The organism is Jeotgalibaca sp. PTS2502 (assembly GCF_001975685.1).
Lineage (GTDB): Bacteria > Bacillota > Bacilli > Lactobacillales > Aerococcaceae > Jeotgalibaca > Jeotgalibaca arthritidis.
The window spans coordinates 1,667,672-1,783,014 of sequence record NZ_CP019433.1; the positions used below are offsets into that span (position 1 = coordinate 1,667,672).

The 115,343-nt window shown below is 38.2% G+C and carries 115 protein-coding genes, 28 tRNA genes, 3 rRNA genes, 1 pseudogene and 1 other annotated feature (2 of these 148 running past the window's edge); of the genes and pseudogenes, 83 read left to right on the plus strand and 64 right to left on the minus strand.

Annotated features, from left to right (window positions below):
• The 45 genes from BW721_RS08195 to BW721_RS08415 all read right to left on the minus strand — a co-directional run.
• On the minus strand, positions 1-53 hold the 5' end (the start) of the coding sequence (locus BW721_RS08195) for a flagellar basal body-associated FliL family protein (protein WP_076767766.1). The gene continues 415 nt to the left of window position 1, outside the view; 53 of the gene's 468 nt are visible here — the first part of the coding sequence; the start codon lies at positions 51-53; its stop codon lies off the left edge, out of view.
• A 3-nt stretch (positions 54-56) separates the two neighbouring features.
• Positions 57-782: an OmpA/MotB family protein gene (locus BW721_RS08200; protein WP_076767768.1), complete on the minus strand. Its 726-nt coding sequence runs from the start codon at positions 780-782 to the stop codon at positions 57-59.
• Positions 775-1,590: a motility protein A gene (locus tag BW721_RS08205; protein ID WP_076767769.1), complete on the minus strand. Its 816-nt coding sequence runs from the start codon at positions 1,588-1,590 to the stop codon at positions 775-777. Before BW721_RS08205 ends, BW721_RS08200 begins: the two co-directional genes overlap by 8 nt.
• On the minus strand, positions 1,587-1,799 hold the full coding sequence (locus BW721_RS08210) for a flagellar FlbD family protein (RefSeq protein ID WP_076767771.1): 213 nt from the start codon (positions 1,797-1,799) through the stop codon (positions 1,587-1,589). Before BW721_RS08210 ends, BW721_RS08205 begins: the two co-directional genes overlap by 4 nt.
• Positions 1,800-1,829: 30 nt before the next feature.
• The gene (locus tag BW721_RS08215) at positions 1,830-2,714 is read right to left on the minus strand and encodes a flagellar hook-basal body complex protein (RefSeq protein ID WP_076767773.1); all 885 of its coding nucleotides are present in this window, start codon (positions 2,712-2,714) and stop codon (positions 1,830-1,832) included.
• A 38-nt stretch (positions 2,715-2,752) separates the two neighbouring features.
• The gene (locus BW721_RS08220; protein ID WP_076767775.1) at positions 2,753-3,151 is read right to left on the minus strand and encodes a TIGR02530 family flagellar biosynthesis protein; all 399 of its coding nucleotides are present in this window, start codon (positions 3,149-3,151) and stop codon (positions 2,753-2,755) included.
• Positions 3,151-3,576 carry a flagellar basal body rod modification protein gene (locus BW721_RS08225; protein ID WP_076767777.1) on the minus strand — a complete coding sequence of 142 codons (426 nt, stop codon included), beginning with the start codon at positions 3,574-3,576 and terminating at the stop codon, positions 3,151-3,153. The genes BW721_RS08220 and BW721_RS08225 overlap by 1 nt, the downstream gene beginning before the upstream one ends.
• 19 nt (positions 3,577-3,595) lie before the next feature.
• Positions 3,596-4,906, minus strand: a complete 1,311-nt coding sequence (locus BW721_RS08230; protein WP_076767779.1) for a flagellar hook-length control protein FliK — start codon at positions 4,904-4,906, stop codon at positions 3,596-3,598.
• 21 nt (positions 4,907-4,927) lie between these two features.
• Positions 4,928-5,362, minus strand: coding sequence for a flagellar export protein FliJ (gene fliJ, locus BW721_RS08235; RefSeq protein ID WP_083686839.1), 435 nt, complete (start codon positions 5,360-5,362; stop codon positions 4,928-4,930).
• Positions 5,363-5,387: 25 nt separating this feature from the next.
• A complete protein-coding gene (fliI, locus tag BW721_RS08240; RefSeq protein ID WP_076767781.1) occupies positions 5,388-6,698 on the minus strand; it encodes a flagellar protein export ATPase FliI in 1,311 nt (436 codons plus the stop codon).
• Positions 6,699-6,704: 6 nt separating this feature from the next.
• The gene (locus tag BW721_RS08245) at positions 6,705-7,466 is read right to left on the minus strand and encodes a FliH/SctL family protein (RefSeq protein WP_076767784.1); all 762 of its coding nucleotides are present in this window, start codon (positions 7,464-7,466) and stop codon (positions 6,705-6,707) included.
• Positions 7,450-8,454 (minus strand): flagellar motor switch protein FliG, encoded by a 1,005-nt coding sequence (gene fliG / locus BW721_RS08250; protein WP_076767786.1) that lies wholly within the window; start codon positions 8,452-8,454, stop codon positions 7,450-7,452. Before fliG ends, BW721_RS08245 begins: the two co-directional genes overlap by 17 nt.
• A 3-nt stretch (positions 8,455-8,457) precedes the next feature.
• Positions 8,458-10,035: a flagellar basal-body MS-ring/collar protein FliF gene (gene fliF / locus BW721_RS08255; RefSeq protein WP_076767788.1), complete on the minus strand. Its 1,578-nt coding sequence runs from the start codon at positions 10,033-10,035 to the stop codon at positions 8,458-8,460.
• Between the two features lie 41 nt (positions 10,036-10,076).
• A complete protein-coding gene (fliE, locus tag BW721_RS08260; protein WP_227004667.1) occupies positions 10,077-10,388 on the minus strand; it encodes a flagellar hook-basal body complex protein FliE in 312 nt (103 codons plus the stop codon).
• A gap of 30 nt (positions 10,389-10,418) precedes the next feature.
• Entirely contained in the window at positions 10,419-10,850 is a 432-nt protein-coding gene (flgC, locus tag BW721_RS08265) for a flagellar basal body rod protein FlgC (RefSeq protein WP_076767792.1), read from the minus strand.
• A gap of 16 nt (positions 10,851-10,866) precedes the next feature.
• Entirely contained in the window at positions 10,867-11,250 is a 384-nt protein-coding gene (gene flgB, locus BW721_RS08270; RefSeq protein WP_076767794.1) for a flagellar basal body rod protein FlgB, read from the minus strand.
• 301 nt (positions 11,251-11,551) lie between these two features.
• Positions 11,552-11,914, minus strand: a complete 363-nt coding sequence (gene fliS, locus BW721_RS08275) for a flagellar export chaperone FliS (RefSeq protein WP_076767796.1) — start codon at positions 11,912-11,914, stop codon at positions 11,552-11,554.
• A 30-nt stretch (positions 11,915-11,944) separates the two neighbouring features.
• Positions 11,945-12,268, minus strand: coding sequence for a hypothetical protein (locus BW721_RS08280; protein WP_076767798.1), 324 nt, complete (start codon positions 12,266-12,268; stop codon positions 11,945-11,947).
• A 10-nt stretch (positions 12,269-12,278) separates the two neighbouring features.
• A complete protein-coding gene (gene fliD, locus BW721_RS08285; protein WP_076767800.1) occupies positions 12,279-13,679 on the minus strand; it encodes a flagellar filament capping protein FliD in 1,401 nt (466 codons plus the stop codon).
• 7 nt (positions 13,680-13,686) lie between these two features.
• Positions 13,687-14,037 (minus strand): flagellar protein FlaG, encoded by a 351-nt coding sequence (locus BW721_RS08290; RefSeq protein WP_083686840.1) that lies wholly within the window; start codon positions 14,035-14,037, stop codon positions 13,687-13,689.
• A gap of 84 nt (positions 14,038-14,121) precedes the next feature.
• Positions 14,122-14,952, minus strand: a complete 831-nt coding sequence (locus tag BW721_RS08295; RefSeq protein WP_076767804.1) for a flagellin N-terminal helical domain-containing protein — start codon at positions 14,950-14,952, stop codon at positions 14,122-14,124.
• A gap of 109 nt (positions 14,953-15,061) precedes the next feature.
• Complete coding sequence (locus BW721_RS08300; protein ID WP_198031457.1) at positions 15,062-16,099, minus strand: DUF2920 family protein; 1,038 nt, start codon at positions 16,097-16,099, stop codon at positions 15,062-15,064.
• A gap of 57 nt (positions 16,100-16,156) precedes the next feature.
• A complete protein-coding gene (locus BW721_RS08305) occupies positions 16,157-17,182 on the minus strand; it encodes a hypothetical protein (RefSeq protein WP_076767806.1) in 1,026 nt (341 codons plus the stop codon).
• The gene (gene pseI / locus BW721_RS08310) at positions 17,179-18,198 is read right to left on the minus strand and encodes a pseudaminic acid synthase (protein ID WP_076767808.1); all 1,020 of its coding nucleotides are present in this window, start codon (positions 18,196-18,198) and stop codon (positions 17,179-17,181) included. Before pseI ends, BW721_RS08305 begins: the two co-directional genes overlap by 4 nt.
• A gap of 25 nt (positions 18,199-18,223) precedes the next feature.
• Positions 18,224-19,063, minus strand: coding sequence for a methionyl-tRNA formyltransferase (locus tag BW721_RS08315; RefSeq protein ID WP_076767810.1), 840 nt, complete (start codon positions 19,061-19,063; stop codon positions 18,224-18,226).
• Between the two features lie 36 nt (positions 19,064-19,099).
• A complete protein-coding gene (locus BW721_RS08320; protein WP_076767812.1) occupies positions 19,100-19,843 on the minus strand; it encodes a cytidylyltransferase domain-containing protein in 744 nt (247 codons plus the stop codon).
• A gap of 8 nt (positions 19,844-19,851) precedes the next feature.
• Positions 19,852-21,042 (minus strand): UDP-4-amino-4,6-dideoxy-N-acetyl-beta-L-altrosamine transaminase, encoded by a 1,191-nt coding sequence (pseC, locus tag BW721_RS08325; RefSeq protein WP_076767814.1) that lies wholly within the window; start codon positions 21,040-21,042, stop codon positions 19,852-19,854.
• A 23-nt stretch (positions 21,043-21,065) separates the two neighbouring features.
• Positions 21,066-22,001, minus strand: a complete 936-nt coding sequence (gene pseB / locus BW721_RS08330) for a UDP-N-acetylglucosamine 4,6-dehydratase (inverting) (RefSeq protein WP_232222913.1) — start codon at positions 21,999-22,001, stop codon at positions 21,066-21,068.
• Positions 22,002-22,059: 58 nt separating this feature from the next.
• Positions 22,060-23,889, minus strand: a complete 1,830-nt coding sequence (locus BW721_RS08335; protein WP_076767816.1) for a motility associated factor glycosyltransferase family protein — start codon at positions 23,887-23,889, stop codon at positions 22,060-22,062.
• A 10-nt stretch (positions 23,890-23,899) separates the two neighbouring features.
• Positions 23,900-24,499 (minus strand): hypothetical protein, encoded by a 600-nt coding sequence (locus BW721_RS08340; protein WP_076767818.1) that lies wholly within the window; start codon positions 24,497-24,499, stop codon positions 23,900-23,902.
• Between the two features lie 123 nt (positions 24,500-24,622).
• A complete protein-coding gene (flgL, locus tag BW721_RS08345; RefSeq protein WP_076767820.1) occupies positions 24,623-25,531 on the minus strand; it encodes a flagellar hook-associated protein FlgL in 909 nt (302 codons plus the stop codon).
• Between the two features lie 2 nt (positions 25,532-25,533).
• A complete protein-coding gene (flgK, locus tag BW721_RS08350; protein WP_076767822.1) occupies positions 25,534-26,982 on the minus strand; it encodes a flagellar hook-associated protein FlgK in 1,449 nt (482 codons plus the stop codon).
• Positions 26,983-26,992: 10 nt separating this feature from the next.
• A complete protein-coding gene (locus tag BW721_RS08355) occupies positions 26,993-27,361 on the minus strand; it encodes a hypothetical protein (protein WP_076767824.1) in 369 nt (122 codons plus the stop codon).
• Positions 27,361-27,654, minus strand: a complete 294-nt coding sequence (gene flgM, locus BW721_RS08360; RefSeq protein WP_076767826.1) for a flagellar biosynthesis anti-sigma factor FlgM — start codon at positions 27,652-27,654, stop codon at positions 27,361-27,363. Before flgM ends, BW721_RS08355 begins: the two co-directional genes overlap by 1 nt.
• Before the next feature lie 261 nt (positions 27,655-27,915).
• On the minus strand, positions 27,916-28,995 hold the full coding sequence (gene fliY / locus BW721_RS08365) for a flagellar motor switch phosphatase FliY (RefSeq protein ID WP_076767829.1): 1,080 nt from the start codon (positions 28,993-28,995) through the stop codon (positions 27,916-27,918).
• The gene (gene fliM / locus BW721_RS08370) at positions 28,992-29,987 is read right to left on the minus strand and encodes a flagellar motor switch protein FliM (RefSeq protein WP_076767831.1); all 996 of its coding nucleotides are present in this window, start codon (positions 29,985-29,987) and stop codon (positions 28,992-28,994) included. Before fliM ends, fliY begins: the two co-directional genes overlap by 4 nt.
• 2 nt (positions 29,988-29,989) lie before the next feature.
• On the minus strand, positions 29,990-30,412 hold the full coding sequence (locus BW721_RS08375; protein WP_076767833.1) for a chemotaxis protein CheW: 423 nt from the start codon (positions 30,410-30,412) through the stop codon (positions 29,990-29,992).
• A gap of 13 nt (positions 30,413-30,425) precedes the next feature.
• Positions 30,426-30,788 (minus strand): response regulator, encoded by a 363-nt coding sequence (locus BW721_RS08380; protein WP_076767834.1) that lies wholly within the window; start codon positions 30,786-30,788, stop codon positions 30,426-30,428.
• A 15-nt stretch (positions 30,789-30,803) separates the two neighbouring features.
• A complete protein-coding gene (locus tag BW721_RS08385) occupies positions 30,804-31,397 on the minus strand; it encodes a chemotaxis protein CheC (protein ID WP_076767836.1) in 594 nt (197 codons plus the stop codon).
• The gene (locus BW721_RS08390; protein ID WP_076767839.1) at positions 31,390-33,366 is read right to left on the minus strand and encodes a chemotaxis protein CheA; all 1,977 of its coding nucleotides are present in this window, start codon (positions 33,364-33,366) and stop codon (positions 31,390-31,392) included. Before BW721_RS08390 ends, BW721_RS08385 begins: the two co-directional genes overlap by 8 nt.
• Before the next feature lie 13 nt (positions 33,367-33,379).
• Complete coding sequence (locus tag BW721_RS08395) at positions 33,380-34,156, minus strand: CheR family methyltransferase (RefSeq protein WP_076767841.1); 777 nt, start codon at positions 34,154-34,156, stop codon at positions 33,380-33,382.
• Complete coding sequence (locus BW721_RS08400; protein WP_083686919.1) at positions 34,153-35,172, minus strand: protein-glutamate methylesterase/protein-glutamine glutaminase; 1,020 nt, start codon at positions 35,170-35,172, stop codon at positions 34,153-34,155. Before BW721_RS08400 ends, BW721_RS08395 begins: the two co-directional genes overlap by 4 nt.
• Before the next feature lie 19 nt (positions 35,173-35,191).
• On the minus strand, positions 35,192-35,677 hold the full coding sequence (locus tag BW721_RS08405) for a chemotaxis protein CheD (protein WP_076767845.1): 486 nt from the start codon (positions 35,675-35,677) through the stop codon (positions 35,192-35,194).
• 14 nt (positions 35,678-35,691) lie between these two features.
• On the minus strand, positions 35,692-36,135 hold the full coding sequence (locus BW721_RS08410; RefSeq protein ID WP_076767847.1) for a chemotaxis protein CheW: 444 nt from the start codon (positions 36,133-36,135) through the stop codon (positions 35,692-35,694).
• A 29-nt stretch (positions 36,136-36,164) separates the two neighbouring features.
• A complete protein-coding gene (locus tag BW721_RS08415) occupies positions 36,165-37,952 on the minus strand; it encodes a methyl-accepting chemotaxis protein (protein WP_083686842.1) in 1,788 nt (595 codons plus the stop codon).
• Between the two features lie 190 nt (positions 37,953-38,142).
• Between BW721_RS08415 and BW721_RS08420 the strand changes: the two genes are divergently transcribed.
• Positions 38,143-39,141 (plus strand): YeiH family protein, encoded by a 999-nt coding sequence (locus tag BW721_RS08420; protein ID WP_076767849.1) that lies wholly within the window; start codon positions 38,143-38,145, stop codon positions 39,139-39,141.
• A gap of 537 nt (positions 39,142-39,678) precedes the next feature.
• Here BW721_RS08420 and aroQ read toward each other — a convergent pair.
• The 5 genes from aroQ to rpmH form a co-directional block, all read right to left on the minus strand.
• On the minus strand, positions 39,679-40,119 hold the full coding sequence (aroQ, locus tag BW721_RS08425; RefSeq protein WP_076767851.1) for a type II 3-dehydroquinate dehydratase: 441 nt from the start codon (positions 40,117-40,119) through the stop codon (positions 39,679-39,681).
• A gap of 95 nt (positions 40,120-40,214) precedes the next feature.
• Positions 40,215-41,024, minus strand: a complete 810-nt coding sequence (jag, locus tag BW721_RS08430; protein WP_076767853.1) for an RNA-binding cell elongation regulator Jag/EloR — start codon at positions 41,022-41,024, stop codon at positions 40,215-40,217.
• 30 nt (positions 41,025-41,054) lie between these two features.
• Entirely contained in the window at positions 41,055-41,888 is an 834-nt protein-coding gene (locus BW721_RS08435) for a YidC/Oxa1 family membrane protein insertase (protein WP_076767855.1), read from the minus strand.
• 33 nt (positions 41,889-41,921) lie between these two features.
• A complete protein-coding gene (gene rnpA / locus BW721_RS08440; RefSeq protein WP_076767857.1) occupies positions 41,922-42,260 on the minus strand; it encodes a ribonuclease P protein component in 339 nt (112 codons plus the stop codon).
• Positions 42,261-42,330: 70 nt separating this feature from the next.
• The gene (gene rpmH, locus BW721_RS08445) at positions 42,331-42,465 is read right to left on the minus strand and encodes a 50S ribosomal protein L34 (protein WP_076767859.1); all 135 of its coding nucleotides are present in this window, start codon (positions 42,463-42,465) and stop codon (positions 42,331-42,333) included.
• 587 nt (positions 42,466-43,052) lie between these two features.
• Between rpmH and dnaA the strand changes: the two genes are divergently transcribed.
• From dnaA to BW721_RS08520, 15 genes and pseudogenes are all read left to right on the plus strand, one after another.
• Positions 43,053-44,384 (plus strand): chromosomal replication initiator protein DnaA, encoded by a 1,332-nt coding sequence (dnaA, locus tag BW721_RS08450; RefSeq protein WP_076767861.1) that lies wholly within the window; start codon positions 43,053-43,055, stop codon positions 44,382-44,384.
• A gap of 181 nt (positions 44,385-44,565) precedes the next feature.
• Positions 44,566-45,717, plus strand: coding sequence for a DNA polymerase III subunit beta (gene dnaN, locus BW721_RS08455; protein WP_076767863.1), 1,152 nt, complete (start codon positions 44,566-44,568; stop codon positions 45,715-45,717).
• 256 nt (positions 45,718-45,973) lie between these two features.
• Positions 45,974-46,222, plus strand: a complete 249-nt coding sequence (yaaA, locus tag BW721_RS08460; RefSeq protein WP_076767865.1) for a S4 domain-containing protein YaaA — start codon at positions 45,974-45,976, stop codon at positions 46,220-46,222.
• Positions 46,219-47,340: a DNA replication/repair protein RecF gene (recF, locus tag BW721_RS08465; protein ID WP_076767867.1), complete on the plus strand. Its 1,122-nt coding sequence runs from the start codon at positions 46,219-46,221 to the stop codon at positions 47,338-47,340. Before yaaA ends, recF begins: the two co-directional genes overlap by 4 nt.
• 4 nt (positions 47,341-47,344) lie before the next feature.
• The gene (gyrB, locus tag BW721_RS08470; protein WP_076767869.1) at positions 47,345-49,282 is read left to right on the plus strand and encodes a DNA topoisomerase (ATP-hydrolyzing) subunit B; all 1,938 of its coding nucleotides are present in this window, start codon (positions 47,345-47,347) and stop codon (positions 49,280-49,282) included.
• Between the two features lie 19 nt (positions 49,283-49,301).
• Positions 49,302-51,872: a DNA gyrase subunit A gene (gyrA, locus tag BW721_RS08475; RefSeq protein WP_076767871.1), complete on the plus strand. Its 2,571-nt coding sequence runs from the start codon at positions 49,302-49,304 to the stop codon at positions 51,870-51,872.
• Between the two features lie 170 nt (positions 51,873-52,042).
• Positions 52,043-52,333, plus strand: a complete 291-nt coding sequence (gene rpsF, locus BW721_RS08480; RefSeq protein ID WP_076767872.1) for a 30S ribosomal protein S6 — start codon at positions 52,043-52,045, stop codon at positions 52,331-52,333.
• Between the two features lie 39 nt (positions 52,334-52,372).
• Entirely contained in the window at positions 52,373-52,903 is a 531-nt protein-coding gene (gene ssb, locus BW721_RS08485) for a single-stranded DNA-binding protein (RefSeq protein ID WP_076767874.1), read from the plus strand.
• A 39-nt stretch (positions 52,904-52,942) separates the two neighbouring features.
• A complete protein-coding gene (rpsR, locus tag BW721_RS08490) occupies positions 52,943-53,188 on the plus strand; it encodes a 30S ribosomal protein S18 (protein ID WP_076767876.1) in 246 nt (81 codons plus the stop codon).
• Between the two features lie 413 nt (positions 53,189-53,601).
• Positions 53,602-54,954: a DHH family phosphoesterase gene (locus BW721_RS08495; RefSeq protein ID WP_076767878.1), complete on the plus strand. Its 1,353-nt coding sequence runs from the start codon at positions 53,602-53,604 to the stop codon at positions 54,952-54,954.
• 66 nt (positions 54,955-55,020) lie between these two features.
• Entirely contained in the window at positions 55,021-56,088 is a 1,068-nt protein-coding gene (locus tag BW721_RS08500) for an IS30 family transposase (protein WP_076765119.1), read from the plus strand.
• 254 nt (positions 56,089-56,342) lie between these two features.
• Positions 56,343-57,053: pseudogene (locus BW721_RS08505) on the plus strand (DHHA1 domain-containing protein); the annotation flags it as partial.
• A complete protein-coding gene (rplI, locus tag BW721_RS08510) occupies positions 57,050-57,502 on the plus strand; it encodes a 50S ribosomal protein L9 (RefSeq protein ID WP_076767881.1) in 453 nt (150 codons plus the stop codon). The pseudogene BW721_RS08505 and the gene rplI, both read left to right, overlap by 4 nt.
• 166 nt (positions 57,503-57,668) lie before the next feature.
• Positions 57,669-59,039, plus strand: a complete 1,371-nt coding sequence (gene dnaB / locus BW721_RS08515) for a replicative DNA helicase (RefSeq protein WP_076767883.1) — start codon at positions 57,669-57,671, stop codon at positions 59,037-59,039.
• Positions 59,040-59,175: 136 nt separating this feature from the next.
• Positions 59,176-59,248 (plus strand) — tRNA-Lys (locus BW721_RS08520).
• Positions 59,249-59,354: 106 nt separating this feature from the next.
• Here BW721_RS08520 and BW721_RS08525 read toward each other — a convergent pair.
• Positions 59,355-60,518: a tyrosine-type recombinase/integrase gene (locus tag BW721_RS08525; RefSeq protein WP_076767885.1), complete on the minus strand. Its 1,164-nt coding sequence runs from the start codon at positions 60,516-60,518 to the stop codon at positions 59,355-59,357.
• Positions 60,519-60,615: 97 nt separating this feature from the next.
• Positions 60,616-61,224 carry a helix-turn-helix domain-containing protein gene (locus BW721_RS08530; protein WP_076767887.1) on the minus strand — a complete coding sequence of 203 codons (609 nt, stop codon included), beginning with the start codon at positions 61,222-61,224 and terminating at the stop codon, positions 60,616-60,618.
• 133 nt (positions 61,225-61,357) lie between these two features.
• On the opposite strand from BW721_RS08530, the gene BW721_RS08535 reads away from it, so the two are divergent.
• From BW721_RS08535 to BW721_RS08600, 14 genes are all read left to right on the plus strand, one after another.
• Positions 61,358-61,582, plus strand: a complete 225-nt coding sequence (locus BW721_RS08535; RefSeq protein WP_076767889.1) for a helix-turn-helix transcriptional regulator — start codon at positions 61,358-61,360, stop codon at positions 61,580-61,582.
• 25 nt (positions 61,583-61,607) lie between these two features.
• Positions 61,608-62,078 carry a helix-turn-helix domain-containing protein gene (locus BW721_RS08540; RefSeq protein ID WP_076767891.1) on the plus strand — a complete coding sequence of 157 codons (471 nt, stop codon included), beginning with the start codon at positions 61,608-61,610 and terminating at the stop codon, positions 62,076-62,078.
• Positions 62,079-62,090: 12 nt separating this feature from the next.
• Positions 62,091-62,393: a helix-turn-helix domain-containing protein gene (locus tag BW721_RS08545; RefSeq protein WP_076767892.1), complete on the plus strand. Its 303-nt coding sequence runs from the start codon at positions 62,091-62,093 to the stop codon at positions 62,391-62,393.
• 301 nt (positions 62,394-62,694) lie between these two features.
• The gene (locus tag BW721_RS08550) at positions 62,695-62,973 is read left to right on the plus strand and encodes a hypothetical protein (protein WP_076767894.1); all 279 of its coding nucleotides are present in this window, start codon (positions 62,695-62,697) and stop codon (positions 62,971-62,973) included.
• Between the two features lie 186 nt (positions 62,974-63,159).
• Positions 63,160-63,417, plus strand: coding sequence for a hypothetical protein (locus BW721_RS08555; protein ID WP_076767896.1), 258 nt, complete (start codon positions 63,160-63,162; stop codon positions 63,415-63,417).
• Positions 63,418-63,433: 16 nt separating this feature from the next.
• On the plus strand, positions 63,434-64,381 hold the full coding sequence (locus tag BW721_RS08560; RefSeq protein ID WP_076767898.1) for a phage replisome organizer N-terminal domain-containing protein: 948 nt from the start codon (positions 63,434-63,436) through the stop codon (positions 64,379-64,381).
• A gap of 14 nt (positions 64,382-64,395) precedes the next feature.
• The gene (locus tag BW721_RS08565; protein ID WP_076767899.1) at positions 64,396-65,256 is read left to right on the plus strand and encodes an ATP-binding protein; all 861 of its coding nucleotides are present in this window, start codon (positions 64,396-64,398) and stop codon (positions 65,254-65,256) included.
• Between the two features lie 607 nt (positions 65,257-65,863).
• Positions 65,864-66,397: a hypothetical protein gene (locus BW721_RS08570; protein ID WP_076767902.1), complete on the plus strand. Its 534-nt coding sequence runs from the start codon at positions 65,864-65,866 to the stop codon at positions 66,395-66,397.
• A gap of 32 nt (positions 66,398-66,429) precedes the next feature.
• Positions 66,430-66,948, plus strand: coding sequence for a hypothetical protein (locus BW721_RS08575; RefSeq protein WP_076767904.1), 519 nt, complete (start codon positions 66,430-66,432; stop codon positions 66,946-66,948).
• Positions 66,949-67,098: 150 nt separating this feature from the next.
• Positions 67,099-67,716: a hypothetical protein gene (locus BW721_RS08580; protein ID WP_076767905.1), complete on the plus strand. Its 618-nt coding sequence runs from the start codon at positions 67,099-67,101 to the stop codon at positions 67,714-67,716.
• A gap of 20 nt (positions 67,717-67,736) precedes the next feature.
• Positions 67,737-68,075, plus strand: a complete 339-nt coding sequence (locus tag BW721_RS08585; protein ID WP_076767907.1) for a hypothetical protein — start codon at positions 67,737-67,739, stop codon at positions 68,073-68,075.
• Between the two features lie 121 nt (positions 68,076-68,196).
• Entirely contained in the window at positions 68,197-68,670 is a 474-nt protein-coding gene (locus tag BW721_RS08590; RefSeq protein ID WP_076767909.1) for a hypothetical protein, read from the plus strand.
• Between the two features lie 106 nt (positions 68,671-68,776).
• Positions 68,777-70,834 carry a phage tail protein gene (locus tag BW721_RS08595; RefSeq protein ID WP_076767910.1) on the plus strand — a complete coding sequence of 686 codons (2,058 nt, stop codon included), beginning with the start codon at positions 68,777-68,779 and terminating at the stop codon, positions 70,832-70,834.
• Between the two features lie 792 nt (positions 70,835-71,626).
• On the plus strand, positions 71,627-72,484 hold the full coding sequence (locus BW721_RS08600; RefSeq protein WP_076767912.1) for an ROK family protein: 858 nt from the start codon (positions 71,627-71,629) through the stop codon (positions 72,482-72,484).
• A gap of 42 nt (positions 72,485-72,526) precedes the next feature.
• Here BW721_RS08600 and manA read toward each other — a convergent pair whose 3' ends face one another.
• Complete coding sequence (manA, locus tag BW721_RS08605) at positions 72,527-73,486, minus strand: mannose-6-phosphate isomerase, class I (RefSeq protein WP_076767914.1); 960 nt, start codon at positions 73,484-73,486, stop codon at positions 72,527-72,529.
• 475 nt (positions 73,487-73,961) lie between these two features.
• Between manA and BW721_RS08610 the strand changes: the two genes are divergently transcribed.
• The 35 genes from BW721_RS08610 (at position 73,962) to BW721_RS08780 (ending at position 87,428) form a co-directional block, all read left to right on the plus strand.
• A 16S ribosomal RNA gene (locus BW721_RS08610) occupies positions 73,962-75,517 on the plus strand.
• Between the two features lie 210 nt (positions 75,518-75,727).
• Positions 75,728-78,643: ribosomal RNA gene (locus BW721_RS08615) — 23S ribosomal RNA — on the plus strand.
• 155 nt (positions 78,644-78,798) lie between these two features.
• Positions 78,799-78,914 (plus strand): 5S ribosomal RNA (gene rrf / locus BW721_RS08620).
• Together the 16S, 23S and 5S rRNA genes with 27 tRNA genes alongside form the textbook arrangement of a ribosomal RNA operon.
• 107 nt (positions 78,915-79,021) lie before the next feature.
• Positions 79,022-79,094 (plus strand) — tRNA-Val (locus tag BW721_RS08625).
• Between the two features lie 53 nt (positions 79,095-79,147).
• A tRNA-Lys gene (locus tag BW721_RS08630) sits at positions 79,148-79,220 on the plus strand.
• Positions 79,221-79,250: 30 nt separating this feature from the next.
• A tRNA-Leu gene (locus BW721_RS08635) sits at positions 79,251-79,332 on the plus strand.
• A gap of 12 nt (positions 79,333-79,344) precedes the next feature.
• A tRNA-Thr gene (locus BW721_RS08640) sits at positions 79,345-79,417 on the plus strand.
• A gap of 7 nt (positions 79,418-79,424) precedes the next feature.
• A tRNA-Gly gene (locus BW721_RS08645) sits at positions 79,425-79,496 on the plus strand.
• Between the two features lie 38 nt (positions 79,497-79,534).
• Positions 79,535-79,620: transfer RNA gene (locus BW721_RS08650), tRNA-Leu, on the plus strand.
• Between the two features lie 10 nt (positions 79,621-79,630).
• Positions 79,631-79,704, plus strand: a tRNA-Arg gene (locus BW721_RS08655).
• Positions 79,705-79,713: 9 nt separating this feature from the next.
• Positions 79,714-79,787: transfer RNA gene (locus BW721_RS08660), tRNA-Pro, on the plus strand.
• A 12-nt stretch (positions 79,788-79,799) separates the two neighbouring features.
• Positions 79,800-79,873: transfer RNA gene (locus tag BW721_RS08665), tRNA-Met, on the plus strand.
• A 42-nt stretch (positions 79,874-79,915) separates the two neighbouring features.
• Positions 79,916-79,989, plus strand: a tRNA-Ile gene (locus tag BW721_RS08670).
• A gap of 39 nt (positions 79,990-80,028) precedes the next feature.
• Positions 80,029-80,118: transfer RNA gene (locus BW721_RS08675), tRNA-Ser, on the plus strand.
• Between the two features lie 15 nt (positions 80,119-80,133).
• Positions 80,134-80,205 (plus strand) — tRNA-Glu (locus BW721_RS08680).
• 41 nt (positions 80,206-80,246) lie between these two features.
• Positions 80,247-80,336 (plus strand) — tRNA-Ser (locus tag BW721_RS08685).
• A gap of 35 nt (positions 80,337-80,371) precedes the next feature.
• A tRNA-Met gene (locus tag BW721_RS08690) sits at positions 80,372-80,444 on the plus strand.
• A gap of 12 nt (positions 80,445-80,456) precedes the next feature.
• A tRNA-Asp gene (locus BW721_RS08695) sits at positions 80,457-80,532 on the plus strand.
• A gap of 1 nt (position 80,533) precedes the next feature.
• Positions 80,534-80,604, plus strand: a tRNA-Gly gene (locus BW721_RS08700).
• A 12-nt stretch (positions 80,605-80,616) separates the two neighbouring features.
• Positions 80,617-80,690 (plus strand) — tRNA-Ile (locus BW721_RS08705).
• A gap of 15 nt (positions 80,691-80,705) precedes the next feature.
• Positions 80,706-80,777: transfer RNA gene (locus BW721_RS08710), tRNA-Glu, on the plus strand.
• A gap of 46 nt (positions 80,778-80,823) precedes the next feature.
• A tRNA-Val gene (locus tag BW721_RS08715) sits at positions 80,824-80,896 on the plus strand.
• Positions 80,897-80,898: 2 nt separating this feature from the next.
• Positions 80,899-80,971 (plus strand) — tRNA-Asp (locus tag BW721_RS08720).
• 42 nt (positions 80,972-81,013) lie between these two features.
• A tRNA-Phe gene (locus tag BW721_RS08725) sits at positions 81,014-81,089 on the plus strand.
• A 1-nt stretch (position 81,090) separates the two neighbouring features.
• Positions 81,091-81,171 (plus strand) — tRNA-Tyr (locus tag BW721_RS08730).
• A gap of 16 nt (positions 81,172-81,187) precedes the next feature.
• Positions 81,188-81,258: transfer RNA gene (locus BW721_RS08735), tRNA-Trp, on the plus strand.
• 12 nt (positions 81,259-81,270) lie between these two features.
• Positions 81,271-81,343 (plus strand) — tRNA-His (locus BW721_RS08740).
• A gap of 10 nt (positions 81,344-81,353) precedes the next feature.
• Positions 81,354-81,425 (plus strand) — tRNA-Gln (locus BW721_RS08745).
• 6 nt (positions 81,426-81,431) lie between these two features.
• A tRNA-Cys gene (locus tag BW721_RS08750) sits at positions 81,432-81,502 on the plus strand.
• A gap of 34 nt (positions 81,503-81,536) precedes the next feature.
• Positions 81,537-81,620, plus strand: a tRNA-Leu gene (locus BW721_RS08755).
• A 311-nt stretch (positions 81,621-81,931) separates the two neighbouring features.
• Positions 81,932-82,164 (plus strand) — a binding site (T-box leader).
• Positions 82,165-82,226: 62 nt separating this feature from the next.
• Positions 82,227-83,423 carry a MalY/PatB family protein gene (locus BW721_RS08760; RefSeq protein ID WP_076767916.1) on the plus strand — a complete coding sequence of 399 codons (1,197 nt, stop codon included), beginning with the start codon at positions 82,227-82,229 and terminating at the stop codon, positions 83,421-83,423.
• Positions 83,420-84,502 (plus strand): PLP-dependent transferase, encoded by a 1,083-nt coding sequence (locus BW721_RS08765; protein WP_076767918.1) that lies wholly within the window; start codon positions 83,420-83,422, stop codon positions 84,500-84,502. Before BW721_RS08760 ends, BW721_RS08765 begins: the two co-directional genes overlap by 4 nt.
• Before the next feature lie 93 nt (positions 84,503-84,595).
• Positions 84,596-85,600, plus strand: a complete 1,005-nt coding sequence (locus BW721_RS08770) for a glycoside hydrolase family 3 N-terminal domain-containing protein (protein WP_076767920.1) — start codon at positions 84,596-84,598, stop codon at positions 85,598-85,600.
• 187 nt (positions 85,601-85,787) lie between these two features.
• A complete protein-coding gene (locus BW721_RS08775; RefSeq protein WP_076767922.1) occupies positions 85,788-86,057 on the plus strand; it encodes an ACT domain-containing protein in 270 nt (89 codons plus the stop codon).
• Between the two features lie 12 nt (positions 86,058-86,069).
• Positions 86,070-87,428, plus strand: coding sequence for a PFL family protein (locus tag BW721_RS08780; RefSeq protein WP_076767924.1), 1,359 nt, complete (start codon positions 86,070-86,072; stop codon positions 87,426-87,428).
• Between the two features lie 45 nt (positions 87,429-87,473).
• Here the strand turns inward: BW721_RS08780 and BW721_RS08785 are convergent, their stop codons facing one another.
• The gene (locus BW721_RS08785; protein WP_076767927.1) at positions 87,474-88,124 is read right to left on the minus strand and encodes a metal-dependent transcriptional regulator; all 651 of its coding nucleotides are present in this window, start codon (positions 88,122-88,124) and stop codon (positions 87,474-87,476) included.
• Positions 88,125-88,281: 157 nt separating this feature from the next.
• On the opposite strand from BW721_RS08785, the gene BW721_RS08790 reads away from it, so the two are divergent.
• Genes BW721_RS08790 through BW721_RS08805 form a run of 4 tightly spaced genes read left to right on the plus strand, consistent with a single transcriptional unit; the run spans position 88,282 to position 91,757 of the window.
• Positions 88,282-89,202: a metal ABC transporter solute-binding protein, Zn/Mn family gene (locus BW721_RS08790; RefSeq protein ID WP_076767929.1), complete on the plus strand. Its 921-nt coding sequence runs from the start codon at positions 88,282-88,284 to the stop codon at positions 89,200-89,202.
• 14 nt (positions 89,203-89,216) lie between these two features.
• Positions 89,217-89,984 (plus strand): metal ABC transporter ATP-binding protein, encoded by a 768-nt coding sequence (locus BW721_RS08795; protein ID WP_156892223.1) that lies wholly within the window; start codon positions 89,217-89,219, stop codon positions 89,982-89,984.
• Positions 89,965-90,900: a metal ABC transporter permease gene (locus tag BW721_RS08800; RefSeq protein WP_076767933.1), complete on the plus strand. Its 936-nt coding sequence runs from the start codon at positions 89,965-89,967 to the stop codon at positions 90,898-90,900. The genes BW721_RS08795 and BW721_RS08800 overlap by 20 nt, the downstream gene beginning before the upstream one ends.
• A complete protein-coding gene (locus BW721_RS08805) occupies positions 90,900-91,757 on the plus strand; it encodes a metal ABC transporter permease (protein ID WP_076767936.1) in 858 nt (285 codons plus the stop codon). The genes BW721_RS08800 and BW721_RS08805 overlap by 1 nt, the downstream gene beginning before the upstream one ends.
• A gap of 168 nt (positions 91,758-91,925) precedes the next feature.
• Here the strand turns inward: BW721_RS08805 and BW721_RS08810 are convergent, their stop codons facing one another.
• Both BW721_RS08810 and BW721_RS08815 read right to left on the minus strand, forming a co-directional pair.
• Positions 91,926-92,423 carry an NRDE family protein gene (locus BW721_RS08810; RefSeq protein WP_076767938.1) on the minus strand — a complete coding sequence of 166 codons (498 nt, stop codon included), beginning with the start codon at positions 92,421-92,423 and terminating at the stop codon, positions 91,926-91,928.
• A 30-nt stretch (positions 92,424-92,453) separates the two neighbouring features.
• Entirely contained in the window at positions 92,454-93,794 is a 1,341-nt protein-coding gene (locus BW721_RS08815; protein WP_198031337.1) for an APC family permease, read from the minus strand.
• Positions 93,795-93,940: 146 nt separating this feature from the next.
• Here BW721_RS08815 and BW721_RS08820 point away from each other — a divergent pair, with 146 nt between their 5' ends.
• The 3 genes from BW721_RS08820 (at position 93,941) to glnA (ending at position 96,506) form a co-directional block, all read left to right on the plus strand.
• Positions 93,941-94,543 carry a nitroreductase family protein gene (locus BW721_RS08820; protein ID WP_076767942.1) on the plus strand — a complete coding sequence of 201 codons (603 nt, stop codon included), beginning with the start codon at positions 93,941-93,943 and terminating at the stop codon, positions 94,541-94,543.
• Between the two features lie 222 nt (positions 94,544-94,765).
• A complete protein-coding gene (locus tag BW721_RS08825) occupies positions 94,766-95,143 on the plus strand; it encodes a MerR family transcriptional regulator (RefSeq protein ID WP_076767944.1) in 378 nt (125 codons plus the stop codon).
• A 28-nt stretch (positions 95,144-95,171) separates the two neighbouring features.
• A complete protein-coding gene (gene glnA / locus BW721_RS08830; RefSeq protein WP_076767946.1) occupies positions 95,172-96,506 on the plus strand; it encodes a type I glutamate--ammonia ligase in 1,335 nt (444 codons plus the stop codon).
• A 247-nt stretch (positions 96,507-96,753) separates the two neighbouring features.
• Here glnA and BW721_RS11825 read toward each other — a convergent pair whose 3' ends face one another.
• The 4 genes from BW721_RS11825 to BW721_RS08845 form a co-directional block, all read right to left on the minus strand.
• Positions 96,754-96,927, minus strand: coding sequence for a hypothetical protein (locus tag BW721_RS11825; RefSeq protein ID WP_156892224.1), 174 nt, complete (start codon positions 96,925-96,927; stop codon positions 96,754-96,756).
• 19 nt (positions 96,928-96,946) lie between these two features.
• Positions 96,947-97,375: a GNAT family N-acetyltransferase gene (locus BW721_RS08835; RefSeq protein ID WP_076767948.1), complete on the minus strand. Its 429-nt coding sequence runs from the start codon at positions 97,373-97,375 to the stop codon at positions 96,947-96,949.
• Positions 97,376-97,459: 84 nt separating this feature from the next.
• Positions 97,460-97,819: a hypothetical protein gene (locus tag BW721_RS08840; protein WP_076767950.1), complete on the minus strand. Its 360-nt coding sequence runs from the start codon at positions 97,817-97,819 to the stop codon at positions 97,460-97,462.
• Positions 97,820-97,974: 155 nt separating this feature from the next.
• Positions 97,975-98,616 (minus strand): helix-turn-helix domain-containing protein, encoded by a 642-nt coding sequence (locus BW721_RS08845; RefSeq protein WP_076767952.1) that lies wholly within the window; start codon positions 98,614-98,616, stop codon positions 97,975-97,977.
• A 268-nt stretch (positions 98,617-98,884) separates the two neighbouring features.
• On the opposite strand from BW721_RS08845, the gene BW721_RS08850 reads away from it, so the two are divergent.
• Positions 98,885-100,000 (plus strand): baeRF6 domain-containing protein, encoded by a 1,116-nt coding sequence (locus BW721_RS08850; RefSeq protein WP_076767954.1) that lies wholly within the window; start codon positions 98,885-98,887, stop codon positions 99,998-100,000.
• Positions 100,001-100,262: 262 nt separating this feature from the next.
• Positions 100,263-101,186: a ZinT family metal-binding protein gene (locus BW721_RS08855; protein ID WP_076767956.1), complete on the plus strand. Its 924-nt coding sequence runs from the start codon at positions 100,263-100,265 to the stop codon at positions 101,184-101,186.
• 71 nt (positions 101,187-101,257) lie between these two features.
• Here the strand turns inward: BW721_RS08855 and BW721_RS08860 are convergent, their stop codons facing one another.
• A complete protein-coding gene (locus BW721_RS08860) occupies positions 101,258-102,148 on the minus strand; it encodes a helix-turn-helix domain-containing protein (protein WP_076767958.1) in 891 nt (296 codons plus the stop codon).
• A gap of 403 nt (positions 102,149-102,551) precedes the next feature.
• Here BW721_RS08860 and BW721_RS08865 point away from each other — a divergent pair, with 403 nt between their 5' ends.
• The 3 genes from BW721_RS08865 (at position 102,552) to BW721_RS08875 (ending at position 104,875) form a co-directional block, all read left to right on the plus strand.
• Positions 102,552-103,031, plus strand: a complete 480-nt coding sequence (locus tag BW721_RS08865) for a hypothetical protein (protein ID WP_076767961.1) — start codon at positions 102,552-102,554, stop codon at positions 103,029-103,031.
• A gap of 109 nt (positions 103,032-103,140) precedes the next feature.
• On the plus strand, positions 103,141-104,478 hold the full coding sequence (locus BW721_RS08870) for a M20 family metallopeptidase (protein WP_076768692.1): 1,338 nt from the start codon (positions 103,141-103,143) through the stop codon (positions 104,476-104,478).
• Positions 104,479-104,506: 28 nt separating this feature from the next.
• Positions 104,507-104,875: a hypothetical protein gene (locus BW721_RS08875; protein ID WP_076767962.1), complete on the plus strand. Its 369-nt coding sequence runs from the start codon at positions 104,507-104,509 to the stop codon at positions 104,873-104,875.
• Positions 104,876-105,133: 258 nt separating this feature from the next.
• Here BW721_RS08875 and BW721_RS08880 read toward each other — a convergent pair whose 3' ends face one another.
• Both BW721_RS08880 and BW721_RS08885 read right to left on the minus strand, forming a co-directional pair.
• Entirely contained in the window at positions 105,134-105,853 is a 720-nt protein-coding gene (locus tag BW721_RS08880; protein WP_076767964.1) for a hypothetical protein, read from the minus strand.
• 148 nt (positions 105,854-106,001) lie between these two features.
• Complete coding sequence (locus BW721_RS08885) at positions 106,002-106,997, minus strand: VOC family protein (RefSeq protein ID WP_076767966.1); 996 nt, start codon at positions 106,995-106,997, stop codon at positions 106,002-106,004.
• Positions 106,998-107,182: 185 nt separating this feature from the next.
• Between BW721_RS08885 and BW721_RS08890 the strand changes: the two genes are divergently transcribed.
• Positions 107,183-108,679 carry an alpha-amylase gene (locus tag BW721_RS08890; protein ID WP_076767968.1) on the plus strand — a complete coding sequence of 499 codons (1,497 nt, stop codon included), beginning with the start codon at positions 107,183-107,185 and terminating at the stop codon, positions 108,677-108,679.
• Positions 108,680-108,761: 82 nt separating this feature from the next.
• On the opposite strand, the gene BW721_RS08895 is transcribed toward BW721_RS08890, so the two are convergent.
• The gene (locus tag BW721_RS08895) at positions 108,762-109,871 is read right to left on the minus strand and encodes an ABC transporter ATP-binding protein (RefSeq protein ID WP_076767970.1); all 1,110 of its coding nucleotides are present in this window, start codon (positions 109,869-109,871) and stop codon (positions 108,762-108,764) included.
• Positions 109,872-110,123: 252 nt separating this feature from the next.
• Between BW721_RS08895 and BW721_RS08900 the strand changes: the two genes are divergently transcribed.
• The 5 genes from BW721_RS08900 to cysS all read left to right on the plus strand — a co-directional run.
• On the plus strand, positions 110,124-110,624 hold the full coding sequence (locus tag BW721_RS08900; RefSeq protein WP_076767972.1) for a hypothetical protein: 501 nt from the start codon (positions 110,124-110,126) through the stop codon (positions 110,622-110,624).
• 52 nt (positions 110,625-110,676) lie between these two features.
• On the plus strand, positions 110,677-112,062 hold the full coding sequence (radA, locus tag BW721_RS08905) for a DNA repair protein RadA (RefSeq protein WP_076767974.1): 1,386 nt from the start codon (positions 110,677-110,679) through the stop codon (positions 112,060-112,062).
• 14 nt (positions 112,063-112,076) lie between these two features.
• A complete protein-coding gene (locus tag BW721_RS08910; RefSeq protein WP_076767976.1) occupies positions 112,077-113,168 on the plus strand; it encodes a PIN/TRAM domain-containing protein in 1,092 nt (363 codons plus the stop codon).
• A gap of 36 nt (positions 113,169-113,204) precedes the next feature.
• Entirely contained in the window at positions 113,205-114,680 is a 1,476-nt protein-coding gene (gene gltX / locus BW721_RS08915; protein ID WP_076767978.1) for a glutamate--tRNA ligase, read from the plus strand.
• Positions 114,681-114,767: 87 nt separating this feature from the next.
• A protein-coding gene (cysS, locus tag BW721_RS08920; RefSeq protein ID WP_076767980.1) for a cysteine--tRNA ligase crosses the window boundary here: on the plus strand, positions 114,768-115,343 show its 5' end (the start). It continues 837 nt past the right edge of the window; only the first 576 of its 1,413 coding nucleotides appear in the window; its start codon is at positions 114,768-114,770; its stop codon lies beyond the right edge, outside the window.

Consider the following 115,343-nt stretch of genomic DNA (forward strand, 5'->3'; position numbering starts at 1 on the left):
GCGAGGATAATTAGCTTAGGAAACGTTAGTCCGTTGTTATTCTTTACTTTCAAACGTTAGTCCTCCTTTTCATACACTACAACGATATTTACTCGTCGGTTTTTTGCGCGGTTAGCAGCTGAATCGTTTGGAACGAGTGGCTCATGTGCACCGTATCCCACTGCTGACAAGCGATTAGGATCAATTCCTTCTACTTCGCTCAAGTAACGGACAACTGATACCGCTCGACTGACCGATAACTCCCAGTTTGTTGGGTATTGACCATATTGAGTTGGGACATCATCCGTATATCCTTCAACAATCACCTTGTTGTCCAAGCGGCTAAACAAGTCTGCTAGTGAAGAGAGCACATTACGTCCGTCACTTGTAACAGTCGCGCTCTCAATACCAAACAAAATCGTGCTATTCATGTTGACATAGATACCATCTTGGTCAGCAGTTAATGAAACTTTTTCTTCTAATCCATGTTCTTTTATAAAATAGTAAACTTCGTGATACAGATCTAGTAATTCAGGATCAAAATTTGATGTGTCGACTTCGTTATCTACTTGTTCATCAACTAGCTCTTCTGGTGGCATAATAATACCATCCAGTATACCATTTCCTCCTGTGAACGTTCCTGATAAAGAGGTAGCCATTTGGTTAAATTTATCGTCACTAATTTGTGACATTGAAAAAAGTAAGATGAAGAAGGTTAATAGCAGCGTAACCAAGTCAGAGAAAGTTGTCATCCATAGCGGTGATCCCGCACTTTGGACTTCCTTTTTCTTCTTTCTACGCATAGCCTTGTCCCTCACCTTGTATGTTTACCTGTGCATCAGCTGATCGAATTTTTTTAGTTTTACCATCTAAGTAGCTCACTAATTTCTGTTCAATGATACGTGGATTTTGACCTGCTTGGATGCCTAAAATTCCCTCAAGCATCATTTCATTAATAAGAACTTCAACTTCTGTCTTTGTTTGTAGATTAGTCGCAATCGGTACAAACACAAGGTTCGCCAAGAAGCTTCCGTAGAAGGTTGTAATTAAGGCAACAGCCATCCCCGACCCAAGGGTACTCGGGTCTGTTAAGGAACCTAACATATTAATTAGACCAATCAATGTCCCAATCATACCGAATGCTGGTGCTAGTTCACTCCATTTCATGAAGATTCCCTGCCCAATTGCATGACGATCTTCCATATTACTAATCTTTAACTCTAAAATTTCCTGAATGGATTCTGTGTCCATACCATCGACAACCATCTTTAAACCTTCTGCTAAAAATTCATTGTTGATCGTACTAATCTCGTTGTCCAAAGTTAACAAACCTTGGCTTCTAGCTGTACGAGCCAATTCTACGATTTGGTCAATTAATTCTTGACGATCTACTTCCGGTGAATGAACCAATTTCTTCAAAACAGAGGGCACCTTTTTCAGTTGCTCTACTGGATAACTAATAACTAAAGCAGAGAATGACCCAACAACCGTAATAATAATGGAAGGGAGATGAAAGAATGCCGAAATGGCTCCCCCACCAACAACGATTGACCAAAAAATCAACACGAAGCCAATGACTAATGACAGGACTGAAACGTAACTTCTTTTCATTCACTATCTTTCCTTTCTAAAATAAAAGCGCTCATTATCTCACGCTTATAGGCGATTACTTTTTCAGTTATTTCCACTCCTGTATCTGCTACAGGGAGTGTTTTTCCGTTTGTTAATGTAATAATCGTGTCGAAATTTTCATCAATGCGGTAAATTAAATCACTATTTAGGAAAAATTCTTTTCCTGTAATTGATCTTAATGTAATCACGATTTATTCCTCAAATCTATCGGTTATTTATTAACGTTTCAATGATAGTAATTCTTCAATCATTTGATCTGATGTTGTAATACTACGAGAGTTAGCTTGGTAAGCACGACTGGCAACAATCATTTCAGTAAATTCGTTTGATAAGTCAACGTTTGACATTTCCAAGAAGCCACTACGAATTGTACCATAGCCATCTTGATGTGCCCCGCCCACTTGTGATTCACCAGAGTTGTTTGTTGCTTGGTACATATTTCCCCCAATTTTTTCAAGACCACCTGGGTTACTAAAGTTTGTTAGTGACACTTGTCCAACGATGTATGATGTTCCGTTGTAAACACCAAAAATAATCCCTGTTGAATCAATAGAATAGCTATCTAAAGGCTGCGCCACACCATCATCGCCTACCATTGTTTTTGGAATTTCAACTTTAGACATACCCGTAGCTGCATCATATTCAATTGTTCCGATGTCGAAAGTCGCATCATTTTTAGTTCCTTCTTCTGCCATAACACCCATGACATGATAGCCAGACGCTGTTACTAATTCGTTATTAGGGTTCAAGTAAAACCCACCATCACGCGTATAGAAGACTGCTTCATCTTCACCATCAGGACTAACTGTAAAGAATGAGTTATCTCCATTCTCAATCGCGAAGTCTAGATCTCTCCCTGTTGATTGTAAGTTTCCGCCACCCATGACATTATCAACGGATCCCACTTGAACACCTAGACCAACTTGTTTTGCGTTAACGTTTGTTTGCGCATTTGAAATAGTCTGGCTAATCATATCTTCGAAACGAACACGACCTGTTTTAAAACCTGTTGTATTTACGTTTGCGATATTATTCGAGATAACGTCCATTTTTGTTTGTAGGTTTTTCATTCCACTTACGCCAGAGTATAAAGATTTTAACATGTTATTATTTCCTCCATTTGTTGTATTATCGTTAATGTCTACATCAATCGGTCAGTAGACGGAGCTTCCTTTCGGTCCAGCTCTTTTACAAATTTAGTACTGTCAATATTCGTTACTGTGTCAACCTCTTCACGGTCTAGAGCAGTAATGATGGTTCGTTTATTGATGCTTGCGATCAGCGCCAAGTCCTTATAAATCAGTAAGGATTGTTTGGAGCCCTTCTCTTCTAACTCATCCACTGCATCATTCAATTGCGTAAAATCTTGTTCTCCCAAATGCATGCCACGTTGTTCTAACCGCTTTTGGGCATGGTTAGATAGTTTCAATTCGCTCTTCTCTTCTGATAAAACGGATTGAAATACCTTTGTTTCTTGTTGTTGGGGCTGATGTATTGGCCGCGATACAGGATAAGTCGCCTGATTAATCCGAATTGCCACTAAGAATCAGCTCCTACTTCCATCACGCTATTCATATAGTAATCTTTCCCATTAATGTGAAGCGTTGCATAGCCATTTAGGAATTTTGCCTTTTCAACGGTTCCTGTAATGCGTTCGCCATCTTGAACAACGGTTACTTCCTTCCCAATCATCGTTAAGGCTTGCTGTTGCTGTGTCATTAACATGGTTGTTGTCAGTGAGGTTGATAAGTCTTGTAACTGTTCAATCGTACTGAACTGAATCATTTGACTCATGTAATCCATTGATTGGTCGGATCCACCCTCACTACCACCCATTGATGGCATACTCAATGAGGCTGCTAATATTTTTAAGAAGTCTTCCATATTCATATCGGAATTTGCTGTTTTAGCGGCGGCTTGAACTTGCGCTGTTGATCCGATTGTAAAGTTTTGTGAAATTTCCATTTTAGTTTCGCTTCCTCTCTTAAATATATAAACTCAACCCATCTGTTGACGTTGTCACTTCTTCTTCGGCTTCCTCTTCAACCATAGTTGATTGGTTTGAATAGTTAGTCGGATGATGTTTCTCGGCTTGCTGGTGGCTGTTGAAATCCATCTGCTGACCTGAGAAATGGAGGTTTGATTGTGGCAATTCTTCAATCACAATCGTTTGAATCACTGTTTCATTTTTCGTTTCTGATAAGAGAAGCGGCATCTTCGTTTCCAAAAATGTTCTAACATCGTCCTTTTGAACCATCAACTTAGCCAAAACTTTGTCGTCCTTCCATTCTAGCTGGATTTCAATGTTCCCTAATGTCTCCGGTGTCAAGCTAACACGAATTTGCTTACTCTCTTTAGTTGTTATGTCTTGAATCGATAAGTCCATTAATGCTCCGATATCTCTTACAAACTGTTGTGGGCTATCAAAGCTTATTTCAGTTGTCGATGGAGTCGGAAGTGGCGTTGCTTCTCTCAGAGCAGGATTGATGGGTGCTTGCTCAAGTTGTTGAACTTGAACAGCTTCAGCAACTAGCGGTTGATCTGCTGTCACGAGTTGTTCTCTCATCCCAACTTGCTTACCATCAACTTTCAAAAAGTCTTCTGTAACAGGCTCTACTTCGCTATCAAGACTCAGCTGGTCGATTGGAGGGCTGAGTTTAACTTGTTCAACTTTATCTTCAATCTTTGCTTTTACTGGTTCAGGAACCTCAAATTCTCGTTCTTCTTGCGGAAGTAACTCCAACTCAGAAACGGGTGTCTCTTTTGTCGGTTTAAGATCACTTGGTTGACTCATATTTTCAGAAACTAACACCTCATGGATAACCTCTGGTGAACTAATCTTTTCGAAACGATCCGCTTCAAAGCTCGTCATCATTTCAGCCTCTAACGACTCACTAGCTATCATCGCTTGCTTGTCAGATATATCCTTCTTCATAAAGAGCATAGTCGGTTGATTGTGCGACGTGATTGTTTGAAGTTGACTATTATTAGAAACTTGAAGCCCTTCTCTTGGTTCATCGTTACGAACGTGTTGGAAGGTTAGCATGACTTTCTTAGCTTCCTCTAGCATTTCTTCAATATCTTCAGCGGGTTCTTCAAAAAGTATTTCAGCTGTATCAAGATCAATTGTCAATTCATCTTCAATAAAAGGCGCTTGGTCTTCAGTAGAAGGTTGCATAAACTGTCCGAGCAACTCTTGAAATAGCTCACTATCTGCTGCTGGTGTTTTTAGTTGGTGATTATTTTCTGCTGTTAAAACGGTTGTTAATAAGGATATGCTATCCAGTATATTCACCTCCTTTCACAACGCGTCTTCCTATAAGACGCGTTGTTTATAGCTCATTGTCGCAAATTCATCGAGCTGCATTTGTTCAATCCGTTTCAGCTCTTCTTCTGCAGCTGTTAATTCTTTTTCTTTCAGCTTTTCCATGGCTTTACGGTTTTTATGAGCTTCAAGCAACTGTTCATTAGCTTTACTAATTTGCGCTTGCGTCTCATCCATAAGGTTTTTTTGTTGGATAATCTTTTCATCAATCACCATTTTGTAATAATCGTTGTAGCGTAATGTTTGAATGTGAGTATTCTTCAGATTATCATTTTTTACTTTGATATTCTCTTGGATTAAACTTTGAAGATGTTGGTTTTCGCGATCCCATTTTTCCTTCAGATTAGCAACTTGTAGTCTCGCATCATCTTCTTGATCAAAACGCCACCCTAATATTTTCTCCATGGAAAATGTATGACTTGCCACTCTATTCACCTCAACTCATAATCTCTTAAGCTAATGTCTTCGTTAAAAATTGCATGGTTTCTGTAAATGTATAAGGTTCTTCAACTTGTTGTTTTAAAAACCCTTTAATCGGTTGGTGCAGTTGAATTGCTCGGTCAACACTTGGATTAGACCCCTTTTGGTAGGCACCAACATCAATCAAGTCTTTTGATTCGGCGTAAATCGCCATATTTTCTTTCAATCTGCCGGCTGCTTGATAATGGTCTTCGGAAACAATCTCCTTCATCAGACGGCTGATACTGTTTTGAATATCAATAGCAGGATACTGGTTCTCGGATGCAATCTTTCGAGATAGGAGAATATGACCATCCAAAATCCCCCTTACCGTATCGGCAATCGGTTCATTCATGTCATCCCCTTCAACCAAAACGGTATAGAAGGCTGTAATCGAGCCTTTATCCGACATCCCACTACGCTCTAGTAAACGTGGCAACGTTGTAAAGACAGACGGTGTGTATCCTTTGGTTGTCGGCGGCTCACCTGTCGCCAAACCAATCTCCCGTTGTGCCATCGCCACACGGGTAACGGAGTCCATCATCAAGACGACCTTCTTACCTTGGTCACGGAAATACTCGGCAATCGCTGTTGCTGTAAAGGAACCCTTCAAGCGAACGAGCGGCGGCGAGTCAGAAGTCGCACAAACAACAACCGACTTCTTATAACCTTCATCACCAAGATCATTTTGAATAAACTCCAAAACTTCACGTCCACGCTCACCAATTAGGCCGATTACAATGACATCGGCCTCGCAATAACGTGCGATCATACCGAGAAGGGTTGATTTACCAACCCCACTCCCGGCAAAAATTCCAACCCGTTGGCCTTCACCGATTGTTAATACACCATCGATAGCCTTAATACCGGTTGGAATAATAGTTTCAATTTTTCTTCGTTTAAAGGGATCAGGTGCCTCTCCATTTACCTCTTGCAACCTGCCATTAATAGGCTCGTCATGAGACATGGGCCTGCCTAATCCGTCAAGTGTAGTCCCAAGTAAATCGTCTGACACCTCTACTTGAAGGGTTTTACCAGTAGGACGGACTAAACAGCCAGGTCCAATCCCGTCTAAATTATCAAGCGGCATAAGTAAAACTGTTTTTTCTACAAAGCCAACGACTTCACTCAATACGATTTTCTCCGTCGCTTTGATTAAAATCTCGCAAACTTCTCCAATAAAAGCTTCCAATCCTTCAACCTTAATAATTAAACCCGTTACTTCCGATACCTTACCTTTTGTTTGGAAGTAATTTTTCTTCTTCAACTGTTTTTGATACTGGTCGAACGGTACTTCAAGCATTTACGCTTACAACTCCTTCAAATCTGCTACCATTGCTTCTAACTGCTGTTTGATTTGCAAATCGATAATGGCATGGGAACTTTCAATCACGCAGCCATTTTTCTCCAATGCAGGATCTGCAAAGACCACAAAACGAAATAGGGGATAGGTTGCCTCTAAGTCTTTTATATGGGTTTTCATCTGGTCTTGAATTTCTGGTCTAACTGAAATAGTGATAAAACTGCTCTCTTGATCCATTCTCGTTAGAATAGGTGTTACCAAATCAATAATCTTATTATCTGATGCATCAATGGTTTCATGTATAATTTTCTCAGCCATTTGAGCGGCTAACGCAATAATGTCATGTCGTTTCTCTTCATAAAACTGCTGTGCTTCAGCAGTCGCATCAGCCAATACTTGCTTGGCATGCGCCTTAATTGATTCTGCTTCTTCTGTCGCAGCCAACAAGGCTTGTTGAAAGCCAGCCTTAAACCCTTCTTGCAGGCCTTTTTGCTCGCCCTCTTGATAGCCTTCTTCTGTTGCTCTCGCTTTGATGACTTCTGCTTCTAACTTGGCTTCTGTCAAAATCGCTTGTTTCTCCGATTCTTTTTCTCGAATCAATTCTTCAATTCTATGACGTTCTTCTTGAAATTGCTCATCATTTAACTCTTCAATGTCATCTAATAGATATTCAGAAGACTTAGGCTGCCAGTTTGTCGTAACAGCTGCACGTTCACTTGGATGACTTGCTTGCGTACCGGCTTTGATAATTTTATGAGATGATAGCATCTTGATCGCCTCTTCTTATATAAATTTCGCCTGATTCGTCCAATGAGCGAATAATCGCCACAATCTTCGTTTGAGCTTCTTCTACAGCAGACAAACGTGCTGGTCCCATAAACTGCATATCTTCCTTAATTGTTTCAACAGCACGAGATGACATATTTTGGAAAATGAAGTTACGGATGTCGTCTGCCACACCTTTAAGAGCCAACATAAGATCATCATTATCCACATGACGCAAGACTTTCTGAACATCTGAAGGATTCAAGGAAATAATATCTTCAAAGGTGAATAGGTTTGCCTTCACTTCGTCTGCCAATTCAGGCTGTCTTTCTTCCAACACTTCGATAATATTCTTCTCAGTTGTTCGACCCACAGAGTTAAGAATCTCTACAAGAGCATGAACGCCGCCGACTGTTTCGGTATCGTTCTCGATATAAGAAGAGAATTTATTCTCGATTACTTTCTCAATCTTCTCAATAACTGCTGGCGATGTCCGTGTAATTGTTCCAATACGCTCTGCAATTTCGGTTTGTAATTCAAGCGGAAATTGGGCAAGAATTTGTGCCGCTTTGTCTGGCTGCATATAACACAATACCAAGGCTACCGTTTGTGGCTGCTCGCTTAGTAGCAAGTTTTTCAATTGCATCGGGTCAGCCTTCCTCGCAATGTTAAACGGACGCTCTCGCAACTGAATTTGATTGAGTAAATCAATCACTTCTTTTGCTCGTTGTGCTCCTAGGGCACGATTTAATACTTCGCGGGCGTAATCCACACCGCCATCTATCACATACTGACGAGCTTGGGACATTTCTAAATACTCATTTAGAATCTCTTCACGCTCGGTCGGATTAACATAATCAATATTGGCAATCTCATAACTCACTTTTTGAATATAACTTTCTGGTAAAAGTCTCATTATTTCAGCAGATGTTTCGGCACCGAGTGATATTAAAAGGATTGCCGCTTTTTTAATTCCTGACATTTCTTCCATTATCTACTCATCCTTCATCCACATTTTTATTAAGTCAGCGACAACTTCTGGATTGTCCTTCGCTTCTTGGTGGGCAGAAGATTCCTTTTCGAGTTGTTCGTTTCTCAATTTTTCTTTCAGTATATTCTTCGTTTTTAATTCAACATTTTTCGCTTCTACTTGTTTTTCTTCTTCCATTTGTAAGTTAATTGCTTCCTCTTCTTGTTTATTACGTATTCTCGCTATAACTACTAAAATAATTATCACTATTAATAATATAGAAACGAAACCGATAATAATGAAGAAGCGGTTGTTCATCCAGAATTCTTCTAATGATTGTGCTGGTGCTATAACTGCTGGGTCAGAGTCATCGTTTGGCGTGTTAAAGTTCGCACGGATAACCTCAATGTTCCCTTCAGCATCTGAACCTAAAATGTTTGTGACTACTGCTTGCAACTGATTATCATCTGCTAATCCTGGAATACCTGCATTAAACAACACGGAGGCTGAAATCTCTTCTACACGACCTGTTTCAAAAATCGTACGTGTTGTCCGTTGATCTAATTCATAATTGCGCGTGCTGTTAAATGACGCTGTGTTACCATTTTCGCCTTCAACAACTTCATTGACTGCCAAGTCATTCCCATTGACTTGTTCTGTATTAATTTCACCACCAGAAGCTGTTACAATCTCGCTTCTAACTTTAGAGCCAACTGCTTCGTCTGTATCGACCGCTTCTTGGCCATATAAAACTAATTCTTCTTCACCAACATCAAAATTCATGCTCACATTGACTGACACGGATAGATTTTCTAATCCATATATAGGTGCTAATGTCGTTAGAACTTTTTGTTCCAGTTCTCTCGCATAATTTTTTTCGATTTCACGATTACGAGATGCTTCATCAGAGGCAAATAATGATGTCCCATTCTCTTGTAGGAACGCACTTAATAACGCACCATTTTCATCGACGATACTGACATTTCCAATCGGTAAATTATCTACCGCACCAGAAACAAGAGCCGCAATACCTTGGATTGCTGAGGTTGATAAGCTTCCACTCTTCACAATCATAATAGAAGCAGATGATTCCTCTAGGTCATCCGGACGTGTAAATACGCTGTCCTCTGGGATAGATAGTATGACTTTTGCACTGTCAATTCCACCCAGAGCACTAATTGCTCTCTCTAATTCGCCTTGAATAGCACGTTGTTTTTTAATATCTCGGTCTTTATCGGTATCCATCATGCCTGATGTATCAAAAATCTCAAATCCGATTGAATTGTTAGGCAGCATATCATTTACTGCTAACTCAATTCGGTATTTGTCGACATAATCTTTGTCGATACGGATACTCGTTCCATTATCTTCTAAACGGTAAGCGATCCCCTTGGCATCTAAGTCATTAACGATTGCTCCCGAATCTGCTTCTTCCATGCCGCTAAACAGCAGGGCGTATTCTACTGTTTGAGAATGAATATAAACCACTAATGAAATAATAACTGTAAGAGCACTGACACTGATTAGTCCAATGCGTTTGGCTTGTGATAAGCCGTTCCACCCTGATTTCATTGAATTCCATAAATTTTTTACAACATCCATTTCCCCTAAACTTACTCCTTTTCCCCATCAAGGCTATTTGATTAGAATTGCATATTTTTAATGTCGTTATATGCTTCTAGACATTTATTCCTGACTTGTATTGCTAATTCTAACGATAGTTGAGCTTCCGTTGTTTGGATCATAATGTCGTGTAATGCCACATCATCTCCTACAACAAGAGAGGTTGTTGCTCCATCAGCCATTTGCTGAGATGTCGTAAAGCTATTTAATGCATGATTAAAAATGGCAGAAAAACCTTCACCATTTTCACTTACTTGATTTGTTTGAGAAAAATTGATTGAATCCAAGCTGTTTATCTTATTTGCTATATGCGTATAGTTTTCAATATTCAAAATGACTTGCTCCTTTTCAACGACCCGTTATTATTTTGATGAGATGGTTAAAGCCTGTTTCAACATATCCTTGCCTGCTTCTAGACTGGTAATATTCGATTCATAAGCTCTTACTGCTGCCATCAAATCAATCATTTCGTCTGACATATTAACGTTCGATTTTAAAACGTAACCTTCTGCGTCAGCATCCGGGTGAGTTGGGTCGTATTCCCTAACTTCTGTCTCATCCGCTACTAGCTCTGTTGCACGAACCCCAAAACTCTTTCTTGATGTACCCATTTCAATTGTTTGCACACTCTCTTTAAACGCTTCCTCAAAGACAACGGTTTTCTTTTGATATGGTCCGCCCTCTTCCGTACGAGTCGTGTTTACATTGGCAATATTGGACGAAATAGTATCCAATTTTAACCGTTCCAAACTCAAGCCACTCGCACTAATATGCAAGGAATTAAAAATTGTCATCTGATTTCATCTCCTCTTAGCCGTTGATAATGGTTCCTAATCTTCGATACTGAGCATTAAGTTGCGCAGTCAGTGCTTGATATTGAATAGTATTTTGAGCTTGATTAGCCATTTCCATATCAATATCTACGTTATTGCCGTTTTCCTTCACACTGGTCGTTGTATTCTTACCCAAAATTGGATTTACTTCTGCCAAATTACTGCTGCCGCCTAAATGAGAAGCGTGTGTTGTATGCAAGCTTCTACCATCAGCAGCTTGCTGTAATAAGCTTTCAAACTCTAGCTTGTTCGCCTTATATCCTTCTGTGTTTACATTTGAAATGTTACTAGCAATTAATTCTTGGCGAAGGCTGACTGCATCAAGCGAGTTTTTTAGTAAATCAAAGTTAATATTCGTCACTGACGTGTTCCCTTCTTTCTAAATGACAATAGTATTCTTCACTATATTGACAGGATGTATTTGTCATTCAATTTGCTGATTTAATTAAACTTAGTGTTTATTTACTTTCTCTAAGGTCAATCTGATCTATAATACCTATACTTTTAACCCTACGTCATCTATTTTACATGAAATATGTAAGTTTTAGTATATAAATCTATATTGTTATATTGTCTAAAATATTGTTATATAAAAAAGAACGAAAAAGTGCTTACTAATCTTATTAGATTAATAAACACTTTTAAATCGGGCTTTTGAAGGGTTAAATTTGGTTCCATGTCTCCAATAGTTCTTGTATCAACTTTTGGGAATTTTTAATCTTTGTGACATCTTTTTGAATATTTGCTTGGATTGCTTCATTTATCAAAAAAGTATATAGGGCATCTAAATCCTGCGCGATCGCTCCGCCTTGCTCAATGTCTAGTGTACGTTGGAGTTCCGCCAAAATATCTTGGTGTTTTAACAATACTTCATTAGCTTTTGAAAAATCATTTTTCTCTATACTTAGTTCAGCTATCTTTAGATTTTTTAAACTTCCTTCAAGTAGCAAGCTTACTAATCTCTTGGGTGACGCTGTTAATACTTGATTTTGTTGATAGGCATTCTTTGCTTGCTTGTTATACATTTTCTTGCTCCTTTATGATAAAACCAACAGCTATAACTCTTGGTTGACGAAGATGGGTGTCTGTTTAGAATAGACATAATGTTGAGCCGCCGTCTTATTCTTGTTTAAACCAATAAGCTCTTGCGCAATTTCTTCTCTAGCTACTTCCATCACTGAAACGAGTCGTGTTTCCTTCTTATAAATGTCCTTGAGTAGTTGGTCTTCTTCCACTGTATAAGGGTCATTTGGTAGACCTTTAAGCCCTTCAATCAATGGCTTCATCTGTTGAATGATATCAGCGCCTGATTCAGCCTGATTATCCCATGAATCCAATACGTGATTCATCTCTTCAAGTACGGTCAGTCGATTACTCATGGTTACTCTCCTAACTATTGCTTGATGACGAATTACTAAACTGGCTCATCATGTAGCTTAACTGCGATTCAGCTTCCATCATCGCGACGTCTAGAGCCGTGAACTTCGTAATATACTGTTGACGTTTGGTTTCCAAACGGTCGTTAAAGACTGTAATACGTTCTGTAATATTCTTAATTAATTTATCGTAAGTCGCATTTTTGGTCGCAATAATACCGTCCTTAGAATCGGTAAAGCTGTTAATAAGACTTTCAAATTTTTGTCCAATGCCAATTTCTTCTTCGACAGTTTCACCAGCCGCATTGCCCGATGTTTTCGTAAAGGTAAATAAATCACGAACCTTCGAGCTGTCTTCTTTCAATGCTTCTTTTAACTTATTTGCATCAAAGCTTGCTACACCATAACGGTCTACTTCAATACCGATTGACTTAGCTGTATTTGATCCTGAATTGCCGTTGTCAACTGCGTTCGTTAGTAACGAACGTAATTGAGACTGCAGACGAATCAAACTGCTGTCTCCAGCTAGTGCGCCTGTCTCGTTAGTCTCTATAGTTGGATCGCCTACACTTAACAAACCACCGATAAATGACATGGTTGAGTTATACTGATCTACAAACTCCTTAACAGCTGTTTCTGTCTTTTCAAGGTCATCAGCTATTTCGATTTTAATGGCTTGGTTCGTTTCTTCCTTAAGGTCTAAGGTCACACCGTCCATCACATCTGAAATTTGGTTGCTATCCCGTTCAATATTGATGCCATTTACAGTTAATATTGCTGATTGTCCAGCTTTTATATTTCTAGGATCTTTAAAGCCAAATTCTTCAGCTAGACTGCCTTTTACATCAATCGCATGGTTTCCATAAGCTGTGTTTTGTAGAACGATCCGGTCATCAATCGCTACGGCTGAAACGCCCGTTTCTTTAGTTGCATCATTAATTTTATTAACGATTTTTTCTAGGTTATCGCCAGCTTCAATCTTAATGTCCAGCTCAACTTCGCCAGCTTCATTCGTCGTTAGGAACGTTAGCGTTCCTTCTTTTTGCCACGCCTTATTCTCATCAAGCTGGAGCTTGGCCCCCTTGATTTGTGTACGAGTCGCTAACTTCTCAACCGTAATTGAATAGTCACCAGCAATCGCCTTTGACCCTACTGTAAAGCCAATTTTCCCTTCTTGCGAGAGTGTCGCCTTTTTAGCATTGAAAGTGTCTGCTTTTTTCAAAGCATCCATTTTAGTCGCTAAGTTAGTTAGACGTGTTTGGACATCCTTCCAAGCACTTTTTTCTTTTTCTACGGCCACTTGTTCATTTTTATAAGAGGTTAGTTTAGTTGATTCTGCTGATAGCAGTTGCTCAATGGTGTCCATGGTAATACCCGAATAGGTTCCCAGGAAGTTAATACTGTTTGAAGACATGCTACTGTCACTCCGTTCTGTCGATTATGATCCCCGCTTGTTCCCAAATACCCGCGATCACATCTAACATTTCACTTGGCGGATATTCCTTAATTACTTCATCTGTGATTGAATCCTTCATCTGGACTATCGTACGATTCGTTCCTTCATGTGTCAAGACTTGAAAATTGACATTAAGTCCTAATACAAGCCCATTCGCTTCTTTGATAATATTTTTTATTTCAGTGTCTGAAGTAAGATTCTCCTTATAATCACCTTTGCTTACCTCAGTAATAGTTTTGATTTTATTAATCATTTCAATATGGTCTCGACCAGTCGTATCAAAGACGATTCTATTTATGCCATGAACATCCATCATTTACACCTCCAAAAGTAATGTTTGATAATAGAAAGCAAGAGTCGACAACGTCGACTCTCCTTTTCAATATATAGTTTAACGAGATTATTGCAATAATTGCAATACACCTTGTGGCATTTGGTTAGCTTGTGCTAACATTGCTGTTGCTGCTTGTGACAAGATGTTTGATTTCGTAAAGCTCATCATTTCTTCAGCCATGTCAACGTCACGGATACGTGAGTTAGCTTCAGAAAGGTTTTCTTTTGTTGTAGTTAAGTTGTTGATTGTGTGGTCTAAACGGTTTTGTACTGCACCTAAGTTAGCACGTTGTTCTGAAACAGTTTTAATAGCTGCGTCAATACCACTTAGAGCAGCATCGGTATTAGTAGTTGAACCAGCAGTATTTGTGATATCTAAATCATCAACGCTTAATCCTGATGCACTCATATCCGCAATTTTAACAGTAATACTTTGGGCTTTATTCGCACCGATTTGGAATGTAACCCCAGCTCCAGATAAACCACCATTCAAAAGAGTTGTTGTGTTAAATTCTGTTTGATTAGCGATACGTGTAACTTCTTCAGCTAATTGTTTAATTTCAGAATCGATAGCAGCGATATCATCAGTACTATTTGTTCCATTTGCCGCTTGAACCGTTAAGTCACGCATACGGTTTAAGATTGTGTGTGTTTCGTTTAAAGCACCCTCTGCTGTTTGGATTAATGAAATGCCGTCTTGTGCATTACGTGTTGCTTGAGTTAAACCAGAAATTTGGTTTTTCATTTTTTCAGAGATTGATAATCCTGCTGCGTCGTCCCCAGCTTTGTTGATGCGTAATCCTGAAGATAATTTTGCTAATGATCCTGATTTAGATGTATTAGCTGATGTTAGACGTGAGTAGGTATTCATTGCTGAAATATTTGTGTTAATTCTCATTATGTATTCCTCCTGATATATATTCTATTGAGGTCTTGCCTCTACATAATTTATCGGACAAGAATCATTTTATTTAAGCCATTTTTTAAAATAATTATCATTTTATGCCTTAAATTCTATCCTCGATACTTAAAACTGGAAAAATATCTTCATACGATACCGTATAGTTATTTTTCTTTGTTTTATATACTATCGTATTTTGCATAATCTCATTCTCATTACTTTTTTTGAACTCATAGTTTTCTATAGTGTGTTCAAACAACTTCAAGAAATCAGCTCCTAGTCCATGAGAAGTCGATCTAAAAATTTGGTTATCTAACTTATCATCGTTAATTTCATTGTATTGAAACTTTCGAATTATCTTTTTTAGGGTGATTTTATCATGATGGCTAATGAGATTGTCAGTTGTCCCATGATAACAAATAATATCGCATTTATTTTCAAACTTTTTATACAGTTCAGGTATATAAAGTATTTCTTCATCCTGATTCAATTTTTTTGCCAGATATTCAAACTCCACAGACAGTATCGCATTGCCATATTGGGTATTTAAAAAACGATTTTTCTTTATATACTCAGGAAATAACCAAGATGAATTGTCTATAAGCAGAGAAAATAAATCAGGAGCGAATGCGTTACATAAATAGGATAAATATGCACCATGAGAGTGACCATACAGTATTATTTTACTGGCATTTATTTGATAACTATTATCTTTAAGTACTTCAAGAACGCTCATAACAGCACTGATATTATCCATCGCTTGAATCAATCCCATATCATTATAATTTGATTCATTTTCTTGAATGTTTTCTTTTGCTTTTACATTTACTTTATTTATACTACAGATTTCCATTAATCTTTCAAAAATATGACTGTCCTTATAAATATAATCTACTTCACTCTTCTTGAATTTTATTTCCATCAGGTCACGATTTATATCTACAGATATATTGTTTGCATTCTGCATAAACTCCCAACCAAAATAATCACATTGAACAGTTACAAGATTATACTTATCAGCAAACGTATCTCGCATTTTCTTGTATACATTCGAGTTAGCGTGTCCACCAAATCCTGCAATTAATAACAGTATCCCGGTGTTTTCATTAACTCCTGCCTCTGGTTCAGAAAATAGACCTTTAATTTCCTAGAATTTTCACTGTATAAACTCGGATGTCCAACCATTTCGAATTCATGAGTCTTAGCCATAAATCACTCCCCCTTCACTATGATTTTTCAAATTATTTACTATACCTATCGCTCTTAAAATTTCCTCAGCAACTAACAGGGCTCCTCTCCCTGTTACTAGGCTCTCTAAAACTGCTAGCTTGCCCCTATTACTTATAAAATAGTCTTCTAAACTATCATTTAGTTTTAAATAGTCGATTTCTGGAGCTTTCCCTAAATACGGTACGCCAAACTCTTGTAAAGAAGAACATATTAAGTCTTGATTAGCTGCTATACTAAAAATAATTGGAATACTTTTTTGCGAAATGACTTCATACACCGTACTACCGCCTGCAGTAATAACAATCTTTGCAGCCTTTATTAATTTTTTTAAACTATTTGGTTTATAAATAATCTCTAGATTTTCTATAGGTAAGTTCTCTATTTCTTTAATGTAGCTATCTGGAAAACCCGGACCTATTATCGCTTTTATATTAACCCCTATATTTTTAATAGCACTTAATATTTTTATCATTGTAGAATGTGGATCCGTTCCACCTGTTGTAACAACGATTCCTTCCTTATGCGTTTTTTCTTCATTATGAAGCCAATATTCTTCCTTCATCAGTAAATATTCAGTTCCTAACAGACAAATTTGATCGTTATTTTTCTTGTAATTTAGCTTAGGCGCATAAATATTTCCATTATTAATAATATCTGGAATAGAGGAATCATATAGATCGTTATTATCATCAATTAACATCAGTTTTGTTCTTTTCTTAATTTCTTTTAAATACACATCATTTCCTAAATAGGAATCAAAAATAAATAAGTCCACTGGTATAGTTTTAATAAATATCAGATCTTCTTCTATATTATTTAGTACTCTGAATTCAAATAGTGTATCTTTTAATAACTTTTTTAATTCTTCATTAACTAGAAAAATAATGTTAATTTCTTTATTTAAGTAGATTAATCCTTTCGCCAAAGAAAGGCACCTATAAAAGTGCCCGTAACCGATATTTTCTCCACCTAAAGTACGTATCAATATCATTTTCAATCAATTAAACTCCAATCAACTGGTGTTCCTCTATCAATATCTTTGGAGACTTGCCTACCTATTATTTTGTTATAATTTCTCGGATGTAAGCCATATCCAGGTCGTATAGACCTCATATTCTTTTCAGAAATCACTTCACCTTTTTTAATATCTTCTGTAAAAAAAAGTGACCTAGAAAACTCTCTATTCTTTTTCGTTTTCTCGTTTAAATCATAGGTAATTTCCCCTAAGGCTGACTCAATATGTCTTATTTCGTCTACCATTTCTTTAAATTCATCTATTTCCATGGAAAATGAAGAATCTGGTCCACCTATACTTCTATCAAGAATAACATGTTTCTCTATAAATCTCGCACCGAGTGCTACTGCTCCAATAGCAACGGTACTACCTAGAGAGTGGTCTGAAAGTCCAACATTTACTCCAAACGTTTGTTTCATGTTAGGTATCGTTAATAAATTCATTTCCTCATACGGTGACGGATAAGCGCTCGTACATTTTAATAGAGTCACATCGTTATTTCCCATTTTTTTACACGTATCAACCGCTTCTTTTATTTCCTCAATAGTTGCAATGCCCGTAGAGATAATAACTGGTTTCCCTTTTGATGCAACATATTCAATTAGTGGAATATCTGTTATCTCAAAAGACGCAATTTTATAAATAGGCGTATTTAATTCTTCTAGTAAATCAACGGCCGTTTTATCAAATGGTGATGAGAATATTGTCATTCCAATTTCTCTCGCATAATCAAATAATTCTTGATGCCATTCCCAAGGTGTGTAGGCCTCTTTATATAGTTCATAGAAGGTTGTCCCATCCCAAACGGTCCCTTGCTTAACCTGAAAATAGTCATTATTACAATCTATTGTAATTGTATCTGGCGTATAAGTCTGAATTTTTATCGCATCTGCACCAGCATCTTTTGCTGCCTTTATAGTATCTTTTGCAATTTGAATATCATGACCATGGTTAGCAGATAACTCAGCGATAATTACTGTTCTATCATAGTTTATCATTTTTTCCACCTGTATTTTTCTCTTTTTAAATAATCTTATAATCAACTATTTTTAAAATACCATCATTACATCTTACATAATACTCATTACCTATATCCGTAATTACAGCAATTTTTTCTATATATATGTTTGTATTATATTCATTCTCAATAGTATTTATAATTATTTTTTTTCCATTATTCAGAAAATAATATGCTCCTGGATATGGATATGCTTGGGCTCTTACAAAATTAATGATTTGACTTTTATTTTTATAAAAGTCAATATAGCCCATTTCTGGTATTCTCTTACCGTAGTAAGAAGCTTTTGTGCTATCTTGTTTAATAGCGACAAATCCTGCTTCAATCTTAGTTAACGAATCTATTAATAAAGAAGGATATATTTCCTCAAATTTTTTCAGCAATGAATATCCCGTATCAGAAGTCTCAATTTTCACTCTAACTTGTTCTATAATTTCCCCAGTATCAATACCTTCGTCAATCAAATGACATGTTACACCTGAATACTCTTCACCATTTATTATACTCCATACGTGAGGCGTCCTTCCCCGATAACTAGGCAATAACGAGCCGTGGATGTTTATTGCATACTTTGAATTATCAAAAAATTTCTTTGGAAGAATATATCTATAATTAATACTAATGATGTACTCTACTGATATTTGATTACTATCAAACACATTATTCTTTCTCATATCATCGTAATAGTATTGTATTCCATTTTCTGTTGCAAAATCAGTTAGTGTGTAAGAAGAACTATCTTTATGCGTTAAGATAAAATGAATATCATATCCATTTTTAATTAATACTTTTAAACATTCTATAGCTAGACTACCATAGCCACAAAATACGACACTTTTATTCATTGAAGACTCCTTTACCTAGTTATATTAATAAAAAAACTATTTTTTATAACATTTTTGCCTGATATTTTTATTAATACCTACAAGCTCTTTTTTCTGATTAAATAATTCTATAATCTCGCTGAGATAAAAATCATGTTCTTTGTCGTATAGCTCTTTATATATTTTTGTAATCAATTCAAAATCTTCCAAAGTATCCAATGTCCATCTATGTTGAGAATAGTCCGGAGTCATTGAATAATTTACCAATGTGAACTTATCTGGATTTTCGTAAAAATATGGCGTGACATGTTCTCTCTCATATGGCTGCTTAGCACTTTCAAATGTTTCCTTCAAACTATCGAAAGAAATTATTTCTAAATCTAATCCTCTTGGAAAAGTTCTGGTCAACGTATTACTTAAATAATCAACACGATTTTCTTGTTTCAGTTTATGATATTCATTAACCATTTTGTCTATTACTTTTGGGTCTATTAGAGGGCAATCAGAGGTTATTCTTACAATGGCCTCTGATTGACTTGCCTCTGCCGCATAATAGTATCTGGACAAAACATCATCTTCGGATCCTCTATAATATTTAATGCCTATTCGCTTAACTTCAGCAACTATCTCATCATCACTCGGTAAAGTCGTTGTTGCAATAACAATTTCATCAATTTCTTTTGCTTGCTGAACTCTCCTAACAACATGACTTAATACGGTTTCTTCGTTTATTTTCATCATTACCTTACCAGGTAGACGAGTAGAACCCATTCTAGCCTGGATTATTACTACAGTTTTCATATATCACACTACTTTCTGTAATAGTCAATAATCTTTTTAACGCCGGCAATAACATCATCAATATCATCATCTGACATAGCTGGAAATAGTGGTATGGTTACAATTGATTTGTAAGTTTCTTCTGCTACTGGGCACAGTCCTTTTTTAAATCCTAAATCCCTGTAGTAAGGGTGCCAATATACCGGAATATAGTGAACGTTTACCCCAATATTTTCCGCCATTAGAGCATTATATATCTCTTTTCTATCTACTTTAATTTTAGATAAATCTAATTTTAAAATATAAAGATGGTTCGATGTATCGGAATATGCTTCATTTTTTTGAAGAATTAAGCCATCTATCTCTGCGAAGGCTTCATTATATCTATTGACAATAGTCTTTCTTCTTTGAATAAAAGCATCTATTTTTTTTAGTTGGCTAATACCTAGAGCGGCTTGAAAATCTGTCATTCGATAATTAAAACCAAGGTATTGTTGCTCGTAATACCAGCCACCATTACTTTTATCTTCTAGTTGATCAGGCTCTCGGGCAATGCCATGGGACCTGAAACTAAGTAGTCTATGATAGAACGTTTCATTATTAGTAGTGATAATGCCACCTTCACCAGTCGTAATTGTTTTCACCGGATGAAAACTAAACATTGTCATATCAGCTAACGATCCAACGTGTTTACCTTTAAATTTTGTACCTAAAGAATGGGCCCCATCTTCAATAATAACAATATCTTTTCCTTTAACTAACTCTTTAATTCCTTCTATATTGACAGCCTGACCTGTGTAATCGACAGGAATAATTGCTTTTGTTTTTGACGTTATTTTTTTCTTAATGTCATTAATATCAATATTAAAATTATCTTTATCAATATCTGCAAATACAGGTTTTCCTCCCATAAACAAAACACAGTTAGCTGATGATGCGAATGTCATTGGTGTCGTAATAACCTCGTCACCTTCAGAAATACCAGCTGCATAGCATGCTCCATGTAAAGCTGCGGTTCCATTTGAAAACGTCACAGCATATTTTGCGCCAACATAAGATGCAATGTCATCTTCAAACTCTTTTGCTTTCGGTCCTGTCGTTAAAAAATCTGATTGTAAAACCTCACTCACTGCATTCAAGTCACTCTCATCAATGAATTGTTTCGCATAGGGAAGAAAGGTATCTCTTATAGGTGTTCCACCATATAATGCTGGTTCCAATATTTATTCCTCCGATTAAAAAATTAGATTAAATGATTGATTTTATGTCTTAATTCTTCTACATTAAGCCATTCTTTATTTGTTTCTGAATTATATTCAAAGTCTTGAGCGATGGGTTTACCACCGGGAAATATTTTTTCAACTGTCCACCAATTAAATTGAGGATAAATAATATAGTGCTTATCATACTCGTAAGTCATTCTAGATTCGTCTTTAGGTATCATAATTTCGTGGAGCTTTTCTCCCTCGCGAATGCCTACTTCTTTTATAGAAACGTCATCTGACAAAGCATTCACTAAATCACCGATTCTAAAAGAAGGTATTTTGGAAATATAGATTTCTCCGCCATTAGATTCTTTTAATGCTTTAAAGACTAGGTTTACACCTTCTTCTAGTGTAATCCAAAACCTTGTCATTCTGACATCTGTAACAGGTAATTCTTTTTCTCCCTTTTCTAATAACTCTTTAAAGAATGGTATGACTGAACCTCTACTACCCGCCACATTCCCATACCTTACTACTGAAAACGCAGTACCAGTGTCTCCCGAATATGCATTAGCAGAAATAAATAATTTATCAGAAACTAATTTTGTCCCACCATAAAGGTTTATTGGATTTACTGCTTTGTCAGTTGAAAGTGCAACAACTTTTTTTACGCCACAATCTAAGGCAGCATCAATAATATTTTGTGCCCCATGAATATTAGTTTTAATTGCTTCAAAGGGATTATATTCGCTAGCGGTCACTTGCTTCATGGCAGCTGCATGTATAACATAGTCAACACCTTTAAATGCTCTATATAATCTATCTTTATCTCTTACATCACCAATAAAAAAACGCAATTTAGATTGTTGCTCTTTTATTAACTTAGATGAAAACAGTTTTTTAACTTGATCCTGTTTAAATTCATCTCTTGAATAAATAATGACTCTGGATGGATTATATTCTTTAAATATCATTTCAATAAATTTTTCCCAAACGATCCCGTTCCACCAGTAATTAAAATAGATTTGTTATCTAACACATTAATTGCTCCTTCATTTCTTTATAGAGAGTTTCAATCATGCTAATATCCTGCTTACAAACAGTCATAAATTTTCTAAAGCCGTGAATGATTTTTTCACCTTTTAATTTCGGATTTTTCTCTAAGTTTAAACTATCAATGCTATCTACCAACACTTTATAGAGAACCCTATTCATCGGTAGAATGAATGTTATATAGAAATCATTTTTTTCTATCTTCCTCAAAGCTGTGTTCAACTTAATATAATGATTTTCTGCTTGTGTATAGTTTCTATTTTGGATTGCCTTTTCTATTTTACCCAATATTGCTGTGTACTCTTCATTTAAGTCCAAAGCATTTTTATAGGCTCTATCCATTCGTTTAATCTGTCTATTGAGATGATTGTGGTCATACATTGTTTTGTTATTTTTTAACCAATCTTTATCGACAATTGGCTCGATAAGTTGCGTCTTTAGAACTTTATTTAATTCGATAAACTCAGTTCCTTCAATATGAGCACCACCTGCTGTTGTATTAATGATTTTACTGTTTGATATAACAGCAATCAGATTTTCCATCTGCTGTCTCATCACAATAAATGTCTCATTTGTCAAAATTTCATTCCCATAGACATCTTTTATCCAACTAGCTGCTTCTAATTCTTGCTCACTGAGCTTCTTAGCGTAAGAAATTCCCTCAGAATATCTTTCTTTTCCTTTATAACCTAGATTTTGTCCCACTAAAATAATAGTACTAAAACCCAAAATTGATAGTAATTGTAATGTCACAATAGCAATAGATGGCGCATCAGAAATAATATTTATAGGTTCTGATGATTCATTTTTTAAGAAATAGCTCGCAACAGAATCTTGACTTGTTATCATATGGTACTTACTTCCAGGGTATCCTTCTAATGTTTCATAACCTACAGAAGAACCATAGATCATAGGGATAGTTTGAATATTATTTTGTTTTGTGGTAACAAACACATTTTGGTTAAAGACTCCTGGATCATACGTACACGCTGCATCTGGATAGATACCATGATGTATTAATGTATTGATAGAAGATCCCACACTAAATATATAAGCCAATCCTTCTTCTTTAATCTTTCTAAGATTTTCAATTTCTTCATTTAACGATGGGCCTGCAGAAACTAAAACCGCTGTTTTACCCTTGAAACTATTTTTCTTTTCCAAAATAATATTTGGAGTTTGTAATGTCTCATTGAAATTCTTTAAACTATTAATAACCCATCTCTTTTGAAAAGATTGGTTTGTGTATAGTGAATTTTTTTTGCTTTTCAATAGCGCCAAAAAATCTTCTTCAAATGTTTGATAAGCTTCCTTGAAAATCTGTTGATGGGAAGGGAGAATGACTATTTTCAAATTATCTCGATTTCGATCGATGAATGTCTCAAGAGTAGAATCTCCGATTTGTGTACCAATTCCTTTAAAACGGTTAATATTCATTTTTTTGATGCTGACATTGGATAAAAATGAATATAGCAGCTCTGGAACAGGTTCATAAAGATAATAATTAAGGCTTGGGTACTCTTTTAGTAGTAGTTCCACATGGTAACCTAAGCCTGTACCATAAAATAAGACACTTGAACGATCATCAATATCTTCTAAAGATGATACAATCGTTTCAGCTTCCCGTAATGGATTATATTTACTGTGCAAATAATTTTTTTTACCATTTGTTGAAACAGCAATTGTTTTCTGTCCATTTTTAGTTTCTTCTAGAGTACTCACAATTAGTTCTTTATCAAGTAAATTGAGTTGGCTGAGGATATTAGGAAACTCTGATTTTAACAGCCCTAGATTATCTTCTAGTATCATCGTTAACCTCCTAATCTAGAGATGGCTTTAGTTGTTTAGCCATGTCAGCGTATCGTGTTTTAATCTCATAAGATAGAATATCTGCAATCATAACCGTGTCCTTAGTTAAAATAGCTTCTTCAAAATCGCCAATAACATCATCAAACTCGCTGACAATATCTGAATATTCAACCCAACCCGTTTGTTTTTTAGCAACTTCTTCTAGTTTTGCTTCTGCTTTTACTGCTTGATTCATATTAATAATCCAATCTAGTCCACCTAACAAGTCTGCTAAGGTTGCCCATGATGTATCATCTGGTTGTTTATAAAAATCATCTGCTAATTTTCCAACTAACTCTGGTGCGTTTTCGAGATATTCTAAAGCCGTATCAAGTGTATCGTTCACCAACTCTTGATAGCTAATCAGATTTATTTTGACTTCCTCTATTTGGTTAATATGGTCTAATAAATAATTGTCATAACCACTAAATACTTCTTCTCCATCAATGTCCATTGATTTGATTGTATCCGTCGTTTTATTAATGGTATCTTCAATTGCTATTAAAATCTCAGCCACATTTTCTCTGGTATTTTGGAACTCTAATATTTGGTTATCAATATAAATTTTCAATCTAATTCCTCCAGTTTTAAACACTATTCTCATTATCGGTATTTATCTTATATATTTAATCATATCGTTATATTGAAAATAATAACAGATATGATTGTGGAAAACCTAAAAAAAACTACCTGTTTACAGGTAGTCTAAAATGGATGTCTGCAATACTTTCGTTCCCATTTGAAGTGATGCTGAGTAAGCCACATACTCCATATTGAACTGCATATATTTTTCTGCGAAATCAATGTCTTCTTTTGACGATAACATTTCTTTCAGTCCTAATTCTTGGCTCTCATTTCTAGCCTGTGCTGACTTCATTCGGTTAGAAACTGCACCGATTTCTGTACGTGTTCTCACCACATTATCAATTTGGTTATCGAGCTTTCCAAGGCTGTCTCTCATAGCATCCGCATTATTATTATCCAAGCCTTGTAGAACAACTGACAATAACGAACCTAAATTCGTTCCATCTGCTTGTTCATTCAACAATCCGCCCCCACTTGATGGAATTTGGACTGTAACGCCAGACGCAATCTCGCGGCTAATGTTTTCATCTGTTCCCTGATAACTGATTCCAGTCATCTTGCCATCTGCATCTTTTTCAATGACAAATGGCACTTTTGTCGTTTTAGTTCCGCCAAACACATGACGGCCACCAATTTCTGTATTTAGAGCATCCACAAAGGTTGCCAATTCCATTTCAATCTCTGCCTTAACTGCAGTACGTCCTTCTGCATTCATAGTGTCGTTAGCAGCTGACTGAACGAGCGTCTTAATACGCATTAATGAATTCGAAGCATTTGATAAGGCTGAATCTTGCATATCTGTCCAGCTAATTGAGTCTTCAATTGTTGTTTGGTATTGGGCATTTTGAGTAATGCTTGATTTTAAGGTCATGATTTCTGAAACAAGTAATGGGTTTTCAGATGGTTTGGATACTTCCTTCATAGAAGAAAGTTGATTTTGATACTTTTGAACGTTTTGTTGGTTTCGAGATAAGTTTCTTAAATAGCTCGAAGACATTATATTATCGGTTATCCGCATGATTACACTCCTGTTCGGTTAATCAAGGTATCAAGCATTTCATCAACAACAGAAATGATTCTCGCATTCGCTTGGAAGGCACTACTGAATTTCATCATGTCGACAACTTCCTCATTCATTGAAACACCTGATATTGCACCTCGTCTGTTTTCTAAGAAGGTCAGAACTTCTGATTGGCTAGCAGCCATATTGTCTGCTTGTTCTTTCATAATACCCATGCTTGTTACCATGTTGTTGTAAGCACCGCTGGTTGTTGAGCCATTGTCTTGTGCTTTGAAGCTCATTGTTGTTTCATCATATTCGGCATCGAATGTCGCGCCAAAATAGTTAATCTTGGCTGTTGCTAATGCTGAGATTGCAGTCGCACGTGATCCATCGCCGGCTGGCCGTTCATCAGACGGTGCATCAATGGATTGACCTGCATTGACTTTTGAAGAGTCATCTAAAATATCTACATTTACTTTTAGTGTTTTAGCACTATTAGTTTCAAATACTTCGAAGAATAGAATTCCTTTGCCGTTATTACTATGGATTGTATTAACTGCTGTAGCGAATGAATAAACAAGTCGGTTTAATTCTTCTTGCTTACCGTTAACTAATTCTAGGGCTTCTTGTGAGCCTTTGATACTACCGTTTGTTACTGAGACAGCTTTATATGTACCGTCTTCAGATGCAATCATCATATTGCCTTGGTCATCAGCAGCAGATACAAAGGCTAGTTTCTGAACAGCATTCCCTTTCAACAGATAATGTTCACCTAGTTTCACTTCAACTTGGTAGTTCTCATAACTGAATTCAACATTTGACATACTTGCTAATTCGGTTGTTAAACGGTCACGTTGATCAAGCAAATCGTTTGGTGTATCACCTTTTACCGTCACATTAAAAATTTGTTGGTTTAAGGTATTTAATTGTTCTATCTTGTTGTTGAAGTCCATGACATCTTTTTGAATGGCGTAAACGGTGTCTGATTGAACGCCTTCAATTTGGTTAGACATATGGGCTAATGTGTCTGCTAAACTCTGTGCTTCTTGGCTAACCATTGTTTTAGCAGTTGGCAGTTCTGGATTCGACCCGAGATAGTTCCAAGCAGAATAGAACTTGCTTAGTCCGTTACTCAAGCCTGTTTCTGATGGCTCATTAAAAATCATTTCTAGTTTACTTAAAATTTCTGATTTTTGAGCATAACGGTTGTATGAACCTGATTCTTGTTGGATTTGCTTCGTTACATAGTCGTCGATGACACGAACGACTCCAGATAATTTAACACCTGTTCCAATCTGTCCCACGCCACCTAAGTGATAGGGATTTTCAGCTTCGAAATTAACACGTTGGCGTGTGTATCCGTCTGTGTTCATGTTAGCTAGGTTATGACTTGTTGTTTGCAGCGCTGTTTGAGAGGCTGCCATTCCTCTTGTTCCAATATTTAATGTTCCAAATAATCCTGACATGGTCTTCCTCCTATAGCGACTGATTCAACAAGTTGGCTTGTGAAGCGCCTGTGTGGTACCCCTCTTTGGAGTATGTTTTAGTTGATTTTTTAACGCCTTCATTGAAGGCTGTAATGACATTATCAACGAATTGCATACTCTGTTGAGTCAGCAACAGGTTTGTTTCTTGTAGTTCGCGAATTCTAAAAACAGCTTCCTCAACTAATTCTCGGTCTACACCACTGAAATCAATTGTTGGTAAGCTGTCTACGAAATGTTGTTTTTGTTCTACGATTGCTGCTAGTTCTTTACTGTTATTAGACGTTAGAATACCTTTTTCTGTTTCTAATAAGCTGATAAAGTCTTCTAACAGTTGCAAACCATTTTTATCTTGTGCCATTACACTCTATCCTTTTTCTGTTCAGCCATTGCATCCATCATGCCAGAAGCAATTTTGTCAGCTGAAACCTGGTAGTTTCCATCTTGGATTGCTTTTTTGATTGCATCTAATTTCTCATTGGCAGAACTGCTTAATGTTGCTTGAGATAATTTCTTTGCTTCATCTGAAATTTCTACAGATACATAGTCTTGTTGCTGTGTTTTTTGAATAGGTTGCTTTTGGCTCTCAGCAGATTGTGTATGACTGTTGCGAACGTTATTTAAATAATGTTGATGTCCATTAGTGATTTTCATTTTGAAGAGCCTCCTTTAATTTTAAATCGCTTCATAATGAGGTTTATATCCTCGCTCTTACTATCTATCGGTTATTTTTATTAATAGTTAATAGTCTTTCACTATTTTATTAAAAAAGGAAGTGAAGTGCAAGAGGTCGAATTGGACTTAAACTGTCGACTGAGAACTTATTTCGGGCTCACTCGACAGTTTCGCCGGCACCAGCCCATATAAAAAGGACTTGAGCCGCACATTCGCATCTCAAGTCCTTCCTGATTTATGTTATAAGTTATTTAAACGGTTTTCTTTGCTTAAAATATTAGTAATTCTGATCCCAAAGTTTTCGTTAATCACAACAACTTCGCCTTCAGCAATCATTTTACCATTTACATAAATACTTAGTGGCTCTTCTGTCATCTTATCTAATTCGACAACTGAGCCTGTCCCTAATGATAAAATATCGCGGATGGTCTTTTTACTTTGTCCTAACATAACGCTTAGTTCAAGCGGAACATCCATAATTAAATCTAGATTTTTTGGGCGGTGTTTAGGATCCGCATTATCCAGCTGTTGGAATTCTGGTTTCTTAACGGTAACGGATACTTCTTCTACAGCGCTTGTTTCTGGTGCAGTTGGTGGTGCTTGTTCAACTACTGGCGCTGCTGGTGGGGTAACGTCTTCAATAACAGTTGCTTTATCTTCCAACATGATGCGTGTTATATCATGAACTGCATCTAGTGTGAACACTTGCATAATCGTACTATTGAGTACGGATTCTACTTCTAATTCAAATGAGATTTCACATACAGGAATATCTAATTTACTTTCATCAAAGTTAATGCTGTTCTTCTCATCCCAAAGTGATACATCTGGTGGGAAAATATCTACGGTTCTGCTGAACATAGTTGCCATAGCTGTTGAAGCTGACCCAATCATTTGATTCATTGCTTCAGCAACGGCACTCATTTCAATTTCTGTTAGTGTTTCAGATTGAACTTGTCCATCGCCGCCCATCATGAGGTTAGCAATCTTACCAGAGTCACTCACATCTAGCATTAGCATATTGTTCCCTATGATGCCTTTTTTAAATTCAATAGATGTGACAACTTTTGGTTTATATGAAGCAGCAAGGATGTTTTTCATATTTGTTGCTTTTACGCGTGGTGTTGTGATGGTAACTTTGTAGCCCAAGATTTCAGATAAGGTAGTAGCAGCTTGAGACATAGAGATGTTTCCAACTTCGCCAATAATATCCTTATCCATTTGGCTTAATGCTTCATTGGCTGGTGCTTCATCAGCTGGTGCATTTAGACCCATCATCATTGCATCAATTTCTTCTTGTGTTAATGCTGAATCGCTCATTCTTCTTGATTTCCTCCTATATCCTCTAACACTTCTACTGCCATCATATCGTCTCTAACGCCCGGCTTCACTAAATAGTACGGTTCCTGTTCAATCGAAAGAAGAAGTGGTTCATTTATTCTTTTGTCTAATGTAATAATGTCTCCTACTTCTAACTGCAGGAAATTATCTAAATTAATGTGTGTCTTTCCGAGTAGAACCTCTAAATCTAACCGGACACCTTGAATGTTTTTAGCTAATTGCTCTTGCTCTGTAGAATCTGTGCCTTTACCTGAATGAAACCAATTTCGCAAGCTCAACTTATCCAGTAATGTTTCAAAGAAAACATATGGGATACACAAGTTCATAAATGAGGTATCGCCCATCATTTCAATGGTAAAGGTAACAAGGGTTACAGGTTCATTAGGAGATATAGCTTGAATCGTTTGCGAGTTGTTCTCCATAGAGTCCATTCTCACTTCAAGTTGAATAATGTCTCGCCATGCATGTTGGAAGGCATCCCCGAATTGGCGGATAACATCTTCTAAAATAGCTAATTCAATTTCTGTAAAATAATCTTTTGTGACTTCATCTTTAAATATATTATCTTCTGAACTCCCACATAAAATTTCAACGAGTTGGAAACAAATTTGTGGGTTTATTTCGACAATTTGAATACCTGGTTGAGGATCTGCATGGAACATACCCATCATGGTGAAACGAGGGACCGAATGCATAAATTCGTCAAAACTAACTTGTTCAATTGACATTAAGTCAACAGATACATTAGAACGCAGCTGTGTCGTCAATAGGTTGCTAGCAATTTTTGAATATTCTTCAAAAACCATGTTTAAAGTCGACACATATTCCTTGGATAAGCGAACCGGTCTTCTAAAATCATAGCTTTTTACTTTAGGTTGTTCTTTTTCTTCAATCTTGGCTACATCGATTTCTCCGGTCTTCATACCTTCCATCAATGCATCAATTTCTTCTTGCGATAAAACTGGATTCACGTTTACCCCTCATTCTTGGAAAATAAAGTCGGCAAATTGATAAGATTCACAATCTGATCGTCTCTAAATAAAACTCCTTCAATCGCATCATTGACTTGCTCTTCTGCTAGTTGAATATGATCATCTTCAATATCAATCACTTCTTCTACTTTTCCTAATGCGAATGCTACTTTCCGGTTGCCGCTGTTAATAATTACCGTATTATTGTAGCATAAATTCTCTTCGTTTATAGGGTTTTGGTGATTATTCAGAAATTTGTCAAAGTCTATAAGAGAAATAACATTTCCTCGCAAATTAATTAACCCTAGCAACCAAGCAGGTGATTGGGGAACGTCTGTCCATTTTTGAGGATCTGTTATTTCCTCTACTTCACTAGAACGTATTGCATAAACTTTATCTTTTAGAGAAAAAATGACAAGTTGCAACTAAACCCCTCCATTACAAACTAACTTTACTTAGTGACTTGATTACTCGAGCTGTATCAAATGGCTTAACGATAAAATCAATAGCTCCCATTTTAATTGCTTCCATTACCATACCTTGTTGTCCCATAGCACTACACATGATTACTTTTGCTGCAGGGTCAACTGCTTTGATTTGTTTCAATGCTTCAATGCCATCCATTTCTGGCATGGTAATATCCATTGTTACAAGGTCTGGTTTTACTTCTTTATATAGGCTAACTGCTTCCAAGCCGTTTTGAGCTTCTCCAACAACATTATAGCCGTTTTTTTCTAAAATATCTTTCAATTTCATTCTCATGAAAGCTGCATCGTCTACAATTAAAATATTTTTCGCCATTTTTATACTACCCCTTTAAAATTTTATCTCTGTCATTAATTTTTCTAACATACCATTTTGAGGAACAAAGTAAAGGGAGGACTCCCACTTAATCCCTTCGATTAAATATTCATTTTTAAATATCCATAGGTTCTCATCATACTGTAACTCTTCTAAATATGCACTAGTTAATAATGAACCAAACATATCCTCCATAATGTATGGTACATCTGTTTGTACCTTTAAATCAAGTAAGGTTGAAATAGCCTGTACGAAGGTATTCACAAGGATATTGACTAGCTCACAAACTGCTGATTCTGCCAACTCTTCCTTGGCTTCATAGCCCTTTAGCAATTCTCTTGTAATATCGTTAAACCCTAAATCACTCAAGACAAATAGAAACATTCCTTCAATATCGCCCGCTGATTGCATTTGAACGGCACGAACAACGGTATCTGCCGGCATAATCTGTTCAAATACTGCTTCATAAGCCATTCTTTCTAGGACAGGAACTCTCATATTGACTGTTTTATCGAGTAGTTTTGATAAGCTGGTTGCGGCATTGCCGCCACCTATGTTCAGAACTTCTTTCAATATATCTAGTTGGCTTGCCGTATATTTTTCAGACATTTAGCATTCGATTCCTTTCTAAACAGATGGCTGTAATATCTAGAATTAATATCATGCTTCCGTCACCCATAATAGCAGCGCCTAAATAAGGTACGTCTTGTCCAACTTCAGGTCCTAGCTCTTGGATAACAATTTCTTGCTGGCGCACAATCGCATCAACTGCCAAGGCATATTGTTTGCCTTCAATAGTTACAATAATGACATGGCTAGCCTCGTCATTATCAGCAGCAAGCTGGAGCTGTTTTTCTAAACGAATGAGTGAAATACCTTTGTCGCCTACCATTAGAATTTCACCGTTATGCGTTTGTTTAACTGCATCTGTATCCATTCTAATCACTTTATTAATCACACTTAGCGGTATAGCCAATGTGTGCTCTTCTACCTTCACTAATAGAGCTGGAATAATAGATAAAGTTAACGGCAAGCTTAACCGGAAAATAGTTCCTTTATTAGGTTCGCTGACAATGTCAATGCTACCGCCTAGTTCTTGAATCTTAGTTTTAACAACATCCATCCCAACACCGCGACCAGAAACTTTCGTTACTTCTTGCTTAGTCGAGAAGCCTGGATGGAAAATGAGTTCTTGAATTTCTTGTGTTGTTAAACCATCTGTTGAAATGCCTTTACGTTCAGCACTTGCCTTAATTGCTTCAGCATCCAATCCCTTACCGTCGTCTGAAACAGAAATTAATACGCGGTTTCCTTCTTGATAAGCAGAGATTTTAATAGTCCCTCTAACATCCTTACCAAGCTCAAGACGTCGTTCTGGATTTTCGATACCATGGTCTGCACTATTTCGAATCAAGTGAATCAATGGTTCGCCCAGTTCTGATACGATCGTACGATCTAGTTCTGTATCGTCACCTTCAATAACCAAGTCCATTGGCTTACCAGCATCTGAACTCAAGTCACGAACTAAACGTGGGAAACGGTTGGTTACCGTTTGTAACGGCTGCATTCGAATATTAAGAACAAGACTTTGTAGTTCATTGGTAATCCGAGACACATAAGTCAGTGTTTCTTCTAATGGTTGATTACCTGTTTTTTGGCTAATATCCTCGAGCTGAGTCCGATAAACAACCAATTCTGATACCAAGCTCATAAAGGAATCTAACTTATCAATATCAACCCGAATCGAATGGTTAGGTTGGTGGTTTGCAGCAGCTTTTTTCGCCGTAACTTGTGTATTTTGCTCTTCCTTTTTAACAGTTGTTTCCTCTTTTTGAAGCTTATTAATAACTACTGTCTCTACTTCACTAATTTGTTTAATGGTTTCAACGATGCTGGCTTCATCAATTTCTGAAAAATAAAGACATTTGAATAGATGTCCAAAATCGTCTGTTTCTAACACATCTGGCGATGGTTCAGTTTTAATAATTTCTCCGAACTCTTCCAGCTTACTCATCACCAAAAAGGCTCTCGCATTTGCCATCATGCTATCTGACTCAATTTTGACAGCAATGGTGTAAGCTTTATAACCATCCTTTTGAGCACTTTTAGCAACTTCCCAATCTGAGTCGTCTAATGTCATCGTTGACACAATGGCTGCCTCTACTGCAGCTTCAGTTGGTTGGTTCGCTGTCGCGCCTTCTGACGTTACCTTGTCACACATGGCAATAATATCAGAATAGTCACCTGAGTCTGATTCTCCCGCACGAATGCGGTCCATAATTTCAGCCAAGGCATCCAAACTCTTCAATACAATTGTAATGATTGTTTCGTTAGCAGCTTGATTTTTTTCCTTTAAAAAGGAAAAGACATTTTCCAACTTGTGCGTCACTTCCGTCATAGTTGTGAATCCCATTGTCGCTGCCATTCCTTTTAATGTATGGGCAGAGCGGAAAATTTCATCAACGATGGATAAGTCAGTTGGATTGTGTTCCAAATCTAAGACTAAATCGTTTAGCTTCATCAAGTTATCATCAGTTTCCTCGTAAAACATATCTAGGTACTGAGAATTATCATCCATTTGTCATCCTCCTTTATTCTATTTTTTCGTACAAGAATGATCCTATTTTTCGTAATCCGTATTTTGCAGGGTTATAAATCGTTTCGGTTGCACCAATAAAGAAAATACCACCCGGTACAAGCGCATCGCTCATTTTTTGATAAAGGTCATCTTTTACTTCGTCGTTGAAATAAATCGTTACATTTCGACATAGAATGACGTGATAACCTTTATCGTATTTTCCGACAATTAAATCATGCTTCTTGAACTCGACCAATTTCTTTATGTCATCACTCAGGTGGTAAAAGGGTTCGTCTGCTTTAAAGAAACGTTGCAAATCTACCGCTTCGACATTTTTAACGTCGGCATCACGGTAGATTCCTTTGCGTGCTTTTTCTAAAATATTTAGATCTAGATCTGTTCCAATAATTTTTGCTCGACTCTCCAAATTTTTCTTTTTCAGGGCGATGGCCATCGAATAAGCTTCTGCACCAGTTGAACATGCTGCGCTCCAAATTTTTAATTCTGGAAACTTTTGAGGTAACTCTTCAGTTAATACCGTTTCAAAGTCAGCGAAAATGTCTTTGTTTCGGAAAAACTCGGTGACATTAATCGTGATATAGTCCAAAAAATCATTTCTAATTTGCGCATCATTTTTTATTTTTTCGGCATAACTCGCTAAGTCAGTGGCCCCACTCTTCTTCATAATAGTCGTAATGCGACGCTGTAATTGTCTTTGTTTGTAACCGTCTAATTGTAGATTTAACTCTGATTTCGTCCAATCATAAAACTTCTCAAATTGTAGTGTCATTTACTTGTCCTCGCAACTTTATTAATGATGTCTGAAATGCAGTTCAAATGGACGCAAATATCTACGACGCCAGCATCAACAGCACTTCCCGGCATACCATAGACCACACAAGATTCTTTGTTCTGAGCTAGCGTATAACCCCCCGCTTCTTTCACAGCCTGCATTCCTTGCGTACCATCTTTCCCCATGCCAGTTAAAATAACCGACAACAAGCGATTCTTATACAGAGGCGCTGCTGATTCAAATAAGTGATCAACGGCTGGCCTAACGCCATTTCGTTTTTCGGTTTGAGTTAAAAACAGCTCATCCTGATGAATATGCATATGATAATTTCCTGGTGCAACATAGACTGTTCCAGCTTGTATTTTTTCCAAATGACTCGCTTCCTTAACAGGAACTTGCGCACTGTCGTTCAGTCGTTTAGCAAATGAAGCGGTAAAGCCTTCCGGCATATGCTGAACAATAAAAATAGGAATAGCTAACGTTGACGGTATCGCCTGAACGAGCTGCATCAGTGCACGTGGTCCTCCGGTTGAAGCGCCAATCACGATGGCTTTATAAGCCTGATCAAGAATATCTGCTTCGTTAGCTGGTGTAAATTCTTTTTTTGCGCCACTGTCATCTTCATCCTTTTGAAGAACTGATTTTAAGTGATAAGCCAACTGGCGTTGGAATTCTGCTGCGTTTTCTCTTAGATTTTGTGGCTTTTCAATAAAATCAGTGGCTCCTGATTCAAGAGCAGCAATGGTTATTTCTTTCCCTTGCAAGGAACTCAGCATGAATACGGGCAAATCGCTGATTTTCCTAATTTTCTTAACGGTTTCGAGACCGTTCATTCCAGGCATTTCAACATCAAGCGTGATAATATCAGGGCGAAGGAGCGCCATTTTATTTAAGGCGTCTTCACCGCTCCGGGCTGTGCCAATCACTTCAAATCCGTTAATTGCAGAGATTTGCTCTGTCAATATTTTCCGCATGAATGCAGAATCATCTACAACTAAGATGCGTGTTGCCATCATACTCACCCTTCCTCTATTACAAGTCGAGATATTCACGTTGCGCTGTGCGAACTGTAACAGACAGATCTTCTAAATCCAGCCACATCGTTCTACCATAATCTTCACCAGTATGTTCACCAATGATCGGAATTTTTAAATCGGATAGAACTTGCTTAACAGCTGCGATATTACGTTGTCCAATCTGTTCGCGCGCAATAGAATTCTTCAACTTAAACATACTTGCGCCGCCTGCAATTTTTGCTTCTAGTCTAGGTGATGCCCCTATTTTTTTTAAGTCTTCTACTAAAGAAGGGATCGCCAGATCAGCAAACTTTTCTACTTTCTTTTCTCCTCGAAAAGCTGTGCTATCCGGAAGCATAATATGGCTCAATCCACCAACTTTTGAAATCGGGTCATACAAAGCAATGCCGACACATGACCCCAATGCTACAGTTATTAATGATTGGGGCGCGTTGGCTACCTTATAATCTCCAATTCCTACTTTTATTGCTTCCTCCAGCATCGCGTTTCTCTCCTTTATTTAGCTAAGACAATCATAATTTCGTTTGAAGCTTCATCTTGGAATAACTGTTCGACATCCAGATGAAGAATAATCTCATCATTTAATTGAAATGTTTCTACTATATATTTCGTTTTATTCTCATCAGACTGTTTTTGATTAGGATTGCTTTCGAATCGTTGGACAGTTGTCACTTGATCGACTGCTAATCCTAATTTCTTGTCTTTCCAATCTACGACAATAATTTTACTATCTTCAGTCGCTTGAATCGGTGTTTTAAAGAGTCGCATGTTCATATCAATCAGAACAAGGTTCTCATCGTTATAGCGATGCAGTCCCATTAGGTAATCGGACGTATCGGGTATAGCAATTCCTTTATCGAATTCAATAATTCGTTCAACCACTTGGATAGGCAGAGCTATTTTCTGCGTATTGGCTTCAAATAAAATAAACTGTTCCATCGTCATCCTCCTTTATCAACTCTGTCTTCTTAAGGGTACAATTGGAATCTTCGAACAATTTCGCTTAGGTTTTCTGCTAGTTTAGCAATTTGTCCAGCGTTAACAGCTACCTCTTCCATTGTACTGTTGATTTGTTGTGACGCTGCTGAGGTTTCTTCAACACCTGCCGCTGATTCTTCGGAAACTGAAGCAATCTCAGAAATCGAATGATTCATTTCTTTTCCTGTTTCTGTTAAATCATTCAAACTTGTGCTAACGCCATTGATATGTTCAACGACGCTTTGTAATGAATGAGTAATTTCATCAAATGTTAGGTTTGTTTCTTTAATGCCAACTAGGCCTGCTTCTGCTTCACGGAAGCCTTCTTGTAGAGACGCGCTTACGTCGTTCGCTTCACGGTTAATGTTCTCAACAAATAGGGTGATTTCTTTAACAGAAACCGCTACTTGTTCAGATAGTTTACGAACTTCTTCAGCAACAACCGCAAATCCTCGTCCGTGTTCGCCAGCTCTCGCTGCTTCTATTGCTGCATTTAATGCTAATAAATTGGTTTGTTTTGAAACATTTTGGATAATATCAACCAATTTTGTAATCTCTTTTGTCCCTTTATCAAGTTCTGTCATCTTGACAGTTGCGTCTTGAACAATCTCATTGATCTTTTCCATTTGTTGGCTAGATGAGTTCATCAACTCTTTACCTTTTCCTGATAGCGTTAGAACGTCTTCAGAATATACGGTTACTTTCTCAGTTGTCTCGGATACATCCATGAACTTGTGGTTAAATGCTTCCATGTTAGCTGATAATTGACTAGCAGAATGTGCTTGGTTTTCTGTACCAATTGATAATTCTTGCATGGTAATCGCTACTTGTTCAGAGCCTGCTTTTACTTCACTAGATGATTGAGATAGTTCTTCACTTTGTTGCGTCATGTCTTCTGCACCTAATGAAAGAACCGTCATAATTTCATAAAGTGTCGTTTGCAAGGCATTTGCAGAATGACCTAAATCAGCCAATTCACCAGCACCTTCTACTTCTAATAATTCTTGGTTAAGTTGACCTTCTTCAATTGATTTTAGACGAGTGACAACTTTACTAATTGCCTTAGAAAAATGATTAGCGAAGAAAACAGCTACAAATACGGATAAGACAATAATGACCACAATCGTGATAATCATTGTGCTGATTGATGTTGTAATTTTCTTCATTAAGCTATTCGTTTCTAAACGAATTTCAGCTGATTTAGTTGTTGCTTGACTAGACAAATTACTAATAATCTGTTCGCCTTTCGGATTCACATTACCGTTCATATTCAACATCGCTGCCGCACGGTCACCTTCTGTAACTATATCAAAAATATCAGTTTGAACAGATTCATCCCATATTGCCATTGAAGTGAATAAGTTCTCATTGGTAATTGAATTATCAATATTGCTGATTATTTTCTCGTTCTCAGCACTCCATAGTCTATAATTGTTGAATTCAATAATGTAGCTTTCACGGCCTGTTAAAAGGTATGCTCTAACCGCTGAGATTTTTTGCGCCATGTAGTAAGAAATCTTGTCATAATTTTGTTGAATCACAAATTCTTCTTCAACGATTTTTTTGATATCGTTATTAATGCTTCTAAACGTAATAAAGTTCGCAATTCCCAACCCGCTCATAAAAATGATAACAATAGAGAAACTTAATAATAATCGTACACGAATGGTTTGATTGTTAACATCAAAACGTTTGAACGTCCCTGATTGAAATTTTCCTTTGATTTTACTCCAATCAAATTTTTGTTTTTCTTTCTTGTTTTTTTCTGTTGTATCCAACACTTACACTCCCTTATTGACTACACTTTTATTATAGTGCGATATTTTCTGCTAATTCTCATATCGGTCTTTTCTTACATTTATTTAACTTGTAAGTAAGAAATAGTTTGAAATAAGACTATGTTTTTGACGAAATTGTGAAAATAAAATATAGTAAACAGAATATGTAATCAAAAAGGCGGTTTTATTTATGTTTATTACAATTTTACCTGGCTTATTAATCAGTCTATTCATATCCTTACTTAGTCAATTTTTGACTAATTTTCTTCCTCAATTGAGCGCAGCTTTAATCGCGATTGCATTAGGAATGTTATTTGGTAATACACTCTTCATTCATCCTAGATTAAATCCAGGTACACAATTCGCTGAGAAACGATTGTTAGAAGTAGCGATTGTATTAAATGGTCTCACCTTGGACTTCCAAATGATGAGAGAAATTGGTCTAGTCGGGTTAGTCTTTGTATTTATTCAACTGTTAACAACTATTCTGATTGCTATTGTTCTAGGAAAATTATTTAAGTTTTCCAAAGTTTTTTCTTTACTAATGGCTGCTGGAAATGCCGTATGTGGCACTGCTGCTATCGGAACGGTTTCACCTATTTTGGATGCAGAAAGTAAAGATAAAGGCATGGCGATTACAACTGTCAATGTCGTTGGTACCGTCATGATGATGGGGTTGCCACTCGTTGCGCTCTTCCTTTACAATCATGAACTTCTTCCGACTTCAGCACTTATCGGCGGCGTTATTCAATCTGTTGGGCAAGTTGTGGCATCTGCTAAGTTGGTGAATGATGATGTCGTCAATTTAGCGACTGTTTTCAAATTAATTCGGGTTCTAATGATTGCTGTTGTTGGAATTAGCTTTAGTCGTTTAAACTTAACGGAAGGTGAATCTTTCTTTAAAAACAAACAAGAAGAGTCTACCAGCGTTTCGATTAATATCCCTTGGTTTATTATTGGTTTTCTTATTTTATTTATTGTCCGTAGCTTGACTATCCTCCCTCAAACTGCCCTTTCATTTACGAAAACAGCTAGCAGTCAATTTGAGATTATTGCTCTTGCAGCGATTGGAATGCGAATTAACATGAGGGACATTCTAAAAGAAGGGCCAAAAGTAATGGCTTATGGATTTTCTATTGGTTTATTGCAAGCTCTTGTAGCTATTATTCTCATTTCTATTTTCTATTAAACTCCATGGAAGCTGCATCTTAGAATGGACTTCATTTAACAGGAAATATTCCGATATTCCGCTAAACACTTGGCTTTTCAGACGAAACGGACTTACCTAGCGTTCTCAATAGTTGCTACAACACGGTTTCTGAAATAGACATAGATATAGTTAATCAGACATATGAGTCTCGTCTTTTCCATTCTCATCCTTATGACATTGAATATAGAAGCAAGAAAAAGATAATTCTATCGCGTGAGGCGCTAAAATGGTGCCCACTCGATATTTTAAGCAAAATAAGAAAAGCGGACAAGTCCGCCTTGGCCTATGAAAAAATAGGAAATTTGACCCTGAATTGTCAGGAGACTTCACGCTTCAGCGGGTTAGTCGAATGATAGGCGTTAGCGAGCAGCGAAGCGCGCAATGGGGCAAATTTATCTTTTTTTCACTAGGTCAGGACTTGGGAGCTAGACATTGATGGCTGAACTTATAATCCCCTAGTCTATTAAAAGGCATTAGGAAGCGTTTTAAACACTTCCTAATGCCTTTATAATCCTATTATTTATCAATAGCTGAAACAGCAGCCCTTAATCCGAGCAAATAGCTATCCTTGCCAAAACCAGAGATCTGCCCTCTTGCAACCTCTGCGAAAACAGACTGGTGACGGAACGCTTCTCGGGCATGAATGTGAGACATATGTACTTCAATAATAGGGACAGTTAAAATCGCCAAGGCATCCCGAATAGCATAGCTATAATGCGTCCAAGCACCAGCATTAATCACCACAGCGGAAATCTGATCGTCAAAGGCTTGATGAATCTGCTCTACCATTTCCCCTTCATGATTTGTTTGAAATACGGTGACATTAACCTCTAGCTCATCAGCTAATTGTTGAATAGCCGCATTAATATCATCCAAATTTTCTGTCCCATAATGATGAGGATCTCGTTTGCCAAACATATTTAAATTAACACCATGCAAGACTAATACTTTTTTCATGCCTTCGACTCCTTTTCACGTCATTTAGCATTAGTATACCGTATTTGAGAAAAATAAAAAGAACCAAGCCGCAATCAGCTTGGTTCTTTGATTGATTATTCTGCGATTTCAACAACTAGGTAACGGTGTGGTTCTTTACCTTCTGAATGTGTTGAAAGGCGGTCATTTTTACTTAAGCGAGCATGAATTTGTTTTCTTTCAAAGGCTGGCAGTGGCTCTAGGAAAACAGGTTGTTTCGTCCGTAGAACACGTTCTGCTGTTCGATCAGCGATATTTTCAAGAATTTTTTCACGTCTTTCACGGTAATCGCCAACGTTAACAATAACTGACGCACGCTTGCGTTCATTTTGTTGGTAGACTGTTTGAGCAAGTGTTTGTAAGGCGTTGATGATTTTACCATGCTTACCAATGATTAAGCCTGCTTTATCACTTTCAATATTAAAAGTGATTGCTTGGCTCGTTTCTTCAGCAGTCACTTTTGCATCAGCACCGTATACTTCAACCGTCGTCGTTAAGTAGTCAATCACTTTTTGAATCGCTTCTTCTTTGTTAGATTCTGCTGGAAGCTCTTCATCTTCGTCAACTACCTCGTAGGTAATCGTATCCGTATATTCGTAATTGTCTTCTTCTGAATCAAGATTTTCTTCCGTTTGATGGTCTGAAATATAATCAGCACGTTCTTCGTTTTCAAAAACTGAACTATTACCAGGTTCTTTCATTTCAGGAAGTTGTTTCGGTGTTATTTCAACCTCAGCATCTTTTTGTCCAAAACCAAACAGACCTTTTTTTCCTTCAGAAATGATTTTGATGTCAACATCATGGGTTCCTAAATTAAGTTGAGCTAACCCTTTGCTGATTGCTTGATCAACCGTTGTATCTCTTACTACAATTTTTTCATTTTCCATTGTTGTTCCATCCTTCCATTTCAAAAAAGTTTATTTTCTTCTTTTCTTTTTCGGATTTTTAGCTTTTTCTAATGCTTTTTCTAACTCGCGTTTCTTGCTTGCTTCTGCTTTGCGCTCGTTAATTACTTTATAAGGATTATTCATGATTAGCGTTTGTCCAACTGAGAAGGCGTTACTTACCGTCCAGTATAGAGACAAAGCACTTGGCAATGAAATACCCATAAATAAAATCATAGCTGGCATTGTATACATCATTGCTTTACCTTGACCGCCGCCATCAGGTTGCGTCATCATCGTTAATTTAGATGTATAGAATGTTAGGATTGCTGCTAAAATTGGGAAAATAAAGTACGGGTCACGTGAACCTAAGTTCATCCATAAGAATGAGCTTGAACGTAAAATTTCTGTACGACTAATTGCTTGATAAAGTGCAATCATAACAGGCATTTGCACTAATGCAGGCAAACATCCCATATATGGATTGACATCATTTTCCGCATAGACACGTGAAATTTCAGCTTGTAACAATTCTTTCGTTTCAGTGTCTTTTGATGAATGTTTCTCTTGCAAGGCTTTGATTTGTGGTTGTACGTCTTGCATCTTGCGTGTGCTCTTTGTTTGGAAGTAATTTAATGGAATCAAAATTACTCTGATAATGACTGTAAAAACAATAATTCCCATTCCGTAGCTACCAAAGAACATATTTGATAACCAAATGATCATACGAGAGAAATTGTAAATAATCATCCCATCCCAAAATCCTGTACTTTCAGACGTAATCGCCTCAGTACTTCCACATGCTGATAAGACCATCATAACAGCAAGCAAACTAAGTGTAAAAAGTAATCGTTTTCGCTTTGACAACGACAGTTCCTCCTTAAAACCTATATTAAATGACTATTCCATCACATGAGCTAATTTTAACACATGTATCAAGCTTTTTTTAACTTCTTCTGTAGACATTTCTGCAGTTGGTGGACGGGCAATCACAATAAAATCAATATCAGCCTTAATCATTGGCTTTAATTCCAACAAAGACTGGCGAATTTTACGCTTAATGGCATTTCGTGTGACTGCATTACCTATTTTTTTTCCAACAGAAAGCCCTACTCGAAAGTGTTGCTGATCTTCTTTAGGCAGGACATAGACAACAAATTGTCGATTCGCTTTAGAAGCGCCATGATGAAATACACGTTGGAACTCTTTTTCTTTCTTAACTCGAAAAGATTTTCGCATCTTGTCCCCCCTCTATTTTTATAAAATGCTGATAATTTGTAAAAAAAAAGACCACTGACGGTCAGTGATCTTATGCAGACAATACTTTTCTTCCTTTGCGGCGTCTACTTGCTAATACGTTGCGGCCGTTTTTAGTACTCATACGTTTACGGAATCCATGAACTGTTTGACGTTTGCGTTTTTTAGGTTGGAATGTTCTTTTCATTACTCGTACACCTCCTGAGATTACTTTTCTTCTATTATGGCAATTTAATATCCTATAGACAGTCTCCGATATTATAAAGAAACAGAGACCACTCTGTCAAGTAAAAGTTATTTTTTAAAACTCACTTAACTATAATAGCACATTTCTTCTATAAGAGAAAGAAATTTTTTTTATTTGTTTGTTTTTTTTATCCACAAGTCTTTTTTATTTTACACAACCGTTTGTATAACTTTTTTTAGTAAAATAGCTATCCTCAAGTATTCCACCACTTTTCCACATGGCAACAAGGTGTGTGTCTTGTTTTGTGGACAACTTTTAAAAACTGTGGATATCGCTTAAAAGTATTGATGTGACAATCTTTCAAAATGAGTAGTTATCCCCAGCTAAGAATAATTAAACTTTGGATTATTTTTGTATGCACAGTTATTTTTAATCCTGTGGAAAACTTTTGAACGCCCTTTTTATATGTTTATGCACAAGTAAATCTGTTGTGGAAAACTTTTATACATAATGCTAAAATAGGAAGGACCTGGTCTTTTGAAAAAAGTTCCCAGATTAAAAATTTAAAAAGAAGGAGGAAGCTCCTATTGGAAGATATATATTCACTGTGGCAATACTTGCAAGAAAAATTCAAAGAATCATTATCCAAAGTCAGCTACGATACCTGGATTGATAGTGCCGTTCCAATTCGTTTAACGGAATCAAATATTATTATTGAAGTACCATCTTCACTACATAAAGACTATTGGCAGAACAATTTAGCAACTCGTGTTGTAGAAGGCATCTATGAATTTAGCGGTAAAGAAATTTCACCTATTTTTATGCTTAAAAACGAAGATGTTCCTGCATTAAAACAAGAAAAAACTAAAAATGAAGCGAAAGTACCTTTTAAACAAGCTTTATTAAATACGAAATACACCTTTGATACATTTGTTATTGGAAAAGGAAACCAAATGGCCCATGCAGCAGCCTTAGTTGTTGCTGAAGAACCAGGTACCATTTATAATCCACTATTTTTCTATGGTGGCGTTGGTTTAGGAAAAACACATTTGATGCATGCGATTGGTCATCAAATGTTGCAGCTCCGCCCAAATGCTAAAGTAAAATACGTCAGCAGTGAGACATTCGCAAATGATTTTATCAATTCGATTCAAAACAGAACACAAGAACAGTTCCGTAATGAATACCGCAGTGTCGACCTACTATTAGTTGATGATATTCAATTTTTTGCAGATAAAGAGGGAACGCAAGAGGAATTTTTCCATACATTTAATGCTTTATATGATGAAAGAAAACAAATTGTGCTAACGAGTGATCGTTTGCCAAATGAAATTCCAAAATTGCAAGAACGTTTAGTATCGCGTTTCGCTTGGGGTCTATCAGTCGATATTACACCGCCCGATTTAGAAACACGGATTGCAATTTTAAGAAACAAAGCCAACAGCGAACGATTAGAGATTCCGGATGATACATTAAGCTATATTGCTGGGCAAATCGATTCAAATATTCGTGAATTAGAAGGTGCTCTTGTCAGAGTACAAGCTTTTTCAGCTATTCAAGGCAAAGACATTTCAACCAGTTTAGCAGCAGATGCTCTAAAAAGTATTTTACCAACGGATAAACCGAAAGCTTTGTCTATTTATACCATCCAACAAACCGTTGCGAAGTTCTACCATGTCACGATTGAAGAATTAAAAGGGAAAAAACGGACAAAAGGAATTGTTGTCCCGCGTCAAATCGCTATGTATCTCTCTCGTGAGTTAACAGACAGCTCTCTTCCAAAAATTGGAACAGAATTTGGCGGCAAGGATCATACAACTGTTCTCCATGCCTACGATAAAATTTCAAATTCTCTACCAAAAGACGTTACTATGAAACAAGAAATTGATACAATAAAGGAAACATTGAAAAATATGTAGAAAAGAGGCTTTTTTCGCCTGTGGACATCTTTTAAATTATACCTAAACTTACGCACAACTTATCCACAAGTGGAAAACTTTGTCTATCTAAGGGTTTATTTTGTTTTCCACAGTACTAACATGCCCTACTACTACTACTATTTTTTATTTAATCTAATTTAAACGGAGGGAAGCAAATAAAATGAAGTTTAATATTAATCGACCAGCTTTCATAAAATATATAACTGACGTTCAAAGAGCCATCTCTTCAAGAACAACCATCCCTGTTCTGACAGGTATTAAAATGGTAGCTGATAAAACAGGACTTATGCTAAGTGGTAGTGATTCAGATATTTCTATTGAAATTTTTATTCCAATAGAAGATGAATCCAATGATTTAGAAATTATTAAAGAGGGAGGCATTGTCCTCCCAGCACGTATTTTTAACGACATTGTTCGTAAAATGTCTGATGAAAAGTTAACGATTGAAGTGGGCGATAATTTACAAACCCACATTACATCGGCGAATGCAGCCTTTAAAATCAATAGTATTGATGTTGAAAGTTATCCAAACTTCCCAACAATAGATTCAAATGAAGTAATCAGCTTACCAACTAATCTATTCAAACAAGTGATTCAACACACTGTTATTGCTACATCTACGCAAGAAAGTAGACCAATCTTGACAGGTGTCAACATCACCATTGAGAATGGCACCTTAAAAGCAGTTGCAACCGATAGCCACCGCTTGAGTCAACGGATTATTCCAATCAATATTCCAGAATCACTCAGTGAAAACAGCTATAAAGTGATTATTCCTGGTAAAAGTTTGATTGAATTATCTCGTATTGTTGAAGATCAAGATACGATTGATATGATGGTGACTGAAAACCAGGTTCTGTTTAAAGCTGAGAACCTTTACTTCTATTCACGCCTGTTAGAAGGCTACTATCCAGATACAAATCGTCTTATTCCAACAACATCTTCAACTAACTTAGTGATGAACGCAGCGGATTTACTACAAGCAACTGATCGTGCGTCATTGTTATCACATGAAGGTAAAAATAATGTGGTTAAACTGTCTATTTCAGACGAAAAAGTGGAATTATCCGGTAATTCACCAGAAATCGGAACCGTTCGTGAAGATTTACAGTATCAAGAAGCGAACGGTGAGCCTTTGGTTATTTCATTTAACCCAGATTATTTGAAAGATGCTCTTCGTACATTTGGTCACCAAGATGTTATGGTTAGCTTTACAGCTCCAATTCGACCATTTACAGTCGTTCCAGTGGATAACCATACAGACATTGAGCAAGCTTTTATTCAATTAATTACACCTGTTCGAACGTATTAATGAAATGAAAGGAAGTTGCAACTGTTTATGCAACTTCCTTTTTTATTATTATTAGCTTTATCTATCAAATTTAGCGCCTTAGGTTTTTAAATCAACACTTATAATGTTTTAGTCGTTTAAGTGTTAAAACCTTATAAAAGGCGTTTTTTTGCCATTTATTTGAATTTTTCACAAAAAAAGGGTATACTATAGTAGTAAATATGTTGCGTGGATTCAACGGTTTCCACGCTTATTTTAATGGAAATGGGTGAATTCCTTGAAAAATATTGTGTCTATTGATGATGATTTCATAACACTGGGTCAATTATTAAAACATGTCAATGTGATCTCAAGTGGTGGAATGGCTAAATGGTACTTAGCGGAATATGCTGTCATGGTTGATAGTGAAAAAGAAAACCGCCGTGGTAAAAAAATCTATCCAGGTTCTGTTGTAGAGATTCCTGATGCAGGAACGTTTATCGTTCAACGAAATAACCAAGCGACAGATGATGGCTCAGAATTATGATTTTAAAAGAGATTACACTTCGTAATTTCCGGAATTATTCAGAACTATCTGTTCCCTTTTCTAGGGGGATAAATGTTTTCCTTGGTGAGAATGCTCAGGGTAAGACTAATTTAATGGAGGCGATTTACGCCTTGTCGATGGCAAGGAGTCCGCGTACTTCTAACGAGAAAGAAATGATTCAATGGCAACAAGAGCAAGCACAAATTACTGGTAATGTCGAAAAAAGACATGCAGATTACCCATTAGAGCTAACCTTTTCTAAAAAAGGAAAGATAGCTAAAATTAATCACCTTGAACAAAAACGCCTGAGTGATTATGTGGGGACCCTGAATGTCGTTTTATTTGCACCAGAAGATTTGGAGCTAGTCAAAGGCTCACCAAACCGTCGTCGTAAGTTTTTAGATATGGAACTTGGCCAGATGAGTCATATTTATCTGCATAACCTGGTCCAATATCAACGGCTGTTAAAACAACGGAATACGTATTTAAAGCAGCTATTAACTAGAAAAGTATCAGATAAGGTTTATTTGGAAGTTTTAACCGAACAACTAGCAACGCTAGGAGCTTCAATTATTGAAGCTCGGTTAAGCTTTATTAAACAACTAGAAAAATGGGCAGATTCTATTCATCATCAAATATCAGATGAAAAAGAGCATTTAAAAATTCGCTATAAATCACCTATTACTTTTGAAAATAATATGACGAAAGATGCTATTTTCCTTTTATTACTTGAAGAGCAAGAAAGAGTGAAGCAGCGTGAACTCGAACAGGCGACAACTTTATTTGGTCCGCACCGTGATGATTTGGTTTTTTATGTTAATGACAAGAATATTCATCAATTTGGCTCACAAGGTCAGCAGCGAACCACTGTTTTGAGTTTGAAATTAGCAGAAATAGAATGTATGAAGGAGGTTTTGGGTGAGTATCCGATTCTTTTATTAGATGATGTCTTATCAGAACTAGATGATAGTCGACAAACGCATCTTTTAAAAACAATTGAGAAAAAAGTCCAGACCTTTTTAACAACACCAAGCTTAGATGGTGTGAAACGTAATAAAATTGAAGAACCAACCATTTTTTATATAGAAGCAGGAAAAGTTGAAAAGGAAGGTGCATAAGAGCATGACAGAATTTGAAAAAGAAAAAGCAGAATTGGCTCAAGCATATGATGCCAGTCAGATTCAAGTACTTGAAGGGTTAGAAGCTGTTCGTAAACGTCCTGGTATGTACATTGGTGCGACTAGTGCAGCAGGATTGCACCATTTAGTATGGGAAATCGTTGATAATTCGATTGATGAGGCTTTGGCTGGATTCGCTTCAACCATTAAAATCTCAATTGAAGAAGATAACAGTATCATCGTTTCAGATGATGGTCGTGGAATCCCAGTTGATATCCAAGCTAATACAGGTCGTCCAGCCGTTGAAACAGTTTATACAGTCCTACACGCAGGAGGTAAATTCGGTGGTGGCGGTTATAAGGTTTCAGGTGGACTTCATGGGGTAGGAGCATCAGTTGTAAATGCTCTTTCTGAAAAATTAATTGTTCAAGTTTATAAAAACGGTAAAATCTACAAACAACGCTATGAACGTGGCGAAATTATGACTGACTTAACAGTGGTTGGCGAAACAACTGAGCATGGTACAGTTGTTCAATTTTGGCCGGACCCTGAAATTTTTACAGAAACAACCGTCTTTGAATATGAAAAATTAGCGGTTCGTGTTCGCGAATTAGCCTTCTTGAACAAGGGTTTAAATATTTCAATTACAGACAGACGTCCTGAAAAAGAAGTGACTAGTAACTACTACTACGAAGGTGGTATTCGTAGTTATGTGGAATACTTAAATCAAAATAAACGACCATTATTCGATGACATTATCTATGTGGAAGATGTTCAAGATGACATTCAAGTTGAAGTTGCATTGCAATATACAGACGGCTATCATACAAGTTTGTTTAGTTTCGCTAACAATATTCATACCTATGAAGGTGGAACTCACGAATCGGGCGTTAAGACAGCACTGACCCGAGTGATTAATGATTATGCAAGAAAATCAAAAATCATGAAGGATAACGAGGAAAACCTAAGTGGGGAAGATGTGCGTGAAGGATTGACAATGGTATTGTCGATTAAACATCCTGATCCTCAATTTGAAGGGCAAACTAAAACAAAACTTGGAAACTCTGAAGCGCGTACAATCACAGATCGTCTCTTCTCAAGCACCTTTGATAAGTTCTTAATGGAAAACCCTCAAGTAGCTCGTCAAATCGTTGAGAAGGGCATTTTGGCGGCCAAAGCACGTCTGGCAGCTAAGCGTGCTCGTGAAGTAACACGTAAGAAGAGTGGACTAGAAATCAGTAACTTGCCAGGTAAGCTAGCAGACTGTTCAAGCAAAGATCCTTCAAAATCAGAATTATTTATCGTAGAGGGGGATTCTGCGGGTGGTTCTGCTAAACAAGGACGTTCTCGTATTTTCCAAGCGATTTTGCCAATTCGCGGTAAAATTCTAAACGTTGAAAAAGCATCACTAGATCGTATTTTAGCTAACGAGGAAATTCGTTCGCTCTTTACAGCTATGGGAACAGGCTTTGGTGCTGAGTTCGATGTTAGCAAATCTAGATACCACAAACTTGTTATTATGACGGATGCGGACGTGGATGGTGCTCACATTCGAACGCTATTATTAACCTTGTTTTATCGCTACATGCGCCCATTAGTTGAAGCAGGTTATGTTTATATCGCACAGCCACCATTGTTCCAAGTTAAGCAAGGTAAAAAAGAAGTTTACTTACAATCACAAGAAGAATTAGATCAGTATTTAGCGACTATTCCAGCAAGTCCAAAACCATCTATCCAACGTTACAAAGGGTTAGGTGAGATGGATGCAGAACAATTATGGGAAACAACCATGAACCCAGAAAACCGTCGCTTTGCACAAGTCTCAGTGGCTGATGCTATTGAAGCAGATGCTGTGTTGAGTATGTTGATGGGTGAAAAGGTTGAACCACGCCGTAACTTTATCCAAGATAATGCTGAATACGTTGAAAATCTAGATGTTTAGGAAGGAGCAGGTTAATTAAATGAGTGAAGAAGAAAATAAAAATCTAGACTCTGGAATGGAAGTCCGCGAACTTAGTAAAGAGATGCGTACGTCATTCTTAGAATATGCCATGAGTGTTATTGTCTCTCGTGCCCTTCCAGATGTCCGAGATGGTTTGAAACCTGTTCACCGCCGTATCTTATATGGAATGAACGAATTAGGGATTACCCCTGATAAAACACATAAAAAATCTGCACGTATTGTTGGGGATGTTATGGGTAAATACCATCCTCACGGTGACAGTGCGATTTACGAATCAATGGTACGGATGGCACAAGATTTTAGTTACCGCTATCTTTTAGTTGATGGTCATGGAAACTTTGGTTCTATCGATGGTGACGGTGCTGCCGCTATGCGTTATACGGAAGCAAGAATGTCTAAATTAGCCCTTGAAATGTTAAGGGACATCAACAAAGATACGATTGATTACCATGAAAACTATGATGGTACAGAGCGAGAGCCAGATGTTTTACCAGCTCGCTTCCCTAACTTATTGGTTAACGGTGCTTCTGGTATCGCAGTAGGTATGGCAACAAACATCCCGCCTCATAACTTAACAGAAGTTATTTCAGCGCTCCATATCTTGATGAAAAATCCAGATGCAACAACAGCTGATTTGATGGAGGCATTACCAGGACCAGATTTCCCAACTGGTGGGATTGTAATGGGTAAATCGGGTATCCGTAAAGCCTATGAAACTGGTCGCGGTTCTATTATTGTCCGTGGTCGCGTTGAGATTGAGAATTTGAAAAATGGTAAAGAACGTATTTTAATTACTGAATTGCCGTATGTGGTTAATAAAGCAAAATTGGTTGAACGAATTGCTGAGTTAGCACGTGAAAAGCGAATTGAAGGAATTACTGACTTGGCTGATGAGTCAGACCGTGAAGGAATGCGTATCGTTATTGATGTGAGACGTGATGTGAGTGCATCCGTTATTTTAAATAACCTTTACAAGTTAACACCACTTCAATCATCATTTGGCTTCAATATGTTGGCCATTGTGAATGGTATTCCAGAAACATTAAGCTTGAAGAGCATCTTATCTCACTATTTGGAGCATCAGAAAGTAGTTATCCGCCGTCGTACAGAATACGATAAGAGAAAGGCAGAAGCTCGTGCTCACATTTTAGAAGGGTTAAGAATTGCCCTTGACCATATTGACGAAATCGTTAATATTTTAAGAAGCTCACCAAGTGGTGATGTCGCTAAACAAAAATTTATTGAGGATTATGGTCTAACTGATCGTCAAGCTCAAGCTATTTTAGATATGCGTATGGTTCGCTTAACAGGCTTAGAACGTGATAAAATCGAAGGTGAATATAACGACTTGATGACGTTAATCCGCGATTTAGCTGATATTCTTGCTAGCGAACAGCGTATTTTTGAAATCATTGAAGAAGAGCTACTAGAAATCCAAGAGCGTTTTGGTGATGACAGAAGAACAGAGTTATTAGTCGGTGAAGTTCTGTCACTAGAAGACGAAGACTTAATCGAAGAAGAAGAAGTCGTGATTACTCTAACTCATAATGGTTACATTAAACGCCTACCAAGCAGCGAATTTAGAGCGCAACGTCGTGGTGGTCGTGGTGTCCAAGGTATGGGAATCCACGATGATGACTTTATCGAAACACTGATTACAGCATCAACACACGACAACCTCCTTTACTTCTCTAATCAAGGGAAAGTATACCGTAATAAAGGATATGAAATCCCAGAGTATGGTCGTCAAGCTAAGGGATTGCCAATTATTAACTTGTTGAATCTGGATGCTAATGAAAAAATCCAGACCATTATTAATCTACGTGGTAATGGACCGAAAGAAGGCGAGTATCTCTTCTTTGCAACTAGACAAGGTGTTGTAAAACGGACAGAAACAACTGAATTCCGTAATATCCGTCAAAATGGACTACGTGCGATTAACTTAAATGAAAATGATGAATTAATCAAAGTAGCCTTGACTGACGGTACTAAGAAAATCATCATAGGTACGCATTTTGGCTACTCAGTCAGCTTTGATGAAAATGATGTTCGAGCTATGGGACGTACCGCTACAGGTGTCCGTGGAGCTAAATTACGTGACGAGGACTTTGTTGTTGGTATGGATCTCCTAGAAGAAGGAACAAAAGTCTTAGCGATTACCGAAAATGGTTATGGTAAACGGACATCTATCGATGAATATGCGATTAAAGGCCGTGGCGGTAAAGGAATTAAGACCGTTAATGTTACTGAGAAAAATGGTAATCTAGTTGGTCTTGCGACTGTACGTGAAGACGAAGATATCATGATTATTACTGACGCAGGCGTGATGATTCGTTTCCATGCTAAAGATGTATCAGAAATTGGTCGAGCAACGTTAGGCGTTCGTTTAATCCGTCTAGATGATGGTTCTAAAGTATCAACGATGGCTGTTGTTGAACCGGAAGAAGAGGAAACAGAAGAGATTGAAGGATCTGTAACTGAAGAACAAGCAACTGTTCAAAATGATTCAGAACAAATTAAAACAGACATGCAAAATTTTGCGGATAGTCTGTTTGAAGACGAAGAATAATAAATATTAAAAAGCAAACCTGCTTATCACAGGTTTGCTTTTTAATTTAAGAAAAAACTTGCAATTTATTGATTGAGGTGCTATAATTTTAAGACGTGAGTATTTACGAATACTCTCCTTGCTTTTACAAAATGTAAGAGCCAAAAGTCCATAAGGAGGTGACAGTCATAATGACTCAATACGAAATTAACTACATTATCCGTCCTAACATCGAAGAAGCTGCTAAAGCTGAATTGGTAGCGCGCTTTGACGCAATCTTAACTGATAATGGTGCAGAAATTATTGAATCAAAAGACTGGTCAAAACGTCGTTTAGCATATGAGATTAACGATTTCCGCGAAGGTATCTACCATATCGTGAAAATTAAATCTGAAACTGCTGAATCGATTAACGAATTTGACCGTTTAGCGAAAATCAATAATGACATTCTTCGTCACATTATCGTTAAAGAAGAAGCATAAAATGTTCCACGTGAAACATTTTAAGGGGGTAAGCATTTAATGATTAATAATGTTGTATTAACAGGAAGATTGACCAAAGATGTAGATTTACGCTATACATCAAGTGGCACTGCAGTAGGATCTTTTTCAATCGCTGTTGATCGTCAATTCAAAAATCAACAAGGTGAAAAAGAAACTGATTTTATTAACTGTGTTATTTGGAGAAAATCAGCGGAAAACTTTGCTAATTTCACTCGCAAAGGTTCTCTAGTAGGTATTCAAGGACGAATTCAAACTAGAAACTATGAAAACCAACAAGGACAACGCGTATACGTTACTGAAATTGTTGTCGAGAACTTTACTCTATTAGAGTCAAGAAACGTTACTGAGCAAAGACCAAGAGGAGAAGCTAATAGCGGCGGATTCCAAGGTAATAATAATTCTCACCAATCTAACCAAAACAACTCTTATAATAATCAGTCTTACTCTAACCAATCTCAAAATAACTTTAGTGATTACAATTCGAATGATGATCCATTCTTATCAAGCGGACAATCAATTGACATTTCAGATGATGATTTGCCATTCTAGTCTAAAGTAAGAATAGGTTAAAAAAGGAGGAAAACAAACATGGCTCAACAACGTGGTGGTCGTCGCGGAGGACGTAGACGTAAAAAAGTATGTCATTTCTGCGCAAATCATATTGATCATGTAGATTACAAAGATGTAGATCTATTAAAACGCTATGTATCTGAGAAAGGTAAAATCTTACCTCGTCGTGTAACAGGTACATGTGCTAAACACCAAAGAACTTTAACAGTTTCAATTAAACGTGCTCGTATTATTGCTCTAATGCCTTTTACGATTGCTGAATAATTAAAACTTCAAGCAGCTAGGATTTCTCCTAGCTGCTTTTTTGTATTCTAAATAGTAACGACAGTTAGAAATATTAGCTGCTATCTGATGTGTCCGTTGCATAGCTTAAATGATTTTTTATGCAAGCGGGAGATAGATATCCACATGTGGAAAAAGATAAAAGAAGACCGTCAGCTTAAGGATATGATATGTTAGAGGGAAAGTTATCCACATGTTTATAAAGAGAGTTGTGGATATTTATTTAAATAACAGAAAACGCTTCCTAATAATGTTTCACGTGAAACAATTTAAGTTGTAAAAACCAATAATGTTTCACGTGAAACATTTCGTTGCTGTCTTGGAATGTGGCTATTAAAGAAGCATTGTGGTAAAATTATAAAAGACAATCTAATAATTTGAGAAAAGGAGCAACAATGAAAATAAGGGAAAAAATAGAAAAACTTCCTCCATTCATACGTGCAAATCGAATTAAAGTGCCAGCGTATATTTTATTAATTTCATTGATTCTTTTTATCGTATTAGCTTTTATAACGAGTTGGAAAATCGGTTTAGTTTTACTATTTGTCATTTTTATAGTAGGTGGACTCTTCTATTACTCAACTGACTATTTAATAGATGAAACAAACAAGTATATATCTGACTTATCCTATCGTATTAAAAAGGGTGAGCAAGAGGCTCTCATTCAAATGCCAATTGGTATTTTGTTATATAATGAGGCACAAGAAATCCAATGGACTAACCCTTATCTCCTAAAGTATTTTAAAACCAAAGATATATTAGGAAGAAAAATTGAAGATGTTGATTCTGAACTGTACGAATGGATTGAGAAGTTTAAGAATAATGAAATGACTAAAGTTAAATGGGGAGACCGCTATTTCGAAATGGTTATACAGGAAGATATAGGCGTTCTTTATTTAATGGATATTACGGACTATGCAAAGATTGAAGAAAAGTATCAAGATGAACGTCTAGTATTTGGAAATATCATCATAGATAATTATGATGAAGCAGTTCAGTCAATGAATGACCGGAAACGTTCAAATGTAAATAACTATATTACTAACCAGTTAACAAATTGGGCTAACATAAATAATGTTTATTTAAAGCGCGTGGATGATGACCGCTTTATTGGCCTGATGAATAAAAAAACACTGCAAAAATTAGAGCAAAACAAATTTGAGATTGTTGATCAAATTAGAGAACGAACGTACAAGCAAAATTTCCCGCTGACACTAAGTATGGGATTCTCCTATAGTACGGGAGAAGTTTTGATGAGGTGGAAAGACATTGCTCAATTAGCCCAAGCTAATGTTGATTTAGCTTTAGCACGGGGTGGCGATCAAGTTGTTGTAAGAGCGGAAAATGATGAAGCTAGATTTTATGGTGGGAAAACTAATCCAATGGAAAAACGGACCCGTATTCGTGCGAGAATGATTAGTCATGCGTTGGAAGAATTGATCGTCAATGCTGATCAAGTTTTTGTAATGGGCCATAATTATCCTGATATGGATGTTATCGGCTCTTGCTTAGGAATCAGACGAATTGTTCAAATGAATAATAAAGAAGCTTGGATTGTTCTGAAATCTGAACAGCTTTCGAAAGATGTTAGACGAATGATGGCGGTTATTGATAAGGATTCTAATATTTCTAAGTCTATTATTGGTCCAGAAAAAGCTGCAGAAATGATTACAGAAAACTCACTCATTACACTTGTTGATGTTCACAAACCATCGGTAAATTGTAAAATGAAATGCATAAGGAAATAAACGAAAAAATCATGTAGATACGATATACTTATAAGCGACCAAACCAAAAGTATAAGGGGTATCTACATGACTAATAATAATTGTATCATAGAAAACCGCACCTTCACACACCTTACTGATATTCAACGGGGAAAGCTGGAACAGATGGCTAAAATCGGTACCTATAAACAAGCGGAGATGGCGCGTGAATTAGGAGTCAGCCAATCGACTGTTTCTCGTGAGTTGAAACGCGGCAGAACGCGCCAACTTGACTATCAACACAATTATTACGAGCAGTATATTGCCGCCTCAGGCGCTCGGGTTTACAAAGAAAATCGTGAGAACTCGCATGCGCGGAATCATCATAAATATTCTGCAGCTTTCCTTGCTGCCTTACCTGAAAATCTAGCACCCATGAAGGGGTTACGGATTCATAGTGTGGATACTTTTGTACACTCTTACAGAAAATCGCACCCTGACGAACACGTACCATGCACGAAAACAGTTTACGCCTTGATCAATGCTGCCGTACTCCCAATCCGTAATATCGATTTACCTATGAAGACCCGGATGCGGCCACGCAAGAAAAACGTTTCGGAACCGAAAGGTCATAACGCTAAGCACTTAGGTCGCAGTATCGAAGAACGCGATCCAGAAATACTCTCTAGAGAAGATTTTGGGCATTGGGAAGTCGATTTAGTATTAGGCAAGAAAATAAAAAATGAGCCTGTCATCATCACTATGGTTGAACGGAAAACCCGCTACTGTCTAACGAAGAAAGTTTGGGGAAAAGGTGCCATAGTGGTTCAAAAAGGTGTTCTTGATTTGATGAGAAAACAGGGACTGGAACAGTTTAAGACCCTAACAACTGATAACGGATCTGAGTTTTCAAGTCTGTCGCTTATCGAAGGCATTACTGAAGATGTTCAGGTTTTCTTTACTCATGCGTATGCTTCTTGGGAGAAAGGAACGAACGAGAGGCACAACCGCATGCTCCGAGAATTTATCCCAAAGGGAGTCACTCTGCGTCCATTGTCTTATGCACATTTACTGGCAGTAACTAATACGATCAACGACAGACCGAGAAAAATAATGGGCTATGCAACACCTGCAGAACGCCTGCAGGAAGAGTTAGCTAAGTTACAAGCAGCTTAAGGTATTTTGTTGGTTTTATAGGATAAGAGAACAGCTTAGCTGAGTCAAGAGCCGCTTCGCTCCTTCTCTTGACTCAGCCAACCTATTCTCTTGGGTCAGAACCACCAACAACTCACCTGAAAAATGGTAAGGGACGAAATACACACTGCCAACAAAGGCTTCAAACCATTGGTAATACTGGATTATTGAGTAATTCGCTGTCTATAAAGGTTTTTAAAATTTTTTATGCATTTGATATTGCAATTAAGCTTCACAAACCATCTATGATACCAGCACCAGAATTGATGGACGTTTCATCTAATGTTGTGATTATTGATCATCACAGAAGAGGGCAAGAATTCCCTGATAATCCTGTTTTGGTTTACATTGAGCCTTATGCATCATCTGCTTCTGAATTAATAACAGAATTATTTGAATACCAATCAAATGACATTGATACGATTAACAAAATAGAAGCGACCGCCATGTTAGCAGGTATTATAGTAGATACACGAAACTTTAGCTTGAGAACAGGTTCTCGTACATTCGATGCAGCAAGTTACTTGCAATCAAATGGCGCTGATACCGTGTTAATTCAGGAAGCCTTAAAAGAGGACTTGGATACTTATTTAGAAAGAAGTCATTTACTTGAAACGATGGAGTTCGTTGTTCCAGGAATGGCAGTTGTGAATGGTGCCGATGATAGAGTATACGATACGGTTCTAGCTGCGCAAACTGCTGATACTATGCTTTCAATGGAAGACGTAGAGGCATCCTTTGTTATTACTAAACGTACGGATGGTCGTGTCGGAATTAGCGCAAGAAGTTTGAGTAAAGTCAATGTCCAAAGAATTATGGAAAAACTTGGTGGTGGCGGGCATCTATCGAATGCTGCTACTCAAATAGAGAATGTATCAGTATCAGAGGCAAAAAAACGATTAGAAGATGTTTTAAAAGATGAAGAAGAGAAAGGAGAAACACGATGAGAGTTATTTTTCTTAAAGATGTAAAAGGTAAAGGTAAGAAAGGTGAAATTAAAAACGTAGCAGATGGTTACGCAAATAATTTCCTTCTTAAAAATGGTCTGGCTGAGGAAGCAACCACTTCAAGTGTTTCTGCTTTAAAAGGCCAACAAAAAGCAGAAGATAAAAAAGCAGCCGAAGAACTGCAAGTGGCACAAGATTTAAAAGCGTTATTGGAAAAAGAAGAAACAGCAATTACCATCCCAGCAAAAGCAGGCGAAGATAATCGTTTGTTTGGATCAATTACAAGTAAACAAGTTGCAGAACACTTAAACAAACAACATAGAGTGAAGCTAGATAAACGTAAAATCAATTTGCCAAATCCAATTCGTTCATTAGGTTATACACGAATGGAAGTCCGTCTTCACCCAGAAGTAACAGCTACTTTAACCGTTCATGTTGTAGCTGAATAATGAATAGGCGAGCGATATTTCATGTGGAATATTGCTCGTCTTTCTTTTTCAAAAACAGGAACATGTGTTCACTTTAGGCAATTGTTTTCTCAGGTTTTTTAGAGTACAATAAGAAGGCAAAGCGACATGTCGCTATTGAATAATGAGTAGAAGGATGAAGATATATATGGAAGAAGCTTTCCAAAATCGAATACCTCCCCATAGTGCAGAAGCAGAGCAATCTGTATTAGGTTCTATCTTTCTTGATCCTGATTCAGTTGTAACTGTATTAGAATACTTAGTAGCTGTCGATTTTTACAAAAAAAGTCATCAGCTTATTTTTGATGTTATTGTCCAATTATATAATCGTAACGAACCGATTGACGTTGTAACCGTAACTAATGAATTACAAAGCAAAGATCAATTAGAGAACATTGGTGGTCTGGCTTATTTAGCTGAAATTGCGACTATCGTTCCGACTGCAGCCAATGTGGAGTATTATGCGAAGATAGTTGAAGAAAAAGCAATCTTGAGAAATCTGATTCACTCAGCCACCGATATTGTTAAAAGTGGTTACGAAGAAGCAGATCAGGTAGCGGTTATTTTAGATAGTGCTGAGCAAACTATTTTACAAATCTCTGAACGCCGGAATCGTTCAGGATTTATTCGTATCTCGGATGTTGTGAATACATCCCTACAAAATATTGAATTATTATCTCAACAGTCAGGCGATGTAACGGGTATTCCAACAGGATATATTGCTTTAGATAAAATGACAGCTGGTTTACAAAAAGAAGAATTAATTATTTTAGCAGCCCGACCCGCAGTAGGTAAAACAGCATTTGCCTTAAATATTGCACAAAATGTAGCAACTAAAGCAGATCAAGTTGTTGCCATCTTTAGTTTAGAGATGGGTGCTGAATCACTCGTTAACCGGATGTTATGTGCGGAAGGAAATATTGATGCGGGTCACTTAAGAACAGGTCAGATGAGCGAAGAAGAATGGTCTAATTTAATTATGGCTATGGCGACATTAGGGCAATCTAAGATATTCATTGATGATACACCTGGTATTCGTATAGCAGAAATTCGTGCAAAGAGCCGCCGATTGATGCAAGAACAGGGTGGACTAGGATTAATTGTTATCGACTACTTGCAGCTAATTGAAGGAAATAACAAAGAGAGCCGTCAGCAAGAGGTTTCTGATATTTCCCGTCAGTTAAAGAAACTCGCTAAAGAGTTAAAAGTACCTGTTATTGCCTTATCACAATTATCACGTGGTGTTGAACAACGACAAGATAAACGACCTGTACTAAGTGATATTCGTGAATCTGGATCAATTGAGCAAGATGCTGACATCGTAGCCTTTCTTTATCGTGAAGATTACTATGAACGTGAAGGTGGAGAAGACTCTGCTGCTGAACCAGAATTCGAAAATAATATCGTAGAAGTTATTATAGAAAAAAACCGTAGTGGATCACGAGGAACCGTTAAACTCTTATTCAAAAAAGAATTTAATAAATTCTCTTCTGTCTCCTATATTCCAGAACAAGAATAGTTATGAAAACACGTCCTTCATAGTAGTATAGAAAGGACGTATTTTTATCTATTTAATGATAAGAAAAAGAAAAAAGGTTATCATAAATTATTGCATTTTAATCCAAAGAGGAGTAAAATTTATTTTGTTAGTCATTGGGTTATTAGCTCAGTTGGTAGAGCAGCTGACTCTTAATCAGCGGGTCGAGGGTTCGAGCCCCCCATAACCCATACGAAAATAAAATTAATAAGTCTTGAATCGTTGATGTGAAGCCAATCCCACAATGATTTAAGGCTTGTTTTTTTTGCATTGACTACGTAATTGACTACGCATAGCCTAAAAATTGACGTATTTAGCAAACTGATCAGCAGTTTTTTCTATGCTAGCCTTTGTAACGTGAGTATAAATATTCATAGTAGTTTTAATGTCAGAGTGGCCAAGCCGTTCTTTCACAACTTCAATTGCTGCACCAGATTCAAAGAGCAAACTGCAATGAGTATGCCTTAAACCATGAACTGTTATTTTTTTCAGTCCATGACGTTCAATAATCTGATTGATACGATTTGTTGTATTAGCTGGCTGAATGTATTTATTTTCCAATGTAGTAAAGACTGCTTGTGTTTGATTCATGGTATTAAAGCCAAACTTCAGCATATCGATTGCTTGCTGCTTTCTCCATTTCTTTAGAACATCCATTGTTACTTGATCTACTGAAATAGTCCGAGCGCTAGATTTATTCTTAGGTGATTGGATGACGAGACGGTTATTTTCGCCCCTAGCCAACGCCTTTGAAACAGTAATGGTACTTTCTTCAAAGTTTATATCTTTCCATTGCAGAGCTAGTAATTCGCCTTTACGAAAGCCTGTAAATGCCAACGTTCGGAAGATAGCATACCACTTAATATAAAAGTCATTCTCAACGTGTTTAAGAAACGTTTTTAGTTCCTCTTTAGAATAAAAATTTTCTTCTTTTTCCTCATCGATAACTTCTTTACGTTTAGGCATGGTTATTTTGCGCATAGGATTGCTTTTAAGGGTTTCTATCGTGATAGCATAATCTAGTACCTTTGTAACATAATTCTTCAGCATACGATATTTAGCGAGCTTCTCGCACCATTCATTTACTGTTATCTGGCAATACTTGATTGTAATCTTATCAACCCTGTATGAACCAAAAGCAGGTAAGATATGATTGCGGAACATCTCTTGTGTTTTAACATAGGTACTCTCTTTAACGGTATTCTTATATGCCGAATCAAACCACAATTCATATACATCTTTAAACAACATCTTTTTTTGCTGCTCAAGGCCGTTTTCTTCTACCTCAACCATTAATCTTGAACGAGCGAGTAAGGCCTCTTTACGACTTGAAAAACCTCTTCTAGTGGTCCTCTTTTGCTTCCCTGTCATTGAATCAGTACCAAGATAGAGCTGGAACATATAAGCCTTGCTACCATCTTTTTTTGTGTATTCCTGAATAACATCTTGTTTCTTACTCATGTTTATCTTCCCTTTCCTATTCCAGCCAAGGATAAAGAATAAAGAAAGATATATTTTATTTTTTTATTACTTTTGAAATCATATTTATCCAAATATGTTACTTCTTTATCATTGAATCTAATAATCTCAAAATTATTTCTTGCTCTTCTTTAGTAATAATTGAGAATTTAGATATGTACTCAGCGCTATTTTTATCTAACAAGGCTATGGATAGGTAAAAACTCTCAATATTCATTTGGACTAAATTTTCAGTATTTTCGTCATTGTCAGATGGTACTTCAATCGAATTAGAAATTGTTTCTTCTATTATTTTTATTGAATCGTTTGATAGAAGGCTGTGTACTTTTTCTTCTCCTTTGTTTATTAAAGACCTAACATAATCATTATCTAGCATTTCAATTCGACTGCTTATTTCAATTAATTTAATTTTTTTAAGTATTTTTTCACGTTCAGCTAAGAACTCATCGCTAGTATCAAAAGATGCTATTTCCAATTTCTTTCCGTAAAGTAATTCTTCAACCGTTATATCCCCTAATTCTGCAATAGTTTTTAAATTCTCTTTATTGGGTAAATTTCTACCTTTTTCCCAATTGTAAACAGTAGTTTTACTTGTATTGAACTTTCGACCAAACTCTTCTAAGGTAAATCCAAAACTCATTCTTAGTTGCTTAATTCTTTGCCCTACAGATGTGTTGTCTATTCTCATATTAAATCCTCCTTACTTGTTATACTAAATAAAAAGTTAACAAAAGTAAACAAAAAACATTGACGTTTAAAAAAATATAAGTTATTATTCATTTAAGTTAGCAAAAGTTAACAAATAGAAGAGGGGTGAATTTATGTCTCACAATAAAGTTAGAGGCTACAGGGTGATGCTTGGTTTAACGCAAGAAGACTTAGGAAAGATATTGGGGTGTACAGCCCAAGCAATTTCTTCAAAGGAAAATGGCAAAACGAATTTTAAGGATGCGGAGAAAGAAATACTTTTGGAGCTATTCAAGAAAATAGATAATAGCTTGTCAATTGATGAAATTTTTTTTAATAAAAAAGTTAGCAAAAGTTAACAATTAAAAGAAGGAGTGAAGATACTTGGAAATTATCAATAAAGAAGTAGGAAGTAGAATCAAGTCCATTAGGCTTAATCGAAAAGAAACTACTGCCGAATTTGCAAAATGTTTTGACCCACCAGCAAGTGATAGTTTAGTATCCCGTTGGGAACGTGGTGTAAACCTACCTAATACAACAAGATTAAAAAAAATAGCTGAAATAGCAAATATTTCAGTGGATGAATTATTACATGGAAAAGAAGAGGAGCAGATAACTATGGAAACAGTAATTTATAACGGAAAAGTAAAGATCCTGGATGAAAAAATAGGGGATGTGGTTCTAGAGCTAGAGAGTGGAGATTATGGCTTTATGGACTTGCTGGAAGAATTAAAGAACGATGATTTGTTTGAGTATTACGATGGCAGCGGCCTTTATATTTTGAAAGAAGTGAAGTTTATTCGCAAAGAAGAAAACAAAGTGATCAATCGTTTTTACTTCAATGGTGCTAATTAAGGGGGTGAAACTATGGAACAGATGAAGCCACAAGAAGAAATGCCACGCCTCACAGTCTATTTACCACTTGACATAGAAAAGGCCGTATACGCTGATTTTTTAACTTTAGCAAGGTATGCAGTAGAGGAAACAACTCGAAGCATAACTGTTAACGATCGTTATTTGAACCAGCAACAATTATGCGAGTATTTCAAGTGTGGGGTAGAGGTTATTCGAGATTGGCGCTCAAAGGGCTTGAAGAGCTTCAACAAGGGCAAAGAAATCATGTTTGATATGAAAGATGTAGCAACGTTTTTAGATAGTCAAAAATATTAAAAATTAAAACATTCCAGCCAAGGATAGAGAAATAAAGAATACAAATATAAAGGGTGAGAGGTGAGATGGTGACCATTCTACAAGAAGCGTTTTACGGTGGTCTATTTGTGGGAGTGATAATTTCAATAGTCTTTCACACATTCATCAGACTAATGAAAGAGATTGTTATAGAAAAAAGACAACAAAAAAGCACCTAAGAAACAGCCATTTCTTAAGCGCTAGGAAAGTAAATTAATCAACCTACTTTCCATTATTGTAACACAAAATACGAAAAAACCAGATATATAGGGAGAGAATAATCATGACAAACGAAAGAAAAATAATTTCACTATTAGAAGATACGAACACTAAGAAAGAATTTGTTTATACCTTAACAGAAGTCATCAGAGAGTTGACCGAGAATGTACTAGAAAGCAGAATTACCGACCATGACAGCAGGGAAGAGAAGCTAATTGCCATCGGGCATGATTTGAGTAGAATATACCCTCATATCGAGAATATACACCATATGATTACCGACTTGAATATAGAGATTAATAAGCAGATAGATGAAGCGATCAGATTAACAAGGGCGCAGTAATATGCAAAAAACTAAATAGGCATGCAAGGAGTTGGTTATTCACTAAAGGGTAGCAATCGCTTATAGTCCGCCAACGCTACAAGTTAACGATGATATAGCCGTTAAAGCTGTAGGCGCTACTCTTCATTGAGTAACCAACTAACTAGGGCATGGATGCAATTAAACTTAGAGAATGAGGGCATAAAAATGAAAAATAAAATAAATAAAGACCAGTTAAAAGCATTGAATTCAGATATTTATGAAATAATTCTTTCGATAAAGATGAGTAATAACTGGATTGATTTAGTAAAAAATCCAAGTTCAATGAGTGTAGAAGATATGGCGTTTCATTATACATATACTTATAATGCTTTGGAAGATGTGTTTGACATAAATCAGGCAAACATAGACAAGTTAAATGCTATTACTAGTTTTTTAATTGACTTACAAGATAATTTAGAATGAAAAAGAAGGTGATTACATGAGTGAGAACAAAAGATATTATTGGCTGAAGTTAAAAGAAGATTTTTTTGAAGATGATACGATGCAATGGTTAGAAGAACAAGAAAACGGTACGGAATACACTCTTTTTTATTTAAAACTCTGTCTACGTTCTTTAAGGTCTGATGGCCGCTTAATAAGGTATGTAGGAGAATATCTTATTCCTTATGATATAAAAACACTTGCAAAGCTGACACAAACAGACCCAGATACTGTTCGGGTTGCTATGGATTTATTTAAAAAAATAGGCCTCATTGATCTCCTGGATAGTGGAGAAATTTTTCTCAAACAACTGGATGAGATGGTTGGCAGTGAGACTAACAAAGCTGAGTTAATGCGGAGGAAACGAGCAGAGGAAAAACTTATTGCTAATGAGAAAAAAGACAAAAAGCGGTTAGAAGTCGATAAGGTAACATTGTTACCTGAAAGTTACCAGAAAGTTAACCAGAGTATAGAGAAAGAGTTTAAAGATAAGAGTATAGAGTTAGATGTTGTTAGGTCCAAAAATAACGACAACGACAAGCTAAATCCTTTTACTTTCTACCAAGAAAATGGCTTTGGAACTATCGCTCCTCTTATCAGAGATAAGATAGTTGCTATTCATAATGATTTCAAAGAAATTGGATCATCCTCGTATGATGCTGATCATTTAATTATTAAAGCTTTAGAGATGGCTGTTATCAGGAACATCAGAAACTGGGCTTATGCCGAAAAAATCCTTATTAACTGGAACAATAAAGGTTTTAAGACAGTCATGGATGTAGATGCATCTGAAAAGCAATTCCAAGCATCCAAGAATAGGGGAACACATACGTTTATTTCTGAAGAATCTTCAAAGACAACTGAGGAATTACTTGAAAATAGCCGAAAAAGATTAGCAGCGGATGTGGCCAACACTAGTGAAGAAGATTTTAGCTTATTCAGATAGGAGGTAACATAGCAATGCAAAATACTGTTAGAGGGATGCAGAGAGAGTTATTTGAGGGGAAACTGGTAAAAGATACGTTCTTAATGACTGATGAATGGTGTACAAGCGAAAATCATTCAGGAAAGTATAAGAAAATCATGAATTTAAAAACAGATGAGATTCATTGTCCTAAGTGTTACGGAATTTCTAAAAGTAAGGAAATAGATGAAGAATTGAGCGATAAGGCGTTACATTATAGCGATAATGAAAAAAAAGCTTATTTCAAACGCTTCTCTATTTACGGCAGTCATGCTTTTGTTGGACAAGGTTTTAATGATTATAAAACGCCAACTAATAAAGAAAAGGACGTTAAAGCGAGCATTATGACATTAACAAAGCAGATTGCAGAGGGCCAAACTAGAAATATATTCCTTACTGGTAACCCTGGGACAGGGAAAAGTATGTTGGCTTATGCAGCTGCATCCAATATTAGTGATTATTCTGAAAAATATTCAAAACAGTTGTCTGTTATGTTTGTAGATTTTACAACACTCTTGGAGCTGATTATTGAATCATACAACAATAATGCGACTGATAAAAAAACAGATAACTATTACTTAAAGCTGATGAAAGATGTAGATGTGCTCTTTATAGATGATCTAGGTACTGACATTGGGAAGATAGATACGTATAAGCAAGCCAGTGACCATACAGTTAAAACATTGTTCAAAGTTATAAATGCTAGGGACGGATTAAAAAGTACGATTTTAACAACTAATCTTTCTTATGACCAATTTAAAAAAGCTTATGATCCGAGAATCTCATCCAGGTTATCAAAAAATCTATCTGTTATTGATTTCAACGGTATTACTGACAAAAGGCCATCATTTCATTAGCAAAAGGATTGCAGCTTTCTATACCCGACAATTTAGCGGGTATGAGAAGTTGACGCACTAAATCAGTGCCTGGCCTAACGAAACGTTACCACAGGCATCTTTAGATGGAGCCCTAAATTAGGATTGCACAAAAATATGCAGGGATAGCCGAAAATTAGGCTACCTGTATCAAATTGCTAAATTTACTTGTCGCAGCGGAATTTTAAGCAGTGAGATTTTTAATGGTTAAAGGATGGCTATAGGGTTGCGGAAAATTCCGCAGGGTTCCCTAAAATTGTGGAGGCCTCGATTTTAGGGGTGTCCAATTTTGGATAGACCTAATCAGCCGAAAACTCGGCTGATTATCGAGCCTATATAACTAGGCTAAGATGACCTATCGAATCGCTACCCCATGTAAACTGTTAATTAGGTAGGTGGAGAAAATCCATTTAGTACGATCTGTTTAATATGAAAAATTTTAAATTGAATCTTAAGAAAAGAAAGAGTTTCAATGAGCGGAAAAATCCGCTCATTGATTTAAAACAATTATCAGTAAAAGGATTTTATAGAAAAAGGAATTGTATTGTATGAATAGTTTTTTTGATTAATAGAAGATGGAGGTCGTTAATTGGGAAAAGAGAACACATACTATTTAGGTATAAAGAATATTTTACGCAATTGGCTATATTTTAAAACGAACTTTTCTAATATTTCAGAGATACATATTCAAAGTGTCAGATTATTTTATAAATCACTAGCTAGGTTAGAGAAAGAAGATTATGCAATTCTCTATGAGAAATATATCCAATACTCAGATTTTAAGGTTATAGAAGACCCTATTACTGGTAGAAATAAGCAATCTAATATTACAAAAATTGTGAGTAGCAAACAAATAGCAAAAGAAAAAGGAATATCTTTGAATGTATACAGAGACCAATTATTAACAGCAACCTACAGGCTAGAAAATCATTATAAATCTCTTCAGGGCGAAGAGCGGTTTAAAAAATATGAAGAATATTTTTTAGGTGATTTTGTCGCTTACATTAATCGGAATCTGCAAACAAAAGAGTATAGAATATATTTTCACTTAACATCAGTTCTTCAAGAGTCTGAAGTGGAAGAAAAGGCATTTGCTATGGATAAGTTTCGTATACCTAATTAAAACGATAGAACGTCATTAAAGGTGGTGTATGGGTGGCAATAGATGAGAAATGCATAGAGTATTACATGAATCTTGATAGAAAGATAAACAGAGCTAAAGAGCGAATAGCTAGACAGCAGATTCTCTTCTACAGTCAAACCATGAGCTCCTATATTACTTCAGACGGATTGAAGGTATATTCGCGAGGCTTCTCAGTTGAAAAGAACGTATGCCGTTATGTGGATAAAGAAGTAGCAATGAAGAAAGGCTTGGAAATAATGGAGTTTCAGTATAGATATTTCAAGAGGTTCTTTGAACAGTTACCGCATAATACCAAGATTGCATTAATGGAGAAGTATTGGTTACAAAAACCTATTGAAATGCAGACAACAGAAAAGCTTTGTCTCAATGAAATAAATGAGATTGAGGAAGCCTGTATTCACTGCTTTGGATATTCAGTATTTGAAGATTGGGAGGATGATACAGAGGAAAGGGATCCTAAAAAGGCAGGAGAATATCAGGAAGTAATGGCAGAGGACTTTCAAGATATGCTAAACCTTTTAAATATATGAATCGCTCAGAAGATTCTTAAGAGAGTAATTGCACTCAGTATAGATGCAATAGGTAAAGTGAATTAAATCTGAAATGGATAAAATCAATAAAATCAATAAAATCAATAAAATCAATAGAAGAAAGATTATAATATTAAGGGGATAAATATTTTGAAAACAATAAACGAAATTGAAATTTTACTAACAGAAAAGATAACTGAAAATAAAAATGCTATCAAAAAATATACAAAAAAAATTGAAGATGCGGAAAAAGAAATGCAACAGGCCAATGCAGACTTAACAGTTGCAGAGAATGATATAGACGTTGAGAAGTATAAAAATGCGAAGGATGCCATTTGGTCTGCAAAACACGGCAAAGAACTTTATAAAAAACAAAAAGACAAACTATCTAATAGTCCACTGATTACGAAGGAAGAATACAATCAATTATTGTTTGATATCACTCAAAATGCTAATGCAGTTCACGAAGAGCAAAATCAACGTGCGGCGGCTTTAATAGCTGAATTAAAGGTAATTGCAGATGAATCAACTCAAACGTGGCATCAAGCAAATAAGTTGATGCATATGTTGCAACGGGAAGTGTATAAAGAACCAACGGGAGTTCTTCAGCTGCCAAATGGAAACACAACGTTTTCAATCGATAAAGAATATAAGAATCAAGAAACCGTGCATAATTTCTATCAGAATAAAGTTAAAGGTTCATTTCTATCTAAAAAAGCTGGAGAACAGCCGGAGCCGGAACAATCAACTAATAAATATTGGGGCTAATAAAAAAGGAGGTCAATGTAATGATAGAAAAAAAATATTTAGATTTAAAAGGAATGCAAGATCGTGTGGATGAAGAGAATCATAAGAAGGCATCAGAGTCTTGGGAAAAATTCAACAAGAAAATGGAACGACAGAAAGAGAGTCAAAAAGAATGGAATGACTTAATAGCTAAGGCAGTCCTATCGGAGCGTGAAGAGAACGAGAAGAAGCGATCGATTGAAATAGAAAAAGAGAAAGCCAAAGCTATTAAAGAAGTGGAAGATAAGTATGAAAGACAAGGTCTTAAGTCGGAAGATACCAAACGAAAAGAAGAAGCATATAGAAGTCTGTTGAGAAATATTTCTGGAATGAATGACTGATAGCTATCAATCATTGAGGGGGGGTGGGTACCTCCCTACCCCTGCGTCTGTCCTTCACGCAGTCACTGTACATATGTAAGCCTGTCCGCTCCTTAAAACGTCCGTAATTCAAAAGAAAGAGGTGGTTAAGATAATCAAAAAGTGTCCTGTATGTAACAACGAAGTAACGAACACTAAAAACAAATATTGTAGTGTTTCATGCAGAAATGAGAGCGTTAAAGAAAGAGATCGTTTAAGAAAAAGAGAAGAACGTAAGGCTGAACGTGAGGTTATTAGACGGGAAACATCAGAAACTCACAAGAAGAAGTTAGAACAGCAACGGCAAGAAGCAGAGAAACGACAAGAAGAAAGCCGTATCAAGCTGAAAGAACGTGCTGAACAAGGCGATAACCTAGCTTTGATGCACCTAGCCGAACCAAACAGCCTAGAATATTGGAAAGCTTATAAAGATTATGAGATTGAACAAAGCCAGCAATTTAAAGAAGAACGTATTAGGCTAGTGAATGGTATCAGCGTTTTGGAAGATGATTTTGCAGAACGTGTAATAACTACTATTGCAGAAGAAAAGAAGATATTCAGCACCATAGTTACTTGAGAGGGGGTGATTGATGGTTAATTTTGTAGCCTTTAATCGAAGGGAGGTGATTCTAATTAATTGGGTGGGAGGTTGGCAAATTAGAAAAAGAAAGTAAGGTGAGAATATGGCAACAGAATTAGGGCAAGCATATGTCCAGATAATTCCGTCCGCTAAAGGAATAAGCGGTAAGATTCAAGAAGCGATGGGCGGAGAAAGTGAGAAAGCAGGTAAAAGCGCTGGTTTAAGCATTGCGGGTGCAATTAAAGGTGCGATTGCAGCGGCGGGTATCGGTGCAGCATTAAAATCTGCAATATCAGAAGGTGCAGCGCTCGAGCAGTCTATTGGCGGTATTGATACGCTTTTTGGAGATAGTGCAGCTAAAATGAAAGAATATGCGAATGAGGCATATAAGACGGCTGGTTTATCCGCTAATGATTTTATGCAACAAGCTACATCGTTCTCAGCATCTTTACTTAAGTCAGTTGGTGGTGACACTGAAGCAGCGGCCGAAGCAGCGAACATGGCAATGATTGACATGGGCGACAACGCAAACAAGATGGGTACATCGATTGAGGATATCCAAAATGCTTACCAAGGTTTCGCAAAAGGTAATTATCAAATGTTGGATAACTTGAAACTGGGTTATTCTGGAACAAAAGGAGAAATGGAAAAACTCTTAAGCGATGCTACCAAATTGTCTGGTGTTGACTATAACATTGACAACCTTGATGATGTCTATCAAGCGGTACACGTTATTCAAGAAGAAATGGGAATAACTGGAACAACTGCTAAAGAAGCAGCCGAAACATTAGGCGGTTCATTCGCTGCAATGCAAGGTGCGTTCAAAAATTTTAAAGGTAATCTAACATTGGGTAATGATATAGGGCCATCGATGAAAGCACTGGCAGAAACAGCGAGCACTTACCTCTTTGACAACTTAATACCAGCGATTGGAAATATCATTCAAGGGCTACCATCGGCCATTACAACGTTTATTCAAGCAGGTTCTCCTGCATTAATGGAGGCAGGAATGGGTTTGATAACATCCTTGTCAAACGGGGTCACAACAGGGCTACCTGTTATGTTTCAACAACTACAAACATTCCTGGCACAAGCGATTGGATGGTTACGTGAGCAATTTCCAACGATCGTTCAAAATGGTATGGAATTCATTGTTAACTTTGCAAATGGATTTTTTGAAGCATTGCCTTCTGTCATTTCCAATATTGGGCAAATACTTAATCAAGTGTTAACGGCAATCGTCGCCGCTGTACCTACAATCATGCAGGGTGGTTATGATTTGATTACAGGACTTGCGCAAGGACTGTGGAATAACTACCCAATGATTATCCAAAGAATAACATCTATTATCACAGGTCTGCTTCAAACCATTCTTGAAAACTTCCCTGCTATTGTAAGAAAAGGGATGGAATTAATCGGAAAATTAGCTTCTGGAATTTGGAATAACCTACCCATGATCATATCAACTATGGGGAATTTAATAGCAAACGTAATTAGTAAAGTCGGCAGTTACCTGCCTAAGTTTTTAAGCGAAGGTATGAAGTTAATCGGAGAAATGGCAGTAGGTATAATCAATGCGATACCTGGGATTGTTGCAAAAATCCCGCAAGTCATTCGTGCTTTAATCAGTGCGTTTTCTGGAATAAAAGCACAAGCAATGTCGATTGGTTCTGATTTGGTAATGGGTCTTTGGAATGGTATTGCATCCGTAAAAGATTGGATTATTGGTAAGATTGGCGGCTTTACAGACAGCGTGGTAGGTAGTATTAAAGGCTTCTTTGGTATAAAATCGCCATCACGTGTGATGCGTGATGAGGTAGGTAAGTTCTTGCCAGAGGGGCTTGCTGTTGGTATTGAGGGTAATATCAGGCCAGTTACAGATGCAATGGATGATATGGCCAACATCGCTACGGGAACACTTCAATCTGAACTAGCGTTAACTGCTTCACATATCCTTAATATGTCTGCAATCGACTCAGGGATGACCTCTCAGACGATTGAGTCACGCTTCTATGATGCAATGGATCAGCTATTGAATAAAGACTTTGATGTTTATATTGATGGCAGAATTGCAAGTGCGCAATTGGCTCCTGGAATGAGTCAGGAACTGCAGAAAAAAAATAATGAAACTGCTAGGAGAAAGGCTGTGATTCTTCGATGATAATCATGGATAATTACGCTATGGGTATGAAAGGGAATAAGTTTGTTGTGATAGATCCAGAAGGAGAAGTATTTAATCGAAAGTGGATAGACAAAGAATTTTTAATAAGTGAAAAATGGAGACGACCTAGCGAATCGCTACCCCGGGAGCTCGCTCATAAATAAGCTAGTTCAACTCATCTACGCACTAAAGGGTGCTCCAAAATTGGGTTACCCTTTACCGTGATTTTATCCAAGAATTGGACGGTTCACCCCCATTTAAGGACTAGCGAATTGCGATTCCATGAGTTGAATCAGCTGAATTTTCCGCCGATTGCCTTCTAAAGGGGTTAGCCGAATTTTAGGCTGACCATACGTCAAATAAGCCTGCACAAAACAATGCAAGCTACTCAAATTATTCTCTATCCTTGGCTGGAATATTTTTGACTACGTAATTAACTACGTGTGTAATGAATCATCAGTAATTAGCAGATAACATATTTTTTATTTCTACTATATAATACGTTGAAACTAACTAATAAGAACTGCTAGAAAATGTCTAAAGCAGACCCCCATAACCCATAAAAAAAACGATTAAACGAGGGTAAGAAAAGATAAATTCTTTTCTTACCCTCGTTTTTTTATAGACTAGGGGATTATAAGTTCAGCCATCAATGTCTAGCTCCCAAGTCCTGGCCTACTTGTCCGCTTTTCTTAAAAAATGGTATATACCTAGTTGAGAACTTTCTATTAAAGACTTATAATCATTTGAAAGGGTTTTAAATAACAATATAAGAAGAATAGGTGACTAATCATGCTAGTAGGAGCAATTGAAGCAGGCGGAACAAAATTTGTATGTGCAATTGGAAATGAAAAGAACGAAATTATTGAGCGCGTTTCCTTCCCAACAACGACACCAGAAGAAACATTAGCACACGTTTTTGAATTTTTTGATCAATATGAATTAGCAAGTATCGGAATTGGTTCGTTTGGACCGATTGATATTAACGAAAAATCTGAAACTTATGGCTATGTTTTATCAACACCAAAATTGGCTTGGAAAGATTTCGACTTCTTAGGAGCTATGAGGGAACGTTATGATATTCCAATGGGATGGACAACGGATGTTAATGCTGCTGCACTAGGTGAATCAGAAAAAGGGGCAGCAGCCGGATTAAACAATGTGATGTATATTACCATTGGAACAGGAGTTGGAGCTGGAGCTATTGTAAATGGTCAATTATTACAAGGAATTGGCCATCCTGAAATGGGACACTTATTAGTAAAACCACATCAAGATGATCATTATGACGGCTTTTGCCCATATCATGGAAACTGTTTAGAAGGAATGGCAGCAGGTCCTTCTATTAATGGGCGTCTAGATATGGCAGGTAAAGATGTCGATCCAGACCACCAAGTTTGGGATTTCATGGCTAACTACATAGGACAAGCTTTAGTAGCCTATACTGTTATTCTTCGTCCAGAACGTATTATTTTAGGCGGAGGCGTTATGCACGCACCTAAGATGCTAGATAAGGTAAAGGAAGCATTCGATGCCTTACTAGGGAATTATGTTGATGTACCTGAACTTGATTCATATTTAGTGAAACCAGGTTTAGGAGATAATGCAGGAATTACAGGGGCTATCCTCTTAGCTAATCAAGTAAAATAAAAGAATCGAGAGCGCGTCTCTCGATTCTTTTTCTTCTATATATTAACTATTTTTTGGTCCAGGGTTAGAAGCAATGACTTCCAAGTTACCACTAATGTCCCAAGAGGTTACTGTAGCTGGTAAAATAAAGTGATCACCTTTAGCAAGTGGATAAGAGATGTCATTGACAATAACTTGTCCGTTTCCTTCTATAACACTGACTAAAGTATAAGGTGCATGTTTATCAAAATGAATACTAGATTGAATATTCCATTTATAAACAGAGAAGTAGTCACTTTCAATAAGAGTAACAATCTCATTGTCATCTAGTTTTTTAGTCTGAATAAACAAATCAGGATTTTGATCAGGAATCATAGAAACATCAATTGATTGTTGAATGTGGAGTTCACGACCATTGCCATTATCGTCAAGACGGTCATAATCATAGACACGATAAGTCGTGTTGCTACTCTGTTGTGTCTCTAAAATCATAATTCCCGCTCCAATAGCGTGAATGGTGCCGCTAGGAACAAAGAAGAAATCACCTTTTTTAACTTTAACGCGAGTCAATAAGTCATCCCATTGACCAGCTTCAATCATCTCAACAAAAGCGTCCTTTGTTTGAGCAGAGTGTCCATAAACAATTTCAGAACCTTCATCCGCATCAATGATATACCAGCATTCTGTCTTACCTAGGTCATTTTCATACTTTAATCCGTACTCATCATCAGGGTGAACTTGAACAGACAAGTCTTCTGTAGCATCAATAATTTTAGTTAATAGAGGAAACACAGGTGACGAGGGATTACCAAATAGCTCAGGATGTAATTTATATAATTCATTTAAAGGCACACCAGCGTGGCTACCTGAGGAAATAGTGCCAACGCCATCTAAATGGGCACTAATCGCCCAGCATTCACCGGTATGCTCACTTGGGATTTCATAGCCATAGATATCACGTAGCTTAGTTCCTCCCCAGATTTTTTCCTGAAGCTTAGGGTTCATAAATAATGGTTCTTGCATGTTCATCCTCCTTAAGTTATAAACGTGATATGCTTTACACATCTATTATAAACAAAAGGTATAGATTTAAAAGAAGAATATAATAGAACTAAACGCGGTGTCGTTAAATTTAGTCGATATTAATACAACAGAATATATTGACCTTTTGTAAATCAGATGTTATTATAACGAAGTCGCTTGTTTAAGGCGCACAAACACATCTTTTCAAAACATCTGAAAAACTTTTAAAAAGAGTTGACAGAAAATAAGATAGATGATATTATATAGAAGTTGTCACGACACGAACTTAACGTAACGCGTGATAACGGATTTGACCTTTGAAAACTGAACAAAGAATGAACGAACCAAACGTGCAGGGTCATTCTTATTAATAAGAATGACACAACGAATCGCGATAATAATCGCAAAAACATTAAGTCAGCAAAAAAGAGCTATTCAGCTTTTCATGTCGGGTTTCTGTACAAGAGCCCACACTTAACATGAGAGTTTGATCCTGGCTCAGGACGAACGCTGGCGGCGTGCCTAATACATGCAAGTCGTACGAATTGATTAAGGAGCTTGCTCCTTATGACGTTAGTGGCGAACGGGTGAGTAACACGTGGGTAACCTACCTTCAAGAGGGGGATAACATCCGGAAACGGGTGCTAATACCGCATAGTTTCAGCTTCCACATGGAAGCCGAAGGAAAGACGGCCTTTGTGCTGTCACTTGGAGATGGACCCGCGGCGCATTAGTTAGTTGGTAGGGTAACGGCCTACCAAGACGATGATGCGTAGCCGACCTGAGAGGGTGATCGGCCACATTGGGACTGAGACACGGCCCAAACTCCTACGGGAGGCAGCAGTAGGGAATCTTCCGCAATGGACGAAAGTCTGACGGAGCAACGCCGCGTGAGTGAAGAAGGTTTTCGGATCGTAAAACTCTGTTGTTGGAGAAGAACAAGTAGGAGAGTAACTGCTCTTACCTTGACGGTACCCAACCAGAAAGCCACGGCTAACTACGTGCCAGCAGCCGCGGTAATACGTAGGTGGCAAGCGTTGTCCGGATTTATTGGGCGTAAAGCGAGCGCAGGCGGTTCCTTAAGTCTGATGTGAAAGCCCACGGCTCAACCGTGGAAGGTCATTGGAAACTGGGGAACTTGAATGCAGAAGAGGAGAGTGGAATTCCATGTGTAGCGGTGAAATGCGTAGATATATGGAGGAACACCAGTGGCGAAGGCGACTCTCTGGTCTGTAATTGACGCTGAGGCTCGAAAGCGTGGGGAGCAAACAGGATTAGATACCCTGGTAGTCCACGCCGTAAACGATGAGTGCTAAGTGTTGGAGGGTTTCCACCCTTCAGTGCTGCAGTTAACGCATTAAGCACTCCGCCTGGGGAGTACGGCCGCAAGGCTGAAACTCAAAGGAATTGACGGGGACCCGCACAAGCGGTGGAGCATGTGGTTTAATTCGAAGCAACGCGAAGAACCTTACCAGGTCTTGACATCCCTTGACACTCCTAGAGATAGGACGTTCCCTTCGGGGACAAGGTGACAGGTGGTGCATGGTTGTCGTCAGCTCGTGTCGTGAGATGTTGGGTTAAGTCCCGCAACGAGCGCAACCCCTATTGTTAGTTGCCAGCATTCAGTTGGGCACTCTAATAAGACTGCCGGTGACAAACCGGAGGAAGGTGGGGATGACGTCAAATCATCATGCCCCTTATGACCTGGGCTACACACGTGCTACAATGGATGGTACAACGAGCAGCAAACCCGCGAGGGCAAGCGAATCTCTTAAAGCCATTCTCAGTTCGGATTGCAGGCTGCAACTCGCCTGCATGAAGCCGGAATCGCTAGTAATCGCGGATCAGCACGCCGCGGTGAATACGTTCCCGGGTCTTGTACACACCGCCCGTCACACCACGAGAGTTTGTAACACCCGAAGTCGGTGGGGTAACCCTTATGGGAGCCAGCCGCCTAAGGTGGGATAGATGATTGGGGTGAAGTCGTAACAAGGTAGCCGTATCGGAAGGTGCGGCTGGATCACCTCCTTTCTAAGGAAATTATATGGAACCTGCCGATGTTCACATTCTTGTTCAGTTTTGAGAGGTTAACTCTCAAACGCATTGTTCCTTGAAAACTGAATAGTATAACATGAAATATAAAGTAAGAAACCAAAACATTTTACCGCGTTACACGTTGAACAGTTTTTTAACGAAAACAGTTTGATAGTAAAGGCCAGCAATGGCTGAAACTTGACCATAGGTTAAGTGAATAAGGGCGCACGGTGGATGCCTAGGCACTAGGAGCCGATGAAGGACGGGACTAACTCCGATATGCTCCGGGGAGCTGTAAGTAAGCTATGATCCGGAGATTTCCGAATGGGGAAACCCAATATCTTTGATAGGATATTACAAACACGTGAATACATAGCGTGTTTGAGGTACACGCAGGGAACTGAAACATCTCATTACCTGCAGGAAGAGAAAGAAAATTCGATTCCCTGAGTAGCGGCGAGCGAAACGGGAAAAGCCCAAACCAAAGAGCTTGCTCTTTGGGGTTGTAGGACTGGGACGTGAGACTGCAATGGATAGCAGAAGCTGGCTGGAAAGCCACGCGAAACAGGGTAAAAGCCCCGTATGCGAAATCTAACGCAGCTCTACCAGTATCCTGAGTACGGCGGAACACGAGAAATTCCGTCGGAATCCGGGAGGACCATCTCCCAAGGCTAAATACTCCCTAGTGACCGATAGTGAACCAGTACCGTGAGGGAAAGGTGAAAAGCACCCCGGAAGGGGAGTGAAATAGTACCTGAAACCGTGTGCTTACAAGTAGTCAGAGCCCGTTAATGGGTGATGGCGTACCTTTTGTAGAATGGACCGGCGAGTTACGATCCCATGCGAGGTTAAGTTGAAAAGACGGAGCCGCAGCGAAAGCGAGTCTGAATAGGGCGAATGAGTATGTGGTCGTAGACCCGAAACCAGGTGACCTACCCATGTCCAGGTTGAAGGTGCGGTAATACGCACTGGAGGACCGAACCCACGCACGTTGAAAAGTGCGGGGATGAGGTGTGGGTAGCGGAGAAATTCCAATCGAACCTGGAGATAGCTGGTTCTCTCCGAAATAGCTTTAGGGCTAGCCTCGGATAAACGAATCGTGGAGGTAGAGCACTGTTTGGACTAGGGGCCCTTCTCGGGTTACCGAATTCAGATAAACTCCGAATGCCATGGATTCAAGTCCGGGAGTCAGACTGCGAGTGATAAGATCCGTAGTCGAAAGGGAAACAACCCAGCCCACCAGCTAAGGTCCCAAAGTATCTGTTAAGTGGAAAAGGATGTGGGGTTGCACAGACAACTAGGATGTTGGCTTAGAAGCAGCCATCATTCAAAGAGTGCGTAATAGCTCACTAGTCGAGTGACCCTGCGCCGAAAATTTACCGGGGCTAAACAGATCACCGAAGCTGTGGATTCAACCATTAGGTTGAGTGGTAGGAGAGCGTTCTAAGGGCATTGAAGCTAGACCGTGAGGACTGGTGGAGCGCTTAGAAGTGAGAATGCCGGTATGAGTAGCGAAAGACGGGTGAGAATCCCGTCCACCGTATGACTAAGGTTTCCTGGGGAAGGCTCGTCCTCCCAGGGTTAGTCGGGACCTAAGCCGAGGCCGATAGGCGTAGGCGATGGACAACAGGTTGATATTCCTGTACCAGTTGTTTTTGTTTGAACGATGGAGGGACGCAGGAGGCTAAGGAAATGCGTGCGATTGGAAGAGCACGTCCAAGCAACAAGTCTTGTAGAGAGTCAAATGCTTTCTATTATACGGACAAGTTGTGATGGGGAGGGAAATTTAAGTACCGAAGTTCCTGATGTCACACTGCCAAGAAAAGCTTCTAGTTAGAAACCAACTGCCCGTACCGCAAACCGACACAGGTAGTCGAGGAGAGCATCCTAAGGTGAGCGAGCGAACTCTCGTTAAGGAACTCGGCAAAATGACCCCGTAACTTCGGGAGAAGGGGTGCTGACCGCAAGGTCAGCCGCAGTGAATAGGCCCAAGCGACTGTTTATCAAAAACACAGGTCTCTGCAAAATCGAAAGATGACGTATAGGGGCTGACGCCTGCCCGGTGCTGGAAGGTTAAGAGGAGAGGTTAGCTTCGGCGAAGCTTTGAATTGAAGCCCCAGTAAACGGCGGCCGTAACTATAACGGTCCTAAGGTAGCGAAATTCCTTGTCAGGTAAGTTCTGACCCGCACGAAAGGCGTAACGATTTGGGCACTGTCTCAACGAGAGACTCGGTGAAATTATAGTACCAGTGAAGATGCTGGTTACCCGCGACAGGACGGAAAGACCCCATGGAGCTTTACTGCAGGTTGATATTGATTGTTTCTGCTACATGTACAGGATAGGTAGGAGCCATTGAAGTCGGGACGCTAGTCTCGATGGAGGCGCCATTGGGATACTACCCTTGTAGCAGGACCACTCTAACCCGCCACCCTTATCGGGTGGGGAGACAGTGTCAGTCGGGCAGTTTGACTGGGGCGGTCGCCTCCTAAAATGTAACGGAGGCGCCCAAAGGTTCCCTCAGAATGGTTGGAAATCATTCGTAGAGTGCAAAGGCAGAAGGGAGCTTGACTGCGAGACCTACAAGTCGAGCAGGGACGAAAGTCGGGCTTAGTGATCCGGTGGTTCCGCATGGAAGGGCCATCGCTCAACGGATAAAAGCTACCCTGGGGATAACAGGCTTATCTCCCCCAAGAGTTCACATCGACGGGGAGGTTTGGCACCTCGATGTCGGCTCGTCGCATCCTGGGGCTGTAGTCGGTCCCAAGGGTTGGGCTGTTCGCCCATTAAAGCGGCACGCGAGCTGGGTTCAGAACGTCGTGAGACAGTTCGGTCCCTATCCGTCGCGGGCGTTGGAAATTTGAGAGGAGCTGTCCTTAGTACGAGAGGACCGGGATGGACACACCGCTGGTGTACCAGTTGTTCTGCCAAGGGCATTGCTGGGTAGCTATGTGTGGACGGGATAAACGCTGAAAGCATCTAAGCGTGAAGCCCCCCTCAAGATGAGATTTCCCATCATTTTAAATGAGTAAGACCCCTGAGAGACGATCAGGTAGATAGGCTAGAAGTGGAAGTGCAGCGATGTATGGAGCGGACTAGTACTAATCGGTCGAGGACTTAACCAATAATAAGACGGTAATGACGTAAAATGAGTTTCAAACCAAGGGTTTCGTGTTAACTATTCAGTTTTGAGGGAACAACCTCAGAAAAAACACTGTGGGCATAGCCCAAGTGTATCATGTCTGAAAACTGCTAAAGCAGCAACAGCCATGACAATATGTGCGGTGGCGATGGCAAGAAGGTCACACCTGTTCCCATCCCGAACACAGAAGTTAAGCTTCTTAGCGCCGATTGTAGTGAAGGGTTTCCCTTTGTGAGAGTAGGACGCTGCCGCGCATATATTTTCTTTAAAAAACAAGTTTTCAAAAGAAAATAACTTGCAGATTAGCAAAAAATATTGTATTATGTTCAAGAACTGTTCTTTACATAATATTTACATTTTCGGAGGTTTAGCTCAGCTGGGAGAGCGTCTGCCTTACAAGCAGGATGTCAGCGGTTCGATCCCGTTAACCTCCATAGTCATAGTAATATGACAAAGTGAGTAATACTCACAATTCAACTCTTTAGTTGAGTCATTAGCTCAGTTGGTAGAGCATCTGACTTTTAATCAGAGGGTCGCAGGTTCGAGCCCTGCATGACTCATTTCTTTTTATCAATTGCATAAAAAGATGCGCGGGTGTGGCGGAATTGGCAGACGCACTAGATTTAGGATCTAGCGCCGCAAGGCGTGGGGGTTCAAGTCCCTTCACCCGCATTTTAAAAATTTGCCGGCTTAGCTCAGTTGGTAGAGCATCTGATTTGTAATCAGAGGGTCGAGGGTTCAAGTCCTTTAGCCGGCATCTTTTTGCGGAAGTAGTTCAGTGGTAGAACACCACCTTGCCAAGGTGGGGGTCGCGGGTTCGAACCCCGTCTTCCGCTTTAAGGATCATATCCTTAAAGTTTCATAATATTGTAATGCCGGGGTGGCGGAATTGGCAGACGCACAGGACTTAAAATCCTGCGGTGAGTTCTCACCGTATCGGTTCGACCCCGATCCTCGGCATTTTTAATATGCACCCATAGCTCAATTGGATAGAGTACCTGACTACGAATCAGGCGGTTGCAGGTTCGACTCCTGCTGGGTGCATTTAAATTACGGGAAGTAGCTCAGCTTGGTAGAGCACTTGGTTTGGGACCAAGGGGTCGCAGGTTCGAATCCTGTCTTCCCGATTTAATATTTTTGGCGGTGTAGCTCAGCTGGCTAGAGCGTCCGGTTCATACCCGGGAGGTCGGGGGTTCGATCCCCTCCGCCGCTATTTTTAAAAATGGACGTTCAGAAAAGGTCACATTAAGAGCCTGGACCTTTAGCTCAGTTGGTTAGAGCAGACGGCTCATAACCGTCCGGTCGCAGGTTCGAGTCCTGCAAGGTCCATTGCAGCAAAATTACTTGCAGCATAAGCTATCTTTGATTGGGGAAGTACTCAAGTGGCTGAAGAGGCGCCCCTGCTAAGGGTGTAGGTCGGATCATACCGGCGCGAGGGTTCAAATCCCTCCTTCTCCGTTTTTAAAAGAACAAGGCCCGTTGGTCAAGCGGTTAAGACACCGCCCTTTCACGGCGGTAACACGGGTTCGAATCCCGTACGGGTCATTATCATATTTTTATGATAAATTAAATATCATTAACATCTCGGAGGATTACCCAAGTCCGGCTGAAGGGAACGGTCTTGAAAACCGTCAGGCGTGTAAAAGCGTGCAAGGGTTCGAATCCCTTATCCTCCTTTATAACTTTTTTAAAAGTTATCTATTAATATTATCGCGGGGTGGAGCAGTTGGCAGCTCGTCGGGCTCATAACCCGAAGGTCGCAGGTTCAAGTCCTGCCCCCGCAATTTTTTTAAAATGGTTCCGTGGTGTAGGGGTTAACATGCCTGCCTGTCACGCAGGAGATCGCGGGTTCAAATCCCGTCGGAACCGCCACGCGGGTGTAGTTTAGTGGTAAAACCACAGCCTTCCAAGCTGTTGTCGGGAGTTCGATTCTCCTCACCCGCTTTTTTATTTTATGGGCCTATAGCTCAGCTGGTTAGAGCGCACGCCTGATAAGCGTGAGGTCGATGGTTCGAGTCCATTTAGGCCCATTTTTATTTTTAACTGGCCCGTTGGTCAAGCGGTTAAGACACCGCCCTTTCACGGCGGTAACACGGGTTCGAATCCCGTACGGGTCATATCGTCATTTAATTGATGATTTATAAACTGTATGTTTTATATCATGGAGGTTTAGCTCAGCTGGGAGAGCGTCTGCCTTACAAGCAGGATGTCAGCGGTTCGATCCCGTTAACCTCCATTGGTTCCGTGGTGTAGGGGTTAACATGCCTGCCTGTCACGCAGGAGATCGCGGGTTCAAATCCCGTCGGAACCGTTAATACAGTTGTATTAATTAAATAAAGTATTACTTCTTAATGGCTTGGTAGCTCAGTTGGTAGAGCACTTGATTGAAGCTCAAGGTGTCGGCGGTTCGATTCCGTCCCAAGCCACCATGGAGGGGTAGCGAAGTGGCTAAACGCGGCGGACTGTAAATCCGCTCCTTCGGGTTCGGCAGTTCGAATCTGCCCCCCTCCATTTTTTTTAAGTCCTTAGGGGTATAGTTTAAAGGTAGAACAACGGTCTCCAAAACCGTTGGTGTGGGTTCAATTCCTGCTACCCCTGTTTTGGATTATGGCGATTGTGGCGAAGTGGTTAACGCACCGGCTTGTGGCGCCGGCATTCGTGGGTTCGATTCCCATCAGTCGCCCTTTTATTAATGGGGTATAGCCAAGCGGTAAGGCAACGGACTTTGACTCCGTCACTCGTTGGTTCGAATCCAGCTACCCCAGTCTTTCGGCGGTATAGCCAAGTGGTAAGGCAGAGGTCTGCAAAACCTTCATCACCGGTTCAAATCCGGTTACCGCCTTTCCCAAAAGGGATGAAAACTTGCATAATAATTTGCCGGCGTGGCGGAATAGGCAGACGCGCTGGACTCAAAATCCAGTGCCCGCGAGGGCGTGCCGGTTCGACCCCGGCCGCCGGTATACGTTGAAGCTCAGCTGATAGCTGAGCTTTTTTTGTAGACTAGGGGATTATAAGTTCAGCCATCACTGTCTAGCTCCCAAGTCCTGACCTAGTGAAAAAAAGATAAATTTTCCCCATTGCGCGCTTCGCTGCTCGCTAACGCATATCATTCGACTAACCCGCTGAAGCGTGAAGTCTCCTGACAATTCAGGGTCAAATTTCCTATTTTTTCATAGGCCAAGGCGGACTTGTCCGCTTTTCTTATTTAAAATGACTATTGACATTTTTTGTTATTGTCATTATAATTTCATCATTATCTCATTTAAAATTCATTTAAACGAAGAAGAGAAGAGTAGCTTATCATAATCAGTTATTAGAGACCTCTGCATGGTGAAAAAGAGGACTGATGAAGTGAGTGAAGATGAACTCTGAGTTTCTGAAAGGTTAACGCTTTTTAGACGGTAGCAACCGTTATATTGCCAAGCTTCATAGGAGCTTTAGAGGTGTTGGGTTTTCTAACTAACATAAATTAGGGTGGTAACACGGAATCAATCCGTCCCTTTGTCTTACGATTAGTAGGACAAAGGGACGGATTTTTTATTTTCTAAAAATAGGAGGTCGGATGAATGACAATCAACAGTTTCATTGAACGGTATCAAAAAGAAAGACGTCATACCCAGTCATTAAAATGGGATGCATTGGATAAACGGTTTGGTAATGCGGAGTTACTACCACTTTGGGTAGCTGATATGGAATTTCAGGCGCCTGAAGTAGTCGTTCAGGAATTGTTTGAACGGGTGAGTCATGGTGTTTTTGGTTATTCTTTACCTCATAAAGCCTATTTTTTAGCTTTTTCAAATTGGCAAAAAAAAAGGCATAATATCAACTTACAAGAAGAATGGTTACGTTATTCAAATGGGGTTGTTCAATCACTCTATCATTTAATCCAGTGTTTTTCTAATGAAGGGGATGGTGTGTTAATCCAGCCGCCTGTTTATTACCCCTTTTTTAATGCTGTAAAAGATACTAATCGGAAATTGGTATTATCACCTTTGATAAATGATAACGGGGCTTACAGCGTCGATTTAACTGCTTTAGAAGAAGTACTAAAGAAGGAACAACCGAAATTATTTATATTGTGTTCGCCTCATAATCCTGTTGGTCGCATTTGGAAAGAATCAGAGCTTGAAGGTATGTTAACTTTGTGCGAACGTTATGATGTGATTGTAATTGCAGATGAAATTCACCAAGACTTTGAACTTTCTGCTCATCCTTTTAAATCGGTATTGTCTATTGAGGAGGAGCGATTTCACAATCGTTTAATTGTTTGTAACGCGCCATCTAAAAGTTTTAATTTAGCATCTTTGCTTCACTCTCATATCATTATTCCAGATCAAGAACTAAGAGAACAATTTGATCAAAAAATGATTCGTTATCAGCAAACTGAGGTTAATTTATTAGGTCAAGTGGCAGGTGAGGCTGCTTATCGCGGTGGTGAGGAGTGGTTTGATTCATTGCTAACGGTCATTCGCTCGAACGATTTGTTAGTCCGAGAAGCATTAGCTGAGTTTCCACAGCTTATTGTATCTGATTTAGAAGGAACGTACTTACTTTGGATTGATTTACGAGCCATTATTCCTAAAGATAAAGTTAAAGATATTGTTCAAGAAAAAGCAAAGCTAGCAGTTGATTATGGCGAATGGTTCTCTGAAGACTATTTAGGCTTTATACGTCTTAATCTAGCTACAACACCAGATAGAATCACACTTGCATTAGAACAACTTACAAACGCTATTAGGACCTTTAAGGAGGAAAATAAATGAGTCACTTTAATACTTTTCTAGCCCAACTAGGCAACCATTCGGATCCTGCAACAGGAGCAATCAGCCCGCCTATTCATTTGTCTTCAACCTTTGCCCATCCTGGCTTAGGACAAAGTACAGGTTATGACTATAGCCGTACTTGCAATCCAACACGGGATATTTTAGAAGAAGGACTAGCGACTTTAGAAGGTGGTAGTGCTGCTGTTGCGACAAGTTCAGGTATGAGTGCGATCCAACTTGTTTTTCAGTTATTTGATGTAGGGAGTCATTTTTTAGTATCGCGAGACTTATATGGGGGCAGCTTCCGCTACTTTAATGAATTAGAAGCTAAAGGTATAGCGAGCTTCTCTTATTTTGCGACGGAAGAAGAATTTACTCAGCAGTTAAACCAGCAAACCACTGCCGTATTCGTAGAGTCACCCACTAATCCACTTATGCAAGAAATTGACCTAGTTTCACTCAGCGAACAAGCGAAGGCATTAGGTGCTCGTGTAATCGTTGATAATACCTTCTTAACGCCATTGCGGCAACGGCCATTAGAGCTAGGTGCAGATATTGTTGTTCATTCTGGAACCAAGTATCTAACAGGTCATAACGATGTTTTAGCAGGCGTTGTTGTGACTAGTGATTCGCAAATAGGTGAAAAGTTGAAATGGTTAGCGAATACAACTGGTCCAACTTTATCGGCGTTTGATTGTTGGCTCTTTATTAGAAGTTTAAAAACGTTGCCGCTTCGTTTAGATAAACAAGAAAAGAATGCTAAGGCAATTGTATCGGCTTTGAAAACTTTCTCTCAAGTGAAAGAGGTTCTTTATCCAGGAAAAGGTGCGATGATTAGTGTTCGTATTCATGATGCTGAACAAATTCCATCAATTTTAGCAAGTGTAAAACTATTTACCTTTGCTGAGAGTTTGGGTGGGGTAGAAAGTTTAATTACCTATCCGACTAGCCAAACACATGCGGATGTTCCAAAAGAGTTAAGAGAATCGTATGGGTTAACGCCAGATTTAGTCCGACTATCAGTCGGTATTGAGGATGAGAATGATTTGATCGCGGATTTAAAGGCTGTATTAGATTAGATGAGAAGTAAGTGGTCGTCCACTTACTTCTTTTTATTCGCCTATTTTATAAATTAAAGGTATTGTTAGCGTAAAGAAGTAAGGAGTGCTTTTATGAGAAAACTGATAGTGGCCGTAGCACTAGGTCTATTGGCGTCTTGTAGTCATGCAGATTCGAATGATAGCAGTAGCGAAAGCAGCCAACACTATTCATCGCAAGAAATGATAGAAAGCAGTGAGCCAACGGAGGTTGATGTCGTAGAAGCCATCCTTCAGGAGATGACATTAGAAGAAAAAGTTGGTCAGATGTTTTTAGTTCGTTTACCTGATGAAGGTATGCTCGAGTTGGTTGAATCTAACAGTATTGGAGGCTACATTTGGTTTGCAAAAGATTTTTCGGAGAAAACACCCGAACAAGTCAAAGATGACATTCATCGTCTTCAAGAATTGAGTGAGATTCCTCTTTTTCAAGCGGTTGATGAGGAAGGTGGTAGTGTGACTCGGATTAGTCAGTTTCCTTTGTTTCGTGAGCAAGCCTTTCCTGCACCAAGTGTGGCCTTTACAGAGGGTAGTTGGGAAGATGTAGAGCAAATTGAAAGAGATAAAGCATTGCTACTTGCTTCGCTGGGATTTAATTTGAATTTAGCTCCAGTAGCTGATATTCCGATTTCTCAGGACGATTTTATTTATGAGCGCGCATTTTCAACAGATCCACTTGAGGTTTCTCAGTATGCCGAAACGGCAGTGAGAATAAGCCAAGAAGAAAAGGTAGGAAGTGTGCTAAAACACTTTCCAGGTTATGGCGATAATGTTGATACTCACACAGGGATCGCTTATGATAATCGAACCTTGGAGAATTTTTATGACCGTGATTTTTTACCTTTTCAAGCAGGAATTGCCCAAGATGTTGCAGCAGTTTTAGTCTCGCATAATGTTGTAACGGCTATTGATGATCGCTTACCTGCCTCCTTATCGTCGGCAGTGGTTGATTTGCTGAGGAATGATTTAGCTTTTAACGGCATTATTATGACGGATGACTTAGTGATGGAAGGTGTTCAACAATTTTTGGGGCCAGAAGAGGCGGCTGTCCAAGCTGTTTTAGCCGGAAATGATGGGTAATCAGTTCAGATGTCACCATTCAAAGAGAGGCTGTTTTAGCAGCTGTAGCAGAAGGACGTCTCTCTGAGGAACGAATTAACGAATCGGTCTTGCGTATTTTGAAAATTAAATTACAATTAGAATTAATTGACTGATGTTGTGGTATAATGGCAGTCAAATTAACTAGGTTAAAAAGCGAGGAGAAAACATGAAAGCAATTATTACGGTTACAGGAAAAGACCATAAGGGGATTGTGGCTAGCGTGAGCGCAAAACTATCAGAAGTAGAAGTAAATATTTTAGATATTTCTCAAACACTGATGGAAGAGTATTTTACAATGATTTTACTTTGTGATTTTTCGGAATCGCCACATAGTATTCCAGAAGTTCAACAACAAATGAAAGAAGTCGAAGAAAGAGAGCAGCTTGTGATTCGCATTCAATCTGAAGATATTTTTAATGCGATGCACAGCTTATAGGCAGGTGATATGATGAACCGTCAAGAAAATATTTTAGAAACAATTAAAATGATTGCGGAAGACAAACTCGATATTCGAACAGTAACAATGGGAATTTCTTTACTTGACTGTGCGGATTCTGATGGTGTGAAAGCACGAGAAAAAATTTACAAAAAAATTACGACCTATGCGAAAAATTTAGTAAAAGTAGCAACTGAAATTGAACAAGATTTAGGTATTCCAATTATTAACAAACGAATTTCTGTGACGCCAATTGCTTTAGTTGCGGGTGCTTCTGATGACACAGACTATGTTGCATTTGCAAAGACACTTGATCAAGCTGCTAAGGAAGTCGGTGTGGACTTTATTGGTGGATTCAGTGCACTTGTCGAAAAAGGCTACACAAAAGGCGACCGAATTTTAATTGATTCGATTCCACAAGCTTTGGCTGAAACATCAGTGGTTTGTTCATCCGTAAACATTGGTTCGACTAAAGCAGGAATCAATATGGATGCTGTTAAGCAAATGGGACAAGTGATTAAAGATACGGCTGAACTAACGGCAGATACAGATGGCTTAGGCGCAGCGAAATTGGTTGTCTTTGCTAACGCTGTTGATGATAATCCATTCATGGCTGGGGCCTTCCATGGTGTGGGTGAGGCAGATGTTGTCATTCACGTTGGTGTTAGTGGACCAGGAGTGGTGAAACGTTCGCTTGAAAAAGTAAAAGGAGAACCGTTTGACGTGGTTGCTGAAACCATAAAAAAAGCTGCCTTTAAAATTACACGTATGGGACAACTCGTTGGAACAATGGCTGCTGAAAAGCTAGATGTACCATTTGGTATTGTAGATTTATCATTAGCCCCTACACCAGCAATTGGTGATTCTGTTGCTTATATTTTGCAAGAAATGGGTGTTGAACGTGTGGGAACACATGGAACAACCGCAGCTTTAGCTGTCTTGAATGATGCCGTTAAAAAAGGCGGTTTGATGGCTTGTGGACACGTTGGTGGTTTATCTGGTTCATTTATTCCTGTCTCTGAAGATATCGGAATGATTGAGGCAGTTGAATTAGGCGCGATTACCATTGATAAGCTAGAAGCTATGACAGCCATTTGTTCAGTTGGATTAGACATGGTTGCTGTACCAGGTAAAACGACTGCTGCTACATTGTCAGCATTAATTGCCGATGAAGCTGCTATCGGGATTATGAATCACAAAACAACTGCGGTTCGTTTGATTCCTGTTCCAGGTATGGATGTTGGTGATGAAGTTGAATTCGGTGGTCTACTAGGACGCGCACCAATTCTAGGTGTGAGTGAATTTTCATCCTTTGATCTAATCGAACGTGGCGGAAGAATACCAGCTCCACTTCATTCATTTAAAAATTAATAAAAGAGTAGCAAAACCTAATAGAAATAGGCTTTGCTACTCTTTTTAATGTAGCGAGACTTTAATTTGTGAAGCGGTATTAGCGCTAATTCGTTTTTGATGACCGGTATCATCTTCTAGTAAAAAGTCGCCTTCGTAATCTTCAATCTCGACTAAGTAGTAGTGGTCATGAAGGGTGATTTTTTTACGTAATAAATAATTTAAAAAAGCAGGGTTATCAGAAACTTCTGTGATGGTAAAAGCTGTTCCAGCCTCTACTTCATTAAGAGGTAGAGCTGTTGAATGAGTGACATGTCCCTCAGAATTAGGAATAAACTCCCCATGAGGATCCATCGTTGGAAAGCCTAAAAATTCATCTAATCGTTCAATTAAAAAATCAGAAGAAGCGTGTTCCAATAAATCTGCATCTTCATGCACTTGATTCCAGTTATAACCCAATTTTTCATGCAGGAAAACTTCCCATAATCGGTGCTTACGAATTAATTTATTTGTTTCTTTCAAACCAATCTCAGTAATTTCAATGCCTTTATAAGGAATGTAATGAATATAACCATCTTCCATTAATTTTAATGCCATATCGGTAATGGCTGCGGAAGATATTTTTAGTTCATTTGCTAAATCCTTGTTATTGACGCGACGTTCTCCACCACCAAGTTTAACAATTGCTTTCAAAAAATCCCCTTTACTTGGAGTCATATTGCCATTCCTCTCATCCATAATCTATATCTATTAGTATACGGATTAATTTAAAATAGGGCAATAAAAGTTTGTCGGTAAATATATAAGGTTGACTTAATTATAAGTTTAAGTATACTTAAACTTATAATTAAACATAACTAGGAGTTGTCTATAATTGAAAAAAATAACAATCTTTCTTTTAGGAATCAGTCTGTTTTTAGCAGGTTGCCAACAGAATGAAGCAACAAGTCAAGGAGAGAGCGGAAAATTAAAAGTAGTTGCCACAACTACTATGCTAACAGACTTAATCACCCAAATCGGTGGCGATGCGATTGAGGTAGAAGGTTTAATGGGGCCAGGAATTGATCCCCATGGTTATCAGGCTTCATCGTCGGATGTTAATAAGCTGATGTCAGCAGATGTGGTTGCCTTTAACGGCCTTCATTTAGAAGGTAAGTTAGGTGAAGTGTTCGAGAATTTAGAAAACCAAGGAAAAACACGATTTGTTTTAGAGGACGCTATTGCTGATGAACACTTACTGTTATCTGAAGATGGTGCCGTAGATCCTCATATTTGGTTCAGCATTGAAAATTGGCAGCTAGCAGCAGATTACATCACCAATCAGTTAAGTGATACTGATCCTGATAATGAAGCCCTCTATCGTAGTAACTCTGAGAGCTATAAAGAGGAACTTATAAACTTAGAAGCCTATGTGACGGAACGTATTAGCGAATTGACTGTAGACCAACGTTATTTAGTAACGGCTCATGATGCCTTTCGCTATTTCGGTGAATCCTTTGATTTTGAAGTCATTGGGTTACAAGGTATTAATACACAAACAGAAGCCGGAACAGCTGATGTGAGTACGTTGGCTCAGTTTATAATAGAAAAGGAAATTAAAGCTTTATTTATTGAAAGTTCTGTTTCAACGCGGACAATTGAGGCCCTACAAGAAGCGGTTAGAACGAGAGGGTGGGAAGTGGAAATTGGCGGTGAGCTATTCTCAGATGCATTAGGTGACTCGTCTCAAGATGCTGAAACGTATGTGAAGATGTTCCGCCGTAACATCGATACGATTGTGGATGGTTTAAAATAAAGGGGACGAAACAAATGACAGATATTATGACGTTAAATCATGTGACAGTGGCATATGATGCTAAAGCTGTTTTATGGGATATTCAAGTAAGCTTTAAAAAAGGCGCTTTGACGGCTGTGATTGGTCCCAACGGTGCTGGCAAGTCAACGATGATGAAAGCCATGCTGGACTTAGTTAAACCATTAAATGGTGACATTGACTATCATCTAGCTGACCAGCCAGAAAAATATAAAGCAGTGAAAAAGAAAATTGCTTATGTGCCACAAAATACCAGTGTTGATTGGGATTTTCCAGCGACTGTTTTGGATGTCGTTGTGATGGGTCGCTATGGCCATCTAGGTTGGTTGAAACGTCCGACTAAGAAAGACTTTGAGCTGGCAAGAGAAATGCTAGTGAAGGTAGGCATGCCTACTTTTGCTAATCGCCAAATTAGTCAACTCTCTGGAGGACAACGACAACGGGTCTTTTTGGCACGCGCACTTGCGCAAGAGGCAGAGATTTATTTAATGGATGAGCCATTTGCAGGAGTCGACCAAAAGACAGAAAAAATTATTATGGATTTGTTGAAAGAATTAAAAGAAGCCGGTAAATCAATGATTGTTGTTCACCACGATTTACAAACCGTTGAAGACTACTTTGATGAGGTTATTTTTGTTAACCGTCAGATTGTGGCGAGTGGACCAGTCGATACTGTTTTTACAAAGGAAGCCATTGAAGAAACCTACCGTGTCGACCATAACTTAGGAGAAGAGGGTGGTTTAAATGATACAGTCATTGAGTGACTTGTTCCTTGACCATACTTTTCAAGTTGTCGCACTAGGGACAGCTTTTTTAGGGCTGTTGAGTGGCGTAGTTGGAACATTAGCAACATTAAAGCAAGAAAGTTTATTAGGAGATGTTCTGAGCCATTCTGCTTTGCCAGGGATTGGGATTGCCTTTATCTTATTATCTAAAAAAAATCTGATTATCATGTTAATAGGCGCTGCATTAGCAGGCGGACTAGCGACCGTTTTGATTAACTGGATGAAGAAAAAAAGTATCATTAAAGGTGATAGTGCTATGTCACTGATTTTATCAAGTTTTTTTGGTTTGGGATTAGTGTTAATGACTTATATTCAACGTCAGCCAAATGGCCACCAAGCTGGATTAGAGAATTTTATTTATGGACAAGCATCTGCTATGTTGATGAGAGACATCAAATTGTCTGTTGTGATTGCGAGTATTTTTCTTATTATATTGGTCTTATTTTGGAAAGAGATTAAGGTGTTTATTTTTGACCCGACATTTGCGCATACGATGGGACTTTCTGCGGTATTTTTAAATGGGCTTGTATCGCTGATGATTGTGGTGACAATTGTGATTGGCTTGGAATCGGTAGGGGTTGTCTTAATGAGTAGCCTACTCATTGCCCCGTCAATTGCCGCACGCCAATGGTCTGATCGCATGGGAGTTGTTGCTGTTTTGGCAGGGATATTTGGTTTTCTATCAGGATTAATTGGCTCATTTATTAGCTCTATTGGTGCTAGAATTCCAACCGGGCCGACCATTGTCCTAGTTGCTAGCTTATTGGTCTTAGTCAGTTTGTTAGTGGCACCTAAGCGTGGGCTACTAGCGCGCTTTTTCAATCAGCGCAAACAAAAGAATAAGCTATTAAAGGCAGTAAAAGCGTTAGAAAATGAGGAAGGGGGAGCGAGATAATGACTATGATGACTGAAATTATGTTCGTTGCAATGATCGTATCTGTTGGCTGTGCATTGCCGGGTGTTTTCTTAGTGCTTAGAGGGATGACGATGCTATCAGATGCTATTACCCATTCGGTTTTACTGGGTATCGTTTTAGCCTTCTTCGTTACTCAAGACTTAAGTTCGCCCTTGTTGTTCATAGGTGCCATCTTAATTGGAATGGTCACAGTGTGGCTAACTGAAGCTCTTCAAAAAACCAATTTAATGAAGAAGGATGCTGCCATTGGTTTGGTTTATCCTTTGTTCTTTAGTATCGCGATCATCCTCATTAGCCGCTATGCTGGGGATGTTCATTTGGATATAGATAGTGTCATGATGGGAGAAATAGGCTTTACACCCTTTACCCGTTTTAGCTTTTTTGGTCTCGATTTAGGACCACAAGCCTTATGGATTAACTTATTCATCTTACTTTTAAATGCAGTACTGATTGTTATTTTTTATAAAGAGTTGCAGGTGTCAACGTTCCATCCAGCTTATGCCGCCGCATTAGGATTTTCTCCAACGCTCATCCATTATGGCTTGATGACGGCTGTTTCGGTTACTGCAGTCGGTGCCTATGATTCAGTCGGTTCTATTTTAGTTGTTGGATTTATGGTTGGTCCAGCAGTGACCGCATATTTACATACTAAAACCTTGAAAAAAATGATTGGATTAACTATAGTTGTTGCTATATTTAATAGTTTAGTTGGCGTCTATTTAGCGTTTCAACTTGATGTCGCTATTGCGGGTATGATTGCCCTTGTAACTGGGATAAGTTCCTTTGTCAGTTTCCTGCTTAAGTTAGCTAAGCAAAGGCTGTTAGCTTATATTTAAAAAAACCTGTCGAGTGAAGCGGAAAAATGTGCTCACTCGACAGGTTTTATGCTAAAAATGTCGACTGGGCCTAAAATAATCGGCCTACTCGACACTTTTTTCGCTTTTTATGTCGAGTCGACCAAAAAAGTAGGATCCACTCGACATTTCGGCCTCATTTATAGAGTATTATTCAATCGTAAACTGAAAAGAATGGTCCGAGTAGCTGTCGCCATCGTAAGTTCGCTCGATAAAAGTAACATGATTAGCATAATCAACTAAAATAAGCGTTGTTGATCGGGTGCCAAATGCGTCCGTTTTAATAAAGGGAGCTGAAACCGCACGCTTCATCTCTAAGGGGATATTGCTTAGATAATCCAGCTGGCTGTCAGCAGCGGGTTTTTGATCCATCATCATAGCGAATAGCTGATTAATAGTCTTGTCGTTCGTTTTGGCTAAATCTGCTCGCGTTCGCTCAACTTTTGGCCAAGGGGTGTTTAAGCTAGCATTGCTAACGCTATGGATGCCGTCGTGCAAAAGCTGAATCTGATTGTCTAAAGAATTTAAGTGATAAAGATGGTCAACGCTGCCCAAAATAACATTGAAGGGCTGGTAGTTGGCTGTCTTTTCTTGTATCTTACTGAGATAAGAGTCTGCCGAATCGTCTGTTAGCAAATAGTCAGTCATAATCGAACCCCGTGATAACTTAGAAGACTCTCAGCTTTTTGCTTTTCGATAATAAAGGTAGCCTCCAGTAAAAATGCAGCCGCATATTAATAAGAAGATAGGAACAAAGGTTGGGTTGGAAATAATCCCGCCAACAACGATAATAGCTGAACCAATCATACCAAGGATAGGAAATACTTTTCCAAAAATCGGGTTCTTAATCACACCGGCTTGGCTCATTTTAATCACCTTGTGATATAAGAAAACATAAGTGATGTAACTAAAGACAATCGCAATCTCACTCACATCGCCACCAGATAAAATGGCTGTTTTTTGGCTAAGGTAGTGAACAAGCATCCAAACAAGGGAAATGCCTGCAGATATTAGGGCAGCATAGGGTGATAACAAGGTACGCTTATCAATTAGTTTAATACGCTGACTATTCGGAATCATTCCTTTTTCAGCTAAAGCTTGTGGTAAGCGAAGGTTCCCCAATACTAACCCGTTAACAACTCCTAAAACAGCAATTAAAATAAAGATGAGAATCAATGAACCACCATATGGGCCGAATAGCATCGTTCCAATATGATAGATGGTTGCATCTTGGTGCTGTAAAATATAGTCAGGTCCAACAATAGCGACCATACCAAGGAAATAAGCGACATAAACCGCTAATACAATCAGAGGTCCAATCGTTAATGCAATCGGCATGGTTCGTTTCGCATTTTTCACTTCATGGGTAATGCTAGTTGAAACCGCCCAACCATCAAATGAAAAGGCAATTGGCGCTAAAGCAGCTAACCAACCCCAGCCAATGTTTTGCGCTGGCACCGTTAATATTTCAGTTGTTTCCGGTAAAGGCGCATGCCAGAAAATGCCTATGATCCCTATTCCAATCAAGGGAATGAGCTTGGTAATGGTGGCCATGTTTTGGAAAATACCGCCTAAACGCAACGAGAAGTAGTTCAGAAAATGGAAGGCAATTAAATAGAACGTTCCGATTCCTACTTGAACTTCTAGCGTGTTAGGAAAATGAAATAACATAACCGTATAAATACCTGCTACCCAGCTGACAACAACCGTAATGGAAGGATAATAAGCAAACATTTGAAACCAACCAAATGCAGCAGCTGCTTTAGGTGAAATAAAGGTTTCAAAGTAAGCGACAATCCCGCCAGACCGATCTGTCTGAGCGGCCAGTTGCGAGAGTGTAATATTCCCAAAAATGACACAACAAGCACCGATAAAGAAGACCAGAATGCTTAAACCGACATTCCCGCCGGCGTATCCTAAAATATCGTCTGCCTTAAAGAAAATGCCTGAACCGATACAAATACCAACAATCATTGAGATAGCAGTACCTAATCCGTAATGTTTCTTCTCTGTTTTCAAAAATAATAACTCCAATCTAACCGTCATATTTGCCCTACCGATTGTACTATAAATAATAGATTTTGTGCTAAGTATTTTACTTTCTAAAAATAAGTGATATACTATACAATGTTCGAAGTAGAATTATTCAATTTGGAGGTAACAGTATGCAAACACATGTTATTGATTTACTAAAAAAACGCCGTTCAATTTATAATCTAGGAAAAAATGTCTCACTTTCTGATGACGATATTTCAACGCTAGTAAAAGAAGCAGTTAAGGAAAGTCCTACGTCATTTAATTCTCAATCTTCTCGAGTTGTTGTTTTATTCGGCGATGCGCATAATAAATTATGGGATATCACTGAAAATCAATTGCGTGGACAAGTTCCTGATGAAGAAGCATTTAAAGGAACGCAAGAGAAGCTAAATACATTCCGTGCAGGTTATGGAACAGTTTTATTCTTCGAAGATCAAGCAGTTGTTGAAGGATTACAAGAACAATTTGCATTATATGCAGAAAACTTCCCAATTTGGTCTGAGCAAAGTTCAGGTATTGCCAGCATGAATGTATGGGCAGCATTTACTGATAACAATATCGGTGCAAGCTTGCAACACTACAACCCACTGATTGATGCAGATGTTCAAAAAGAATGGGATCTGCCAACAAGCTGGAAACTACGTGGCCAAATGCCATTTGGTTCGATTGAAACACTTCCAGCAGAAAAATCATACATGGATGACCAAGAAAGATTCCGCGTATTTAAATAATAATGACCGAAGAGATGCGATTAAAAAATCGCATCTTTTTTTGTAGAAAAAGCTTGTAATTGCCTTGGTTTTAGAGTATGTTAGAAAACATAACATAAGATGTAAAGAAAGTTTTGACTGATGTTACGTTGTGCTTTATCCTAATAGAGTATTCACAATTAAACGACATTAAAGCAACTAAATACAACTTTGTGGCATTTTTTCATAAGCGGAGGTGGGTTCATGAAAGAAAAAGAATTACGTCGTTCGATGGCTGTGTTTACAATTGGAACTGTCATGAAGTTAACGGATCTAACAGCGCGTCAAATTCGTTATTATGAAGAGCAACAGCTCGTGCAGCCGCAGCGCACAGAAACAAATCGGCGGATGTACTCGCTTAGTGACATTGATCGTCTTTTAGAAATAAAAGATTATTTGTCAGAGGGCTTGAACATTACTGCGATTCGTCGCATTTATCAAGAAAATAGAGAAAGTACGAATCGAAGCCAAGGTGAACAAGAACATCACTTAACAGACGAAGATGTACGCCGTATTCTCTATAAAGAAATTCTTGATGCCAGTGGATTTAACTCATTGGATAAGACTAAATGGAAAATATAAAAAAACTAGGATAAAGAAGGAATGAAAAATGACAAAGTATACGCGGGAAGATATTGTAAGAATGGCAGAAGAAGAAAACGTCCGATTTTTACGCTTAATGTTCACAGATATTTTAGGAACGATTAAAAACGTTGAAGTGCCAATCAGCCAATTAAAAAAAGTATTGGACAATAAAATGATGTTTGATGGATCTTCTATTGAAGGATTTGTTCGTATTGAAGAGAGCGATATGTATCTTCATCCGGACCTAGACACTTGGTTAGTATTCCCATGGGAAATTAAACAAGGCAAAATTGCGCGCTTAATCTGTGATGTCTATCAACCAAATGGTCAACCATTCGCTGGAGACCCCCGCAGTAACTTGAAACGTATTTTAAAAGAAATGCGTGATTTAGGATTCACCGAATTTAATTTGGGACCTGAACCAGAGTTTTTCTTATTTAAACTAGATGAAAATGGTAAACCGACAATGGATCTTAATGACGAAGGTGGCTACTTTGACTTAGCACCGACAGATTTAGGAGAAAACTGCCGTCGCGATATCGTTTTAGAACTAGAAGCATTAGGTTTTGAAATTGAGGCAAGTCATCACGAAGCAGCGACTGGCCAACATGAGATTGATTGGAAGTACGCAGATGCTGTTGAAGCCTGTGATAATATTCAAACATTCAAATTGATCGTAAAAACAGTCGCACGTAAACATGGCCTTTACGCAACATTTATGCCGAAACCCGTTTATGGTATTGCAGGATCAGGTATGCACTGTAACATGTCTTTATTTACAGAAGAAGGCAATGCGTTTTATGAAGAGTCTGACAGATGTGGCTTGAGTGAAACAGCATATCAATTCCTAGCAGGATTATTGAAACATGCATCAGGTTACACAGCGATTTGTAACCCGATTATCAATTCATACAAACGCTTAGTTCCAGGCTTTGAAGCACCGGTTTATATTGCTTGGAGCACACATAACCGTTCGCCACTGATTCGTATTCCAGAATCAAGAGGCCTATCAACGCGTGTTGAGTTACGAAGCGTAGACCCATCAACTAACCCATATCTAGCCCTAGCAGTATTATTGGCATCAGGTTTAGATGGCATTAAAAACAAACTGGTTGCGCCGGCACCAATTGATCGCAATATCTATGTGATGAATAAAGAGGAGCGTTATGCTAACGACATTCATGATCTGCCAACGAACTTGGAAGATGCCTTGCTTGAATTACAAAAAGATGAACTTGTCCTAGAAGCATTAGGTGAGCACATCAGTAGAAGCTTCCTTGAAGCAAAAGAAATCGAAGTAGCAACTTACTTGTCACAAGTAACCGATTGGGAATTGAAACAATACCTAAGTGCCTACTAAAATAGAAACAGGAGAAATCTGAGGTTTCTCCTGTTTTTTTGTAGCTGAATCCAGAGGTTCATCGTTAAAAAGGGCCTTGAACCTCTTAAAAAAGATTGAGTTCAGAGGTTCAGTGCTAAAAAAGGTTATGAACCTCTTAAAAAAGAATAAATCCAGAGGTTCAGTGCTAAAAATGACCTCGATCCTCTTAAAAAACAAAAAATCCAGAGCTTCAGTCTGAATTTAGACTGTGAAGCTCTGGATTTTATCATCCAATCGTTAAAAATAAAATAGCTGCGACGATTAGGGCATAAGAAAGGCGCTCTAAGTTCTTTTTCTTATTTGGGTCAATCTCGATGCCAGCGCGTTGTTGTTTAATAATCCATAAATTAATGGCTAAACTACAAAGTGAAATTAAACTAGCTGTTAGGTATTTATTCATGATGTTACCTCTCTTTCTGTTAATTAAGAACCATATCAATATGGGGAATGTCATCTTCTAAATACACATCAGATTGCTCTTGAAAGCCAAATGACTCGTAAAATTGTTTTAAATAGGCTTGAGCTGAAATATGGATAGGTAAACGAGGATATTCAGCTTGAAGGACATCGATGGCTTCTCGAACTAAGGCTTTTCCTAAGCCAGATTTACGATAATTGATATGAACGAGGATACGACCGATGCGAACGCAATCAGAATCTGTGATTAAACGGGCATAGGCAGTCAGCTGTTCATTATCCATCTGAAATAAGTGCTGACAGTTTAAGTCGGTATCATCAACTTCTTGATAAGGGCAATTTTGCTCAACAACAAATACTTGTGTCCGCAACTTATAAATAGCATGCAGTTCACGAGTTGTTAAGTTATCAAATGATTTTAAAGTCCACATAAGACCTCCTGATAATTCGAAATATAATTAATTATAACAAAAAAGCTTGATAAGCTGTAGACTTATCAAGCTTTTCTTATACTGTTAAATATTAATGACCCAATCGAGTTCTGCCATCGGAACTAATGAAAAATTAATTGCTAGCTCGTAGCATCTCTCATCAAAATCCTCTACAGAAAATGGACCTTCTACAACTTCTTTATGACGATTAATAATATAGTATTCATTATGTTCTTTGCGTTCTTTTTCAAGAATCACAAAGTCATCGTTCCAGTTTAAGCTAATAAAATAACCCGGTATATTTCCTGTAGGATAGCGATACGAATCAGGCAAATGGAAAAGATTCCGGCCCGAAGCACATTGACGTAAAAATAAATCGTCATTTACTGGGATTTTATATTTTACAGCTCTAGCCAGTTGCGTAAACAAAAGACTCCTCTCCATTCCTTCACCACCTTTTAAGGATAAAACCACTTTTGTAAAGCGGTTACATCATTGATATAGATGTAAGTATACCTGCTTTCAAAAAGAAAGTACAGAGATATTTTTAAAATGATTAAACTTAATATGTTTGTAATGATTAAGCTATTAAATAGCAATCAATGTCTCACAAAAATGGTTTTTATTTCAGTGCCGGTTTGATTTATTAACCGTATTTCATTTACTTTTGCCATATCTATATTAGGTAGAGCTACCTCAATTTGTATATGGTTGGTTTCTGGATTTTTATTTAGTGTAAATTGTTGGTAAAGTTGGATATTAATGACATCCTTTTCTGGTGTTGTATCAACATAATAGCCACTATATTTAAAGTGATTATCTAAATCAATATCAATAAGCGCAAGACTATCCTGATTTAAACGGTCACCATTCAATATCATCGAAATATTATTCACATTTCTCATATTCACTGATTGTAAATCTAACCAATTTTTATAACCTAAATAGCTCGTTAAAGGAATAAAAATAAGAAGTAGCACTAGAATCAGATTCTTTCGTTGCTTACTTTTCTTGGTCTCGTTTGTGATTGTCTCCACCACGTTGTAATCCTCCCTTAAAAGTTCGTCTAAACTTTGATTGTATAAGTCACTTAATATGACAATGGATTCTAAATCCGGATATGAGCGCTCATTTTCCCAATTAGAAATGGTCGGTCGAGAAACATTAATGATGTCCGCAACCTGCTGTTGTGTCATATTCAGATTTTCTCTACCTTGTTTCAATCGTTCTCCTATTTTCACAAAATTCCTCCTCCTTTTTATCCTAAGAAAAATAGCTCGCTAAATAAAGCTTAAAAAATTTACAATCGTTTTTTTACATGTTTAATATCTTAACACCTTACTATACCAATGAATTGAGTAGCAACACAATCCTTCTTCGTTTAATCTTATTAGCAAATGGGCTTTGTTTTACATCTCGTCATTTTTTAATTACAATGAAGATAAGGAAGCCCTTTCTTTTTTTAGGGGCTTCGGATAAGGGAAGAAGTTAACTGAAGGAGGAATTAGAATGAAGCAACTCATTAAATTTCCAAACGAAGAACTATTAGCTGCACAAGGACCATTCGTTACCATCTATCAGTCAGTCGAACTCACACTACCGAACGCTGAAGCAGAGCAGGTGAAATTTAAAAACCAGCTCAAAAAGGCGCAGACTCAAGTAAAAAATGAATGTCTGGGTGATGATTGTGACGGCTTACTTCATCAGTTGGACCAAGCTCCTAATGATAAGAAGTTTTGGTCTATTAAGAAAGGAAGCGTGGCCTTTTTCTTCACACCAAAAGAGACCTTCTACTACCGTTTGCAAACACCGGTGAAGGATTTAATTGAATTTGGTGATCGGCCAACGATTTTACCTATTATTGAAGAATTCCAATATATTGAAAATTATTATTTACTCTGCTTAAGTAATCGTGAAATGAGCTTATACCGCGGAGCACTCGACCAAATTGAGCGTGTCGAATTACCAGATGATGCTCCTACAACGTTAGAAATTGCGCTCGGCGAAGAATTGACACGAAGCCAGCAATTAAATGCAGGCGGCGGTGGTTCCGGTATGATTCACGGCACTAATGAAAAGAGTGACGAATTAGATATTGATCAGGAGAATTACTATCGTGCCGTTGATAAATATGTGTTTGAACATTTTTCAAGAGATGAGCAATTACCACTTGTACTATTTGCTCTAACTGAAAACCAAGCTGTTTTTAGACAATTATCCAAGAATTCGTATTTACGTGACAATAAAATTGAAGCTTCTCCGGCACAATTAGATGAAAAAGCCATTCAAAAAGAAGCAGCTAAACTCATTAGTGACTTGATGACACAACGTCATAGCGAAACCATTCGCCGTTACGAAGAAACAACGCCACAATATAAACTAGGCGATCAGTACCAAGATTTAACTAGCGCAAGTTTAGAAGGGCGCATCGAATCCTTATTTATCGAAAAAGATGTGGAGATAAAAGGAAGTATCGATGAGAATGGCCAATTGGGTTACGAAGGAAATGAAAACTTCCTAAACCAACTCGCGCTCAATGTGTTAGCAACCAATGGTAAAGTCTATGTTTTAGACCGTGCGAAGATGCCAGGATTAAAAGATGTCGCTGCCATTTTGCGTTATTAAAAAAATAAACAAAAGTTGAACAGTTGATTCTAGTATCACAAAAAAGTTAGTTTTTAAGGAGTGGAGAAATCCACTCCTTTTTGTGTTGAAATGCGGGGAATGTTTCTGGCTAAGCATTCAATATGAATTATCGCTCATTTGAATGAAATTTCATGTTAGTTTTTGTTGACTTATTTTTATACACTTGTTATTCTTTTTTATGTCGACAAATCGTAATCATTACGATTTAAAATAACCGGAATAATATTTAGGTGGAGATTAGATGATAAAAGAATTTAAATTATTAGCTAGAGGCTTGGTCTTTTCAGTTTTGTTAGCTGGATGCGGTACACAGCTAACAGATTCAGTAGAAAAAGAAATAGAGATTGGAGGGCTGGCGAAACATTATCATACAGGCGATGAAGTAACGTTAACAGCATCGTTAGACACTGTATCGAATGAGAATCGGTGGGCTTGGTTTATTCGTGAGGAAGAAGGGGAATGGCAAAAAGTTGTAGGGCTCACAACAGAAGTGTTTTCTCGTGAAGCGACGATAGATGAGTTAGAAGTTAAAGCTGCACTCCTAGATAATAATGAAAAAATTGTTCTCGAATCAAAAACTGTCAAAGTAAGTGTTGATGACCATCACGGAAGCGATGAGGACACCAGTCGAATTTATAACGGCTTTTTCTACAACACGGAGGTTGCTGATCGTACATTAAAGGATTGGGAAGGTGAATGGCAATCCGTTTATCCCTATTTAGAAAAGGGTGCTCTAGACCCTGTCTTTGAGGCCAAATCATCTAAAAGTGACACAATGACTTTTGATGAGTATAAAGAATACGATGAAGTTGGTTATGTCACGGATATTGAACATATTTCTATTCAAAATGATACGGTTAGCTTTACAGATATAAGCGGTGAAACAACAACTGCTGATTACATCTATGACGGATTTGAAATTCTGGTCTATGAGAAAGGTAATCGTGGTGTACGATTTACTTACAAAAAAGAAAGTGGTGATACAGCGATGCCTCAGTATATTCAATTCAGTGATCATATGATTTCTCCAGAGAAATCAGGCCATTATCACCTATACTGGAGGGATGATCGCATGCAACTATTAGAGGAAGTAACGCATTGGCCAACATTTTATCCTGCTGAGTATGGAGAAGAAGAGATAGTCAGAGATATGTTAGCTCACTAAAAAAGAATAAAGAGTAAATCTGAGTAGAACTATAATGCCCCTCAAAATTATAATTTTGAGGGGCATTATAGTTAATGAGCGTTTGGCGTTTTTTTTGTGTAGAAATCAATTTCCGTTGATAGAACCTCATATAGCTTAGGATCTTCAAACATTTCGAGTAAGCCCAGACCTTTTTCCAAATAAAAATCAGCCTTTTTATAGGTTAGCAGACGGAGGGCAATACCTTTTCGAATATAGGCAAAAGCCAGTAGGTAATAATTCTTTTCATTTTTCAGCCGTTTGATCACTGTATCTAGCATTTTATTGGCGACTTTGTACTGCTCGTTGCGAATTAAAAGGAGGGCAAGATTGATTTGAATATTATTGAGTAAGACCTTTCCCTCACGAGAACTGTATTCTTCAAGAATACCAACTGCTTTTTCCGAAATGTTAATCGCTGTTTCAATGGGAAAAATAAATAATATGGTATTAATGAGACGAATCTCCATTAAAAACCAACGATCAAATTTCTCCAATCGCTTCCATACTTTATTGGCAAAAATAATGGCTTGATCATAATCACGATTTTCATTAATGAGAATGAGAGCATGACAAATATAAAAAATATCTTGTAAAACATAGTCTTTATGGCTGTTTAGATAGCGCTTGATGCGCGAACGGATCAATACTAAGTCAGCACTATTATTGTAATTAAGTAGGAAAAAATCGTTAATAATCTTGTCACGGTCAGTTTGTAAATGGTCGTTCGACAAGTAATTAAACTCTTCTGGGCTCACATCCAGTCGTTTTAATAGCGCTGTAAATTTAGAATAGGTCGGTTCTACTTCACCACGTTCGATTTTTGAATAAGTAGACTGACTAATAATGCCTTCAGTGACAAATTTTTGAGTATATGTTTTACTCATACGAATTTTTTTCAATGTTTCGCCGGATGTCGGCTTATCAAAAGCTGGTTTAATCATGTTTTTTAGCCAACCTCCCTAAAAAATATTCATATATGACTATTTGGTAAGAAAACTAAACTTTTGTATTATAATAGGTGTACATCAAGAATCCCCGAAAAAGGAGGTAGCTTGAATCTGAAAAAATTTGTTAATAAAGGCAAACGTTTCATCATGCTAGCAAGTGCACTAGCGTTGGTTGCATCTCCGTTTTTGATTAATGTAGCGTCTACTTTAGGTGATGCATGGTTAATTGGTGGGGTCTGATTAGTCAGACCATCGATAATGGCAATGATCGATAGTTAAAAGAAGCAGCCTCCCCACTAACAGAAACATTCATGGCAAAATGAAAAAGTGGGAAGGTGCCTTCAGTTCTATTTTAACTGATATCAATTAAAAACAAAAGATTAAAGGAGAGATTATATTGAGCGCAGAATACAAAGAACGAAACCTATTAGAAGTCCAATCTCTCTGTGACGATATTGAGAGTATTGCTTCTATTGAACAAGATTTAAAAACAACTATTGACGACATTAATACAAAACTACGTGAACTGATTAAATGCGGCTACTACAATCGAGTGAGTATAACTTTCCGCACCCGTCTTTACGAAACTATTTTATTTTATCAAGAGAGTATTTGTGATTTATCTGCGATCTCAAAGGATATGAAAGAACGCTTGACGCCGCTTCATTTCGAGACACTAAAGACAATTGCGAAAACAGCAAATAACTTAAATACGTCTCTTCGTTTCAATTGGAAGACCGATTCATATCCAGATGACTTCTCTGAGCAACGCTTTTTAGTTTTAGCCCAAGTATATAAAGATTGCGCGACAATGTTTACAAGCCTTGAAAATTTAGAAAGTATAGCAAAAAAGGCAGAAGACTATCTAACAGAATAAAACAAGAGAAAGATCAAGCTAGCTTGGTCTTTTTCTATGCTGTTAATTGCTAGATTTAGGAGGACAGTGATAGAATAGAGGGACTATGAAAAAGAGTGGAGAATATACGATGCAATCTTTTATTCAAGATAAACATAAACAAGATGCCATTGAAGCATTGAAAACGATTATTTCTTACCCATCTTATTTACAAGAAGACCCAAGTGGTGAAACACCATTTGGTAAAGATATTCAAGAGGTGCTTGAAAAAACCTTAGACATTTGTCAAGGATTAGGATTCCGTACGCACTTAGATCCAGAAGGTTATTATGGCTATGCAGAATTTGGCCAAGGTGAAGAGCTATTAGCAGTGCTTTGCCATTTAGATGTTGTACCGCCGGGAAATCCTGAATTGTGGCACAGTGGGCCATTTGAAGCAGTTGTTAAAGATGGTTTTATTATTGGTCGTGGCACGCAAGATGACAAAGGGCCGTCTATTGCAGCTTTATATGCAATGAAGGCCTTAATGGATGCAGACGTGGCATTTAACAAACGTGTTCGCTTTATTTTCGGAGTCGATGAAGAGAATTTATGGCGTTGTTTGAGCAAATACAATGAAAACGAAGAGAAAGCAACGATGGGATTTGCTCCTGATGCGACTTTCCCAGTGACTTACGCCGAAAAAGGTCTATTACAAGTGAAACTTCATAGCAAACAAGCCTCTGCTTATACACTAAAAGCGGGCGAAGCGATGAACGTTGTGCCAGAAGAAGCGACTTATGAAGGCGAATGGGCAGACCAACTTGCCCCATACTTACAAGCAGCAGGCACAGACTTTGTTCAAGATGGCCAAAAACTAACCGTAAAAGGAAAGTCTGTTCATAGTAAAAATGCACCAAACGGCATCAATGCCCTTGTTAAGTTAGCGGACGCTTTAAAAGAAGTGGATCAATCACCAGCATTAGCGTTCTTGAGTGAAGCAGTTCAACATGATGCACGCGGATTGGCTATTTTTGGCGATCTTCAAGATGATGTATCGGGTGTCTTAACTTGTAATGCAGCGACACTAGCAATAGGTGCAGATGAAACAGTTATCGGTATCGATATTCGCTACCCAGTTACAATTGAAAAAGATGTGATTGTTAATCACTTGCAAGCAGCAGCTGACAAATATGGTTTAGAGTACGAAGAATATGATTTCTTACGCGCTCTTTATGTGCCGCTAGAAACGCCATTAGTGCAAACCTTGATGTCTGTTTATCAAGAAAAAACAGGTGATATGCGTGAAGCTATGGTATCCGGTGGCGCAACTTATGCCCGTACAATGGAAAACTGTGTCGCTTTCGGAGCTCAAATGCCTCATGCAGAAGCAACACTTCACGGACCAAATGAACGTATGGCATTGGAAGATATCTATACAGCGATGGCTATTTACGCAGAAGCAATTTACCGTTTAGTAACACAATAAGAAGTCACTTTAACTGAGGTGTGGCATAATGAAAACAAGAGTGTATACGTTAAAGATTCTTACTCAAAGCTTTATTGAGGGCATGGGAGATAGGAGTTTTACTTTTACAGAATATATTTTAATTGGTGAATTATCGCCCTTCATCTGCAATGATAAATTGATTATAGATGAGAATCTTGAGAAAGTGATTAAAGAAAAGGTCGAGCAAGACTATCTAAATGCTGAAAATAACAATCTGAGAGAGTTGTTTGTCAAAATTGTTGACTACGAAGAATTTTATGAAAATATCGTTATTGACGATTTAATTGTTATTATGCAGCGTCACTATATGTTCGATCCAGCAATCACTTTAGAAGCTTTTTTAGAAAAGTATGACATTGGATCAGACATTAATTAATATCAAAAAAAGCGACATTACTCTTTTATCGAGTGATGTCGCTTTTCTAATAGACTAGGGGATTATAAGTTCAGCCATCAATGTCTAGCTCCCAAGTCCTGGCCTACTGAAAAAAAGATAAATTTGCCCCATTGCGCGCTTCGCTGCTCGCTAACGCATATCATTCGACTAACCCGCTGAAGCGTGAAGCCTCCTGACAATTCAGGGTCAAATGTCCTATTTTTTCATAGGCCAAGGCGGACTTGTCCGCTTTTCTAATTATTTGTCTATAAACTCACGGGCTGTATTGCTGTTATATTTTGAAAAGCTTGCTTTAATATCTTGGGTTGTTTTTTGTTGGGAAGATTGATTAGTTACTGCCACGACTAAATGAAAATCAGTGATTCGTTTGTCAGCCTTATCCACGACAACGTTCGCAGAGTAGTGGGTATCTGACAGTGGGAATTGTTGCAGAATATTGGCTAATTCGGTTTGAATGTCAGCATCAACACCACTATAAGAAATCGTATAGCTGTTGTCGTCTAAGCTAATGGTTCCTTTTTCTTCAAATAATTGTGTCATTTCTACAAAACGATCGTAAGGAATGACCTCGATACTTGTAAAAAAGGCGCCAACGGTTGCGGCAGCTTCCCATTCGCTGTTATCAATTTGCTGATAAGCCACTTGGGCGTTATCATAAATCCTTTTTTTAGATGGAGTTGAATCTGTTCCTTTTGTAATTCGTGACCCATAAGCGATCGCTTCTTCAGGGAAAACGGTCGATTCGGTTACTGCATAATGTAGTTTTGTTTCAGCGACACCAATCTGATTAATGGTGTCAGTTTGATTGGTCACTGCAATAATTTGATGGTAATTCTCAATATTATTTGAAATAGTCAACAGATCAGTCGGGAGATGGTCGCTAGCTGAAACTTGCTGACAAGCAGATAAAATGACCGCCGTTGGAAATACGAATGAACATAAACGTTTGTAATTCAATTGACTTGCCCTCACTTTTCAACATCATTGTTTTCATTCTACATAAGAAGACAATAATTTGAAAGGGGTTTTAGAAAACTTTTGAAATTGATAAACTTCTGTAACAAAAAAACAATGCTAGGGGATACCCAGCATCGTTTCATCCTATCTATTCAAAACCAAAGTATTCTTTTTCAAATGTTTTAGTGGAGCGTGTTGTATCGAAGTGACGGACTAATTTTTCGATTTGTTGGCGATTATTGCGGAATTTAGGTGGTAAAGCAAGTGTTTCACCTAAGATTTCGTACGATTCTTCATCGTCAATAAAGCCAGGCTCATCTGTTGCGAATTCAAACAGAATACCGTTAGCGATAACCGCGTATAGTGATTCGAAGTAGAAGCGGTCTACATAGCCAGATGTGCGGAAGTTAAAGCTGTGCATCCGTTCAATCCATTCTTCTAAATGTTGACGGTCTTCCACTCTAAATGCCATATGGTGAACGCCGCCAAACCCTTGTCCAGCTTGTGGCAGCATCGTGTTATGTTCCACTAACATAGCAGCGCCATTTCCACCTTCGCCAGTTTCAAACAAGTGTAATGAACCATCTGTAGCAGTTTCTCTAAAGCCTAGAACATTTTGAAGAACTTGTTTGTAGAAATCAAAGTCAGCGATACGAACGTGTACACGTCCTAGACCAGTAATACCAAATTCTGTTGGTACGGGACCGTTTTGCCATGCTGTACCAGATGCGACACCAGTGTCTTTTTCATCTGAAATTAACTGGTAAAGTTGTTCATCAAAGTCTTCAAAATCAATCACTTTACGGCCGAATTGCTCGTAAATACCAGAATGTTTGATGTCATAGTGGTCGAAGCGTTTTACCCAATAGTCTAGCGCACGGTCATTTGGCACACGTAAGCCTGAACGGAAAATTTCATTTGTTCCACGTTGTGCTTTTTGAATACCTGGGAAGTCAAAGAAAGTAATATCTGTTCCTGGATTGCCTCGGTCATCAGCGAAGAATAGGTGGTAAGTTTGGATATCATCTTGGTTAATTGTTTTTTTAACTAAACGCATACCGAGAATAGTTGTAAAAAAGTCATAGTTTTTTTCTGCGCTACTCGTAATAGCAGTAATGTGGTGGATACCGATTAGTGGTTTCATAAATAAAAAAGCTCCTCTCAAATTAGCGACTTTCGAATATTTCTAATTCGTAACAAACGAATTATATCTCGAATTCGAATTAAGTGCAAGTAAAAGGAAAAAAATAATTCGTTGATGTATAATAAGGTATCTCATTAAATTTTCAAAAAACGAAAAATCACCTTATCAAAGAGGAGTGTGGAACGATGCTTGAAAATGGAATCATGATACAGTATTTTGAATGGGAATTACCGAATGATGGACAATTATGGAAAAAACTAAAAGAAGATACTCCGCACTTAAAAGAAATTGGGGTGAGTGCAGTTTGGCTACCACCTGCCTATAAAGGAACAGATCAAAAGGATGTCGGTTATGGTGTGTATGATTTATATGACCTAGGTGAATTTGACCAAAAAGGGACTGTTCGCACAAAATACGGTACGAAAGAGGAGTACTTGGCAGCTATTGAAACGCTTCATGAACATAATATCTCTGTCTATGCAGACGTTGTTTTAAACCACAAAGCTGCTGCTGATGAGGCAGAGCGCTTCTATGCAGCTGAGGTCAATCCAGATAACCGTCAAGAAAAACTAACAGATTTTTATGAAATCGAAGGCTGGACTAAATTTACCTTCCCTGGACGAGGAAAGACTTATTCTGATTTCCAATGGCATTGGGAACATTTTACAGGGACAGACTTTAATAAAGAAAATGAGAAGGAAGCCATCTATCTTATTAAAGGCTTGAACAAAGGTTGGAGCGATAACGGCTTAGTTGATGATGAATTTGGTAACTATGACTATTTGATGTACGCTGATATTGATTTTCAAAATCCAGCAGTTGTTGAAGAGATTAAACGTTGGGCGCACTGGTATATTGAGGAAACAGGCGTAGATGGTTTCCGTTTAGATGCTATTAAACACATTAATCGTAACTTCATTAAAGAATTAGTGGCAGACATTCGAGGGAACGGCCGTCCTGATTTCTTTGTCGTTGGTGAGTATTGGAAAAATGACTACGGGACGATTCAAGATTATTTAGAAGCAACGGAATTTTCAATTGACTTGTTTGATGTGACCTTGCATTACAATCTTCACCAAGCGTCAAAGGCGGGTGCTGATTATGACTTGCGGCAGATTTTTAAGGATGCCTTAATTAACAAGGATCCGGTCAATGCTGTTACATTCGTCGATAATCATGATTCACAGCCGGGTCAATCCTTAGAATCCTACGTAGAGCCATGGTTTAAACTATTAGCCTATGCCATTATTTTACTGAGACGTGAGGGCTTCCCATGCTTATTCTATGGGGATTATTATGGCATCGGTGGTGAAAATCCGATTGAACCTTTTACAGATAGCTTGAATAAATTACTTTATTTAAGAAGTAATCATGCTTACGGTGAACAACAGGATTATTTTGACGATGCTAACTATGTCGGTTGGACACGTATGGGAGATGTGGAGCACCCTTATGGTATGGCCGTCGTCATTGCAAATAAAGACCAAGACGGAGTTAAGGAGATGCATGTTGGCGAACAATATGCCGGCGAAACATTCGCTGATTATCTTGGACATCTGGAGGATAAGATTGTGATTGATGAAAATGGGTGTGGTCAATTCCCCGTAGCAGGTAATTCTGTTTCAGTTTGGGTAAAGGATGCCGTCACACCAGAAGAAGCTTATAACGAAGAGATTATTTAAAGCAAAGAAAGAAGCCCAAGAACGAGTCTTGGGCTTCTTTCAGGTGGAGGATGGTATATAGTAAGAAAATAGAGATAATAAATTAAGGAATAGTGATTACTTCTTCAGTATCTGCATCGAAGAAATGAATCTTATTCATGTTGAAGGCAAGTTCTATAACAGAACCTGGCTCATGGTAGTCACGTGCATCTACACGAGAGATAAACTCTGTGTCGCCCACTTTACTGTATAGCATTGTTTCAGCACCAAGTAATTCTGATACAGAAACTTCTGCTTTAACAGTGGAACCTGGGTTTGCGTCGATTACTACTTGTTCACTTTGAATGTCTTCTGGACGAATACCAAATACAACTTTTTTGTTGTTGTATCCTTTTTGTTCGAGTACTTTCCATTTACCTTCAGGAAGTTTCAGGTTTAATCCTTTTCCATCTGAAATGACACCATCTTTCAATGTAACATTGAAGAAGTTCATTGCAGGGGATCCGATGAATCCAGCTACGAATAAGTTCACTGGTGTATCATAAACTTCTTTTGGACTACCAATTTGTTGAATGAATCCGTCTTTCATGATAACAATACGGTCAGCCATGGTCATCGCTTCTGTTTGGTCATGGGTAACATAAATAGTTGTTGTATTTAAGCGGCGGTGTAATTTTGCAATTTCAGCACGCATCGCTACACGTAGTTTTGCATCCAAGTTTGATAAAGGCTCATCCATTAAGAAGACTTTTGCATCACGAACGATTGCACGTCCTAAAGCAACACGTTGACGTTGTCCACCGGATAAAGCAGCTGGTTTACGGTCTAAGTATTCACGTAATCCTAAGATGTCTGCAGCATTTTCAACACGTTCTTTGATTTCTTCTTTTTTGTATTTACGAAGTTTCAAACCAAATGCCATGTTATCGAATACAGTCATATGAGGATATAGCGCATAGTTTTGGAAAACCATTGCGATATCGCGGTCTTTAGGAGCCACGTCGTTCATCACTGTTTCGCCAATCTTCAATTCACCTTCTGTAATATCTTCCAATCCAGCAATCATACGAAGTGTTGTTGATTTCCCACATCCAGATGGACCAACGAATACGATGAACTCGCGGTCTTGGATTTTTAAATTGAAATCAGTAACTGAATAGTTTTCAGCATTATCATATTTTTTGTATATGTTATTTAGTTCCATATTTACCATTATGAATTACCGTCCTTTTTGAATGTTTGTTTACAAGACCTATCTTAAATGAAAGCGTATCACATTGCTAAGTCAATCTGACTAAAAATGAAAGCGATTTTTTGTGCAAGATGACCAAAGACACTAAAATGGTCGAAGCGTCTATAAATTAAGAGAAAAACAAATAGTTTTTGAGGCTTTCTAGCGTCATTTACCTTATTATTTGTTATAATCTAATCAGTCTATGAAAATGACCATTGAAAGGAAGATTAAATGAGAAGCAGAGGATTTGAAATCGTAAGTAAATATGAAGGGGCAGGCATCAAATTGCCGAAGCGTGCGACATCGCATTCAGCTGGATACGATTTTGAAGCAGCTGCAGACACCGTGTTGCCATCCATTTGGAATACCTTCTTTAAGCATAATAAAAATGCTTCTCCCAAAGGCATTACACCTGTTTTAGTCCCAACCGGTATTAAAGCATATATGAAAGAAGACGAATATTTGCAACTGACTAACCGTTCAAGTAACCCGATTAAACATTTTCTTGTATTACCGAATGGTGTTGGTGTAGTCGATGCAGATTATTATAATAATGAATCGAACGAGGGCGAAATCTTTTTCCAACTCTTGAATTTCGGTTTAAAAGACAAGCTTATTAAAAAAGGTGACCGTATTGGACAAGGTATCTTCTTGCCATTCTTAAAGGCTGATCAAGACGAGTCAACCGATAAAACTCGAACAGGCGGATTTGGTTCATCTGACGACCAATAAGTTTAAATGTGATAAAATAACCATGAAAAAAATAAAAAGAGGAGAGGGATAAATGGCTAAGAAACGCTCCATTAAATATGTTTGCCAAGCCTGTGGTTACGAATCTCCAAAATGGTTGGGTCGATGCCCTAACTGTGGTGGCTGGAACCAAATGGAAGAAGAAAAAGAAGCACTCGTTGCATCAGCTAATCATCAGCCGCGTGTGAATTTTACCGGACAAACAGCAGAAGCTGTGGCTATTCAAGATATTAAAGTTGAAGATATTCCGCGTATTCCAACAGATATGGAAGAAGTCAACCACGTTTTAGGTGGTGGAATTGTTCCAGGTTCCCTTATTCTAATCGGGGGTGATCCCGGAATTGGGAAATCAACCTTACTACTACAAGTTTCAGCTCAAATTAACAACAAAAACATCCCCGTTCTCTATGTGTCCGGTGAGGAAAGCTCAGGACAGATTAAAATGCGGGCAGAGCGTCTAGGTGTAAAGGGTGCTGATTTTTATATTTATCCAGAAACCGATGTGGACGCCATTAGCACGACTATTGAAAAGTTAAAACCAAGGCTTGTTATTATTGACTCTATCCAAACGATGATAAAGGGCAGTAATGACAGTTCAGCAGGTAGTGTGTCACAAGTTCGTGAGGCAACGCAAGACTTTATGCGTATTGCCAAGACGAATAATATTGCTATTTTCATTGTTGGACACGTTACTAAAGAAGGAAATATTGCGGGACCAAGAATGTTAGAACATATGGTAGATACGGTATTGTACTTTGAAGGTGATCGTCACCATACCTTCCGGATTTTAAGGGCAGTTAAGAACCGTTTCGGCTCAACTAATGAAATTGGTGTCTTTGAAATGAATGAAGGCGGCTTAAGAGAGGTGTCGAACCCTTCTGAAATGTTTCTTGAAGAACGCTTAGCAGGGGCTTCGGGATCAGCGATTGTTGCTTCTATGGAAGGAACGAGACCTATTTTAGCTGAGATTCAGTGTTTGATTACCCCAACTGTTTTCGGAAATGCCCGTCGCACTGCGTCAGGTTTAGATCATAACCGGGTATCCTTGATTTTAGCTGTTTTGGAAAAACGAGCGGGACTTCTGCTTCAAAACCAAGATGCCTATTTCAAATCAACGGGTGGGGTTAGATTGGATGAACCAGCTATTGATTTGGCATTAGCCGTTAGTGTGGCATCTAGTTATTATGATACAGATACGTCAGCTACTGAGTGTTTTGTTGGCGAGATTGGTTTGACTGGTGAAATTAGACGAGTTAACCGCATTGAACAAAGGGTCAACGAAGCTGTTAAATTGGGCTTTAATAAGATTTATATCCCTAAAAATAATTTTGCTGGTTGGAAACATCCAGAAGGTATTACGATTGTAGGGGTAGCATCTGTTCAAGAAACGCTGAGAAAGGTATTTCCAAATCGAAATTAGAAAGGAGGAATAACGTGAAGAAGAAAATTATTTCAATCATATTTTTAATTGCAGGAGGCAGTATCGGTTTAAGTGTCATGCCGTACTTATGGGAATTAGCGACTATTGAAAAGACATTTCTAAACAATCAATTCGTCAACTTTGGAATTGGCGCACTTATATTCTTTTTACTTTCTTTATTAATGACGAATGCTATTTTAGACCTCTTCAAGAAAATAGAGAATTACTTCAGCAAGCAGTCTGCTAGCTTCTTGCTATTTGGTGCTTTAGGGATTATTATCGGTCTTATTTTAGCTTGGTTGGTGAGTATCCCACTCGCTGCTTTTAATATTTCTTTCATTAGTAATGTTTTGCCATCTATTTTATCGATTGTATTCGCCTATCTTGGTTTTTACGTGGGAACAACGCGGATTGAAGATTTTCGTAAATTATTTGTGCCTAAAAAGCGTCCGGATGAGGGTGTTTTACTAGAGAGAAAAGCTGATAGTGACTTCCGTAAATACAAAATCCTTGATACAAGTGTTATTATAGATGGACGTATTTATGAGATTGCGAAGACAGGCTTCTTGGAAGGTGTATTGGTAATTCCAAACTTTGTGCTTCGTGAGTTGCAGTACATTGCTGACTCATCTGACAGCTTAAAACGTGTCAGAGGTCGCCGTGGTCTAGATATTTTAAACAGCCTTCAAAAAGAAGAAGTGATGCCAGTTGAGAGTTATGACGGTGAGTTTGAAGAAATTGCTGAAGTAGACAGTAAGCTGATTCGTTTAGCTAAGTTAATCGATGGTGTTATTGTAACCAATGACTACAATCTAAACAAAGTAAGTGAGTTTCAAAATGTTCCTGTACTAAATATTAATGAATTGGCTAATGCGGTCAAACCAGTTGTAATTCCAGGTGAAAACATGACGGTAACCATTGTTAAAGCCGGAACAGAACGTCATCAAGGGGTTGCTTACCTCGATGACGGCACGATGATTGTTGTCGAAGACGGTCAACACTATATGAATAAAACCATTAGTGTTGTTGTAACCAGTGCCCTTCAAACAGCAGCGGGTCGCATGATTTTTGCGAAACCTGCTCATTCACAAAAAGGTCTAAAATAAAATTGATTTTTAAAGCAAATAAAGGAGAGTAAACCCATGTCTAAAAAAATTCGCGTTCGTTATGCACCAAGCCCTACAGGCCATTTACATATCGGTAATGCACGAACAGCCCTATTTAACTACTTATTCGCTCGTCACAATGATGGAGAGTTCATTATTCGTATTGAGGATACTGACTTAAAACGTAATATTGAGCGTGGTGAAGAAAGCCAGTTAGAAAACTTAGAGTGGTTAGGTATGGATTGGGATGAAGGTCCAGACAAACCAGGTGAATACGGTCCTTACCGCCAATCAGAACGTAAAGATATTTACGATTCTTACATTGATCAACTCTTACTCGCTAACCGCGCTTATAAGTGCTACTGTACAGAAGATGAGTTAGAAGAAGAAAGAGAAGCGCAACGTGCTCGTGGCGAAATGCCACATTATGCAGGTCGTTGTGCTCACTTAACAGCTGCTGAACAGCGAGAAAAAGAATCTCAAGGAATTACACCGGTTATTCGTTTCCGAGTACCAAAAGATAACACTTACTCATTTAATGACATTGTTAAAGGTGAAATCAACTTTGAAGCAAGCAGTGTCGGTGGCGACTTCATTATCCGTAAACGTGATGGTTTCCCAACTTACAACTTTGCCGTTGTTGTGGATGACCATTTGATGGCGATTAGCCATGTATTACGTGGCGATGACCATATCGCTAACACACCAAAACAAATGATGATTTATGAAGCGTTTGGTTGGGAAGTACCTGAATTTGGTCATATGACATTAATCATTAACAGTGAAACGGGTAAAAAACTAAGTAAACGTGATGAGTCAATTCTACAATTCATCAGCCAATACCGTGATTTAGGTTACTTGCCAGAAGCGATGTTTAACTTTATTACATTACTAGGCTGGTCACCAGTCGGAGAAGATGAAATCTTTGGCCGCGAAGAATTGATTAAGATTTTCGATCCAGCTCGTTTGAGTAAATCACCAGCTGCTTTCGATTCTAAGAAATTGGAATGGGTTAACAACCAATACATGAAAGTAACAGACCTTGATGACGTGACACCACTTGCCTTAGAGCACCTTGTTGCTGCAGGACGTGTTGAAGCAGATGCTTCTGCTGAACGTCAGGAATGGGTTAAGAAACTTGTATCGCTCTACCATGAGCAAATGAGTTATGCAGCTGAAATCGTAGATCTATCAGAGCTATTCTTCTCTGAAACATTGGAATTCGATGAAGCAGAAAAAGAAGTCTTGAACGGTGAAACGGTTCCTGTTGTCTTAGAAGCTTTTAAAGCATTATTACCAACAGTAGAACCGTTTGAAGAAGCTGGCATTAAAGCAGCTATCAAACAAGTTCAAAAAGATACTGGCGTGAAGGGTAAAAACCTATTTATGCCAATCCGTATCGCGATTAGTGGCGAAATGCATGGACCAGAATTAGGTCAAACGATTGAGGTTCTCGGTAGAGAAAAGAGCTTGAACCATTTAGAACAAGCGCTGAATTTAATTAAAAAATAAACATGATTAATAGTAACAGAATGCGGGCTCTTTCCTCAGACTAGAAGGGGTCCGCTTCTGTTAAGGTTAAACAGAAAGGAGCGACGGATGATTAAAATATACAATACGCTAAGTCGAGAAAAAGAAGCATTTCAGCCTATAGAAACAGGAAAGGTGAAGATGTATGTCTGCGGTCCGACTGTTTACAATTATATTCACATTGGTAACTCACGCAGCACAGTAGCCTTTGATACGGTACGTCGTTATTTTGAATACCGCGGTTATGAGGTTGAGTATGTTTCTAACTTTACAGACGTTGACGATAAAATCATCCGGGCTGCAAAAGAGATGAAGATAACACCGGCGGAAGTAGCCGATACCTTTATCAAGGCGTTTGAAGAAGATACCCAAGCATTAGGTGTTAAAACCGCCACTTTGCATCCTCGCGTTATGGATAATATCCCTGATATTATTTCATTTATTGATGTATTGGTTGAAAAAGGTTATGCCTATGCCGTTGATGGCGATGTCTATTACCGGACAGAAAAGTTTGACCGTTATGGTGAATTGAGTGATCAATCCATCAAAGATCTAAAAATTGGCGCAAGTGAGCGTTTAGAAGACGAAGAAACTAAGAAAAAAGAAAACCCTATTGATTTTGCTTTGTGGAAAGCCGCTAAAGCG

Excerpts from the sequence above, each read along its gene's own strand:
- BW721_RS08200 (WP_076767768.1), bottom strand. The coding sequence starts at position 782 with ATGCGTAGAAAGAAGAAAAAGGAAGTCCAAAGTGCGGGATCACCGCTA.
- BW721_RS08205 (WP_076767769.1), bottom strand. The coding sequence starts at position 1,590 with ATGAAAAGAAGTTACGTTTCAGTCCTGTCATTAGTCATTGGCTTCGTG.
- BW721_RS08215 (WP_076767773.1), bottom strand. The coding sequence starts at position 2,714 with ATGTTAAAATCTTTATACTCTGGCGTAAGTGGAATGAAAAACCTACAA.
- BW721_RS08225 (WP_076767777.1), bottom strand. The coding sequence starts at position 3,576 with ATGGAAATTTCACAAAACTTTACAATCGGATCAACAGCGCAAGTTCAA.
- fliI (WP_076767781.1), bottom strand. The coding sequence starts at position 6,698 with ATGCTTGAAGTACCGTTCGACCAGTATCAAAAACAGTTGAAGAAGAAA.
- BW721_RS08245 (WP_076767784.1), bottom strand. The coding sequence starts at position 7,466 with ATGCTATCATCTCATAAAATTATCAAAGCCGGTACGCAAGCAAGTCAT.
- fliG (WP_076767786.1), bottom strand. The coding sequence starts at position 8,454 with ATGGAAGAAATGTCAGGAATTAAAAAAGCGGCAATCCTTTTAATATCA.
- fliF (WP_076767788.1), bottom strand. The coding sequence starts at position 10,035 with ATGGATGTTGTAAAAAATTTATGGAATTCAATGAAATCAGGGTGGAAC.
- flgC (WP_076767792.1), bottom strand. The coding sequence starts at position 10,850 with ATGACAATTTTTAATTCCTTGCATATTAGTGCGAGTGGCTTGAGTTTG.
- fliS (WP_076767796.1), bottom strand. The coding sequence starts at position 11,914 with ATGTATAACAAGCAAGCAAAGAATGCCTATCAACAAAATCAAGTATTA.
- BW721_RS08280 (WP_076767798.1), bottom strand. The coding sequence starts at position 12,268 with ATGAGTAATCGACTGACCGTACTTGAAGAGATGAATCACGTATTGGAT.
- fliD (WP_076767800.1), bottom strand. The coding sequence starts at position 13,679 with ATGTCTTCAAACAGTATTAACTTCCTGGGAACCTATTCGGGTATTACC.
- BW721_RS08290 (WP_083686840.1), bottom strand. The coding sequence starts at position 14,037 with ATGATGGATGTTCATGGCATAAATAGAATCGTCTTTGATACGACTGGT.
- BW721_RS08295 (WP_076767804.1), bottom strand. The coding sequence starts at position 14,952 with ATGAGAATTAACACAAATATTTCAGCAATGAATACCTACTCACGTCTA.
- pseI (WP_076767808.1), bottom strand. The coding sequence starts at position 18,198 with ATGATAAACTATGATAGAACAGTAATTATCGCTGAGTTATCTGCTAAC.
- BW721_RS08315 (WP_076767810.1), bottom strand. The coding sequence starts at position 19,063 with ATGAATAAAAGTGTCGTATTTTGTGGCTATGGTAGTCTAGCTATAGAA.
- BW721_RS08320 (WP_076767812.1), bottom strand. The coding sequence starts at position 19,843 with ATGAAAACTGTAGTAATAATCCAGGCTAGAATGGGTTCTACTCGTCTA.
- pseB (WP_232222913.1), bottom strand. The coding sequence starts at position 22,001 with ATGATATTTAAAGAATATAATCCATCCAGAGTCATTATTTATTCAAGA.
- BW721_RS08335 (WP_076767816.1), bottom strand. The coding sequence starts at position 23,889 with ATGATACTAGAAGATAATCTAGGGCTGTTAAAATCAGAGTTTCCTAAT.
- flgL (WP_076767820.1), bottom strand. The coding sequence starts at position 25,531 with ATGCGGATAACCGATAATATAATGTCTTCGAGCTATTTAAGAAACTTA.
- flgK (WP_076767822.1), bottom strand. The coding sequence starts at position 26,982 with ATGTCAGGATTATTTGGAACATTAAATATTGGAACAAGAGGAATGGCA.
- BW721_RS08355 (WP_076767824.1), bottom strand. The coding sequence starts at position 27,361 with ATGGCACAAGATAAAAATGGTTTGCAACTGTTAGAAGACTTTATCAGC.
- flgM (WP_076767826.1), bottom strand. The coding sequence starts at position 27,654 with ATGAAAATCACTAATGGACATCAACATTATTTAAATAACGTTCGCAAC.
- fliY (WP_076767829.1), bottom strand. The coding sequence starts at position 28,995 with ATGAGCGATTCAGCATTAACACAAGAAGAAATTGATGCAATGATGATG.
- BW721_RS08380 (WP_076767834.1), bottom strand. The coding sequence starts at position 30,788 with ATGGCGAAAAATATTTTAATTGTAGACGATGCAGCTTTCATGAGAATG.
- BW721_RS08385 (WP_076767836.1), bottom strand. The coding sequence starts at position 31,397 with ATGTCTGAAAAATATACGGCAAGCCAACTAGATATATTGAAAGAAGTT.
- BW721_RS08390 (WP_076767839.1), bottom strand. The coding sequence starts at position 33,366 with ATGGATGATAATTCTCAGTACCTAGATATGTTTTACGAGGAAACTGAT.
- BW721_RS08395 (WP_076767841.1), bottom strand. The coding sequence starts at position 34,156 with ATGACACTACAATTTGAGAAGTTTTATGATTGGACGAAATCAGAGTTA.
- BW721_RS08400 (WP_083686919.1), bottom strand. The coding sequence starts at position 35,172 with ATGGCAACACGCATCTTAGTTGTAGATGATTCTGCATTCATGCGGAAA.
- BW721_RS08405 (WP_076767845.1), bottom strand. The coding sequence starts at position 35,677 with ATGCTGGAGGAAGCAATAAAAGTAGGAATTGGAGATTATAAGGTAGCC.
- BW721_RS08410 (WP_076767847.1), bottom strand. The coding sequence starts at position 36,135 with ATGGAACAGTTTATTTTATTTGAAGCCAATACGCAGAAAATAGCTCTG.
- BW721_RS08420 (WP_076767849.1), top strand. The coding sequence starts at position 38,143 with ATGTTTATTACAATTTTACCTGGCTTATTAATCAGTCTATTCATATCC.
- aroQ (WP_076767851.1), bottom strand. The coding sequence starts at position 40,119 with ATGAAAAAAGTATTAGTCTTGCATGGTGTTAATTTAAATATGTTTGGC.
- jag (WP_076767853.1), bottom strand. The coding sequence starts at position 41,024 with ATGGAAAATGAAAAAATTGTAGTAAGAGATACAACGGTTGATCAAGCA.
- rnpA (WP_076767857.1), bottom strand. The coding sequence starts at position 42,260 with ATGCGAAAATCTTTTCGAGTTAAGAAAGAAAAAGAGTTCCAACGTGTA.
- rpmH (WP_076767859.1), bottom strand. The coding sequence starts at position 42,465 with ATGAAAAGAACATTCCAACCTAAAAAACGCAAACGTCAAACAGTTCAT.
- dnaN (WP_076767863.1), top strand. The coding sequence starts at position 44,566 with ATGAAGTTTAATATTAATCGACCAGCTTTCATAAAATATATAACTGAC.
- recF (WP_076767867.1), top strand. The coding sequence starts at position 46,219 with ATGATTTTAAAAGAGATTACACTTCGTAATTTCCGGAATTATTCAGAA.
- gyrB (WP_076767869.1), top strand. The coding sequence starts at position 47,345 with ATGACAGAATTTGAAAAAGAAAAAGCAGAATTGGCTCAAGCATATGAT.
- gyrA (WP_076767871.1), top strand. The coding sequence starts at position 49,302 with ATGAGTGAAGAAGAAAATAAAAATCTAGACTCTGGAATGGAAGTCCGC.
- rpsF (WP_076767872.1), top strand. The coding sequence starts at position 52,043 with ATGACTCAATACGAAATTAACTACATTATCCGTCCTAACATCGAAGAA.
- ssb (WP_076767874.1), top strand. The coding sequence starts at position 52,373 with ATGATTAATAATGTTGTATTAACAGGAAGATTGACCAAAGATGTAGAT.
- rpsR (WP_076767876.1), top strand. The coding sequence starts at position 52,943 with ATGGCTCAACAACGTGGTGGTCGTCGCGGAGGACGTAGACGTAAAAAA.
- BW721_RS08495 (WP_076767878.1), top strand. The coding sequence starts at position 53,602 with ATGAAAATAAGGGAAAAAATAGAAAAACTTCCTCCATTCATACGTGCA.
- BW721_RS08500 (WP_076765119.1), top strand. The coding sequence starts at position 55,021 with ATGACTAATAATAATTGTATCATAGAAAACCGCACCTTCACACACCTT.
- rplI (WP_076767881.1), top strand. The coding sequence starts at position 57,050 with ATGAGAGTTATTTTTCTTAAAGATGTAAAAGGTAAAGGTAAGAAAGGT.
- dnaB (WP_076767883.1), top strand. The coding sequence starts at position 57,669 with ATGGAAGAAGCTTTCCAAAATCGAATACCTCCCCATAGTGCAGAAGCA.
- BW721_RS08525 (WP_076767885.1), bottom strand. The coding sequence starts at position 60,518 with ATGAGTAAGAAACAAGATGTTATTCAGGAATACACAAAAAAAGATGGT.
- BW721_RS08530 (WP_076767887.1), bottom strand. The coding sequence starts at position 61,224 with ATGAGAATAGACAACACATCTGTAGGGCAAAGAATTAAGCAACTAAGA.
- BW721_RS08535 (WP_076767889.1), top strand. The coding sequence starts at position 61,358 with ATGTCTCACAATAAAGTTAGAGGCTACAGGGTGATGCTTGGTTTAACG.
- BW721_RS08545 (WP_076767892.1), top strand. The coding sequence starts at position 62,091 with ATGGAACAGATGAAGCCACAAGAAGAAATGCCACGCCTCACAGTCTAT.
- BW721_RS08550 (WP_076767894.1), top strand. The coding sequence starts at position 62,695 with ATGACAAACGAAAGAAAAATAATTTCACTATTAGAAGATACGAACACT.
- BW721_RS08555 (WP_076767896.1), top strand. The coding sequence starts at position 63,160 with ATGAAAAATAAAATAAATAAAGACCAGTTAAAAGCATTGAATTCAGAT.
- BW721_RS08560 (WP_076767898.1), top strand. The coding sequence starts at position 63,434 with ATGAGTGAGAACAAAAGATATTATTGGCTGAAGTTAAAAGAAGATTTT.
- BW721_RS08565 (WP_076767899.1), top strand. The coding sequence starts at position 64,396 with ATGCAAAATACTGTTAGAGGGATGCAGAGAGAGTTATTTGAGGGGAAA.
- BW721_RS08585 (WP_076767907.1), top strand. The coding sequence starts at position 67,737 with ATGATAGAAAAAAAATATTTAGATTTAAAAGGAATGCAAGATCGTGTG.
- BW721_RS08595 (WP_076767910.1), top strand. The coding sequence starts at position 68,777 with ATGGCAACAGAATTAGGGCAAGCATATGTCCAGATAATTCCGTCCGCT.
- BW721_RS08600 (WP_076767912.1), top strand. The coding sequence starts at position 71,627 with ATGCTAGTAGGAGCAATTGAAGCAGGCGGAACAAAATTTGTATGTGCA.
- manA (WP_076767914.1), bottom strand. The coding sequence starts at position 73,486 with ATGCAAGAACCATTATTTATGAACCCTAAGCTTCAGGAAAAAATCTGG.
- BW721_RS08760 (WP_076767916.1), top strand. The coding sequence starts at position 82,227 with ATGACAATCAACAGTTTCATTGAACGGTATCAAAAAGAAAGACGTCAT.
- BW721_RS08765 (WP_076767918.1), top strand. The coding sequence starts at position 83,420 with ATGAGTCACTTTAATACTTTTCTAGCCCAACTAGGCAACCATTCGGAT.
- BW721_RS08770 (WP_076767920.1), top strand. The coding sequence starts at position 84,596 with ATGAGAAAACTGATAGTGGCCGTAGCACTAGGTCTATTGGCGTCTTGT.
- BW721_RS08775 (WP_076767922.1), top strand. The coding sequence starts at position 85,788 with ATGAAAGCAATTATTACGGTTACAGGAAAAGACCATAAGGGGATTGTG.
- BW721_RS08780 (WP_076767924.1), top strand. The coding sequence starts at position 86,070 with ATGAACCGTCAAGAAAATATTTTAGAAACAATTAAAATGATTGCGGAA.
- BW721_RS08785 (WP_076767927.1), bottom strand. The coding sequence starts at position 88,124 with ATGACTCCAAGTAAAGGGGATTTTTTGAAAGCAATTGTTAAACTTGGT.
- BW721_RS08795 (WP_156892223.1), top strand. The coding sequence starts at position 89,217 with ATGACAGATATTATGACGTTAAATCATGTGACAGTGGCATATGATGCT.
- BW721_RS08800 (WP_076767933.1), top strand. The coding sequence starts at position 89,965 with ATGATACAGTCATTGAGTGACTTGTTCCTTGACCATACTTTTCAAGTT.
- BW721_RS08805 (WP_076767936.1), top strand. The coding sequence starts at position 90,900 with ATGACTATGATGACTGAAATTATGTTCGTTGCAATGATCGTATCTGTT.
- BW721_RS08810 (WP_076767938.1), bottom strand. The coding sequence starts at position 92,423 with ATGACTGACTATTTGCTAACAGACGATTCGGCAGACTCTTATCTCAGT.
- BW721_RS08820 (WP_076767942.1), top strand. The coding sequence starts at position 93,941 with ATGCAAACACATGTTATTGATTTACTAAAAAAACGCCGTTCAATTTAT.
- BW721_RS08825 (WP_076767944.1), top strand. The coding sequence starts at position 94,766 with ATGAAAGAAAAAGAATTACGTCGTTCGATGGCTGTGTTTACAATTGGA.
- glnA (WP_076767946.1), top strand. The coding sequence starts at position 95,172 with ATGACAAAGTATACGCGGGAAGATATTGTAAGAATGGCAGAAGAAGAA.
- BW721_RS11825 (WP_156892224.1), bottom strand. The coding sequence starts at position 96,927 with ATGAATAAATACCTAACAGCTAGTTTAATTTCACTTTGTAGTTTAGCC.
- BW721_RS08835 (WP_076767948.1), bottom strand. The coding sequence starts at position 97,375 with ATGTGGACTTTAAAATCATTTGATAACTTAACAACTCGTGAACTGCAT.
- BW721_RS08840 (WP_076767950.1), bottom strand. The coding sequence starts at position 97,819 with ATGGAGAGGAGTCTTTTGTTTACGCAACTGGCTAGAGCTGTAAAATAT.
- BW721_RS08850 (WP_076767954.1), top strand. The coding sequence starts at position 98,885 with ATGAAGCAACTCATTAAATTTCCAAACGAAGAACTATTAGCTGCACAA.
- BW721_RS08855 (WP_076767956.1), top strand. The coding sequence starts at position 100,263 with ATGATAAAAGAATTTAAATTATTAGCTAGAGGCTTGGTCTTTTCAGTT.
- BW721_RS08860 (WP_076767958.1), bottom strand. The coding sequence starts at position 102,148 with ATGATTAAACCAGCTTTTGATAAGCCGACATCCGGCGAAACATTGAAA.
- BW721_RS08870 (WP_076768692.1), top strand. The coding sequence starts at position 103,141 with ATGCAATCTTTTATTCAAGATAAACATAAACAAGATGCCATTGAAGCA.
- BW721_RS08875 (WP_076767962.1), top strand. The coding sequence starts at position 104,507 with ATGAAAACAAGAGTGTATACGTTAAAGATTCTTACTCAAAGCTTTATT.
- BW721_RS08885 (WP_076767966.1), bottom strand. The coding sequence starts at position 106,997 with ATGAAACCACTAATCGGTATCCACCACATTACTGCTATTACGAGTAGC.
- BW721_RS08890 (WP_076767968.1), top strand. The coding sequence starts at position 107,183 with ATGCTTGAAAATGGAATCATGATACAGTATTTTGAATGGGAATTACCG.
- BW721_RS08895 (WP_076767970.1), bottom strand. The coding sequence starts at position 109,871 with ATGGTAAATATGGAACTAAATAACATATACAAAAAATATGATAATGCT.
- BW721_RS08900 (WP_076767972.1), top strand. The coding sequence starts at position 110,124 with ATGAGAAGCAGAGGATTTGAAATCGTAAGTAAATATGAAGGGGCAGGC.
- radA (WP_076767974.1), top strand. The coding sequence starts at position 110,677 with ATGGCTAAGAAACGCTCCATTAAATATGTTTGCCAAGCCTGTGGTTAC.
- gltX (WP_076767978.1), top strand. The coding sequence starts at position 113,205 with ATGTCTAAAAAAATTCGCGTTCGTTATGCACCAAGCCCTACAGGCCAT.